The organism is Nocardia sp. CA-084685, assembly GCF_050955785.1.
In the GTDB taxonomy this organism is placed as follows: domain Bacteria; phylum Actinomycetota; class Actinomycetes; order Mycobacteriales; family Mycobacteriaceae; genus Nocardia.
The window spans coordinates 3551990-3667332 of record NZ_CP192094.1 but is presented as its reverse complement, the minus strand read 5'-3'; the positions used below and the strand labels follow the sequence as shown (position 1 = coordinate 3667332).

General features: G+C 65.2%; 108 protein-coding genes, 1 pseudogene and 1 riboswitch (2 of these 110 running past the window's edge). Of the genes and pseudogenes, 65 read left to right on the top strand and 44 right to left on the bottom strand.

Translation table 11 applies throughout. The features are described 5' to 3' along the window. From ACQP2U_RS16775 to ACQP2U_RS16720, 12 genes and pseudogenes are all read left to right on the top strand, one after another. Positions 1-583: the 3' portion of an ABC transporter ATP-binding protein gene (locus tag ACQP2U_RS16775; protein WP_433715519.1), read on the top strand. The gene continues 233 nt to the left of window position 1, outside the view; only the last 583 of its 816 coding nucleotides appear in the window; its start codon lies off the left edge, out of view; its stop codon occupies positions 581-583. 71 nt (positions 584-654) lie between these two features. Then, positions 655-1047 (top strand): BlaI/MecI/CopY family transcriptional regulator, encoded by a 393-nt coding sequence (locus ACQP2U_RS16770; protein ID WP_433715518.1) that lies wholly within the window; start codon positions 655-657, stop codon positions 1045-1047. Between the two features lie 64 nt (positions 1048-1111). Continuing rightward, positions 1112-2050: a M56 family metallopeptidase gene (locus ACQP2U_RS16765; protein WP_433715517.1), complete on the top strand. Its 939-nt coding sequence runs from the start codon at positions 1112-1114 to the stop codon at positions 2048-2050. Between the two features lie 122 nt (positions 2051-2172). Beyond that, a pseudogene (locus ACQP2U_RS16760) lies at positions 2173-3555 on the top strand (DEAD/DEAH box helicase); the annotation flags it as partial. A gap of 385 nt (positions 3556-3940) precedes the next feature. After that, positions 3941-4786, top strand: a complete 846-nt coding sequence (locus tag ACQP2U_RS16755; RefSeq protein WP_433715516.1) for a DMT family transporter — start codon at positions 3941-3943, stop codon at positions 4784-4786. Between the two features lie 166 nt (positions 4787-4952). Next, entirely contained in the window at positions 4953-6389 is a 1437-nt protein-coding gene (locus tag ACQP2U_RS16750) for a GuaB1 family IMP dehydrogenase-related protein (protein ID WP_433715515.1), read from the top strand. 787 nt (positions 6390-7176) lie between these two features. Then, positions 7177-8550 (top strand): hemolysin family protein, encoded by a 1374-nt coding sequence (locus ACQP2U_RS16745; RefSeq protein ID WP_433715514.1) that lies wholly within the window; start codon positions 7177-7179, stop codon positions 8548-8550. Further along, complete coding sequence (locus tag ACQP2U_RS16740) at positions 8543-9607, top strand: hemolysin family protein (RefSeq protein ID WP_433715513.1); 1065 nt, start codon at positions 8543-8545, stop codon at positions 9605-9607. The genes ACQP2U_RS16745 and ACQP2U_RS16740 overlap by 8 nt, the downstream gene beginning before the upstream one ends. Further along, positions 9604-10482: a 3-methyladenine DNA glycosylase gene (locus ACQP2U_RS16735; RefSeq protein ID WP_433715512.1), complete on the top strand. Its 879-nt coding sequence runs from the start codon at positions 9604-9606 to the stop codon at positions 10480-10482. The genes ACQP2U_RS16740 and ACQP2U_RS16735 overlap by 4 nt, the downstream gene beginning before the upstream one ends. Before the next feature lie 145 nt (positions 10483-10627). After that, entirely contained in the window at positions 10628-12202 is a 1575-nt protein-coding gene (locus ACQP2U_RS16730; RefSeq protein ID WP_433715511.1) for an LVIVD repeat-containing protein, read from the top strand. Between the two features lie 2 nt (positions 12203-12204). Beyond that, entirely contained in the window at positions 12205-12846 is a 642-nt protein-coding gene (locus ACQP2U_RS16725) for a DUF305 domain-containing protein (RefSeq protein ID WP_433715510.1), read from the top strand. An 86-nt stretch (positions 12847-12932) separates the two neighbouring features. Beyond that, positions 12933-13838, top strand: a complete 906-nt coding sequence (locus ACQP2U_RS16720; protein WP_433715509.1) for a hypothetical protein — start codon at positions 12933-12935, stop codon at positions 13836-13838. 23 nt (positions 13839-13861) lie between these two features. On the opposite strand, the gene ACQP2U_RS16715 is transcribed toward ACQP2U_RS16720, so the two are convergent. Genes ACQP2U_RS16715 through ACQP2U_RS16705 form a run of 3 tightly spaced genes read right to left on the bottom strand, consistent with a single transcriptional unit; the run spans position 13862 to position 16779 of the window. Then, positions 13862-14875, bottom strand: a complete 1014-nt coding sequence (locus ACQP2U_RS16715; protein WP_433715508.1) for a hypothetical protein — start codon at positions 14873-14875, stop codon at positions 13862-13864. Continuing rightward, the gene (locus ACQP2U_RS16710; RefSeq protein ID WP_433715507.1) at positions 14872-16206 is read right to left on the bottom strand and encodes a Dyp-type peroxidase; all 1335 of its coding nucleotides are present in this window, start codon (positions 16204-16206) and stop codon (positions 14872-14874) included. The genes ACQP2U_RS16715 and ACQP2U_RS16710 overlap by 4 nt, the downstream gene beginning before the upstream one ends. Positions 16207-16218: 12 nt before the next feature. Beyond that, on the bottom strand, positions 16219-16779 hold the full coding sequence (locus tag ACQP2U_RS16705) for a hypothetical protein (RefSeq protein WP_433715506.1): 561 nt from the start codon (positions 16777-16779) through the stop codon (positions 16219-16221). Between the two features lie 208 nt (positions 16780-16987). On the opposite strand from ACQP2U_RS16705, the gene ACQP2U_RS16700 reads away from it, so the two are divergent. Together ACQP2U_RS16700 and ACQP2U_RS16695 are read left to right on the top strand one after the other, a co-directional pair. After that, positions 16988-17656, top strand: a complete 669-nt coding sequence (locus ACQP2U_RS16700; RefSeq protein WP_433715505.1) for a hypothetical protein — start codon at positions 16988-16990, stop codon at positions 17654-17656. A gap of 43 nt (positions 17657-17699) precedes the next feature. Next, positions 17700-18185: a hypothetical protein gene (locus ACQP2U_RS16695; protein WP_433715504.1), complete on the top strand. Its 486-nt coding sequence runs from the start codon at positions 17700-17702 to the stop codon at positions 18183-18185. A gap of 18 nt (positions 18186-18203) precedes the next feature. On the opposite strand, the gene ACQP2U_RS16690 is transcribed toward ACQP2U_RS16695, so the two are convergent. Both ACQP2U_RS16690 and ACQP2U_RS16685 read right to left on the bottom strand, forming a co-directional pair. Next, positions 18204-18758, bottom strand: a complete 555-nt coding sequence (locus ACQP2U_RS16690) for a hypothetical protein (RefSeq protein ID WP_433715503.1) — start codon at positions 18756-18758, stop codon at positions 18204-18206. 424 nt (positions 18759-19182) lie between these two features. Next, positions 19183-21366, bottom strand: coding sequence for a malate synthase G (locus tag ACQP2U_RS16685; protein ID WP_433715502.1), 2184 nt, complete (start codon positions 21364-21366; stop codon positions 19183-19185). Between the two features lie 156 nt (positions 21367-21522). Between ACQP2U_RS16685 and ACQP2U_RS16680 the strand changes: the two genes are divergently transcribed. The 6 genes from ACQP2U_RS16680 (at position 21523) to ACQP2U_RS16655 (ending at position 25843) form a co-directional block, all read left to right on the top strand. After that, positions 21523-22272 (top strand): SDR family NAD(P)-dependent oxidoreductase, encoded by a 750-nt coding sequence (locus tag ACQP2U_RS16680; protein WP_433715501.1) that lies wholly within the window; start codon positions 21523-21525, stop codon positions 22270-22272. Beyond that, a complete protein-coding gene (locus tag ACQP2U_RS16675) occupies positions 22269-23318 on the top strand; it encodes an alcohol dehydrogenase catalytic domain-containing protein (RefSeq protein ID WP_433715500.1) in 1050 nt (349 codons plus the stop codon). Before ACQP2U_RS16680 ends, ACQP2U_RS16675 begins: the two co-directional genes overlap by 4 nt. Before the next feature lie 23 nt (positions 23319-23341). Beyond that, on the top strand, positions 23342-23998 hold the full coding sequence (locus ACQP2U_RS16670) for a TetR/AcrR family transcriptional regulator (RefSeq protein ID WP_433716491.1): 657 nt from the start codon (positions 23342-23344) through the stop codon (positions 23996-23998). 2 nt (positions 23999-24000) lie between these two features. Next, on the top strand, positions 24001-25290 hold the full coding sequence (locus ACQP2U_RS16665) for an acyl-CoA dehydrogenase family protein (RefSeq protein ID WP_397034806.1): 1290 nt from the start codon (positions 24001-24003) through the stop codon (positions 25288-25290). Positions 25291-25338: 48 nt separating this feature from the next. Further along, positions 25339-25515 carry a hypothetical protein gene (locus ACQP2U_RS16660; protein ID WP_433715499.1) on the top strand — a complete coding sequence of 59 codons (177 nt, stop codon included), beginning with the start codon at positions 25339-25341 and terminating at the stop codon, positions 25513-25515. 100 nt (positions 25516-25615) lie between these two features. Next, positions 25616-25843 (top strand): hypothetical protein, encoded by a 228-nt coding sequence (locus ACQP2U_RS16655; protein ID WP_433715498.1) that lies wholly within the window; start codon positions 25616-25618, stop codon positions 25841-25843. 4 nt (positions 25844-25847) lie between these two features. Here ACQP2U_RS16655 and ACQP2U_RS16650 read toward each other — a convergent pair whose 3' ends face one another. Beyond that, positions 25848-26528 carry a winged helix-turn-helix transcriptional regulator gene (locus tag ACQP2U_RS16650; RefSeq protein ID WP_433715497.1) on the bottom strand — a complete coding sequence of 227 codons (681 nt, stop codon included), beginning with the start codon at positions 26526-26528 and terminating at the stop codon, positions 25848-25850. 91 nt (positions 26529-26619) lie between these two features. Between ACQP2U_RS16650 and ACQP2U_RS16645 the strand changes: the two genes are divergently transcribed. From ACQP2U_RS16645 to ACQP2U_RS16615, 7 genes are all read left to right on the top strand, one after another. After that, positions 26620-27753: an acyl-CoA dehydrogenase family protein gene (locus ACQP2U_RS16645; RefSeq protein WP_433715496.1), complete on the top strand. Its 1134-nt coding sequence runs from the start codon at positions 26620-26622 to the stop codon at positions 27751-27753. A gap of 372 nt (positions 27754-28125) precedes the next feature. Continuing rightward, the gene (locus ACQP2U_RS16640; RefSeq protein ID WP_397034952.1) at positions 28126-29025 is read left to right on the top strand and encodes a cutinase family protein; all 900 of its coding nucleotides are present in this window, start codon (positions 28126-28128) and stop codon (positions 29023-29025) included. 235 nt (positions 29026-29260) lie between these two features. Beyond that, positions 29261-29806 carry an HNH endonuclease gene (locus tag ACQP2U_RS16635; RefSeq protein ID WP_433715495.1) on the top strand — a complete coding sequence of 182 codons (546 nt, stop codon included), beginning with the start codon at positions 29261-29263 and terminating at the stop codon, positions 29804-29806. A 28-nt stretch (positions 29807-29834) separates the two neighbouring features. Beyond that, positions 29835-30104 carry a WhiB family transcriptional regulator gene (locus ACQP2U_RS16630; protein WP_433715494.1) on the top strand — a complete coding sequence of 90 codons (270 nt, stop codon included), beginning with the start codon at positions 29835-29837 and terminating at the stop codon, positions 30102-30104. A gap of 84 nt (positions 30105-30188) precedes the next feature. After that, positions 30189-31856, top strand: a complete 1668-nt coding sequence (locus ACQP2U_RS16625; protein ID WP_433715493.1) for a VWA domain-containing protein — start codon at positions 30189-30191, stop codon at positions 31854-31856. Between the two features lie 108 nt (positions 31857-31964). Continuing rightward, on the top strand, positions 31965-32645 hold the full coding sequence (locus tag ACQP2U_RS16620; protein WP_433715492.1) for a hypothetical protein: 681 nt from the start codon (positions 31965-31967) through the stop codon (positions 32643-32645). A gap of 97 nt (positions 32646-32742) precedes the next feature. Continuing rightward, complete coding sequence (locus ACQP2U_RS16615; protein WP_433715491.1) at positions 32743-32940, top strand: hypothetical protein; 198 nt, start codon at positions 32743-32745, stop codon at positions 32938-32940. A 52-nt stretch (positions 32941-32992) separates the two neighbouring features. Here the strand turns inward: ACQP2U_RS16615 and gcvP are convergent, their stop codons facing one another. The 7 genes from gcvP to ACQP2U_RS16580 all read right to left on the bottom strand — a co-directional run bounded on the left by gcvP (position 32993) and on the right by ACQP2U_RS16580 (position 40238). Further along, complete coding sequence (gcvP, locus tag ACQP2U_RS16610) at positions 32993-35812, bottom strand: aminomethyl-transferring glycine dehydrogenase (protein WP_433715490.1); 2820 nt, start codon at positions 35810-35812, stop codon at positions 32993-32995. A gap of 188 nt (positions 35813-36000) precedes the next feature. Beyond that, a riboswitch (glycine riboswitch) is annotated at positions 36001-36100 on the bottom strand. A gap of 128 nt (positions 36101-36228) precedes the next feature. After that, positions 36229-36828 (bottom strand): MerR family transcriptional regulator, encoded by a 600-nt coding sequence (locus ACQP2U_RS16605; protein WP_364343211.1) that lies wholly within the window; start codon positions 36826-36828, stop codon positions 36229-36231. A 194-nt stretch (positions 36829-37022) separates the two neighbouring features. Continuing rightward, on the bottom strand, positions 37023-37496 hold the full coding sequence (locus ACQP2U_RS16600) for a bifunctional nuclease family protein (protein WP_433715489.1): 474 nt from the start codon (positions 37494-37496) through the stop codon (positions 37023-37025). A gap of 167 nt (positions 37497-37663) precedes the next feature. Beyond that, positions 37664-38500 (bottom strand): transcriptional regulator FtsR, encoded by an 837-nt coding sequence (gene ftsR / locus ACQP2U_RS16595; protein WP_433715488.1) that lies wholly within the window; start codon positions 38498-38500, stop codon positions 37664-37666. A gap of 73 nt (positions 38501-38573) precedes the next feature. Next, positions 38574-39059: a glycogen accumulation regulator GarA gene (gene garA, locus ACQP2U_RS16590; protein ID WP_062985688.1), complete on the bottom strand. Its 486-nt coding sequence runs from the start codon at positions 39057-39059 to the stop codon at positions 38574-38576. Between the two features lie 170 nt (positions 39060-39229). Further along, positions 39230-39643, bottom strand: a complete 414-nt coding sequence (gcvH, locus tag ACQP2U_RS16585; RefSeq protein WP_397034792.1) for a glycine cleavage system protein GcvH — start codon at positions 39641-39643, stop codon at positions 39230-39232. 25 nt (positions 39644-39668) lie between these two features. Next, positions 39669-40238: a CDP-alcohol phosphatidyltransferase family protein gene (locus ACQP2U_RS16580; protein ID WP_433716490.1), complete on the bottom strand. Its 570-nt coding sequence runs from the start codon at positions 40236-40238 to the stop codon at positions 39669-39671. A 231-nt stretch (positions 40239-40469) separates the two neighbouring features. On the opposite strand from ACQP2U_RS16580, the gene ACQP2U_RS16575 reads away from it, so the two are divergent. Further along, positions 40470-40535 carry a hypothetical protein gene (locus ACQP2U_RS16575; protein ID WP_397034950.1) on the top strand — a complete coding sequence of 22 codons (66 nt, stop codon included), beginning with the start codon at positions 40470-40472 and terminating at the stop codon, positions 40533-40535. Next, a complete protein-coding gene (locus ACQP2U_RS16570) occupies positions 40508-42202 on the top strand; it encodes a GMC oxidoreductase (protein ID WP_433715487.1) in 1695 nt (564 codons plus the stop codon). The genes ACQP2U_RS16575 and ACQP2U_RS16570 overlap by 28 nt, the downstream gene beginning before the upstream one ends. Positions 42203-42549: 347 nt before the next feature. Here ACQP2U_RS16570 and ACQP2U_RS16565 read toward each other — a convergent pair whose 3' ends face one another. Then, a complete protein-coding gene (locus tag ACQP2U_RS16565; RefSeq protein WP_433709920.1) occupies positions 42550-43620 on the bottom strand; it encodes an IS110 family transposase in 1071 nt (356 codons plus the stop codon). Positions 43621-44005: 385 nt separating this feature from the next. Between ACQP2U_RS16565 and ACQP2U_RS16560 the strand changes: the two genes are divergently transcribed. The 4 genes from ACQP2U_RS16560 to ACQP2U_RS16545 all read left to right on the top strand — a co-directional run bounded on the left by ACQP2U_RS16560 (position 44006) and on the right by ACQP2U_RS16545 (position 47585). Next, positions 44006-45382 carry a DUF2252 domain-containing protein gene (locus ACQP2U_RS16560; protein WP_433716489.1) on the top strand — a complete coding sequence of 459 codons (1377 nt, stop codon included), beginning with the start codon at positions 44006-44008 and terminating at the stop codon, positions 45380-45382. 90 nt (positions 45383-45472) lie between these two features. Then, positions 45473-46375 (top strand): nuclease-related domain-containing protein, encoded by a 903-nt coding sequence (locus tag ACQP2U_RS16555; protein WP_397034790.1) that lies wholly within the window; start codon positions 45473-45475, stop codon positions 46373-46375. Between the two features lie 53 nt (positions 46376-46428). Then, positions 46429-46866: an SRPBCC family protein gene (locus tag ACQP2U_RS16550; RefSeq protein WP_433715486.1), complete on the top strand. Its 438-nt coding sequence runs from the start codon at positions 46429-46431 to the stop codon at positions 46864-46866. Between the two features lie 86 nt (positions 46867-46952). After that, positions 46953-47585 carry a phosphatase PAP2 family protein gene (locus tag ACQP2U_RS16545; RefSeq protein WP_433715485.1) on the top strand — a complete coding sequence of 211 codons (633 nt, stop codon included), beginning with the start codon at positions 46953-46955 and terminating at the stop codon, positions 47583-47585. Here ACQP2U_RS16545 and ACQP2U_RS16540 read toward each other — a convergent pair. Then, on the bottom strand, positions 47582-49540 hold the full coding sequence (locus ACQP2U_RS16540) for an acyl-CoA dehydrogenase family protein (RefSeq protein WP_433715484.1): 1959 nt from the start codon (positions 49538-49540) through the stop codon (positions 47582-47584). The two genes, ACQP2U_RS16545 and ACQP2U_RS16540, sit on opposite strands and share 4 nt — an antisense overlap. Before the next feature lie 230 nt (positions 49541-49770). Between ACQP2U_RS16540 and ACQP2U_RS16535 the strand changes: the two genes are divergently transcribed. From ACQP2U_RS16535 to ACQP2U_RS16510, 6 genes are all read left to right on the top strand, one after another. Then, positions 49771-50406, top strand: coding sequence for a TetR family transcriptional regulator (locus ACQP2U_RS16535; RefSeq protein ID WP_433715483.1), 636 nt, complete (start codon positions 49771-49773; stop codon positions 50404-50406). Continuing rightward, complete coding sequence (locus ACQP2U_RS16530) at positions 50406-51338, top strand: ABC transporter ATP-binding protein (RefSeq protein ID WP_433715482.1); 933 nt, start codon at positions 50406-50408, stop codon at positions 51336-51338. The genes ACQP2U_RS16535 and ACQP2U_RS16530 overlap by 1 nt, the downstream gene beginning before the upstream one ends. Further along, the gene (locus tag ACQP2U_RS16525) at positions 51335-52972 is read left to right on the top strand and encodes an ABC transporter permease (RefSeq protein WP_433715481.1); all 1638 of its coding nucleotides are present in this window, start codon (positions 51335-51337) and stop codon (positions 52970-52972) included. The genes ACQP2U_RS16530 and ACQP2U_RS16525 overlap by 4 nt, the downstream gene beginning before the upstream one ends. Before the next feature lie 86 nt (positions 52973-53058). Next, positions 53059-53952, top strand: a complete 894-nt coding sequence (locus tag ACQP2U_RS16520; protein WP_433715480.1) for an ABC transporter ATP-binding protein — start codon at positions 53059-53061, stop codon at positions 53950-53952. Beyond that, positions 53949-55685 (top strand): ABC transporter ATP-binding protein, encoded by a 1737-nt coding sequence (locus ACQP2U_RS16515; RefSeq protein ID WP_433715479.1) that lies wholly within the window; start codon positions 53949-53951, stop codon positions 55683-55685. Before ACQP2U_RS16520 ends, ACQP2U_RS16515 begins: the two co-directional genes overlap by 4 nt. A gap of 112 nt (positions 55686-55797) precedes the next feature. Continuing rightward, complete coding sequence (locus ACQP2U_RS16510; RefSeq protein WP_433715478.1) at positions 55798-57717, top strand: VWA domain-containing protein; 1920 nt, start codon at positions 55798-55800, stop codon at positions 57715-57717. Between the two features lie 28 nt (positions 57718-57745). On the opposite strand, the gene ACQP2U_RS16505 is transcribed toward ACQP2U_RS16510, so the two are convergent. After that, positions 57746-58600 (bottom strand): TIGR03619 family F420-dependent LLM class oxidoreductase, encoded by an 855-nt coding sequence (locus ACQP2U_RS16505; protein WP_433715477.1) that lies wholly within the window; start codon positions 58598-58600, stop codon positions 57746-57748. 240 nt (positions 58601-58840) lie between these two features. Here ACQP2U_RS16505 and ACQP2U_RS16500 point away from each other — a divergent pair, with 240 nt between their 5' ends. The 4 genes from ACQP2U_RS16500 (at position 58841) to ACQP2U_RS16485 (ending at position 66712) form a co-directional block, all read left to right on the top strand. Beyond that, entirely contained in the window at positions 58841-60283 is a 1443-nt protein-coding gene (locus ACQP2U_RS16500; RefSeq protein ID WP_433716488.1) for a threonine/serine ThrE exporter family protein, read from the top strand. Between the two features lie 217 nt (positions 60284-60500). After that, positions 60501-62171 (top strand): fatty acyl-AMP ligase, encoded by a 1671-nt coding sequence (locus ACQP2U_RS16495; RefSeq protein WP_433715476.1) that lies wholly within the window; start codon positions 60501-60503, stop codon positions 62169-62171. A 27-nt stretch (positions 62172-62198) separates the two neighbouring features. Then, a complete protein-coding gene (locus ACQP2U_RS16490) occupies positions 62199-62465 on the top strand; it encodes an acyl carrier protein (RefSeq protein ID WP_397034778.1) in 267 nt (88 codons plus the stop codon). Beyond that, a complete protein-coding gene (locus tag ACQP2U_RS16485; RefSeq protein WP_433715475.1) occupies positions 62462-66712 on the top strand; it encodes a type I polyketide synthase in 4251 nt (1416 codons plus the stop codon). The genes ACQP2U_RS16490 and ACQP2U_RS16485 overlap by 4 nt, the downstream gene beginning before the upstream one ends. Here the strand turns inward: ACQP2U_RS16485 and ACQP2U_RS16480 are convergent. The 3 genes from ACQP2U_RS16480 to ACQP2U_RS16470 all read right to left on the bottom strand — a co-directional run bounded on the left by ACQP2U_RS16480 (position 66671) and on the right by ACQP2U_RS16470 (position 69603). Continuing rightward, positions 66671-67840, bottom strand: a complete 1170-nt coding sequence (locus tag ACQP2U_RS16480; RefSeq protein WP_433715474.1) for a hypothetical protein — start codon at positions 67838-67840, stop codon at positions 66671-66673. The genes ACQP2U_RS16485 and ACQP2U_RS16480 overlap by 42 nt on opposite strands. Positions 67841-67879: 39 nt before the next feature. Continuing rightward, positions 67880-69115 carry a tryptophan synthase subunit beta gene (gene trpB / locus ACQP2U_RS16475; protein WP_433715473.1) on the bottom strand — a complete coding sequence of 412 codons (1236 nt, stop codon included), beginning with the start codon at positions 69113-69115 and terminating at the stop codon, positions 67880-67882. Positions 69116-69309: 194 nt separating this feature from the next. After that, positions 69310-69603: a hypothetical protein gene (locus tag ACQP2U_RS16470; RefSeq protein WP_433716829.1), complete on the bottom strand. Its 294-nt coding sequence runs from the start codon at positions 69601-69603 to the stop codon at positions 69310-69312. Between ACQP2U_RS16470 and ACQP2U_RS16465 the strand changes: the two genes are divergently transcribed. After that, the gene (locus ACQP2U_RS16465) at positions 69487-70128 is read left to right on the top strand and encodes an FAD-dependent oxidoreductase (RefSeq protein ID WP_433716487.1); all 642 of its coding nucleotides are present in this window, start codon (positions 69487-69489) and stop codon (positions 70126-70128) included. The genes ACQP2U_RS16470 and ACQP2U_RS16465 overlap by 117 nt on opposite strands. 18 nt (positions 70129-70146) lie before the next feature. Here the strand turns inward: ACQP2U_RS16465 and ACQP2U_RS16460 are convergent, their stop codons facing one another. Both ACQP2U_RS16460 and ACQP2U_RS16455 read right to left on the bottom strand, forming a co-directional pair. Further along, entirely contained in the window at positions 70147-70809 is a 663-nt protein-coding gene (locus tag ACQP2U_RS16460; RefSeq protein WP_433715472.1) for a sigma-70 family RNA polymerase sigma factor, read from the bottom strand. A 197-nt stretch (positions 70810-71006) separates the two neighbouring features. Beyond that, entirely contained in the window at positions 71007-71726 is a 720-nt protein-coding gene (locus ACQP2U_RS16455) for a GAF and ANTAR domain-containing protein (RefSeq protein ID WP_433715471.1), read from the bottom strand. 328 nt (positions 71727-72054) lie between these two features. Between ACQP2U_RS16455 and ACQP2U_RS16450 the strand changes: the two genes are divergently transcribed. Together ACQP2U_RS16450 and ACQP2U_RS16445 are read left to right on the top strand one after the other, a co-directional pair. Further along, positions 72055-72636 carry a GAF domain-containing protein gene (locus ACQP2U_RS16450; RefSeq protein WP_433715470.1) on the top strand — a complete coding sequence of 194 codons (582 nt, stop codon included), beginning with the start codon at positions 72055-72057 and terminating at the stop codon, positions 72634-72636. Further along, positions 72615-72815, top strand: coding sequence for an ANTAR domain-containing protein (locus ACQP2U_RS16445; protein WP_433715469.1), 201 nt, complete (start codon positions 72615-72617; stop codon positions 72813-72815). Before ACQP2U_RS16450 ends, ACQP2U_RS16445 begins: the two co-directional genes overlap by 22 nt. Before the next feature lies 1 nt (position 72816). Here the strand turns inward: ACQP2U_RS16445 and ACQP2U_RS16440 are convergent, their stop codons facing one another. The 5 genes from ACQP2U_RS16440 to ACQP2U_RS16420 form a co-directional block, all read right to left on the bottom strand. Next, positions 72817-73458 (bottom strand): GAF and ANTAR domain-containing protein, encoded by a 642-nt coding sequence (locus tag ACQP2U_RS16440; RefSeq protein WP_433715468.1) that lies wholly within the window; start codon positions 73456-73458, stop codon positions 72817-72819. A gap of 309 nt (positions 73459-73767) precedes the next feature. Continuing rightward, positions 73768-75801 carry an SDR family oxidoreductase gene (locus ACQP2U_RS16435; protein ID WP_433715467.1) on the bottom strand — a complete coding sequence of 678 codons (2034 nt, stop codon included), beginning with the start codon at positions 75799-75801 and terminating at the stop codon, positions 73768-73770. A gap of 307 nt (positions 75802-76108) precedes the next feature. After that, complete coding sequence (locus tag ACQP2U_RS16430; RefSeq protein ID WP_433715466.1) at positions 76109-77809, bottom strand: bifunctional metallophosphatase/5'-nucleotidase; 1701 nt, start codon at positions 77807-77809, stop codon at positions 76109-76111. Between the two features lie 98 nt (positions 77810-77907). Continuing rightward, entirely contained in the window at positions 77908-78480 is a 573-nt protein-coding gene (locus ACQP2U_RS16425; protein WP_433715465.1) for a cutinase family protein, read from the bottom strand. Positions 78481-78745: 265 nt separating this feature from the next. Further along, positions 78746-79768: a zinc-binding alcohol dehydrogenase family protein gene (locus tag ACQP2U_RS16420; protein ID WP_433716486.1), complete on the bottom strand. Its 1023-nt coding sequence runs from the start codon at positions 79766-79768 to the stop codon at positions 78746-78748. 177 nt (positions 79769-79945) lie between these two features. Here ACQP2U_RS16420 and ACQP2U_RS16415 point away from each other — a divergent pair, with 177 nt between their 5' ends. Further along, complete coding sequence (locus ACQP2U_RS16415) at positions 79946-80587, top strand: TetR/AcrR family transcriptional regulator (RefSeq protein WP_433715464.1); 642 nt, start codon at positions 79946-79948, stop codon at positions 80585-80587. After that, the gene (locus tag ACQP2U_RS16410) at positions 80584-82275 is read left to right on the top strand and encodes an FAD-binding dehydrogenase (RefSeq protein WP_433715463.1); all 1692 of its coding nucleotides are present in this window, start codon (positions 80584-80586) and stop codon (positions 82273-82275) included. The genes ACQP2U_RS16415 and ACQP2U_RS16410 overlap by 4 nt, the downstream gene beginning before the upstream one ends. A gap of 3 nt (positions 82276-82278) precedes the next feature. Here the strand turns inward: ACQP2U_RS16410 and ACQP2U_RS16405 are convergent, their stop codons facing one another. The 3 genes from ACQP2U_RS16405 to ACQP2U_RS16395 all read right to left on the bottom strand — a co-directional run bounded on the left by ACQP2U_RS16405 (position 82279) and on the right by ACQP2U_RS16395 (position 85324). Beyond that, complete coding sequence (locus tag ACQP2U_RS16405; RefSeq protein WP_433715462.1) at positions 82279-83220, bottom strand: expansin EXLX1 family cellulose-binding protein; 942 nt, start codon at positions 83218-83220, stop codon at positions 82279-82281. Between the two features lie 157 nt (positions 83221-83377). Then, entirely contained in the window at positions 83378-84631 is a 1254-nt protein-coding gene (locus ACQP2U_RS16400; protein ID WP_433715461.1) for a bifunctional 3,4-dihydroxy-2-butanone-4-phosphate synthase/GTP cyclohydrolase II, read from the bottom strand. Positions 84632-84679: 48 nt separating this feature from the next. Beyond that, entirely contained in the window at positions 84680-85324 is a 645-nt protein-coding gene (locus ACQP2U_RS16395; protein ID WP_433715460.1) for a PadR family transcriptional regulator, read from the bottom strand. Positions 85325-85424: 100 nt separating this feature from the next. Here ACQP2U_RS16395 and hemC point away from each other — a divergent pair, with 100 nt between their 5' ends. Then, complete coding sequence (gene hemC / locus ACQP2U_RS16390; RefSeq protein ID WP_433715459.1) at positions 85425-86354, top strand: hydroxymethylbilane synthase; 930 nt, start codon at positions 85425-85427, stop codon at positions 86352-86354. A 305-nt stretch (positions 86355-86659) separates the two neighbouring features. Here hemC and ACQP2U_RS16385 read toward each other — a convergent pair whose 3' ends face one another. Beyond that, complete coding sequence (locus ACQP2U_RS16385; protein ID WP_433715458.1) at positions 86660-87502, bottom strand: IclR family transcriptional regulator; 843 nt, start codon at positions 87500-87502, stop codon at positions 86660-86662. Between the two features lie 241 nt (positions 87503-87743). Here ACQP2U_RS16385 and ACQP2U_RS16380 point away from each other — a divergent pair, with 241 nt between their 5' ends. From ACQP2U_RS16380 to ACQP2U_RS16355, 6 genes are all read left to right on the top strand, one after another. Beyond that, positions 87744-88220: a flavin reductase family protein gene (locus ACQP2U_RS16380; RefSeq protein ID WP_433715457.1), complete on the top strand. Its 477-nt coding sequence runs from the start codon at positions 87744-87746 to the stop codon at positions 88218-88220. 89 nt (positions 88221-88309) lie between these two features. Then, a complete protein-coding gene (locus ACQP2U_RS16375; RefSeq protein ID WP_433715456.1) occupies positions 88310-89443 on the top strand; it encodes a Rieske 2Fe-2S domain-containing protein in 1134 nt (377 codons plus the stop codon). A gap of 11 nt (positions 89444-89454) precedes the next feature. Next, on the top strand, positions 89455-89682 hold the full coding sequence (locus tag ACQP2U_RS16370; RefSeq protein WP_433715455.1) for a hypothetical protein: 228 nt from the start codon (positions 89455-89457) through the stop codon (positions 89680-89682). Then, entirely contained in the window at positions 89679-90683 is a 1005-nt protein-coding gene (locus ACQP2U_RS16365; RefSeq protein ID WP_433715454.1) for a 2Fe-2S iron-sulfur cluster-binding protein, read from the top strand. Before ACQP2U_RS16370 ends, ACQP2U_RS16365 begins: the two co-directional genes overlap by 4 nt. Positions 90684-90690: 7 nt before the next feature. Then, positions 90691-91578, top strand: a complete 888-nt coding sequence (locus ACQP2U_RS16360; RefSeq protein WP_433715453.1) for a VOC family protein — start codon at positions 90691-90693, stop codon at positions 91576-91578. Between the two features lie 70 nt (positions 91579-91648). After that, positions 91649-92611 (top strand): NAD(P)H-dependent flavin oxidoreductase, encoded by a 963-nt coding sequence (locus ACQP2U_RS16355; RefSeq protein ID WP_433715452.1) that lies wholly within the window; start codon positions 91649-91651, stop codon positions 92609-92611. Here ACQP2U_RS16355 and ACQP2U_RS16350 read toward each other — a convergent pair. Beyond that, positions 92608-92859 carry a three-helix bundle dimerization domain-containing protein gene (locus ACQP2U_RS16350; RefSeq protein ID WP_433715451.1) on the bottom strand — a complete coding sequence of 84 codons (252 nt, stop codon included), beginning with the start codon at positions 92857-92859 and terminating at the stop codon, positions 92608-92610. The two genes, ACQP2U_RS16355 and ACQP2U_RS16350, sit on opposite strands and share 4 nt — an antisense overlap. A 276-nt stretch (positions 92860-93135) precedes the next feature. Here ACQP2U_RS16350 and ACQP2U_RS16345 point away from each other — a divergent pair, with 276 nt between their 5' ends. Next, positions 93136-93612: a nuclear transport factor 2 family protein gene (locus ACQP2U_RS16345; protein ID WP_433715450.1), complete on the top strand. Its 477-nt coding sequence runs from the start codon at positions 93136-93138 to the stop codon at positions 93610-93612. Positions 93613-93690: 78 nt separating this feature from the next. Continuing rightward, complete coding sequence (locus ACQP2U_RS16340) at positions 93691-94737, top strand: aminotransferase class V-fold PLP-dependent enzyme (protein ID WP_433715449.1); 1047 nt, start codon at positions 93691-93693, stop codon at positions 94735-94737. An 87-nt stretch (positions 94738-94824) separates the two neighbouring features. On the opposite strand, the gene ACQP2U_RS16335 is transcribed toward ACQP2U_RS16340, so the two are convergent. Both ACQP2U_RS16335 and ACQP2U_RS16330 read right to left on the bottom strand, forming a co-directional pair. Beyond that, positions 94825-95898 carry an NAD(P)H-dependent amine dehydrogenase family protein gene (locus ACQP2U_RS16335; protein WP_433715448.1) on the bottom strand — a complete coding sequence of 358 codons (1074 nt, stop codon included), beginning with the start codon at positions 95896-95898 and terminating at the stop codon, positions 94825-94827. Further along, positions 95895-96689, bottom strand: coding sequence for an SDR family oxidoreductase (locus tag ACQP2U_RS16330; RefSeq protein ID WP_433715447.1), 795 nt, complete (start codon positions 96687-96689; stop codon positions 95895-95897). The genes ACQP2U_RS16335 and ACQP2U_RS16330 overlap by 4 nt, the downstream gene beginning before the upstream one ends. Before the next feature lie 90 nt (positions 96690-96779). Here ACQP2U_RS16330 and ACQP2U_RS16325 point away from each other — a divergent pair, with 90 nt between their 5' ends. Then, complete coding sequence (locus ACQP2U_RS16325) at positions 96780-97646, top strand: helix-turn-helix domain-containing protein (protein WP_433715446.1); 867 nt, start codon at positions 96780-96782, stop codon at positions 97644-97646. 122 nt (positions 97647-97768) lie between these two features. Here ACQP2U_RS16325 and ACQP2U_RS16320 read toward each other — a convergent pair whose 3' ends face one another. From ACQP2U_RS16320 to ACQP2U_RS16285, 8 genes are all read right to left on the bottom strand, one after another. After that, a complete protein-coding gene (locus ACQP2U_RS16320) occupies positions 97769-98764 on the bottom strand; it encodes a TAXI family TRAP transporter solute-binding subunit (RefSeq protein ID WP_433715445.1) in 996 nt (331 codons plus the stop codon). Then, positions 98761-100755, bottom strand: a complete 1995-nt coding sequence (locus ACQP2U_RS16315; RefSeq protein ID WP_433716485.1) for a TRAP transporter permease — start codon at positions 100753-100755, stop codon at positions 98761-98763. The genes ACQP2U_RS16320 and ACQP2U_RS16315 overlap by 4 nt, the downstream gene beginning before the upstream one ends. A 153-nt stretch (positions 100756-100908) precedes the next feature. Next, positions 100909-101325: a nuclear transport factor 2 family protein gene (locus tag ACQP2U_RS16310; protein ID WP_433715444.1), complete on the bottom strand. Its 417-nt coding sequence runs from the start codon at positions 101323-101325 to the stop codon at positions 100909-100911. A gap of 102 nt (positions 101326-101427) precedes the next feature. Then, positions 101428-101940 (bottom strand): hypothetical protein, encoded by a 513-nt coding sequence (locus ACQP2U_RS16305; RefSeq protein ID WP_433715443.1) that lies wholly within the window; start codon positions 101938-101940, stop codon positions 101428-101430. An 87-nt stretch (positions 101941-102027) separates the two neighbouring features. Beyond that, positions 102028-102372 carry a hypothetical protein gene (locus ACQP2U_RS16300; RefSeq protein WP_433715442.1) on the bottom strand — a complete coding sequence of 115 codons (345 nt, stop codon included), beginning with the start codon at positions 102370-102372 and terminating at the stop codon, positions 102028-102030. Continuing rightward, positions 102369-103316 (bottom strand): alpha/beta hydrolase, encoded by a 948-nt coding sequence (locus tag ACQP2U_RS16295; RefSeq protein WP_433715441.1) that lies wholly within the window; start codon positions 103314-103316, stop codon positions 102369-102371. Before ACQP2U_RS16295 ends, ACQP2U_RS16300 begins: the two co-directional genes overlap by 4 nt. A gap of 2 nt (positions 103317-103318) precedes the next feature. Next, positions 103319-104104 (bottom strand): glucose 1-dehydrogenase, encoded by a 786-nt coding sequence (locus tag ACQP2U_RS16290; protein ID WP_397034739.1) that lies wholly within the window; start codon positions 104102-104104, stop codon positions 103319-103321. A 1-nt stretch (position 104105) separates the two neighbouring features. Beyond that, positions 104106-105302 carry an LLM class flavin-dependent oxidoreductase gene (locus tag ACQP2U_RS16285; protein ID WP_433715440.1) on the bottom strand — a complete coding sequence of 399 codons (1197 nt, stop codon included), beginning with the start codon at positions 105300-105302 and terminating at the stop codon, positions 104106-104108. 214 nt (positions 105303-105516) lie between these two features. Between ACQP2U_RS16285 and ACQP2U_RS16280 the strand changes: the two genes are divergently transcribed. The 4 genes from ACQP2U_RS16280 to ACQP2U_RS16265 are packed head-to-tail and all read left to right on the top strand — an operon-like array spanning position 105517 to position 109509. Next, positions 105517-106254: a glucose 1-dehydrogenase gene (locus tag ACQP2U_RS16280; protein ID WP_433715439.1), complete on the top strand. Its 738-nt coding sequence runs from the start codon at positions 105517-105519 to the stop codon at positions 106252-106254. A gap of 14 nt (positions 106255-106268) precedes the next feature. After that, a complete protein-coding gene (gene kstD, locus ACQP2U_RS16275; protein WP_433715438.1) occupies positions 106269-107945 on the top strand; it encodes a 3-oxosteroid 1-dehydrogenase in 1677 nt (558 codons plus the stop codon). Between the two features lies 1 nt (position 107946). Continuing rightward, on the top strand, positions 107947-108678 hold the full coding sequence (locus ACQP2U_RS16270) for a glucose 1-dehydrogenase (RefSeq protein ID WP_433715437.1): 732 nt from the start codon (positions 107947-107949) through the stop codon (positions 108676-108678). A 15-nt stretch (positions 108679-108693) separates the two neighbouring features. Further along, positions 108694-109509, top strand: a complete 816-nt coding sequence (locus ACQP2U_RS16265; RefSeq protein ID WP_433715436.1) for an SDR family NAD(P)-dependent oxidoreductase — start codon at positions 108694-108696, stop codon at positions 109507-109509. Between the two features lie 65 nt (positions 109510-109574). On the opposite strand, the gene ACQP2U_RS16260 is transcribed toward ACQP2U_RS16265, so the two are convergent. Next, on the bottom strand, positions 109575-110540 hold the full coding sequence (locus tag ACQP2U_RS16260) for a helix-turn-helix transcriptional regulator (protein ID WP_433715435.1): 966 nt from the start codon (positions 110538-110540) through the stop codon (positions 109575-109577). Between the two features lie 63 nt (positions 110541-110603). Here ACQP2U_RS16260 and ACQP2U_RS16255 point away from each other — a divergent pair, with 63 nt between their 5' ends. Next, the gene (locus ACQP2U_RS16255; RefSeq protein WP_433715434.1) at positions 110604-112880 is read left to right on the top strand and encodes an ATP-binding cassette domain-containing protein; all 2277 of its coding nucleotides are present in this window, start codon (positions 110604-110606) and stop codon (positions 112878-112880) included. Here the strand turns inward: ACQP2U_RS16255 and ACQP2U_RS16250 are convergent. Continuing rightward, the gene (locus ACQP2U_RS16250; protein ID WP_433715433.1) at positions 112824-113594 is read right to left on the bottom strand and encodes a maleylpyruvate isomerase family mycothiol-dependent enzyme; all 771 of its coding nucleotides are present in this window, start codon (positions 113592-113594) and stop codon (positions 112824-112826) included. The two genes, ACQP2U_RS16255 and ACQP2U_RS16250, sit on opposite strands and share 57 nt — an antisense overlap. 68 nt (positions 113595-113662) lie before the next feature. Beyond that, positions 113663-114346 (bottom strand): helix-turn-helix domain-containing protein, encoded by a 684-nt coding sequence (locus tag ACQP2U_RS16245; RefSeq protein WP_433715432.1) that lies wholly within the window; start codon positions 114344-114346, stop codon positions 113663-113665. 150 nt (positions 114347-114496) lie between these two features. Here ACQP2U_RS16245 and ACQP2U_RS16240 point away from each other — a divergent pair, with 150 nt between their 5' ends. Then, positions 114497-114682 carry a hypothetical protein gene (locus ACQP2U_RS16240; protein WP_433715431.1) on the top strand — a complete coding sequence of 62 codons (186 nt, stop codon included), beginning with the start codon at positions 114497-114499 and terminating at the stop codon, positions 114680-114682. Continuing rightward, a protein-coding gene (locus ACQP2U_RS16235) for a zinc-binding dehydrogenase (protein ID WP_433715430.1) crosses the window boundary here: on the top strand, positions 114679-115343 show its 5' portion. The gene runs 199 nt beyond the window's last position; the window shows 665 of its 864 coding nt (coding positions 1-665); the start codon lies at positions 114679-114681; the stop codon falls past the right edge of the window. Before ACQP2U_RS16240 ends, ACQP2U_RS16235 begins: the two co-directional genes overlap by 4 nt.

Sequence of the window (115343 nt, the reverse complement as noted above, 5' to 3'; positions counted from 1 at the left end):
GGCACGCATCATCGGCATGCTCCCGCAGTCGCCAGTGGCGCCCGAGGGGCTCGCTGTGGCGGATCTCATTGCGCGCGGGCGTCATCCGCATCAGTCCTGGATCCGGCAATGGTCGGCCACCGACGAGGCCGAGGTCATGTCCGCACTGGCGGCGACGGGCATCGCCGATCTGGCCGATCGCTCACTCGACGAATTGTCCGGCGGTCAGCGCCAGCGTGCCTGGATATCGATGGCACTGGCGCAGGGCACCGATATCCTGCTGCTCGACGAGCCGACCACCTACCTCGACCTCGCGCATTCGGTCGAGGTCCTGGATCTTATCGATCGGCTGCACGACGACCTCGGCCGCACCGTGGTGATGGTGCTGCACGATCTCAACCTGGCAATTCGCTATAGTGATCAACTCATCGTCATGCGCGACGGACGCATTGTCGCTCAGGGTGCGCCCGCCGACATCGTCAATGTCACACTGCTGCGTGAGGTCTTCGACCTCGACGCCTCGATACTCGAGGATCCGGTCTCCGGCCGTCCGATGGTCGTGCCCATCGGTACCCGGCACGTTTTGCCAGGGTATGACAAATGACACACCAGCTATCAGGCAGTTACGACGGCGTGTAGTACGCAATTGTGTCGTTGAGTCCGTAAGCTTGAAGAATGGCAGGACTTGGTGAACTCGAGAGGGCAGTCATGGACCAACTGTGGTCCAGCGACGAGCCGCAAACCGTACGGCAGGTACACGAGGCTTTGGCCGCCCGCCGTGAGCTCGCGTACACCACGGTGATGACGGTGCTGCAACGGCTGGCGAAGAAGAATCTGGTGGTCCAGCGCCGCGACGACCGCGCCCATCGCTACGCGCCGGTGCATACCCGCGACGAACTGGTGGCCAGCTTGATGGTCGATGCACTGCAGCAGGCCGATGCGGCGGGCAGCCGCGCGGCGGCGCTGGTGCATTTCGTCGAACAGGTCGGCAGGGACGATACGGATGCGTTGCGAGAAGCACTCGCTAAGCTCGAGGCATCCGAAGATACTGCGCCGCCGAAGCAGTAGTCTTGGGATTCTGGCCTCACAATGAGGTGAGTGCCCTGGCCCCACAACGCAGTGAGCTGAGTCGATGAACGCAACCGCGCCGGTCTTCGCCGGTCTCGCTTTGCTTCTCGCGGGGCCTGCCCCAGCGCTGCTGAGCCGCGCGACCTGGCCGTATCGGACACCGCGCGCCGCGCTCGTGTTGTGGCAGGCCATCGCGCTCGCAGCCGTGCTCAGCGCATTCGGCTCGGGCCTGGCCATCGCCGCCCAACTACTCGTTCCCGGACCGAACGGTCGCCCGACCACCTCCCCTGCCCGGGAAATCGATGCGCTCGGACTGCCGCTGTGGCTGGCCTATGTCTTCGTCTTCGCGCTGACCCTGCTGGTCGGCGCGCGGCTGATATACGCGATCGTGCGCGTCGGTGTGCATACCCGCAGGCGTCGGGCACGCCACCGCATGCTCGTCGATCTACTCGACCAGAGCGGACCGCAGCGCCGCGCCGCCGATATCCGGGTCCTCGCCTCGACCGAACCGATCGCCTACTGTCTGCCCGGCATTCGCCAGCGGGTCGTACTGAGCGAAGGCACGCTGACCAGCCTGCAGGACGCCGAGGTCACCGCCATCGTCAGCCATGAGCGCTCGCATCTGCGTGCCCGGCACGACCTCGTACTCGAGGCGTTCACCGCGGTGCACGAGGCGTTCCCCCGGGTGGTGCGCAGCAAGGCCGCGCTCGGCTCGGTCAAATTGCTGATCGAATTGCTCGCCGATGACTCGGCGGTGAAGGTCACCGGCCCGAAGCCGCTGGCCCGCGCCCTGGTCGCCTGCGCCAAATCCACCGCTCCACAGGGCGCCCTCGCCGCAGGCGGCCCGACCACCTTGATCCGCATCCAGCGCCTGGGTGGACGGATCGGCGATCTTCGGATCGCCTCGGCGGCGTATCTGGGGTCCGCGGCCATCCTGGTGGTCCCGACCATGGCCGTCGCGGTACCCTGGCTGGTCGAACTGGATCGACTGCTGCGTAACTGATTCCTCCGGTTCCCCCCGACACACCCGGTCCTACCCCATCCCGATGACCGGGCCCGACCATCTCGGCGGCGCCACGCGTGCCCGGATACCCCGCGCCGAGACATGAAAGGCACACAAACCCGTTGACCTCCTCCACCCCTGCCACCACCTTCGCGGAGCTGGGCCTACCCGCCGTGCTCGTCCAGGCGCTACGCCGCGACGGCATCGAGGCGCCGTTCCCGATCCAGGCCGCGACCGCGACCGATGCGCTGGCGGGTAAGGATGTGCTCGGGCGCGGCCCGACCGGCTCCGGAAAGACCCTGGCCTTCGGACTGCCGATGCTCGCGCTGCTCGCGGGCGCCCACGCCAAGCCGGGCCGTCCGCGCGGTCTGGTGCTGGTGCCGACCCGCGAACTGGCGGCCCAGATCGAAAAGGCGCTGGACAATGTCGCACTCTCGCTCGGGCTGCGGGTCGCGTCGGTGGTCGGCGGCGCGCCGATCAAGCGACAGGCCGATCGGCTCGCGCGCGGTGTGGACCTGCTCATCGCCACGCCAGGGCGGCTCGAGGATCTGATCAACCAGCGCTCCGCCAACCTGTCCGACGTGCGGATCACCGCATTGGACGAGGCCGACCACATGGCCGATATGGGCTTCTTGCCACAGGTCACCAAGCTGCTCGACCGGACGCCGAAAGATGGTCAGCGCCTGCTGTTTTCGGCCACCCTGGACGGTGAGGTGGACAAGCTGGTCAAGCGCTACCTGCGTTCCCCCGTCACCCATTCCACCGCGCCGCCGTCGGCCTCGGTCGCGACGATGTCGCATCATTTGCTGTACCTGCGCAAGGCCGATAAACGCGACATCACCGCGCAGATCGCTGCCCGCGACGGACTGACCATCATGTTCGTGCGCACCAAACACGGTGCGGACCGGCTCGCCAAGCAGTTGCGCGCGGGGGGCATCGCCGCCGGCGCGCTGCACGGCGGGAAGGCGCAGAACAACCGGGTGCGGACCCTGGCCGCATTCGCCGACGGTACGACCCCCGTGCTGGTGACCACCGACGTGGCCGCACGCGGCATCCACGTGGACGGGATTTCCCTTGTCGTGCACGTGGATCCGCCAGCGGAGTCCAAGGCGTACCTGCATCGCGCGGGCCGCACCGCCCGCGCCGGTGAGGACGGCGTCGTCGTCACGCTGGTCACCGAGGAGGAGCGCGCCGAGGTCGAAAAGATGACCCGCAAGGCTGGCGTCGATGTCGATGGCGTGCAGGTTCGTCCGGGCGATCGGCGGCTGATCCAGATCACCGGCGCGAAGCAGCCATCAGGTGTGCCGATCGTCGCCGCGAAGTCGGCGGTCACGGTGGATGACGAAGGTGAGTTGCAGGTCGGTAGGTCGAGCCGCCGGTCGGGTGGTGCAGGCGCGGGCGGTCGTGGTCGTGGCGCACGCTCGGGCGGTGCGGGCTCAGCTGGTGCCGGGCGGCGTAGTGTCGGTTCGAGCGCTCGCGCCGGGGATGCGAAGAAATCTTCGGGTGGTTCGTCCGGATCGACCGCGACGTCGAGTCGGCGCGGAGCCGGAACGTCGGGACGTGGGTCGACGGCCGCGCCTGCCACGGGTCGAACCGCAGGCGTAGCAACGGCGGCCCCGGGCCGCGGCGCGAAGACGGCTCCAGCGCGGACCGCGAGCGCGGCATCAGCCGCGCCGGGTCGTGCTGCCGGGTCGGTAAAGACAGCCCACGCAATGGGCTCATCCGCGCGTGGCGCATCGGCCAGCCATGGCACAGGAGCCACCTCCGGTCGCGGTGCCGCGTCCGGCCGCACCGCTGCGACCAGCGGCGACACGCCCGGGCGTACGCGTCGACGCGCCGGACGAGCGCAGGGCGTGCCGGGCGGCCGCAATCGGGGGGCAAACTAGCCTGGTGGCGAATCATCAGGTGGGTGCGGTCGTCTGTGCACTGATCTCGGCATTGCTCTTCGCGGTGGCCGCGGTCACCCAGCAGCATGCGGCGGCCGCGGTTCCGGAGGACGAGTCGCTCATTCGTTCACTGATGCGCAATCCACGCTGGTGGGCCGGAATCGTCGGTGACGCGGGCGGCTTCGCGATGCAGGTAGCCGCCCTGGCTCTGGGTGCGGTGCTGCTCGTCCAGCCAATTCTGGTGAGCATGTTGGTCTTCGCGCTCCCGCTTTCCGCCCGGATCAACCACCGCCGCGTCACCCCGCGCACGTGGGCGACCGCCATCGCCCTCGCGGCGGCGCTTGCCTGCTTCTTGATCGTCGGCGATCCGTCCGAGGGCAATACCAATGCGCCCCTGCGTGATTGGATCCCGCCGCTGGTCGGCCTGCTCGGTCTGCTGGCGGTAGCCCTCGTCGCCGCCCTCGGTACCTCCGACCCGACCCGCCGCGCACTGCTGTTCGGCGCCGTGGGCGGGGCCCTGTTCGGTCTGGCCGCCGCGCTCACCGAGTATGTAACCGAACTCTTCGATGGCGGCCTGACCCACGTAACGGGCAGCTGGCAGACCTGGGCCCTGTTGGCCTCCGGCCTGATCGGCCTCTATCTGCAGCAACGCGCCTTCCAATCCGGCCCCCTTGTCGCATCGTTGCCCGCCGTAACCATCGCCGAACCCCTGGCCGCCGCCTTCATCGGCATCACCGTCCTCGACGAACGCCTCCGCACCAATCACATCGGACTCGCCGTAATCACCGTCGCCGTAATCATCATGTGCGCGACCACAATCCAACTGTCCCGCATCCAAGCCGAGGCATGACACACGGCTCGGGATCACGTGGAAACCATGGCGGCATCGGCCGAGAGGCGCCGCCGCCATTCCACCTGATCTTGATTCCGGTGCCGCGCCTCACATCTCGAGCTGGGCCGGGTCCGAATGCTGGGTGATTGCACGGGAGTACGCCGCACCGGTTAGAATCGGTTAAGTGCAGTTTCTCCCTGGTCATCAGCCGCCGTACGACCTGACCTACGACGATCTCTTCCTCGTTCCGAATCGGACGGATGTCGCGTCACGGTTCGATGTGGATCTGTCGACCGCAGACGGGTCCGGCACCACTATTCCCATTGTCGTCGCGAATATGACCGCGGTCGCCGGACGTCGGATGGCCGAGACGGTCGCTCGTCGCGGCGGCATTGTCGTCCTACCGCAGGATCTCCCGATCGCCGCGGCATCGGAAACCATCGCGTTCGTCAAGAGCCGCTCGCTCACCGCCGATACTCCGGTGACGCTGGATCCGGAGCGTTCGGTCTCCGAGGCCGTCGCTCTGATGCACAAGCGCGCCCACGGTGCGGTGGTTGTCGTCGACGGCGGTAAGCCGGTCGGCGTGGTCACCGAGATGTCCTGCACTGATGTCGACCGGTTCGCCCGACTGCGCGATGTCGCGGTCACCGACTTCGTGCAGGCACCGGCCAGCACCTCGCCGCGCGATCTGTTCGATCTGCTCGAGGCCGAGCACGCGCAGCTCGCCGTGCTCATTGCCGAAGACGGCAGCCTCGCGGGCGTGATGACTCGTACCGGCGCCGTCCGCGCCGGGATCTACCAGCCGAATGTCGATGCCGATAACCATTTGCGGGTGGCCACCGCGGTCGGCATCAACGGCGATGTGGCGGCCAAGGCCAAGGCGCTCGTCGACGCGGGCGCGGACCTGCTCGTCATCGATACGGCCCACGGACACCAGGCCAAGATGCTCGAAACCCTCAGCGCCATCCGCGATCTCGGCCTCGGTGTGCCGCTGGTCGCGGGCAATGTGGTCTCCGCCCAGGGCACCCGCGATCTGGCCGCGGCGGGTGCGGACATCATCAAGGTCGGTGTCGGCCCCGGCGCAATGTGCACCACCCGCATGATGACCGGTGTCGGCCGTCCGCAGTTCTCCGCGGTGGCCGAATGCGCTACCGCCGCAAAGGAACTCGGCGTCCACATCTGGGCCGACGGCGGCGTCCGGCATCCCCGCGACGTCGCTCTCGCCCTGGCCGCGGGCGCGTCCAACGTGATGATCGGCTCCTGGTTCGCCGGCACCTACGAATCCCCCGGCGACCTGCGCATGGACCGCGACGGCAATGCCTACAAGGAAAGTTTCGGCATGGCCTCCAAGCGCGCCGTCGCCGCCCGCACCGCCACCGACAGCGGCTTCGACCGCGCCCGCAAGGCGCTGTTCGAGGAGGGCATCTCCAGCTCGCGCATGCGCCTGGATCCGGAACGCCCCGGCGTCGAGGACCTCATCGACCACATCTGCTCCGGCGTCCGCAGTGCATGCACCTACGCGGGGGCCCGCAGCCTCCCGGAGTTCCACGACAAGGCGGTCCTCGGCGTCCAGTCAGCGGCAGGTTTCGCGGAAGGACGCCCACTGCCGAGCGGCTGGTAGTTCCTAGGGCACGGGCAGCCCAGCCGAGCAGCCGGTGGTCCCCTCACGAACAGGCAGCCAACCCCAACAACCGGTAGCCACCTCACGAACAGGCAGCTGACCCGAACAACCAGTAGTCCCTGCTCAGCGATGGCTAAAGACGGCGGCTTCCCGCCACAACCGACTACGACGGAGCGAGTCTTCCACGCGAGGAGTTCGCGACCCGTCTCGCATCCGAGCCGTCGAAGCGCATGCGCCGCAGGCGCGAGACTCGCCCATCCGGCACGCGTGCACCAGGTGCCGAACACCCCGCCATCACCAACCACCACGGAGCGAGATGCTTACGAGAGACCCGTTCGCGGCCCGTCTCGCGGCGGAGCCGTCGAAGCGCATGCGCCGCAGGCGCGAGACTCGCCCATCCGGCACGCGTGCACCAGGTGCCGAACACCCCGCCATCACCAACCCCCACGGAGCGAGTCTTACCAGCGAGGAGTTCGCGGCCCGACTCGCGTCCGAGCCGTCGAAGCGCATGCGCCGCAGGCGCGAGTCTCGACGGCTCGGACGCGAGACACCAGGGGCCGCGAACCCGCAGCGCCGAAGACGCTGCCATTAGACAGAGCCGGTAGCATAGGGGTGCCGGTTTCCGGCTTCACGAACCCATTGCCGAGAGGAACAAGTTGTCACCCGCGTCCGAGGGCGCCGCACAGGAGGGCTCCTCTACCGAGCCGGGTGACAAACCCGGCGCTCTCCATTCCACAGCCGCCCGATCCGATTCAGCTCATCGTATGTTTCGCAGGTGGTGCTGACGATGTCCGTCGTGCTCACCGTGCTCAGCCTGATCGGGTTCATCGCGCTCACCGCCGGCACCGCATTATTCGTTGCCGCCGAATTCTCACTCACCGCATTGGAGCGCAGCACCGTCGAATCGCATGTGCGTACGGTCGGGGATGCCCGCTCGCGCATGGTCCGGCAGGCGCACACCACGTTGTCGTTCCAGCTCTCCGGCGCCCAGCTCGGTATTACCATCACCACCCTGATTACCGGTTATATCGCCGAACCCGTCCTGGCCCGACTGATATCGCCGCTTTTCAGCGCGCTCGGTCTGAGCCGAGGTGCGGCGCAGGGCATCTCGCTCACCTTGGCGCTGCTGCTTGCCACCTCGCTGTCGATGATCTACGGCGAGCTGGTCCCGAAGAACATCGCGATCTCGAAGCCGCTCGGCACCGCCCGGGTCACCGCGGGCCCGATGGTCGCCTTCTCGGTGGTGTTCAAGTGGATGATCCACTTCCTCAATGGCACCGCGAACTGGGTGGTGCGCCGCCTAGGTGTGGAACCGGCCGAGGAGTTGCGTTCGGCGCGCTCCCCGCAGGAACTCGGCTCGCTGGTGCGCACTTCCGCACTGCGCGGCGCGCTGGACCACCGCACCGCGCAGTTGGTCGATCGCTCGCTGCAATTCGGTGAGCGCAGCGCCGAGGAATTGATGACGCCGCGAGTCAAGATCGAATCCCTGGACAAGTCCGACACCATCGCCGATCTGATCGCGGCCGCCAGCCGCACCGGGTACTCCCGCTTCCCGGTAATCGACGGCGATCTGGACAACACCCTCGGTGTGGTGCACGTCAAACAGGCGTTCACCCATCCGGCGAATGTCCGCAACACCATCCCGCTGTATCAGCTCGCCCGGCCGGTGCCGATCGTGCCTGCCAGCCTCGACGGCGACGAGGTGCTCGAGCGGGTGCGCGCCGACGGGATGCAGGTCGCGCTGGTGGTCGACGAATACGGCGGTACCGCGGGCATCGTCACCATGGAGGATCTCATCGAGGAAATCCTCGGCGATGTCCGCGACGAGCACGATGAGGAAGAACGCGATGTCCGCCGGGTCGCCGACGGCTGGGACTGCTCGGGATTGCTGCGTATCGACGAAGTCTCCCGCGCCACCGGCTATGACGCGCCCGAGGGCGAATACGAAACCCTCGGCGGTCTGGTGCTCACCCGGCTCGGCCGTATCCCGGTGACCGGCGATGAGGTGATCCTGCCGAATCCACGGTCCTCGCACCGTCATCCCAACGACGAGGACGGCGGCTGGATCGCCAAGGTCGAACGGATGGACGGGCGGCGCATCGATCGGATTCGGCTGATCCCGGTCGCGGCCGCCGTGCTGAAGGAGAACAGCCATGGGTGATCTCCTGGGTGTCCTGTTCACGGTGGTGCTGCTGGCCTGCAACGCCTTCTTCGTCGCCGCCGAATTCGCGCTCATCTCCGCGCGCCGCGACCGTCTCGAAGCGCTCGCCGCGCAGGGAAAGCGCAAGGCGCACACGGTTATCCGGGCAGGTGAGAACCTATCCATGATGTTGGCCGCCGCACAGCTCGGCATCACCATCTGCTCGATCCTGCTCGGCCGGGTCGGCGAACCCGCGGTGGCGCATCTGCTGGCGGGGCCGTTCGAGCTGGTCGGCCTGCCCGAACAGCTGCTGCATCCGGTGGCCTTCGCCATCGCGCTGGCGATCGTGGCGATCCTGCACATTCTGTTCGGCGAGATGATTCCGAAGAATATCGCGCTGGCCGGACCGGAACGAAGTGCGCTGCTGCTGGTTCCGGTGCACCTGATGTGGTTGCGCTTGGCGCGTCCGCTCATCGCGCTCTACAACCTGGCCGCGAATCTGTCGCTGCGCATGTTGCGGGTCGAGCCGAAGGACGAGCTGGAGGCAACGGTCTCCAGTGTGGAACTCGCCGAGATGATCGGTGAGTCCCGTTCGGAGGGACTGCTCGACGAGGAGGAACACCGCCGCCTCACCCAGGCGCTCGGCACCTCCGATCGTGTGGTCGGCGATGTGATGGTGCGGCTGGCGACGACCCGCTCGGTTCCGCTGCGCGGCAATGGCACCACGCTCGGCGATATCGAAACCGCGGTCGCCGAAACCGGCTTCTCCCGGTACCCGGTGCGCGCTGGTGACGGTTCGCTGGTCGGGTACCTGCATGTGAAGGATGTGCTCGACAAGGTCGCCGACGAAAGCGCCGGACCGAATACGCCAATCCCGCGCACCGATATTCGCCCATTGCCGACGGTGAGCACTGGTACACCCCTGTACGAGGCGCTGGCCCGCTTGCGCCGCACCAACTCCCACCTCGGCCGCGTGGTGGATACGCGCGGCAATACTGTGGGCATTGTGGCGCTGGAGGATCTGGTGGAAGAGTTCGTTGGCACCGTGCGCGACGGGACGCACCGGGTGATCGAATGATCGTGCTGGCCGAGTCCGAGTGGCGGGCCGGAGCCGCCGCGCACCGGGCTCGGCTGGACGAGCTCGTCGGACCGTATCTCCAACGACGCGCGGCGGGGTCGTCACATCCGGTGATCGACTTCCTGTTCACCTACTACGGACATAAGCCCGCCCAATTGCGGCGCTGGCACCCGGGATTCGGTGTCGCATTGGCGGGCGCGCGGGAGTACGACGGGGCTCGTGGGTATCACCAACACGGCCCGGCTGTTTACACTGCCGACCCCGCATTCATCCGCAGGCGTCGCGACACCATCGAGTTCATCGCAAAACTGCTGCGCGCCACCGCATCGCGCCCGGCACAGCTGTCCTGCTTCGGCCTGCACGAGTGGGCAATGGTGTACAAAACCGACGAGGTCCGCCACCAACAAGTGCCGCTGCGCTTGGGCGGCATCGGCACCGATGCGGTCGTCGAATCGATGTCCTTGCGCTGCAGCCACTTCGACGCGTTCCGCTTCTTCACCCCGGAGGCCGTCGGTCGCAATGCCGAGCCATTGACGCGCGCCGACCAGGTCGCCCGTGAACAGCCCGGCTGCCTGCACGCCAATATGGACCTCTACAAATGGGGTTTCAAACTGACCCCGCTGCTGCGCTCCGACCTGCTCCTCGACTACTTCGAATTCGCCTGCGCCGCACGCGAACTCGATATGCGCGCCAGCCCGTATGACCTGACCGAATACGGATATGAGCCGGTCTGCATCGAAACTCCCGCGGGGCGTGCCGAATACGTCCGGGCACAGTCGGCTCTGGCCGAGCGGTCGGCGGGACTCAGACAGTCGCTGCTCGACGTCTGCACATCGCTACTGAAATACGACACCGAGGCACTCGCCGTCAGCTGACCGTGGTAGCGAAACACACCAATTGCCTGGCATTTCCGCCAAAACCCACCTTTAAGTTACTGCCTGTTAATACCATTCAGTCAGTTCATGCTCCGTCTGAGTCGGCGCAGTATGTGCCCATGATGAGGAAAGTTGGGATGCAACGATGCACCCGAAGCTGACACTGCGCCGTGCCAGGCCCTTGGCCTTGTTCGCCACCATGGTTGTGGCCGCGATGATGCTGCCGAGCAGCGCATCGGCCGATCCGCAAGACGATATCGCCACCGCGGTCCAGGAGTTCCTCGATGTCGGCCGGACCTCGGTGCCCCGGGCGGACTGCGGACCGGGCTCGATGCCGGAAACCGGGCTGCAGGGCGATGTCCCGGCCACCGACCGCGACAGTCGGCGCAGCACCCAGGGCTACTCCTGCAATATGTCGATGGTCGGCAATTACGCCGGGCGCGGCGCGGGCATCACCTCCACCAGCTTCGACCATTGCGCGTATATGGGTTCGTTCTTCCCCGGCGACCTGTTCAGCGAGGGCCGCGGCGTCCAGGTACTCGACGTCTCCGATCCGGCACACCCGCGCCCAACGGTCACCCTGACCGAACCCGCGATGCTCGCCGGCACCTGGGAGAGCCTCAAGGTCAATACCGAACGCAAACTGCTCGTCGGGACAGGTGTGCCGCTCGGCGAAGGCGTCGGCTACCTATCTGTCTACGACATCTCCGATTGTGCGTATCCGAAGCTGCTCAATCCGGGACCAGGCACGAATCTCGCGATGCCGCTGCCGATCACCACGCATGAAGGCGGCTGGTCTCCCGACGGCCGCACCTACTGGGCCTCGGGCGTCGCGCCCGGTTTCCTCAGCGCGGTCGATCTCACCGATCCGACCAATCCGCACGTCATCTGGCAGGGGTTGACCGGGATCGAGGCGCACGGATTCGGCATCAGTCCGGACGGCAACCGCATGTACCTATCCGCGCTGGGCGGATTCACCGTCCTCGATATCAGCTCCGTTCAGCGCCGCGACCCCAACCCGCAGGTCACCCATATCGGCCGCACCTTCTGGACCGACGGCTGGGCCACCCAGCACAGCATCCCGGTGACCTACGACGGCAAGCCCTACCTCTACACCGTCGACGAAGGCGGTTCCGGCGGTGTGAAACTCATCGATATCTCCAACGACACCGCACCGAAGGTCGCCGGGAAGGTGAAGCTGGAGATCAACCTGTTGCAGAACATCGACAGCAATATCGGTAGTTCGATGGGCGGTTCGGTCTTCGCCTACGAATCGCACTACTGTGCCGCCGACCGCCCGGACAATCCGACCGCACTCGCATGCGGCTGGATCTCCTCCGGCATCCGGGTTTTCGACGTCGGTGATCCGCACAATATCCGTGAGATCGCCTACTTCAATCCGCCCGCACGGACCGGCCAGAACCTGAGCCTGTGGAACTCACCGCACGCCCTCGCCTCGATCATCGGCGTGCCATTGATGAGCACACTACCGGCCGCACGCGCGGTGTTGGAGGGGCAATTCGATCCGTTGGACGCGCTCACCCCGCGCACCGGCAAGCTCGCCTTCGGCGACGTCTCCACCGATTGGTGCTTCTCGCCGCCGGAGTGGCGCGGCAACCAGTTGTATGTCGCCTGCTCCGATAACGGATTCATGGTGCTGCAACTCGAGAACGATGTGTATACGGTGCCGGCGAATCAGCAATCGACCGTCGGGTCGTAGCCGTGTCCCGTTGGTTCCGAGTCGGGGCGCTCGCCTCTGTCGCGTTCGTCCTGGTGGTGCTCGGGGCGGCGCTGCGTCCGCTCGTACTGCCCGAAGAGCCCACCGCCGCATCGATTCTCAACGCGGTCGAGATCGGATTCGCGCAGGATATGACGGCACATCATCAGCAAGCGCTGATCATGGTGCAACGCTTGGATCGTGGCGTGGACCCGACCGTGCTGCGGTTGGCGCAACAGCTTTCGGACGCGCAGCGCATCGAGATCGGTACCATGCTTGGGTGGCTGCGGTTGGCCGATGCGTCGCCACTCTCGGCGCATCCGATGGCGTGGATGCACACCGATGCGGCTACCTCGCAACATCATTCGAATACGAGCCACGCGAATAGCGATGCGATGCCGGGCATGGCGACTACCGCCGAACTCGACGCGCTGGCCGCAGCCCGCGGTCACAACGCCGAAACCCTGTTCCTGCAACTGATGTTCCGTCATCACCAGGGTGGACTGGCGATGGCTCGTGCCGCCGACGAACTGCTGACCTCCGGCCCGGTCAAGGAAACCGCCCGCTCGATGTTCCAGAGTCAGAGCCAGGAGGCCGGTGTGATCAGCCTGCTACTCACCCAACTCGAGAGTCGAGCCCCGCAGTAGCCGACCCGCGCCCACGTGGTGCCGAGTCAGAGCTTTTGCCGGAGTGCCGGTGTCTTCGGCGGGATCCAGGCGGAGTCCTGGACGGTGTGCTCATCCGTGATGACCTATATCTGTGTGCGTTCGCCGTCGCCATCGGCAGTACGGCGAGCAACGCGGGTGCCAGCGCCGCCGCCCCTAGCGCGAGCAGCCTGGGCTTTTACTACGAAGATTCGATGCGCAGGAATCCAGAGGTAAGGTCGATCCAGATCGACGGCACAGGAAGGCTCGAGCGACATGTGATCCGGACCGAGACAGTCACCGTCCCCGAACACGTGCACGGATATCCCGACGTCGCGTTCGGCGGATACGTCGCGGGTCTGGTGGCCGGGCCGTGCGAGGCCACCGAGATACGTGTCGACTTCCGCGCACGGGTGCCGCTCGAGACCCCGATGTCATTGCGCCCCACCAGATCAGGTGGATATGCGCTCACCGACACCGACGGTGCGTTACTCGCCGAATCGACTCCGGCGGTGCTCACCATCGACCCGCCGAGCGCACCGAGCTGGGCCGAGGCGAAGTCCGTCACCGACGCGGCCATGGTGTCGCGCCGTGTCACCGACTGCTATGGCTGCGGCGCCGCATGCGCACCCGGCCGCGGCCTGCGCCTACTCACCTGGGACACGGCGGATCACGACCTCGTCCTCGCTGCGTGGACTCCCGATCCCGAGTTGGCCGACGAATCCGGCCGACTCCCACCGGAAGTCGTCTGGTCCGCCCTCGACTGCCCCGGTGGCTGGACCGCCATGCGCAAACAAGGCATGGGCTTCGGCGGTGTGACCGCGGCCCTCACCGCCACCCAACTTCAGCCCATCTACCCCGACTCCCCCTACATCTCCTACGCCTGGCCCGTCAGTCATCAGGGCCGCAAATACACTGTCGGCATAGCCCTCGCAACGCCCTCGGGCGATCTCTGCGCGGTCGCCGAAGCCCTCTGGATTCAGCCCAAACCTTGAACCAGCTCGGTCGCGGTGGGCACTTACTTCATAGTGGCGAGGTTGTGCCAGAGGTTTCGCAGGCTGTCCGTGCCGCCGAATAGCGTGGTGAAGTTGGTGGAATCGATGAGCAGGATATCGCCGGCTCGCCTGCCAGCGGGTGGCATCCAGATCAGCGCGTTGAATTCCGTGTTGCCTGCGGCGGTGAAGGGATGGGGCCGCCCGGGGTCGACACGCTGGCGGCCCAGGACACGAAGCGTATCGGTTTCCGGCGCGGTGAGCTCGTAGTGCGGTAGATGGGGGTGGAAGTTGAATGTCGTGACGTTGTCCAGCAGCCGGGGCACGTCCAGATCGCGGAACCCGGTCAAGGGCGCGATCTCATCGGTGCCGTCGACGACGGCGGGTCGAAGGCCCCATTTGTTGTGCACCGGAACATCGAGAGCCCGCATGAGCGAGCGTGTGTACTGGCCGAATCGTTGCTGCCGCGGCACCAGCGGGTCGCCGTGATGCTCGTATTCCATTTGCCGCTGCGCATAGTCGTCGGTGCAGCCGACGTCGTGGTGCGGTGCCAGCAGCAGACAGGTGCCTTCGCGTTGCAGCCAGTCGCGGATCGCCTCGCACTCCTCCGGTGTGGCTTGCTGCTCGGAGAGCAGGTGATCGAGCCCGAACACCATCAGGGTGTCGGTGTCCGCCAGGATCCGCTCGTCGATCGGCAAGGTGTAGCCCGCCTGGTCGATACGCTGGAACACCGCGACGGGGTGACCGGTCGCCTCTGCGGCAAGTTGCTGAAACGCCAGCGTCGAGCGATGGAACAACTCCAACGTGCCTGCAATGCCCTGTAGGAAGTGCGCGGCGTCGTATTCCGGAGTCTCGTAGCCCGGCCACAGCACATTGCGGACCTCCGTCATCGTCGAGAAGCGGTTGTACATCTCGGCGGGATCGCGTTGGGCCTCCCATGGATAGCTCCAGGTCCAATAGATACTCATCCGTCGCCGCCCGTCGTGGCTGCGTGGAATATGGGTCTGGTTGTAGGTGCGTGCCAGCGGCAGCGTGCTCATGGTGTGACCTCTCGGCTGTCGAGCGTGGCCAGGTATCGCAGGGCGCTGATACTCGGAAGGAAGAAGTACGCGCCGCCGGTGAGCGTGGTGAACGCAGGCAGTCCCGGGTGCACCTTGCGGATGGGCCGCTTGGGGATCGTGAAGTCGAAGGTGCCGTCCTGGGTGCCGCAGATGGGGTCGTGTTCGTTGCCGAGTTCGTGGAATGTCTTGTCGTTGATCCAGACGTTTTGGGCGAACTCGAATTGGCGTACCAGGCTGGCGCAGATGATGAACGCGGCGATCCCGCGATCCACTCCGTCGTCGGGGGCATCCTCGGGTAGCGCGGGGCCGTAGGTGGCGCCGCGGCGAATCATTCTGCGACGGTTCATGTTAGCCGCGGTGTCGCGGGGATTGAGGCGTCGTGCATGCGCGCCGAGTGGTACCGCGTAGCCGTGCGGATCCATTTCCTTGTAGTTGAAGTCGTTGTTGCGCATGGGATCCGCACCCAGCGCCGGATCATCCCGGTCCGGGGCCAGCACCAGCGGTGCGCCGCTGCGCCAGCGTCCCATGATCTTCGCGGCGAGCAACTCCTGCCCGTCCGGGGTGTCCGCGTGCTCACGCAGATAGTTCCGAAACGCGCCGACATGTTCTTGCAGCCGCCGGTAGGCCATATAGCTGCCGTTGCGGAACAACACCTCCGGCTGTGGCAGCGCTCGCGATGGTCCCTCCTCGTCGGGATAGCCCAGGATGAATTCCCCAGGTTGCAGCGCGGCTCCCGACCCGGGGGTCGGTGTTTCGCCGGATCCGTCGATCACGGGCTGGGACAACCGGTCTCGGAACCCGAAATGATCGTGGGCGTAATCGAAGGGCGGCGTCGCGTTCAGATCCAGGAACGACAACACGCGCACACCGGGGCAGCGGGCCACTAGCTTGTCATGTTCGGTGATGCAGCGCTGACGCTCGGCATCGGTGCGGGCGAACAGGATCGCGATGGCGTGCAGGTTGTCACCGGCCAGCCCGCCTACCCAGTTGTCGGGATGAGCAGCGCCCGTGTCGCCCAGGATGTCCGCGCGTGCGGCCATGCCTTCGCGGAACTCGTCCGGGAAGGTGCTGAGCACTTCCTCCGGCACGCCGAGCGCGCGCAGCCCGTGCCAGGTGAAGGCCAGCGTGACCCAGCGGTCGGAACTGTCCATCGTTGCGCTCGCATCTGCTGCCGATTGCACGCGGTCTATCAGCGGCGTCAACCAAGCCCGAGCCCCCACGGGATCATCGAAGGACAGGAACTCATAGCGGCCGGTCACCGCCGGGGTCCGGGTCAGCAGGATGTGCTGAATATCGTCGAGTTCTAGCATGGGTCAAGGTACTTACTGCATCTGATCGAGCATTTCGGAGAACGCTGCCTTCAGTCGCAGCGCCTTTTTGATCTCGATGCCGGTGACGTAGGGGTACTCACCGTATTCGAGGAAGCTCGGGAAGTGGTGCTCGCGAACATATTTCACGAAGGACGCCGGATTTTCCTTCCAATCCTCGGGGAATCCTTCCAGATTCGTGAAAACCGTTGTTATGCCGGTCTGCGAGAACAGCGTAACGGCATCCTCGGTGTATTTGTCGAAATCAGTATCGAAGATGCCTTGATATTGGAAATGCAGACCGAATCCGACATCGAACAACAGCCACCGTAGATAGTGCAGTCGCAGCGGTGCCAGCACCTCTGGATCAGCCGCGACCGCGGCCTCGAGATCCTTGCCGTGCGCGCGAATAGCTTCTTCCCGACCGGGTTTCACCTTGGCGATGATCGAGAACCCATAACACGAAGGCGTCCGGGGATAGATCGGACCGTATCTCCCCCGTTCCAGCTCGAAATAGCCCTCCGCCGGAATGGCCATCGCCGCCGGTTTACTCCAGTCATGCTCGGTTATCGACATACCTGCACCCACCTTCCGCGACAGTAAGGCTGGACCTTTGCTCATGCTATGCCTTCGGCGCATAACCCCGAAACCCCTGATGCGTGGTAATCGAGACAGCAGTGATCACCCACGCAGGTTCGGTGGAAGTGCGACGGGCTGGATTGTAGAAAATTCAAATTGATTGGAATTCCTGCCCACCGACGCTCGGATTTGACAGAATTACGAGATGTCGACATCGCCGGAAGACACCGAGTCGGCGCCGACCCCGCGCCGGTTATCTACGCCGCGAGCCGCCGCACTCGCCGGAGTGGCCTTCGCGGTCTTGTTCGGCACAACGCTGATCTTGATCCGCATCGACATGCCTGACGGCATCGAAGGCTCGACTCATTGGCTGAACAGCCAGCGGAGCGCGATCCGAATAGCGACGGTGCTCATGCCCTTCGCCGGAATCAGCTTCTTATGGTTCATCGGCGTCGTCCGTGACGGATTCGGGCGCTACGAGGACCGGTTCTTCCTATCGGTATTCCTCGGCAGCGGACTGCTGTTCCTGGCGATGATGTTCGTCGGTACCGCCGTCGCCGCCGGTCTGGTGTGCAGCGACACCGACGTCACCGACCCAGCCGCCCGCGCCGAAGTGGTCGACTTCGGCAAGATGGTCGTGGTTTCGGCGTGCCAGACCTACGCACTGCGGATGGCGGCCGTGTTCATGATCTCGCTCGCGACGATTTGGCTGAAGACCGGGCTGATGCCCCGCTGGCTCGCGGGTCTCAGCTATCTGGCAGCCGTGGCGCTCCTGGTCGCCAGCGAAACGAGCAGATGGATGACCCTTGCCTTCCCGGGGTGGGTGCTCGTGGTCAGCGTCCTCATCCTGGTTCGCTCCCCGTCTCGAACGTGACAAACACCCACCAGGTCTGCGCGACTGTGCGACAGTACTCCTTGTGGAGGAGCCAGTTCCTCGCCATTCGGCCGATCTGGAGATGGTCTACCAGACCGTGGCGGATCGACGTCTGCAATACGAGAACCTCCTCTGGCAGGTTCCCACCCTCAGTCTGACTGCCCAGGCGTTCTTGTTCAGTATCTCGATGGCAGCCGCCAACGATTCCGTCGCCCGAATAGCCTCATCGCTGCTCGCGCTGATCGTCTCGATCCTTTCGATCATGCTGATGGCGAGCCACCGCCTTGCCGAACGCAAGGACGCACTGTGGCTGGAGCAGTTCGAACAGCAACAGATCGGGGCGGGTATCTGGGGTGCACACGGCAGCGTGTTCGAGGCGCAACAGCAGAACGTCGAGCTAGACGTCGGCTGGCTGAACAACCTGATACCGATGCGGCAGATGTTCACAGTATGGGTGGTCGGACTGGCCTGTTTCGGTGTGGCCGCCATCTTCATGATCATTCGGACACTGATTCTTGTCGGACATTGAGCGGCCTCGGCCGATCCGTCAGGTGTTTTCAGTGAACCGATACCAGGGGCCGTGGAAGGGTTCGTAGCCGATACCGCCTTGTCCGGCGGGGCCGGTACTCGGGGCGCTGTCCGGGAAATAGGCGAAGCCTTCGGAATCGGTGGCTCCGCCACTGACGTAGAACAGGCAGGCACCGTCGCGGCGGGTGATATAGGTGACCGTGTAGACGCCCAGACGGGTGCGATGGCCGGGGTTGGCGCAGGCGGCAGCCTGATCCTCGAGGATGGGTCGGGACAGGCGCCAACCGGTGGTTTCGGGGACTTCGTACCACACCAGCGCGGCGAGGGCGGCGATCAGCAGCGGTGCCGTCAGGCTCACGAGGACAGCGTGATAGCGGATCAGGCCGAAGATGGCGAAGACGATCGCGACCAGACCGAGCACCGAAAGTCCCACCCACAGCAGCACTTTGGCCGGAAAGCTGCCCTGAGCAGCCAATTCCCAGCACAACGCGGCGCAAAGTAGGGCGATGGCGGTGGTGATGGCGCCCATCCAGAGTTCGAACCACAACGGTGTCGGTCGGGTGGCGCTGCTCATGCCAAAGAAGATACGTCGACCTGCCCTGTCCCCGAAGGGAATCGGTTCACCATCTGGTGGAAATATCTCATTGGACGAAGGAAGGCCCCCGGCCTCGGCATCCCATCGAGGGGCCGTGACCGGGGGCCGTCGTACCAGACGTTCGGCTTGGTTATTACAGCGGCGGGAAACCGGCCGAACCGGTTGCCATCCAGTTCCAGAACTGTGCCGCGCGGTTCACAACCAGGGCGAATACATCAAGGACAACGCTTCCCATAAAACTTCCTCACATCCGACTACCTCGTGCAGCGCCCAGGGTAACGGATCGTTATGTGGGTCGAAACCAGTCATCCACCCGGACGACAGGCCGTCGCGTGATAGAGGAATCCCCCGCCCGGCAGGCTCCCGGGCGAGGGATTCACGAGTTACTCGGACGCGCAATGCCTTAGACGCAAGCCAGCGCCTTGGCCTCGCGGCGACGGCGGTGCAGGATCGGCTCGGTGTAGCCGTTGGGCTGCTTGGCGCCTTCCAGCACCAGCTCCTTCGCGGCCTGGAACGCGATGCTGCTCGCGAAGTCCGGCGCCATCGGCCGGTAGTTCGGATCGCCCGCATTCTGCTTGTCGACCACCGGCGCCATCCGCTCCAGGCTGGCCACCACCTGATCGGCGGTGACCACGCCGTGGCGCAACCAGTTCGCCATCAGCTGGCTCGAAATGCGCAGGGTCGCACGGTCTTCCATGAGACCGACATCGCGGATGTCGGGCACCTTGGAGCAGCCGACGCCCTGGTCGATCCAGCGCACCACATAGCCGAGGATGCTCTGGGAGTTGTTGTCCAGCTCCTGACGCTTCTCCTCATCGGTCCAGTTCGGGTCGGCCGCGAGCGGGATCTCCAGGATCTGATCGACGGTGGCGCGCCGACCACCGGCGGCGATCTCCCGCTGCCGCTCGAACACGTCGACCTGGTGGTAGTGCGTCGCATGCAGGGTGGCCGCGGTCGGCGAGGGCACCCAGGCGGTGTTGGCGCCCGCACGCGGGTGGCCGATCTTCTGCTCGAGCATGTCGTGCATCAGATCCGGCATGGCCCACATGCCCTTGCCGATCTGCGCCCTACCGGGCAGGCCGACGGCCAGGCCGGTGTCGACGTTCCAGTCCTCGTAGGACAGGATCCACTGCTGGGTCTTCATCTCGGCCTTGCGGACCATCGGCCCGGCCTCCATGGAGGTGTGGATCTCATCGCCGGTGCGGTCCAGGAAGCCGGTGTTGATGAACACCACGCGCTCGGCGGCGGCCTGGATACAGGCCTCGAGGTTGACCGTGGTGCGGCGCTCCTCGTCCATGATGCCGACCTTGAGGGTGTTGCGGGTCAGGCCGAGGACGTCCTCGATCCGGCCGAACAGCTCGTTGGTGAAGGCGACCTCGTCCGGGCCGTGCATCTTCGGCTTCACGATGTACACCGAACCGGTGCGGCTGTTCTTCAACTTCGTATCGCCGAGCAGGCTGTGCTTGGCGATCAGCGAGGTGATCAGGCCGTCCATGATGCCCTCGGGCACCTCGTTGCCCTCGGCATCGATGATCGCGTCGGAGGTCATCAGGTGACCGACATTGCGCACGAACAGCAGCGACCGACCGTGCAGCACCAGCTCGCCACCATCGAGCGCGGTGTAGACGCGGTCCGGGTTCATGGTGCGGGTGAAGGTCTTGTCGCCCTTGGTCACCTTCTCCGCCAGCTCACCCTTCATCAGGCCGAGCCAGTTGTGGTAGCACAGCACCTTGTCCTCGGCGTCCACCGCGGCGACCGAATCCTCGAAGTCCATGATTGTGGTGACCGCGGACTCCAGTACCACATCCTTGACACCGGCCGGATCGGTCTTGCCGATCGGCGAGGCGGGGTCGATCTGGATGTCGATGTGCAAACCGTTGTGCTTCAAAAGGATCGAGGTCGGCGAGGCCGGATCGCCCAGGTAGCCGACCAGTTCCGCGCCGTCGGCGGCCAGTGTGGTGACCCCGTCATCGCTCAGCGTGACCGCCAGCTTGCCACCGTCGATCGCGTAGTGCGTCGAGCCACCGTGCGAGCCGTTGGCCAGCGGGGCTGCGGTATCGAGGAACTTGCGCGCGAATTCGATCACGCGACCGCCGCGGACCGGGTTGTAACCGGTGCCCTTCTCGCCGCCGTCGGCATCGGAAATGGCATCGGTGCCATAAAGGGCGTCGTAGAGCGAACCCCAGCGCGCATTCGCGGCATTGATCGCGAACCGGGCGTTCATCACCGGCACCACGAGCTGCGGGCCAGCGGTGGTGGCGATCTCGTCGTCCACATTCTGGGTGGCGATCTCGAAATCGGCCGGTTCCGCGCGCAGGTAGCCGATATCGCCGAGGAAGCTCTTGTAGGCGGCCTTGTCGTAGTTCGCGCCGGGGTGTTCGGCGTGCCAGGCATCGAGTTTGCCCTGGATTTCGTCGCGTTCGGCCAGCAGGGCGCGGTTGCGCGGAGCGAGGTCATTGACGACCTGCTCGGCTCCGGCCCAGAACGCGGCGGAATCTACGCCGGTTCCCGGGAGCGCCTCGTTCTCGATGAACTCGTGGAGAACGCTGGCCACCTGGAGCCCGCCGACCTGAATCCGCTCTGTCATCTACTGCCTCACTTTTGAGAAAGCCGGGTGGGAAAAATCGCAACCAATGTTACCCATCGGTAGTGATGTGACGGTGTGTCGGGGCCTTGATTGTATCGTCCGGCGGAATTAATGTACTGATCGGAACATTACCGGCAGCCGGAGCAATGGAGCGCAATGCCAGGACAGTCGTTAGCGGATAAGGTCGCGCTGGTCACCGGCGGTAGCCGCGGGCTCGGGCGGGAGATGGTGCTGGCCTTCGCAGCGGCCGGTGCGGATGTGGTGATCGCCAGTCGCAAACTCGACGCGTGCGCCGCGCTCGCCGATGAGGTGAAGAACACGCATGGTCGGCGCGCGTTACCGGTGGCGTGCAATGTCAGCGATTGGGCGCAGTGCGATGCGCTGGTCGAGGCGGCCTACGCGGAGTTCGGCAAGGTCGACGTGCTGGTCAACAATGCCGGGATGTCGCTGCTGTATCCGAGTCTGGATCAGGTGAGCGAGGAGATGTTCGACAAGGTGATCGCGGTGAATCTCAAGGGCCCGTTCCGTTTGTCGACCTTGATCGGCACCCGGATGGCCGGCGGCGACGGCGGATCGATCATCAATATCTCCTCGATCGAGGCGGCGCGACCGGAACCGCTCGCGGTCCCGTATGCGGCCGCCAAGGCCGGATTGGCCAATCTCACCGGCGGTCTCGCGCAGAGTTTCGCACCGACGGTGCGGGTCAACACGATTCAATGCGGTCCGTTCGAGACGGATATTTCCAAGGCATGGCCCGATGAGTTGCGGGCGGAGCTGACCCGACATATGGCTCTCGGGCGGGTTGGCCGCCCGGATGAAATCGTCGGCGCGGCACTGTACTTCGCGACGGACGACGCGGCGTACTGCACCGGCGCGACCCTGGCACTGGACGGCGGCTGGCGATGAAGGCTCTGACTTACCAAGGACCCCAACAGATCTCCTACACCGAGGTCCCCGATCCGGTGCTGCCGGGCCGCGACGGGGCCGTTGTTCGCGTGAGCGCTGCCGGAATCTGCGGTAGCGATCTGCACATCTATGCCGGGCACGGTTTTACCGATGGCACCGGATACAGCGTGGGGCACGAGGCGGTCGGCGAGATCGTCGAATTGGGTTCGGATATACAGGGGTTCGCGATCTGCGACCGAGTGCTGGTCTCCGCATCCGTCGGCTGCAACCGCTGCGCGAAGTGCAAGACAGGCATCGTGGCGGCCTGCGAACGCCATCCAATGCCCGCCGATGCCTGCTACGGACTCGGCGGATCGCTCGCGGGTGCGCAGGCCGAATATCTCGCGGTCCCCCATGCCGAGGGGAATCTGGTGAGGCTTCCCGATACGGTCAGCGATGAAGCGGCGATCGTGCTCACCGATAATGCGCCGACCGCCTGGTACGGCGCACGCCGCACCCGCATCGCACCGGGTGAGACCGTTGTGGTGATCGGGCTCGGACCGGTCGGGCTGATGGCCGTGCAGTCGGCATTCGCGATGGGCGCGTCGCGGGTACTCGGGGTGGATCTGGTGGCCGAGCGCCGCAAGCGCGCCGCCGAATTGGGCGCGGAGATAGTCGAATCCGAGGAACCCAAGACTGTCATCCGCGAAATGCTCAGCGGCGGCTCGGATGTCGCGATCGAGGCGGTCGGCACCGACGCGACCATCAGTCTCGCCATCAGCGCCGTCGGACATCGCGGCCGAGTCGGCGTGGTCGGCGTCAGTCATAACCGCGCCTTCCCGTTCCATATGCAGTTGGCGCAGGTCAAGGAGCTCGAATTCCATATCGGACTCTGCTCGATCCAATACGAGCTGCCCGCACTGTTGCGGCTCACCGCGGCCGGACGGATTCGGCCCGAAGCCGTTGTTACACACCGATTTCCGATGTCGGACGGCGCGATTGCCTACCGCATGTTCGCCGACCGTGCCGACGGGGTTTCCAAGGTCGTCCTGGATCCGCGCAAATGACCGCAGCATCGCGCAGCGATTCAATGCGGGGTGGCGGGCCGGTGACGGACGGGCCAGAATTGGCCTCACCTCGTCGTCGCGGGCGGCCACCAGCCGCGGAGACCACCGCCGAGGCGACTAGGGCGCGCATCATGGCTGCCGCAGTGGACCTATTCGCGGAGCAAGGCTTCCACGGCACCGGCGTCGCGGAAATCGGTGATCGCGCCGGGGTGCAGCGGGGCGCGCTGTATTACCACATCGGTTCCAAGGAGGAGCTGCTCTGGCAGATCCTGCGCGCTTACATCCAGCTCATGCTCACCGACGCGCAGCGGATTTCCCGCAGCACCGACGACCCGATTGTCAAGTTGCGCAAACTGATTCACAGCCACGTCGGGTTGATTGTCGAGCATCGCCGCGAGGTCGCCATCCAACTGCGCGATGTCACCGCGCTGACCGGCGAGCGCGGCGAGGAACTACAGGAAATGCGGGACGAAATACAGGCCTACTGGCAGCGCGTCATCGATGCCGGTCATGCGGCAGGCGTCCTGCGCACCAGCGATCACGTGGTCACCAACAGTGTGCTCGGCATGCTGAACATGGTGACCTTCTGGTACCGGCCGCACGGTGGGCGCTCCCCCGACGAAATCGCCGACATTGTGGCGTCCACCATTCTCGACGGCATCATCGACACGAAAGGCTGACCATGGCTTGGGATTTCGAAACCGACCCGGAATACCAGCAGAAATTGGACTGGGCGGCGGAGTTCGTCCGCACCGAGGTCGAGCCCCTGGATCTGCTCTACCCGAATCCCTACGACCGCACCAATACCGAGGCGATGGCGCTGATGCGGCCGCTGAAGGAGAAGGTGAAGGAACAGGGGCTGTGGGCCTGCCATCTCGGACCGGACCTGGGCGGCCCCGGCTACGGGCAGCTCAAACTCGGCCTGCTCAACGAAGTGCTCGGCACCTCGATCTGGGCGCCGTCGGTATTCGGTTGCCAGGCACCGGATTCCGGTAACGCGGAAATCCTCGCGCACTACGGCACCCCGGAGCAGAAGGCCAGGTATCTGGAACCGCTGCTGGCCGGTGAGATCGGCTCCTGCTATGTCATGACCGAACCGACCGGCGGCTCGGATCCGACGCTGTTCAAGACCCGCGCGGTGCGCGATGGCGACTCCTGGGTCATCAATGGCGAGAAGTGGTTCAACTCGAATGCGCAGTTCGCCAGCTTCCATATCGTCATGGTGGTCACGAATCCGGATGTCAGTCCGTACCAGGGCATGTCGATGTTCATCGTGCCTGCCGACACCCCAGGCCTGGAAATCGTGAAGAACTTCCATGTGCACGGTTTCAGCGAGCACGAAGGACATCTGCGTTTCACCGATGTCCGGGTGCCCGCCGACCACCTGCTCGGCCAGGAGGGAATGGGTTTCATCGTCGCGCAGACCCGCCTCGGCGGCGGGCGGGTGCACCATGCCATGCGCACGGTCGCATTGGTGCGCAAGGCCTTCGACATGATGGCCGAGCGCGCGGTTTCCCGGCCGATGCGCAAGGGGCCGCTCGCGGGTCTGCAGATGACCCAGGAACGCATCGCCGACAGCTGGATCGAGATGGAGCAATTCCGCCTGCTCGTCCTGCGCACCGCCTGGCGCATCGATAAAGAGCAGGACTATCTGAAGGTGCGCAAGGATATTGCCGCCATCAAGGTGGCGATGCCGAAGGTGATGCACGATATCGCCCAGCGCGCACTGCATCTACACGGCGCTATCGGCGTCAGCCAGGACCTCCCGTTCGTCGACATGATGAATTACGCCGAGGTCATGGCGATAGCCGACGGCCCCACCGAGGTCCACAAGATCACTCTCGCCAAAGAAGTACTGAAGGATTACACCCCCGGCGACCCGGTCTACCCCAGCGGCTACCGCCCCGCCCTGCGCGAACAGGCCCGCGAACTGGTGGCCCGCCGCCTGGAACACATCGTCGGCAATCTCTGAAATCGCTATTGAGTGGTCACCGGGTGGACGCTCAGCGTGCAGGTGTCGATGGTCGTGCTGTCCGTGTGCGTGTCGGTGGTATTCGGTGCAGTGACCAAAAGCCTGAGTACGTCGGCACTGGCTGCTCTCGGCATCGACCGCACCGCCCCCGACCACTGCCTCGGCGTTGTGGTCGAGGACGACGGTCGGGGGCGTATCGATCTCTGCGGGCAGGCCGCCAGGTAACCACGCAAGGTGCGCTCGGCATGCATGGGGCGGCCCGCCGGGCCCGTATCGGTGCACCCCCGGATAGCCCGGTCTAGCCTGGATGCCCGGAGGTAACCGAGTGATCGCATACGAGGTGCGGCGAGTACATAGCTGCGAGTTCTGCGGCACCGACGACCAGGCCCTCGGCACCGACAGTTCGCTGGACCGGGCGAAGTCGATCGCCGAACACGACGCGGGCCTCGCGCTCGAATGGGCTTGGTTCGCTGGCGGCGAGTGGCCGCTGAGCGCGGATCCCGGTGACGGCGTCTACCTCTACTACATCTACGCACGGGAGAATACCGCGTAAGAAGTTACGAGGCGCGGGCGATCGGATCCGTATATCCCGCAACGGGACTCAGTTGTAGCACCGACGGCATCCGCCGGGTGAGAGCAGTCGGGCCGGTGAATTCCACTCGACCGGTTCGCATCGCGTGCGAGAGCGGAATACGTCCCAACCAAACCTGGTACAGCGATTCGACATCGGAGCTGATGGTCACGTCGATCGGGTAGCCGGGATCGGCATCGCACACCGAAGGCACACCCGATTCGACGACGATCCAATAGCGCCGAAAATCGTCGGTGAACCGTACGCACAGCACATGACGCTTACCCGGAAACGTAGACGTATCCAGCCGGGAGTGCATCCACCACACCAGCAGCCCGGCATCCAGCTCCTCGGGCCGCGGTTCGCCGAAGGTCCAGCGCGCACCCCATGCGCCGAGGCCGAACAGGATCGGCTCCAATTCTCGACCGGCCGCGGTGAGCCGATATTCGCTGCCCAGTTTGTCGATCAATCCGGCCCGCTCGAATCGGCGCAGCCGCTTGGCGAGCAGACTCCGTGAAAGTCCGGGCAGACCGCGCGCCAGATCGTTGAAGCGCGTCGTACCGATGAGCAGATCGCGCAGGATGAGCAGCGACCAACGCTCGCCGAGCACATCGAGCGCACGGGAGATCGGACAATATTGGCCATAGCTTGCGGTCGTGCTGGTCATGGTCACCTCGCGAACCGGGGTCCATTTTCTGGACCGGGGAAGTCCACTTTCTGGACTATTCGGTTATCGCGGCCGCTCCTAACTTCGAAACATGACGACTATCGCCCATGACATCACCACCACCGACTGGATCGCCCTGGCACGCCGGGTAGGGGAAACCCTGCGCGCCGATGTGGCCGCCCGCGACCGCACCGGCGACATCTCCGTCGCCGCCTTCGACCTGCTGCGGACCACGGGATTGTCCGCCGCGCTCGTTCCCATCGAGTTCGGGGGCGGCGGTGTATCGCACCACGAGATGGGCGAGATCCTGCGCGAACTCGGCCGCCGCGACCCGTCCACGGCCGTCGCGTTCGCCATGCACACCCATTTGGTCGCCGCGCAGGTCTGGCGGCACAACCACGACATCGACGCCTCTGCGGTCTTCGGCAAGGTGGCCGCGGGCGCGATCTTGGTCAGCACCGGTGCCTCGGACTGGGTCGAATCCAACGGCCGGGCCGAGCGCGTCGACGGCGGCTTCCGGGTGAGTGCCCGCAAGGCGCCCGCCAGCGGCTGTGAGGTCGGCGATGTGGTGGTGACCAGCATCCGCCGCGGCGATGCGCCGGAGGGACCTCAGGTGCTGCACTTCGCATTGCCGATGGACACCCTGGGTGTTCGCATCGAAAAGACCTGGGACACTATGGGTTTGCGGGCCAGCGGCTCGCATACGGTGGTTTTCGAAGATGTCTTCGTCCCCGATTCCGCGATCTCGCTGACCCGCCCCGCCGACGCCTGGCCCCCGGTGCTGAATGTGGTGATCGGCGTTGCCATGCCGCTGGTAATGGCGGCCTATCTCGGCATCGCCGACGCCGCGGTCGAATTGGCCGCCGCACTGGTCGCCGACCGCTGCGAACCGCATACCTTCCAGCTCGCGGGCGAAATGATGAACACCTACACCACCGCCGCGGATCTGATCGCCGCCATGTTCACCGATTCGGACAATTTACACTTCGACAATACCGACGGCTATGGTGCGCGCACCCTCAGCCGTAAGACCACGGCCGCCGACGCGCTCGTCGACACCATCCGGCTGGCCATCGAAACCGTTGGCGGCGTGGGCTTTTCGCGCAGTTGTGGGCTGGAGATGTGGTATCGCGACATCCACGGCTGCCTGTTCCACCCACTGCCTCGGGCCAAGCAGACGCGATTCACCGGGCGAGTTCTGTTGGGCCGCACGCCCATCGGTTGACCGACCTGCTCGAATCGCAATGCGCGAAGCCGGGACGCAGGCCGGCCGATCGGGTTCAATGGATAGGCACACGATGATCCACGGGAGGGAGTCATTGGTGTCCTGACCACCACAACCGTGGACGAGGCGGTGACTGCCCCTCGGACACGATGAAGGAGTCGCGCACCCCCTCGCCCGCGGCTCCTTCATCCCGCCGCGCCGGGCGAATCGTCGGCATTGCACATTCTGTTAAAAATGTTCGGCGTTTGTCACGGGTTGTTCCCGCATCAACCCCTGGTCAGACCGTACGGTTGTCTCCGACGCGACGACAGGCAGTCGCGTACGGCCCCCGGCCGCTTCGGAACTAGCAACACCGAGGTGTGGACCATGTTTATGCGCAAGATGATCGGCGCCGTGGCAGGAACAGTCATGGTAGGTGCGGTGGGCGCCGTCGGCGGCGCCGGCACCACAACCGCGGCCCCCGGTGGCTGCCCCGACCTCTATGTCGTGGCGATACCCGGAACGTGGGAGACCTCAGATACCAATCCCGGCGAAGGCTTGCTCGCGAACGTCACCGACAGCCTGCCGCCGAATACCCGCACCGACTACGTCACCTACGCGGCGACCGCCTTCCCGTGGGAGACCGATGTTTACGGCCGATCCAAGCGACAGGCCATCGATAATGCCCGCGGCCTGGTCACGGCCATGGCCCAGCAGTGCGCCGAGACCAACATCGCGCTGATCGGCTACAGCCAGGGCGCGGACGCGGCGGGCGATCTCGCCGCCGAAATCGGCACCGGACTCAGTCCAGTTCGGCCCGAACGCATCGCCGCGGTCGGTCTCATCTCGGATCCTCGCCGCTCCCCGACCGACGCACTCATCGGTCCGCCGGTGGACGGCGCCGGTGCGGGCGGCCCGCGCATCGGCGGCTTCGGCCTTCTCACCCCGAAGACCCGGACCATCTGCGCCGTCGGTGACCTGTACTGCGCCGCACCGCCCACTGACTTCGCGACCCGCTTCGCCGGCTTCCTGGCCCAGGCCTCCGATCCCGACCCGGCTCAGCTGTGGCGCTATCAGCAGGAGGCGTTCGCCATCTTCAACGACCTGATGGCGACCGGTGTGGCCCCCCTCATCCAGAACCAGCTCGCCGATCCGGAAATGAACGAACGCAAGCAGGAATTCGAGCGGTTCTACAACTCGTTCGTCCACCAGAACTATCCGACCTACGTCGTGGATTCCAACGGCGCCACCGCCACCTCGTGGCTGCGGCAGTGGCTGGTCGGCCTGGCCTGAAAAACCCTTCGCCAGCGGTGGGTGCGCTGTGCCACCATGGATTTCGATGATGAACACCCGATTGTGCGGGTGCGCACGAGCATGAGGAAGGAGGCGGCGGCCGTGACCATGATGGTATCGAGCCCGCGTCGGTATGGCGCGCGCGTCGAGCAGCAACCGCGCCGCCTCCGGGCCGGTAACTGACCGACCTCCGCTTCCCGAATCCGCTCGCTCGTCTCGAAACATGGTGATTCCCATGACGTTCCACCGCGCCACCGATCCGGTGGTGTCGACTGTCGACAACTGGATACACACCCGGGTACTGGTGTTGAACGCCAGCTACGAAGCGCTCACCGAGATCAGCGCCGACCGCGCCGTGGTGCTGCTCATGGGCGGCGCCGCGGAGTCGATCGCGGATCGGGAGCCACACTTCCCGATTCGGTCCAAGCACCTCGAGCTCGCGTTGCCGGAAACGATCCGACTGCTGCGCTATGTGTACCTCGACCATGTGACGCGAATACACGACGGCAGTCGCGCGACGCTGGCCGGTGTGCTGCGCCGGGACAACCACCGATGCGGGTACTGCGCGTCCTGGGCGCGCACCGTCGACCACATCCGCCCGCGTAGCCGGGGCGGTCCGAACACCTGGGACAACCTGATCGCCGCGTGCGCACCGTGCAACTCGAACAAGGCCGACCGGACACCGGAGGAGGCGGGCATGCGGTTGCTGTGGCAGCCGAAGGCGCCCGACCACCTGGCCCAACGCCAGCGGCGGATCTGGAAGCAATTGGCCACCACCTGAGCCGAGAGAGAAAGGAGAAGGCTCGAAAATGACCGTCGAATTGGAGACCAGCGCACTTGTCGATCTGACCGACCTGCTCCCGCTCTCGGATTCCCGAGAGTGGCATCGGGCGGCCTGCCGCGGTGATCCGAATCACGAGGCGTGGTTCCCGTACCCATCGCAGGACTTCGAGTACGCGCGTGCGGTGTGCGCGGGTTGCCCGATCCGGGATGCCTGCGGTGAATTCGCCGCCCGCACTGGACAGTCCGGAGTGTGGGGCGGCCACGAGTTCGACCGCGGACGGATGATCCGAGTCTAGTCGGACGTTCGCGCCACGCCGTGCCGGTGCGCCGCACCGGACACACCGGCACGGCAAATCTCGCGTGAACATACACTGACGATCGTGGGCACACATCGCAGCGGAACCAGATCCCGGGGCGTCAGCAAAGGTCCGGTTATCGCAGTGGTTGCCGTTTTGCTGCTAGCCGGGGCGGTCTTCGCGTTTTTTCAACTCAGTGATCGCGCCGCGAACCGAGACAAGTCGGCCGCGGCGGAGTGTAAGGAGGGGCCGTCGACACTGTTCGTGACAGTCGATCCGGATATCGCCGATCCGGTGCGAACCGCGGCCGATCGCTACAACGCGACCAATCCGAAGGTCCGCGACCATTGCGCGAAAGTAGTGGTTACGGCCCAGCCGTCGGCGGCGATCGTCGCCGGGTTCACCGCGGGCACGCCCTGGAACGGTGCACTCGGCCAGCAGCCGGGGCTGTGGATCGCCGATTCGATGCGGTCCATCGAATCCATGCGGGTGCCCGGCCTGATCGAGGGCACACCCGCACCGGTGGCGATGACTCCGATCGTGGTCGCCGTTCCCGAGGAACTGCGGAACGCGCTCGAGCAGGCCAAGATCACCTGGGCGGATTTGCCACGGCTGCAACAGGGTTCACTCGCCGACCTCGGGCTGTCCGAGTGGGGTGGGTTGCGGATGGCGCTGCCCGCCGGGGACTCGACTCTCGCGACGGCGGCGGCAGTCGGCTCTGCGGTGTCGGGGACCGATCCGCTCACCGATCAGGTCGCGCAGTCCGGTCAGGTCGTCGCCGCGATCTCCGGTCTCGCCGCGAAGGCGCCACAGGCGGCCGACACCACGGCCGCATTGGCCGCTATCGGTGGGCCGAATTCGCCCATTCACGCCGTGGCCGCTACTGAGCAGCAACTGAAAGCTCTCGGGGGCACATCGGCGTTTCGTCCCGCGGGGACCGCACCGGTTGCCGATCATCCCGCCGCATTGATGTCCGGAGCGTGGGTGGACAAGACCCAGAATCTGATCGCGTCACTGTTCGCCGACTACCTGCGCGCACCTCAGCAGTCCTCGGCCTTCACCGCCGCCGGATTCGCCGCCGCACCGGCCACCGCCGCACCGTCAGCACCGCGGACCGCACTGGACAAGGTGCGCGCCACACTGGCCAATCCTGTTCTCGGCGTGCAGGCTACGGTGCTGCTCGACGTATCGTCGTCGATGGGCAATAGCGACGGATCCGTGGCCCGGCTCACGAATGCACTCGGCGCGATCCGCTCCACGATGAATGTGATGCCACCTGACTTCGGACTCGGCGTATGGACCTTCGGCAAGAACCTCGACGGGACAACGCCGTACAAGATCCAAACTCCCACCGCGCCACTGAACGATCAGCAGCGCACCGCCTTGGATACGGCGCTGGAGGCCGTGAAACCCACCGAATCTCGCACCGACCAGGCGTATCCGTCACTCATCGCCGCCTATCGCTCAGCTGTTCGCGGATACACCGCGGGGCTCACCAATTCGGTTCTGCTCATTACCGACGGCCCGGATGACGACTCCACGATGACGGGAGCCAAACTGCTCACCGATCTGACCTCCGCCATCGATCCGGCCCACCCGGTTCGCATCGATGTGATCGTCATCGGCGGCAATGGCACCGAAACCCTCCAATCCGCCGCACAGCGAACCGGAGGAACATACACGCGGCTGACGACCTCGGATGACATCAGCTTCGGGACCGCGGTAATGCATGCGTTGACAACCCCGCGATGATCGCTGACCACGCAAGACATCCTCCGCGCGCCAGCCACGGCACGCGCCGGTGCGATCCGACGGCCGATCGGGGCGCAGCGGAGCACCACGCAATGCAATGATGACCCGGTGACTTCCTGGCTTCCGCTTCTCAGCTCGCTCATCGTCGGCGCCGCGGCGCTCATCGGCGTCCTGATCAACAACCGGACGAACCGCGACGCGATCACCGCGGCCGACGAGCGCAACCGGACCACACTTGATGCCGCCCAGCGCAATATCGAAACAACCCACGCCGCCGCGCAACGCAATATAGACGACGCCAACGCCGCCGCGGAACGCCGCGAACAGGACAAGTGGCGACGCGAGTCGATTCTGACCGCGATCTCCTCGGTACTGCTCTCCGCCGCCGACGTCCGCCAAAACCTGTGGGACACCCTCGATTGGAAGGCTGAATCCGTCGAGGAGGTGGACAGTTTCGGCAAGGAAGTGCAGCAGAGCATTTCCGCATCCAACGGCAACATCACCCGCCTGCGCGTCCTGTCGAACCCGAAGATCCCGGCGCGCTGTGAAGATCTCCTGCGCACCCTCGGCGCGGCGCAGAGCATCACCGTGCAACGCCTCAAGGTCGAACTCGACCACGAAGCAACCATGGACGACGTCAACGCGATCCGCGCACTGTGGCACAAGGCAATTGCCAACACCGTCCAAGACGAACGCGCCGTCATCGACGCAACGCGGTCGGAACTAGGAATCGAAGCCCTCCGCGAGATCCCGGAAATCGAACTCGAGTCCGTGCCGGACCCGGCGTAATCGCGGCCCAGGGCGGCTCAGATCCCGGCCGGAAAGACGCATAGGCCTCGGCCGCGGCATTTCGCGTTTTCTTGGGAGATCGGCCTGAACTGGCAGCATGAAACCGATCCGGACCGCGCGCGTCGCGTCGATGTCACCTTCGAATCCCGCAGGGCCGACCGCACCGCCGCCCCTGGTGCATTCGGACTTCGAAAAGCGCGGCGCCGGTTGGGAATCCATGCGCGACAGCGTGCAGAGCGAGGGCGGCTGGCCGGATCTGATCAATACCTACGCCAAAGCGGCTGCCGCACAGTGAAAGAGGCTGCCAAGCCGCACCTGCAACGGGCGGGGGTGCGGCCCGGCAGCCGTCAGTACGCGTCCAGCGGCGGGCAGGAGCAGACGAGGTTGCGGTCACCGTAGGCGCCGTCGATGCGCCGCACCGCGGGCCACACCTTGCCCCGCGCCGGATCCAGACCCTGCGGATACACCGCGACTTCGCGGCTGTATGGATGGTCCCACTCCCTGACCAGGCAGGCCGCGGTATGCGGCGCACCGCGCAGCGGGTTGTCCTGCATCGGCCACACACCCGCGGCGACTTGATCGATCTCGCCACGGATCGCCGTCATCGCGAGGATGAATTCGTCCAGCTCGGCAAGGTTTTCGCTTTCGGTCGGCTCCACCATCAGCGTGCCCGCCACCGGGAAGCTCATGGTCGGCGCGTGGAACCCATAGTCCGCCAACCGCTTTGCCACATCATCGACGGTCACACCGGTCCGCTTGGTGATCTCGCGCAGATCCAGAATGCACTCGTGCGCGACCATCGAGTTCTCACCGGTGTACAGCACCGGAAAGTGCTCGTTCAACCGGCGCGCGATGTAATTGGCCGAGGCAATCGCGGTCAACGTGGCCTCACGCAGACCATCGGCACCCATCATCCGGATGTAGGCCCAGGTGATCGGTAGGATCGACGCCGAACCGTACTTCGCTGCCGAGACCGCATGCGAACCCTGCTCGAGCGGGTCACCAGGCAAATACGGCGCGAGATGCGAGCGCACCGCCACCGGACCAACACCCGGACCGCCGCCGCCGTGCGGAATACAGAACGTCTTGTGCAGGTTCAAATGGCTGACGTCGCCGCCGAATCGTCCCGGACGGGCAAGGCCCACAAGGGCATTCAGATTCGCGCCGTCGACGTACACCTGACCGCCCGCATCGTGCACCAGCGCGCACAACTCGGCGACCTCGTGCTCGTAGACCCCATGCGTCGACGGGTAGGTGATCATGATGCAGGCCAGCCGGTCGGCGTGGTCGGCGATCTTGGCGCGCAGATCATCGAGATCCACATCGCCGTTCTCCCGGCACTTCACCACCTCCACACGCAGCCCTGCCATGGTGGCCGAGGCCGCATTGGTACCGTGCGCACTGGACGGAATGAGGCACGTATCCCGATGTGTGTCACCACGATCCAGGTGATAGCGCCGAATGGCCAGCAGTCCGGCGTACTCACCCTGACTGCCCGCATTCGGCTGCAGGCTCACCTGGTCGTACCCGGTGATGGCCGAAAGCCAGCCCTCCAGATCGGTGATCACCCGCAGCAGCCCGGGCGCATCCTCGACGGGCGCGTACGGATGTACCCGAGCGAAACCCGGCCAGGTGATCGCCTCCATCTCGGCGGTGGCATTGAGCTTCATAGTGCACGAGCCCAACGGAATCATGCTGCGGTCCAATGCGATGTCCTTATCGGAGAGCCTGCGCAGATAGCGCAGCATCGCGGTTTCGGTGTGATAGCTGGTGAAGGCCGGGTGGGTGAGGAATTCCGAGGTGCGGGTCTCGATCGAACCGTCGGGCACAGCAGGCGCACCGCCCGGATCGCTGACGCCCAACGGCAGCCCGGTGCTGAAGGATTCGAGCACCGCGGTGACATGCGCCTCGGTGGTGGCCTCGTCACAGGCGATGCCGACGTGATCGGCGTCCACCAGCCGCAGGTTGATCCCGCTCGACTTCGCCTTCGCGACAACGGATTCCGCGCCGCTGGGCACGCGCACCAGCAGGGTGTCGAAGAAGTTCTCGTGTACCACAACACCATCGAGTCCGGCCGCGATGGCGGCGGCGCGGGCATGAACTCGGCGGGCGATCGCACGCAGCCCATCAGCACCGTGATAACTCGCGTACATTGCCGCGACAATGGCAAGCAGCACCTGGGCGGTGCAGATGTTCGAGGTCGCCTTCTCCCGGCGAATATGCTGCTCACGGGTCTGCAACGCGAGCCGGTATGCCATATTGCCGTCCGCGTCCACGGACACACCGACCAACCGACCCGGCAGCTGCCGCGCATGCCTGGTGTGCACCGACAGATATCCGGCATGCGGACCGCCGAAGCCCATCGGCACCCCGAAACGCTGTGTGGTGCCGAAACATACGTCCGCACCCTGCTCCCCCGGCGGCGTAATCAATGTCAGCGCGAGCAGATCCGCGCCCACCGCAACCAGTGCACCGCGCTCGTGCGCCGCCTCGATCACCGGCCGCCAGTCCACGATCCGGCCCGACGCACCCGGAACCTGAACCAGTACGCCGAAGAACTCGCCATCGGGCAACTCGCCACCGGACAGGTCCGCCGAGACGATCTCGATGCCAAGCGGCTCGGCCCTGGTGTGCAGCACGGTCCTGGTCTGCGGGAACAGATCGTCATCGATGAGCAGACGCGCGGATTTGGACTTGGCCGCGCGGCGCAGCAGCGTCATCGCCTCGGCAGCGGCAGTGGCTTCATCCAGCATGGACGCATTGGCGACGTCCATTCCGGTCAGATCCGACACCATGGTCTGGAAGTTGAGCAGCGCCTCGAGCCGACCCTGGCTGATCTCGGGCTGGTATGGCGTGTAGGCGGTATACCAGGCCGGATTCTCCAGCAGGCTGCGTACCAGCACCGGCGGGGTGAGCGTGTCGTAGTACCCGAGCCCGATCATCGAGACGGCGACGGAATTCGAGTGCGCGAGCTCGGCGAGTTCGGCGAGCACCTCGTGCTCGGTGGCCGCGGGAGGCAACACGTCAAGCCCGGAGCCGTCCAGAATGCTCGCGGGCAGCGCCGCGGTGGCCAGCTCGTCCAGCGAGCCGACGCCGACGACGTCCAGAATCCGGGCGAGTTCATCCCGGTCGGGTCCGATGTGGCGGTCGGCGAATGATCGAGTCACGGCAGCTCCAAGGTCGGGCGGGGTCGGCCAGCGGTGGCCAATGGGTACCAGCCCTCCCCCTCTGTCGTGGAGCCTGAGAGATTCGGACGCCGCGACACCCTGCCTCGAACGGACAGGGCCCGGGACCCCTTTCCCCATGGGCGGGCGATCGCCGCGTTGTGCGCCAAACACCACTTTCCAGAGACGTCGAAGCCCGTACGGTCCGTTTGCCTGAGAGATTGACGGGGAGGTGCTGCTCCTTCGGCGCCCGAACTCTTGTGAAGTCCGAAACTCTCCCGCACGGCGGCGACGCCTCGTCAGTTTATGCCGCGCGCGCAATGAATGATGCCACTAGGTCCCGGAACGGCGTGTAGCGCTCATCACTCCGGTGTACGAGAAATGCCCGCCGCGAGAGCGACGGGCATTCGACACGACCTCTAGCCGGTCTTCGCGTTCATCCGAGCCTTACGACGGAAGGACAGTTCGTCCTCCGGACGTTCGCTCGCGCTGCCGCTCACCGCCCGCTCGGCCGGGAAGTTGGCGATGGCTCCGGTCAGTTCCCGCATGGCGCCACTGACCGCGATTCCGAAGACGCCCTGCCCACCCTGCAGTAAATCGACTACTTCCTCGGGCGAAGTGCATTCGTACACCGAGGTGCCGTCGGAGAACAGCGTGATCCCCGCCAGATCCTGTACACCGCGGCTGCGCAGGTGATCAACCGCGATGCGGATGTTCTGCAGCGAGATACCGGCGTCCAAGAGTCGCTTCACGATTTTCAGGACCAGAATGTCCTTGAACGAATACAGCCGCTGGCTGCCCGACCCCGCCGCTCCTCGAATGGAGGGCACGACCAGTCCGGTCCGCGCCCAGTAGTCGAGTTGGCGGTAGGTGATCCCGGCCACCTGGCACGCACTCGGCACGCGGTAGCCGACCAAATCATCGGGTACCGAATCATCCGGGAACAGGCCTGGCTGTACCACATCCTGCGATTGCTCTGCCACTGACCACTCCCTTGCTTCGCCGACGCCTTGCCTCATCGATGACCCGGCTCCGTAACGACCAACGACCGGCCATAACGGACGTGGCCCAACTATCGAGATTACTCCCCCTGATTGTCCCGGGAGCGGCATCGTCCGACCAAACGCGACGCGCGGTAAGAGTCTCGACCTCTACTTTAGGGCCAGCAAAAATATGGGCCGCGGGACCGATAACGCCAGTCCGCCAGGGCAACTCAGCTATCGGTGGCCTTGAAATCGTCCGGCGAGACGGACTCGAGGAACTCCTTGAACTTCTCCACCTCGTCCTCACGCTCATCCGGCATGACCAGCCCCGCTTCCTCGAGCACCGGCTCCTCGGCATAGATCGGGCAACCGACCCGCAAGGCGATCGCAATCGAATCCGACGGCCGCGCCGAGATCCGCACATCGTTGTCGAAGACCAGATCCGCGTAGAAGGTGCCCTCCTGCAGATCCACGATCCGCACTTCCTTGAGGGTGTGCCCGAGGTCGGCGATCAAGATCTTGATCAGATCGTGAGTCAGCGGACGAATCGGAGTCACCCCCTCTTGTTCGAGCACGATCGCGGTCGCCTCGGCCTGCCCGATCCAGATCGGCAGATACCTGTCGCCGGACACCTCGCGGAGCAACAGCACGGGCTGGTTCTGTGGCTGCTCGACACGAATGCCGATTACGCGCATCTCACTCATCGCACTGCCTCCCAATGACTCGCCGGCCGCCCGGCATGACCGCTGCAGAGCTCGCCGTACCACGAGTCTAAGCGAAGCTCGATGGGTGCAGCATTCCCTGTGCACAGCCGAAATCGGCGTGTTGTCCGTCTGGAACGCAAAGCGAACTTCCGATGTACCTGCCGAAGTCAACCGCCGAGCGCGGTCCGCACCGACGTTTTCACCAGGCAGGTGTGCAGTGTCAGCGACAATGCCGCCAACTCGCGCACGGTTTCCTCCGCGCGGGCCCGCGCACCGGCATCTCGACTCTTGGCGATCGGGGCGGCGATTTGCGCCACCAGTGCGGCCTCACGGTCCGCGGCCAGCTTGAAGGCGCGCAAATGTCGTGCCTCCAGGCCGAATTCGGCCATCGCCTTGGCGGTCTTGGCCAGCGTCACCGCATCCTCGTCGAAAAAACCGGCAGCGCCCGGCGTGATCAGATTGGCACGGATCAGATCGGTGAGGAATTTCTCGTCGATCTCTGCCCTGGCGAGCAGATCCGACCTGGTGAGCCGGATTTCGTGATCGAATCGCAGCTCGTCGGGCGAGATCTCACCGGGCACGACGCCGAGTCTGCGCGGCGCCGCGGTGCGTGCGGAAGTATGCGCCGCGGAAGTGGCGGTGGGGTCGGAGTCGGGCACAGCGTGCCCGGGCTCCAGCGCACCGTTGCGGCCGGAGTGCGCTCGGGCGCGGGCTTCCCGCACACCGAGCGTCGCCGCACCACTGTCGATCGCTTCGAGCTGCTCCTTGATCACCTTCAAGGGCAGATACTGATCGCGTTGTGCGGTCAGCACGAATCTGAGCCGCTCGCAGTCCGCGATCGAGAACCTGCGATAACCCGACGGGGTGCGCTCGGGTCGGATCAGCCCCTCGGCCTCGAGGAAACGGATCTTCGAGATGGTGATATCCGGAAAGTCCGGTCGCAGCAGGTCGAGCACGGAGCCGATCGACATACCTCCGCGAGCCCACTGCGCCGCGCCCGTCATAGCACCGAGTCTTTCATGACACAGCGTTCATTCCTGTCAACAGCCCCGACACGCGAAATCCGTGCCGTTGATGTCACAAGCTGCCCGCACCCGCCGACGAATCGCTCGACTCGACCCGCGGTCCGGTGAGGAACACGAGGCGGAACTTGCCGATCTGTACCTCGTCACCGTTCTGCAACTCCGAGGAGTCCACCGGCTCCCGATTGACGTAGGTGCCGTTCAGGCTGCCCACGTCGACCACCTGGAAGGAATCGTCGTCCTGCCGGAATTCGGCATGCCGACGGCTGACGGTGACGTCATCGAGAAAGATGTCACTGTCGGGATGGCGGCCCGCCGACGTGGTCGGCTGATCGAGCAGGAACCGCGAGCCCGCATTCGGGCCTCGCTTCACGACCAAGAGGGCAGCACCAACCGGCAGACCCTCGACCCCTTGGACCGGCTGTTCGCCGGTCGCCTCAGCGGAGCGCGACGCGTCGACCTCGTTCAGGAAATCCGCGCGGAAGACCGACGTCGTCTCGGCCGCGGTCTCCCCGTAACCCGGGTCTTTGTTCTCGCTCACCGTTTCTCTCCTCCTCGAACCTGATTATCCATGCAAGCAGGTGCTGCCTTCACCGCCACGACCTGGGGATCCTGGCGCTAGAACACCGGCTGCCAAGCGCCGGCACATCTGTTGGCATTGACCGTACCCTGCCAGGGCGTACCCGTGCAGGTAGAACTGGGAAGGCTGGGTCAGCCCCCGATAACTCCTTGATAACCCGCGGCATCCAGCAGTTCACCGAGCGCGGCATCCACGCCCGCCTCGTCGCTCAATTCGAGCTCGAAGATCCACCCCTCACCATAGGGATCGGTGTTCAACGTTTCCGGCGCCGCGTCCAGAACATCGTTCACCGCAACGACTTTCGCGGCCAGCGGAGCGTAGATATCGGACACGCTCTTGGTCGACTCCACCTCGGCGATGCTGTCCGCGGCGGCGACCTCTTTGTCGACTTCGGGCAACTGCACGAACACAACGTCACCGAGTTGAGACTGGGCGTAGTCGGTGATGCCCACCCGAACCCGGGTCGGGCCGACCCGCTGCACCCATTCATGCTCTTCGGTGTAGCGCAGATCCTCGGGGGTCTGGGTCACAGGCCGTCCTTTCATCGTCGACTCGACGCAACTCTAATCGCTACTCACCGCGGTGTGGCACAGCCGGTATCGCTCGCGCGACGGCGAAGGCTTTCCAGATGTAGAGCACGCCGGTCCACACATACACCGCCGTGCCCCAGACCAGGAATGCCCCGCCGAGGGCGCGGCCGAAACCTGCCAGCGCCCAATCCATCTGACCGGCCAGCAACCACGGCAGCGCGGACATCAGCGCGAAGGTAGCCGCCTTACCCAGGTAGATGACCTCGGGCGGATCCAGTTCGCGGCGTTTGTACACCGAAAGAGTCAAGGCCAGCACGGCATCGCGGCTGATCAGGATCACCGCGACCCACCAGGGCAGCAAACCGCGGATCACGAATGCGCCCAGTGTGGTGACCAGGTACAACCGATCCACGAACGGGTCGAGCAGTGCGCCCAGCCGTGAGGACTGATCGAGCAGGCGGGCCAGCTTGCCGTCCAGGAAGTCGGTGACACCGCTGAGCACCAGCAGCGCGAATGCCCAGCCGTCGGCGCGCACCACCAGCAGCAACCACAGGAACAGTGGCACACCGGCCAGTCGCAACACGCTCAGGATATTGGGGACGGTGAAGATGCGGTCGGCGAAGACGCCGCCCGCGGCCGGATCGCCCGCATTTCCCGGGTTGTCCGCGCCGGAGCCGGCACGTTCGCCCGGTTCCGTTTTCCCCGATTCGGTTGTCACAGCCCGTGCATACCGCACCGACCCCGGTTCACGCCATCCGGGCACGCCATCGCACATATTTCGGGTACGTATCCGCTGTGCGATACGCCGCACCGGCTCGGGTGACAGAATGAGTGCGAAACCATCTCATGCAGTTGTCGCACGGTTCAGAGAGGGAAACCATGCCAGCATTCGACTACGACGTGGTAGTGATCGGCTCCGGATTCGGCGGTAGCGTCAGCGCGCTGCGCCTGACCGAGAAGGGCTACCGGGTCGGGGTGCTCGAGGCCGGACGGCGCTGGCCCGCCGAGGATATTCCGAAGACGAATTGGAATGTGCGCAAATCGATCTGGGCGCCCCGACTGGGTTTGACCGGACCGCAGCGGATCAGTGTGCTCGGCAAATGCGCGGTCTTTTCCGGCGCGGGTGTGGGCGGTGGTTCGCTCATCTACGGTAATACCCTCTACGAGCCACTGCCGAACTTCTACACCGATCGGCAATGGGCCCATATCACCGATTGGAAGGCCGAACTGGCGCCGTATTACGACCAGGCGCAGCGCATGCTCGGCGTGGCCCCCAATCCACGGATGACACCCGCCGACGAGGTGATCAAGGAGATCGCCGACGATCTGGGCGTCGGGGATACCTTCCACCCGACCAATGTGGGCGTTTTCTTCAACGAGTCCGATCCGGGTGCCGAGGTCGAGGATCCGTACTTCGGCGGCGCGGGTCCGCACCGGCGCGGCTGTGTGCATTGTGCGCAATGTTTCACCGGCTGCCCGCACAATGCCAAGAACACCACCACAACGAATTACCTCTACCTGGCCGAAAAGGCAGGAGCCGAAGTACATCCGCTGACCACCGCGACGGCGGTCCGGCCACTGTCCGGCGGCGGATATGCGGTCGAGACCGAGCGTTCGGATCGCTGGATCCGCAAGCAGCGCAAGACTTTTACCGCCGAACAGGTGGTATTCGCCGGGGCGGCGCTCGGCACGCAGAAGTTGCTGCACAGAATGCGCGATGAAGCGATACTGCCGAATCTGTCGCCGCGCCTCGGTGAACTCACCCGCAGCAATTCCGAGGCTATCCTCAATGTGGTCAGCCGCTCCCGTCGCGATTTCGCAGAGGGCATCGCGATCACCTCCTCGATCCATCCGGAGGCCGATACGCACATCGAGGTCTGCCATTACGGAAAGGGGCAGAACGCGCTGTTCCCGATGTCGGTACCGATCGTCGACGGCGGGGCTTTCCGATTCCTGCGCTTCCTGCTCGCAATCGTATTGCACCCGTTGGTATTCCTGCGCAGTCTCAGTGCCCACCGTGCTTCCGAGAAGTCGGTGATCCTGCTGGTGATGCAATCACTGGACAATTCGCTGACCTCCTACCGCAAGCGCGGTCAGTTGAAGACCAAACAGGGCACCGGCGAACCGAATCCGACCTGGATTCCGCTGGCGCACGATATCGGCCGCCGGTTCGGCGCGAAGGTGAACGGAGATACCCACGGCCTGGTCATGGATGTGCTGAATATCCCGGCCACCGCGCATTACATCGGCGGTTGTGTGATCGGCGAAGGTCCGGAGGTCGGGGTAGTCGACCCGTATCAGCGGGTATTCGGTCACCCTGGGCTGCATGTCGCGGACGGTTCGGCGGTCACGGCGAACCTGGGTGTCAATCCGTCGCTGACGATCACCGCCCAAGCCGAGCGCGCGATGGCCTTCTGGCCGAATAAGAACGAAGCCGATCCGCGCCCGGAACTGGGTTCGGCGTATCGGCGTATCTCCCCCGTCGCCCCGAAGCATCCAACGGTGCCCACCTCTGCCCCCGGCGCGCTGCGATTGCCGATCACACCGGTTGATCCCGCGGTCCCCGCAACCTGAGCAGTGTGGGCTCGTTAGGCCCCCGCTATCCATCTCGCTCGCCCCAACGGAGCGAGTCCTACGAGCGAGGAGTTCGCGGCCCGTCTCGCGTCCGAGCCGTCGAAGCGCATGCGCCGAAGGCACAGGGCTCGCCCTTCCCGCATGCGTGCACCAAGTGCCGAAAACCCCCGCCATCACCAACCACCACGGAGCGAGTCTTATCGGCGACCGTTCGCGGCCCGTCTCGCATCCGAGCCGTCGAAGCACATGCGCCGAAGTCGCGGGACTCGCTCTTCCGGCACGCGTGCACCAGGTGCCGAACGTCCCGCCACCCCCAACCACCACGAAGCGAGATGCTCCTATAGATGTCAAGTGTTTGTGTTCGGGGGTGGTGTGGTGGTTTTCGGGGTTTTGAGGACGTGGTAGATCTCGCGTGTTACGAGTCGTTTGAGGCAGCGCATGATGTCTTTTTTGGACAGGCCTTGTTGGGTGCGGCGTTCGGTGTAGGCGCGGGTTCGTGGGTCCCAGCGCATGCGGACGACGACGATGCGGTGGATCGCGGAGTTGGCTTGCCGGTCGCCTCCTCGGTTGAGGCGGTGGCGATCGATGCGTCCGGAAGAGGCGGGCAGTGGTGCGGTCCCGACCAGCATCGCGAACGCGCTTTCGGAGCGTATCCGGTCGGGGTTGTCTCCTGCGGTGACCAGCAGTTGGCCGGCGATGTCGGGGCCGACACCGAGTAGTTGCAGTAGTGGTGAGTTGATTTGGGCGACAATGGGTTTGATTGTGGCGTCGAGTTGGGTGATTTCCTCGCTCAGCGCGCTGTGACGGCGTGCGAGGTGTCGGAGTGTGATCTTGACAGCGTGGGCGGGGTCACCGGCCTTGCGTATGTCCGGACGTGCGGTGAGGCAGGTTTTGATCAATTCGCTGTCGGTCAGCGGCGCCAGTCGCGTGCGCAGCTGCGCGGGCGCGGTGATGATCAACGACTTGATCTGTCGTTGGGTATCCGACCGCTGCGCGACGGCGCTGCGGCGTGCGACGCGCAGGTTACGCAGTGCCTCCACCAGGCCGTCGCGTTGTTTGGGTGTGCCGGTGCGCTCACCGGCCAACGCGGCGCGGGCCGCGGCCAGGGCATCGATCGGATCGGATTTGCCCTGCATGCGGCGGGTTTTGCGGTCGGGCCGGTCGATCTCGACGATCGCCACCTTCTTGATCGCCAGGTAACGAGCCACACCGGCGCCGTAGGCGCCGGTGCCCTCGATACCGACCAGCACCAGCGTGCCCAGTGTCTGTAACCACGACAGCAACTGTGCGTATCCGGCGGGGGTGGCGGGGAACTGGCCCGAACCCAGCGTCCGGCCGGCAGCATCGATCGCAGCCGCGGTATGAGTGTCTTTGTGGGTGTCGATGCCGGCGGTGACTTCGATCACCGCGTGTGTCATGGTGGGAATGTGCCTGCCCTTTTCTCTCGACCGGGGTTGAGGACGGCACACACCAGCCGGGCGGGCGGACAAGACAGTAATGGGTGACTGGTGCGAACAGGCTCCTATGAAGTCACGAACACCACGTCCGGTGAGTACCTGAGTGCCCGTGGTGGTCGACCGACAGATCTCGCTGAAGGCCCGAAGCCAGTCTTACGGTGAGTCAGGACGGCCACCACGGGAACTCAGCAATCATTACTGTCTTACGAGCGAGGAGTTCGCGGCCCGTCTCGCGTCCGAGCCGTCGAAGCGCATGCGACGAAGTCGCGAGTCTCGACAGCTCGGACGCGAGACACCAGGGGGCCGCGAACCCGCCGCGGCGCAGCCGCGGCAAAATAACACAGTGATCGATCTTCGCTCCTATGTTCCGGCGGAGGACGTCCGTGCCCGCGGACGGGCGCTGCGTCAACGGGTTCCGGTCTCTGCCCGGGATCGAGCGGTCGCCTGGTCGACGCGACCGGATGTGCTCGACTTCATCGCCGCGAGCAATGCCGATCGGTTGCCGCATCTGATACCGCTGCGGATCGGCCGAATGCTCACCTCGCCGTTCACTTTCTATCGCGGCGCGGCCGGGCTGATGGCCGCCGATCTCGCGGGCAGTCCGGATACCGGGGTGCCCGCACAGATCTGCGGTGACGCACATGCCGCGAATTTCGGCCTGTACGGCACGCCGCGCGGTGAAATCATCATGGATATCAATGATTTCGACGAAACGATCGTAGGCCCGTGGGAGTGGGATCTGGAGCGCTTGGCGGCCAGTCTGGTGCTGGCGGGTCGCGAAGGCGGTGCGGGGGAAGACGATTGCCTGCGCGCCGCGCGGGACGCGGCCCGGTCCTATCGCCTCGCCATCGATCATCTGGCCGAGCAACCGTTTATCGAATCGTGGAGCGCGCTGCCGGACGAGTCGATCATCAGTAGGGCCAAGGCCGATGATCTGCTCGACGACTTCAAGAAGGCCGCGAAGAAGGCGCGCAAGAACACCAGCGCCAAGGTGGTCGAGAAGTGGACCGAACATCTCGAAGACCACGAGACCGGAATCAGCAAGCACCGATTCGTCAGTGACCCACCGATTCTCACGCCGGTCGAAGCCAAGGTAGCCGAGGAAATCATCGACGGGCTGGAGCGCTACGGCGATACGCTGCGCGAATCTCGGCGCAATCTGCTGGCCCGATTCGCGGTGTCCGACACTGCCTTCCGCATTGTCGGCACCGGAAGCGTCGGACTGCACAGCTATGTGGCACTGCTGCACGGCAATGCGGGTGAGGCGCTGGTACTGCAGCTGAAGCAGGCCAATCCGTCGGCCCTGGCACCGTTTCTGCCAGCGCCGCCGCCAGCGCACGAGGGTGAGCGAATCGTGCAGGGCGCCAGGCTGGTTCAGTCCGAGACCGATATTCTGCTCGGCTGGACCACACTGCGCTTGGAGACCGGCGAACTACCTTTCACGGTGCGGCAATTCCGAAATATGAAGGGCAGTATCGATCCGGCGGAGCTGTCCTCGGACGATCTCGACGACTACGGCAGGCTGGCCGGTGCGCTGCTGGCCCGCGCACATTCGCGTTCGCTCGATCCGCGCCTGCTCGCTGGGTATTTCGACGGTGACGATGCGTTCGAGGATGCCGTCGCGCGCTTCGCGGTGCGCTATGCCGATCGGGCCGAGGCCGACCACGCCGAATTGGTAGATGCGGTGCGGGCTGGAAAGATCGCCGCCGAACAACCACAGTGACACGCCGCGTCTGGTCGTAGGCGCGGCGAAGCGGGCGGCGGTGTCCGTATCCTTGCCACCATCGAGTGATGACGTGAAGGGCGGTCGCGAATGCTCGTACGAGTACAGAATCCGGCAGGCACCAATGCCGAGCGGGCGCTGATCGACTGGCTGCGCACGTGGAAGGATCCGGCCAGCCCGCATGGTGTCGCCACGGTGAATTGCAGTCTGTTCCACAATGATCGGCTGCATCAATTCGACGCCGTGGTCTGGACCCCGACCAGTTGTGTGGTGATCGAGGCCGAGGCGCTGGTCGCGCGCCAGGACGGCGTGCTCGAGGTCCCGCTCAGCGGGCCATGGACGATCTCCGGCGAACCGCTCGCCGTGGAGGGCCGCGATCGCCGTACCCCGCTGGACAAATCGCGCGAACACACACTCGCACTGCAGAATTGGCTGGCGGCCCGCGGACTCGGTCAGCGCGCCGTGCATGGTGTCGCGCTGATCGTGCCGCTGCGCGGGGCCGAGTTGTCGGTCAAGCAGGAGTGGAGCGATCCGAGTTTCGATGTGATCCTCGGCAGCGATCCGGAACGGCTGCGGCACTATTTCGAGACGCTGGCCGAATCCGAGCAGAATATCCATCTCTGGACGGCCAACGATGTCGCGGCGGCCTTCCGCAGCCTAGGTATCCTGCCCTATCTGCCCGCCCCGCAGGATCTGATAAACGAAGGCTTCCTCGGTCCGATCGATATCACGCTGTGGCACGGTGGGCCGAACCAGGCGCAGGCGGAGGCCTATGCCGAGGAGTTGGCGCAGGCCGAAAGGGACGCCAACGCGTCGGGCCTGGTCCTCGAGGCGCCCTGGTACAGCCCGTGGAAGCTGTATCCCCGGCAGGCGGGCGATATGGATCTCGGGCGGGCGTTCATGCGGATCACCCTGGCCGTGGGCATGCTCATCGCCTTCGCCTGGGTGATTTGGTTCGTGGTCATCGCGATATTGACCTACGGGCCAGGGTGACGGCGGGGGACTCGACGACACGATGAGCCGCGCTAGCGTCAGGAGGTTCCGCTTTGCCTGCTGCCACGCACACCATCACGATCGCCCGACCCATCGGCGAAGTGTTCACCTTCTTCGCCGATGCCACCAATAGCGCCCGCTGGCGAGCGGGGGTCGAGGAGATCACCGCCGAGGGACCGCCCGCGGTGGGCACCGTCTATCGACAGCGGGTGACCGGCCCCGGCGGCCGGTCGGTTTCCGCCGATGTGCGGATCACCGAATTCGAGCCCGAGCGGCGGGTCGTCCTGGAAGGCATTTCGGGACCGCTGCGGCCGGTCGTCGAGTACACCTTCGACATGGTCGAAGGGGGAACGCAGGTCACATTTTCGCTGGCAGCGCCGCTGTCGGGTCCGAAGAGGCTGCTCATGGCCCGGGCGGTGCAGCGGACGATGGACACAGAGGTCGCCGGGTTGGATCACGCGAAGACGCTGCTCGAATCCGGCGGGTACTGATCGATCCTCTCGGCTGCGGACCGTGATCCCGCGACCGAGATGCCCCCGCCCCGAAGGCGGCGAGGCTCACCCGCTACGTTTCCCCGGTGAAATGGGAGGGGTGGCTCGAGCGGATGCGGGCGAATCTCGTGGCGCTGTGCGCGGTGCTCGTCGGCGTCGGCATCGTGATTACGCTGCCGCTGACCTTTCCCGCCGACGGCGCCGCCACCGATCTGGATCGCGCGCTCGCCCAGCCAATCCATTCGACGCTGGACGCCCATCCCAGCGGCTACCAGGCGCTGGTGATTCCGAGCAACGGCTACATTCTGATTCCGCTATTGCTCGCGGCCGCCGCGTGGTTCGGTTGTCGGGGACAGTGGCGGCAGGCCGTGGCAATGGTGGTGATTCCCGAACTCGTGGTCGGGCTCAACAGCTGGGTACTCAAATCACTGTGGGATCGGCCGCTGCACGACTATCTCGCGTATCCGAGCGGACATACCGTGCATCTAGTCGCGATTGCCACCGCGTTCGTCGTGCTGACCGACTCGATGCGGGCGCGGGTCGTCACCATCGTGATCGCCACCGTCGCTCTGGTCTGCGCCGCGGTCGGCATGATCGGCCTCGGCTATCACCTACCGACCGATATTCTCGGCGGCGCGGCGGTGGGGATCGCGCTGGTCGTCGTGTGCTGGAAGCTCACCGAGGGATTCCTCGCAGAGCAGACCCGCGGCGAATCCTAGATCGACACCGGCGTGTGACTACCGATCCGATCGAACACGCTCGCATCATCCAGCAGCGCCGCACGCAGCATGCTCTCTGGCACCCCCATGCCCTCGACCAGGGTCAGCGCATCCGGGCGCAGCCGATCGACGAGTTCATTCACACCGCGACGCACGGCCTTCGCCCGCTCGACCGACATGAACCGGTGCATGATGAACCACGCCTGATTCTCCTCGAGCATCGAGTAGACGTACAGATCGCAGACGGTCTCGGCGAGTTCGCGAGCCGCCGGATCCGCGATCCCGGCGATGCCTTCGATGAACGCTTCCAGGATCAGCCGGTCGATATGCGCGGTGCCCGCGGCGAGGATATGGTCCTGCGCATTGTTGAACGCCTCGAACGGTGTGGTGTCCTTGGCGCGAGCACGCAGCCGGTGTCCTGCGGTGCGCACCAGATAGTCCTCGCGGTCGGCGAATAGCTGCAGCTGCACCGAGCGGCGGGACAGGTCGCCGTCGTCAACGGTGTCGTCACCGCGGTCGCGCAGGGTCTGGATCATTTGGCGCACACCGGAACGCTTGCGCACGACATCACCGGCCATGGTGGCGGCGAAGCGCACCCAGCCCAGCGCGTCCAGATCGCGGATCTCATCGGAGTAGGCGGTGAGCACTTCCTTGGCCACCAATTGGGTGAGCACGACATTGTCGCCCTCGAAGGTGGTGAACACGTCGGTATCGCCCTTGAGCGTGACCAGGCGGTTCTCGGTGAGATAGCCTGCGCCGCCGCAGGCTTCGCGACATTCCTGGATGGCGCGGGTGGCGAATCGGGTTTGTGCGACCTTGAGTCCAGCGGCCCGTTTCTCCAGCGCGCGCTGCGCACCCGGATCGAGATCCTGACCGGTCTGCACCAGATGCATGCGACGGACCAGGTCGTTCTGTGCGAACGCGAGTGCGTACGACCGGGCGATCAAGGGCAGCAGCCGTCGCTGATGACTGCGGTAGTCCAGCAGCAGAGTCTCCTGGCCACTGTCCGGATCCGAGAATTGGCGACGCTTCAGCGCATATCGCGTGGCAATGCTCAACGCGACCCGGGCACCGGCCGCGGCGGCACCTCCGACGCTGACCCGCCCGCGCACCAAAGTGCCCAGGGTGGTGAAGAATCGGCGGCTCGGATTCTCGATATCGGAGCGGTAGGTGCCGTCCGGTGCGACATCGGCATACCGGTTGAGCAGGTTCTCCCGGGGAATGCGGACCTGATCGAAGGTGATCCGTCCGTTGTCGACACCGAGCAGACCGCCCTTGAGGCCGTCGTCGTAGGTGGTCACTCCCGGTAGATCGGCGCCGCTTTCATCCCGGATCGGCACCAAGAAGCAGTGCACGCCCTGGCTTTTCCCTTCGGTGATCAACTGCGCGAAAACCGCTGCCATCCTGGCATGTTCGGCCGCACCGCCGATGTAGTCCTTGCGCGCCGACGGTGTCGGCGAATGGACGACGAACTCCTGGGTCTGCGGATCGTAGGTGGCGGTCGTCTCGAGATTCGCGACATCGCTGCCGTGTCCGGATTCGGTCATCGCGAAACAACCGAGCAGATCCAGTGATATCAGCCGCTTGACCACATCGCGATGCCGTTCGGTCCCCAGGTTTTCCACGGCGCCGCCGAACAACCCCCACTGCACACCCGATTTCACCCACAGCGACAGGTCGGCGTAGGCCAACATCTCCAGTGCGACCACTGCCTCCCCCGGTTCTCCCGTGCCCCCGTTCTCGCGTCGGAAACCACGCTCCGCGTAGCCCATCGATGCGATCGCCCGCATCTGCTCGAGCACCCGTGCCCGTGCCGCGCGGTAGTCCAGAGACGGATCGCCGGTGAACTGATCTCCGGCCAGTTGCACCCTGGCCTCGGCGCGTACCGCGCGCCATGGGCCGTCGAGTGCGTCGCGGAGGTGGTCCGATGTCGAGACGTTCTCGGTGTCAGGCATGCCCCGACAGTAGCGTTTCGCGGCATCCGGCGGGCCGTTCGAACCGAGCGGATGCTTCGGACATCGAACCGCTGCCGGAGGTTTGACCAGCGGATTCAGTCCGAAGGAAGACCATGACACGACATCTTCGTAAAGTTCTTGCTTTACCATTGAACGCGTGTTTAATATACTAAACATGTGTTCAACCAGAGAGCCGTATCGCAAGGACCCGCCGAACTAGGAGGCGCCGCGTGACGCCGGCCGCGAATTCGGATCTCAGCACCGCAGCCCGCATTCGCGATATCGCGATCGAGGTGTTCGGTGACAACGGATTCCAGGTCGGAGTTCGCGCGATCGCCGCAGCGGCCGGTGTATCTCCCGGACTGGTCAACCATCATTTCGGCTCCAAGGATGGCCTGCGGGCCGCCTGCGACGAGCGGGTGCTGGAGTTGATCCGGGACCAGAAGTGGAAGACCGCCACCGAGACGAACGTCGCGAAAAGCATGCTCGACGCCATGTCCGAGATCGAGGCATACGGCCCGCTGGTCGCCTACATGGTGCGCAGCCTGCAGGCGGGCGGGCCGTTGGCCGAGTCACTGCTCGAGCACATGATCTCCGATGCCGAGGAGTACATCCAGGCAGGTGTCGAGGCGGGCACCATCAAACCGAGCCGTGACCCGGCCGCGCGGGCCAGATACCTGACGACAGTCAATGTCGGCGCGACCGTCCTGTACTTCACCCTGCTGCAAAACCGCGGCGAAAAGCTCGACTACCGCAAACTCGTTCGCACCTTGAGCGAGGAGTTCATGCTGGCCGCCGCGGAGCTTTACACCCAGGGATTCCTTACCGACCCAACGATTTTGGACACCCTTACCAAGGAGACCTGATGTCCGACATCATCGAAGTTCGCGATCTGCACAAGAACTTCGGCCACTTCGCCGCCCTGAACGGGCTGGATCTCGCGGTCCGCGAGGGCGAAATCCATGGCTTCCTCGGCCCGAACGGCGCGGGTAAGTCGACCAGCATCCGCATCCTGCTCGGCATTCTACGGGCCAGCTCCGGCGAGGTCCGCCTGCTCGGGCGCGATCCATGGACCGACGCGGTCGAGCTGCACCGCGAAATCGCTTATGTCCCAGGGGATGTCACACTATGGCCGTCGTTATCCGGCGGGGAAACCATCGACCTACTGGCCAGAATGCGCGGGGAAATCAATGCGCAGCGCCGGGAGGAATTGATCGAGCGATTCGATCTGGATCCGCGCAAGAAGGCGCGCACCTATTCCAAGGGCAACCGGCAGAAGGTCGCATTGATCTCCGCGCTCGCCTCCGATGTGCGCCTGCTACTGCTCGACGAACCGACCTCAGGTCTGGATCCGTTGATGGAACAGGTTTTTCGCGAATGCGTCGACGAGGCCAATCAGCGTGGCACCACGGTTCTCCTGTCGAGTCACATCCTGTCCGAGGTGGAGGTGCTGTGTGACCGGGTGACCATTATCCGAGCCGGACGTACCGTCGAGAGCGGATCGCTGTCGGATATGCGGCACCTTTCGCGTACCTCCATTACCGCCGAATTGCTCGGCGACCCAGGCGATCTCAGCCGGATCGCGGGTGTCGAGGACATCGAACGCGATGGTTCGACACTGCGCTGCCAGGTGGATGGGGAACATCTCGGCGAGTTGATCCGGATCCTCGGCGATGTCGGAGTGCGCAGCCTCACCAGCGCGCCGCCGACGCTGGAGGAACTGTTCATGCGGCACTACCACGTCGATGGCGCGACGTCCGAGCAGGCGAGGGCGACCATGGAGAAGGTGGGATCATGACAACCGCAACTGCGGGCGGCCGCCATTACGCCGCACCCGCCGTGCGCGGGTCGGCCGACTTCGCCGGTACCGTCCAGTTACTGCGACTGTTCCTGCGTCGCGACCGAATCGTCTTGCCGCTGTGGGTACTTGCCTTCGGACTGCTGCCCGCCTTCTACGTCAGCAGCGCCAAGGCCGTGTACACCACACAGGCCGACCTCGATCATGCCGCGAAGTCGGTTATGGAAAGCCCTGCGCTCGTTGCCATGTACGGGCCGGTCTTCAGCACCGATCTCGGCTCGATCGGGCTGTGGAAGGCCGGGCCGTTCTACGCGATGATCGCGATCGCGACGATCCTCACCGTCATCCGGCACACCCGGGTCGAGGAGGAGACCGGTCGCGCGGAATTGGTCGGCGCCACCAGCATCGGCCGCTATGCGGGATTGACCGCCGCCATGATCATGACAGCGACCGGATGCCTGATCGTCGCCGTCCTGAGCACCCTGGCGCTCTCCGGCAGCGACCTGCCCGCGGCTGGTTCGCTGGCCTACGGCGCGACACTCGGCTGTTCCGGTCTGGTATGGGCCGGGGTCGCCGCCATCGCGGCACAGGTGAGTGTGGGGGCGCGGGTCGCGCGGGGGGTGGCATTCGGCGCACTCGGCACGGCCTTCGCGCTGCGCGCCGTCGGCGACGCCGGAAACGGCGTGCTGTCATGGTTTTCACCGCTCGGCTGGTGCATAAATCTGCGGCCGTACGCGAATGAGCGCTGGTGGGTGCTGATTCCGCTGCTCACGGTTGCCATTGCGACTACTGGCGCAGCGTATATGCTTCTGCGGCAACGTGATACGGGCTCAGGTCTGCTCGCCGAGCGGCCCGGCGCACCGGTAGCGGCGCCCGCACTCTCCGGTCCATCCGGACTGGCTTGGCGGCTGCAGCGCGGCTCGCTGCTGGCGTGGTCCATCGGTTTCCTGCTCTACGGATCACTGATGGGCGGCGCAATCAACAGCGTCGGCGATATGCTCGACAACAGTAACCAGGTCCGCGACGTGATCAACCGGATGGGCGGCACCGACGTGCTGCAGAATTCGTTCATCACGTTCGCCCTCGGCATGCTGGCCATCGCGGCATCGGCCTACTCCATCTCGGCCGTGCTGCGACTGCACGAGGAGGAGTCCAGCCAGCGCGCCGAGGCCACACTGGCCGGTTCGGTGAGCCGAGAACGCTACGCGCTCAGCCATATCGGCATCGCGGTACTCGGACCGGTGGTGCTGCTGTTCCTCGCGGGTGCGGCGGTCGGAGTCCTCTACGGCATCTCGGATGGCGATCTGGCGGGCAAGGTGGGCGACTGCCTCGGTGCGGCGGCGGTGCAATTGCCCGCGGTGTGGGTGCTCACCGCGATCACGGTGGCGATCTACGGCCTCGCACCCCGCTACACACCGGTCGCGTGGGGTGTACTGAGCACGATGATCATCATCTTCGTCATCGGCGCGCTCGACGGGCTGCCCCAGTGGGTGCGCGATCTGGTTCCCTTCACGCACCCACCGAAGCTGCCGGGCGCAGCCTTCGAGGCCACGCCGATCCTGTGGCTGCTCGGGATCGTGGTCGTGCTGCTCGGGGTGGGGATCGTGGGCTTCCGTCGCCGCGACCTGCGCTGATATTCGGATCGGTGCCCCGCAACGAGTTTCACCACCCGTTGCGGGGCGCTGTTGCGCGTTCCGAGCCGTCGAGGAGCCGCCACGCGGTGTCCGGCGAGGACCAGTCCGGCGGGGTCGACGCGCGGGAAGTGCTTGCGGTGCAGTCACTTCCAGAGCCCGCGCAGCCGGTCGCACCGCAGGGGCACCGGGTGGAACTGCGCGAGGTTCGATTCGGTTACGACGATGAGCACGAGGTACTGTGCGGGATCGACCTGGTGCTGGCGCCGGGGACGGTCACCGCGATCGTCGGGCCGTCGGGCAGTGGAAAGTCCACCCTGGTTCAGCTTTTGCCGCGGTTCTTCGATCCGACGCACGGGTCGGTCACCCTCGGCGGTGTTGATCTGCGCGAAATCGGCAGTCGAGAGCTCTACCGGATGGTCTCCTTCGTCTTCCAGGATGTTCGACTGCTGCGCGCGTCGGTCGCGGACAATATCGCGCTCGCGGTACCGCATGCCGACCTCGATGACGTGGTGCGCGCCGCCCGGCTGGCGAATATCCACGATCGAATTCTCGAACTGCCGCACGGATACGACACCGTGATCGATGCGCAGGCGAGACTGTCCGGCGGTGAGGCACAGCGGATTTCGATCGCACGCGCACTGCTCGCCGACACACCCGTGCTGGTGCTCGACGAGGCGACCGCTTTCGCCGACCCGCAGACCGAACAGGCGGTGCGTCAGGCCTTGGCGACGCTGGCGGGCGATCGGACGATTCTGATCATCGCCCATCGCATGGAGACGATCGCCGACGCGGACACCGTGGTGATGCTGGAATACGGGTCCATCGTCGAGCACGGCAGGCCCGCCGAACTCCTCGCACAGGGCGGAAAGTTCGCGGCGTTCTGGCATTCACAACGATCGGCAATCGACACCGAAACCCCTTGGGGGATGACAATCGGCGGGGCGGGTAAATACGGCGCCGCACAAGGAGACGAGCGATGATTCGAATGCTACTGCGCGTGCTCGGACCCGGGTATGCCAAGCCGGTACGCCGCACCTTGATCCTGATGACGACGACCGCGATAGCCGAGGGTTTGTCCTACGCACTGCTGGTTCCCGTACTGCGGGAACTCTTCGGGAGCACACCCGCGGCCGCCTGTCCCTGGCTGATCGCCTTCGCGGCCGCCGTCGCGGTCTACGCGGTGCTGCGCTATCGCAGCGATCTGTCCGGCTTCCGGGTCGGGACCACCCTGTTGCGCGGCATGTATCACCGGCTCGGCGACCATCTGGCCCGATTGCCGCTCGGCTGGTACGGCCCTGGCCGTGTCGGGGAGGTCTCCGTCCTGGCCAGCCGCGGTGTGCTGCAGGCGATGAGCGTGATCGCGCATCTGCTGGCACCGTTCATCTCCGCCGCGGTGACTCCGTTGACAATCGTCGCCGTGATGTTCGCCTACAACTGGCAACTGGGGTCGGCCGCATTGCTGGCCGCCCCGATCATCGCGGCGATCCAGATCTGGACCGGACGTTCGATGGCCGCCGACGATGCGCAGCGCGTCGAACGCGACCACGAGGCCACCGGACGCGTCATCGAATATCTCCAAGCCCAGCCGGTGCTGCGGGCGGGCGGGCGGACCGCCGAACGCTTTCGGTTGCTCGACGACTCACTGCACGAAGTCCAACGCACATCCCGCCGCACCACGCTGTCGGCGCTACCGGGCATAGTAGGCCTGGCGATCACGGTGCAGGCGACATTCACCGCCCTACTCACCCTGGGTGCCTACCTCGCCCTCGGCGGACCTGGGCTACCCGGTCGCGCCGCAACCTCCGCTCCCATCGGCGCGGCAGAGCTTTTGGCGATCCTGGTGCTGGCCGCCCGCTGCGCGGAGCCGCTGCTGTCGCTATCGGAAATCGGCGGCAAACTCCGCGGCGCGCGTTCGGTGCTCACGAGACTCGAGACGGTATTGCGCACCGAACCGCTACCGGAAGCTCCCAACCCGATCCAGCCGGCGGGTGGTGACGTGGAGTTCGAATCCATCACCTTCCGCCAGGGCGACCGCACCGTGTTCGACGATGTGTCGCTGTCGGTACCAGCGGGCCAACGGCTTGCCGTTGTCGGACCGTCGGGAGCGGGTAAAACCACCCTGCTGCAATTGCTCGCGCGGTTCTACGACGTGGACGCGGGCGCGGTCCGGGTCGGTGGCGTGGACGTCCGCGCCATCGCCACCGACGTGCTGATGGACCAGATCGCCATCGTTTTCCAGGATGTCTATCTCTTCGACGGCACCATCGAGGAAAACGTGCGCCTCGGCCGTCCCGACGCCGAGGACGCCGACGTGCGGGCGGCAGCGAGCGCAGCGCGGTTGGACGAGGTGATCGAGCGATTGCCCGGTGGCTGGGCGGCGCATGTCGGCGAGGGCGGCGCACTGCTTTCCGGTGGTGACCGCCAGCGGGTTTCGATCGCGCGAGCGCTGCTGAAGAATGCGCCCATTGTGCTGCTGGACCAGGTGACCTCGGCGCTGGATCCGGTGAACGAGGCGGCCGTCCACGAAGGTATCGAGCGCTTGATGGTGGGGCGGACGGTGGTGCTGGTCGCGCATCGGCTGCGGACCGTCCAACGCGCCGATCACATCGTCTTCCTCGACGGCGGCCGGATCGTCGAACAGGGCACGCACGTCGAACTCCTGCACCGCGCTGGCCGCTACGCCGAGTTCTGGAATCTATCCCTGACATCTTGACCAGCCGATACCGACATTCGAATACGCCAGTGTTCGTGTCACTAATGGGAACACCTACCAGCTGTGGGTAACGTCTGCTCCGTTATCGAAGCGAAATAAGCAGACGAGGCATATGTCGAGGACCCGAAGCTTTACCCGGCTGACCGCGGCCGCTGCCGCGGGTTTGATCGGACTTGCCGTGGCGGCGTTGCCCGCGCAGGCACAGCAGAGTCCGGACAACCCGCAGTACGCGCCGACCATGCTCATTCTGGACGCGTCCGGTTCCATGCAGCGCCCCGATCCGTCGGGCACCATGATGGATGCCGCAAAGACCGCCGTGCGAAACTTCGTCGGTTCCGCCCCCGCGACATCCAAAGTGGGGTTGACCGTTTACGGCACGAACACCGGAAATACCGAGGCGGAGAAGGCATCCGGCTGCCGTGACGTCCGGGTTCTGCACAAACCCGAAACCCTGGACCGGACCGCATTGACCAGCGCGGTCGACGGAATCAAGGCCAGTGGCTGGACGCCGATGGGCACGGCACTGCGCCAGGCCGCCGAGACACTGCCGAAATCGGGTCCGCGCTCGATCGTCCTGGTCTCCGACGGCGACGACACCTGCTCCCCACCCGAGCCCTGTGAAGTCGCCCGCGAATTGAAAAAGCAGGGGCTCGATCTCATCGTGCACACCATCGGATTCGCCGTCGACGCCAAGGCCCGCGACCAGCTGACCTGCATGGCGCAGGCCACTGGTGGTACCTACAGCGACGCCGCCGATGGTCCCGCACTCGAACGGACGCTGCCGCGCATATCATCGGCCGCCTTGCGCAATTACCAGGCCGTCGGCATACCGATCACCGGCGCCCCGACCTACGCCGCCGCGCCGGTCGCCGCCCCCGGCCAGTATCTGGACACCATCGGGCAGCGGGAAAAGCGCTACTGGGCAGTCGATGTCCCGGCGGGTGCGACCGCGTATTTCAGTGGCACCCTGTCCTTTCCGCGACTGCGTGATATCTCCCCGACCGACGATCTGAACGTGCTCCAAATGCGGGTCTATGGTGCCGACGGCGAGGACTGCAATGTCTTCGAATTCGAGAGCTCCACCAAATCCAGCGACGGTGTCGCGCTCACCGTGGCGAAGGCCTTCGACGGTGCGACCAAGGAACGCACAGGCAACAGCGGCTCCGATAAATGCAAGGGCGGTGGCCGCTACTACTTCCAATTGGCCTGGGAGAAGGTATCGGCCGGTGTGCCGGAACGACTTCCGATCGAACTCATCGTCGGTATCGAACCCGCGGTGACCGACGCCGGTCCGGTCGCGGTCGCACCGCCGACGACCTTCGCTGAACCGAACGGTGCGGGTGCGCCGGTATCCGGCGGCTCATCGTTCACCGTGGCAGGTACGCTGCCGGGCAGCGGTCGCTACACCGATGCGCTCCAGCCGGGTGAATTCGTCTTCTATCGCGTCAGATTGGACTGGGGTCAGGGCCTCGCGTATCGAGTCCGGTTCGGGGCCAATGGCGTTCGCGGACTCGACAACCTCTCCAATATCCGAACCACCCTCTACAGCCCGATCCGCGAGGAGATCGATTCGGACTTCTCCTCCTATACCGGCACCGAGGGTGTCCTGCCGACGAATAAGGCGATAGCCACGGTGCCGATTCGGTACAACAACCGCAAGGCCGACCAGCTGGAGTCACGACGGGAGGCGGTGGCCGGTTGGTACTACATCGCCGTCAAACTCGGCTCGACCTTCGAGCAGGGTGAGAACCGTCCGGTATCGGTGCAATTGGATCTCACCGTCACCGATACCAAGGAGAGCGGTCCGAAGTACGCGAGCACCATCGGCGACGGAGTTTTCGGCGAGAATTCGACCGGCGTGAAGACGCCGACGAGCCGCACGCCGGGTGCGGCGCCCGCGGTGGCGGAATCGCGGGCCGCCGATTCGAATTCGTCGACCGACTTGATCGCGATCGGTGTGATCGGCGCCGCGATCATCGGCGTGGCCGGTGTGCTGATCGGATTACTGGTCGTACGCAGACGACGCGGATAGCGCCGAAGCCCGCTGGCGCCAACCGGTGTCAGCGGGCTGCTTCGAGACCGAGCTTTCCGGCGAGACGGCTCAGGTATGCGCGCACGTCCTCGGCGTCGCGATCGGGCAGCCCGAAAACCGCTTCGGTGATACCCAATTCGGCCCACTGCGCGAGCTGTGCGGTGTCGTGACGTCCGGCCAGCGCAATGATTTCCGGACTGCCCTCGCGCTCGTGTTCACGCCAAATCCGGTGCAGCAGTTCGATCTTCTCCCCGAGGCCGTCCTCGGTGGGGGTGGTAAGCCAGCCGTCGGCGTTCTTGGCCAGCCAGGTGAACGACTGCTCGGTCCCGGCCGCGCCGAGAATCACCGGAATCCGTTTCTGCACCGGCTTGGGCCAAGACCAGCTCGGTCCGAAATTCACGAATTGCCCTGCGAAGCTGGCCTCCTCCTCCGACCATAATGCGCGCATGGCATCCAGATGTTCACGCAATACCGTTCTGCGCTTATTCGCGGGGACTCCGTGATGCGCCATTTCGTCGGTATTCCAGCCGAAACCGACGCCGAGGCTGACCCGACCGCCGGACAGGTGATCCAGCGAGGCGAGGGTTTTGGCCAGCGTGATCGGATGATGTTCGGCGGGCAGGGCGACCGCGGTGGACAACGTGATCCGGCTGGTGACCGCCGCCGCGGTGGCCAGCGCGACCCATGGGTCCAGCGTGCGCAGATACCGGTCGTCGGGCAGGCTCGCATCCCCGGTGCGCGGATGCGCCGCCGCCCGAACCACCGGAATATGGGTATGTTCGGGCACGTAGAAGGCGTCGAATCCGGCCTGTTCGGCGGCCGCGGCCGCATCGGCGGGCGTAATGCCCCGGTCACTGGTGAACAACACAATTCCGTACCGCACCGTGCACGCTCCCATCTCCAAATTAGAACAAGTTCTATCACTTTTAGCGGCGTCGACCAAGTGTCCGGACAACCGTCCAACCCTCGAGACGGTCCCTCGGACCACTACAGATGCGAACCCGGGCCTCGGTTGACTACGGTCGCGCTCATGGGTCCGGACACATTTTCAGGAGGAGACGACACCGCCCCGGGCGATCAAGCGGCCAGGCGGCCGCGCTTGCGCTTCCTGCGAGCGCCCCGCGTGCCAGTCGTCAAACAGGCGGTCGACCTGCTGGTCGCCGACCGTCCGGCCACCGCCGACCACATCGTCGCCGCACCGACACCGCTGCAGCCGATCGATCTCACCGACGATGCCCGCGTCGCCGAGGTGCTCGATTTGGCCGTGCGGGTGGGTGAGGTGGTGCTTGCCTCAGGTACGGGTGTCAACGACACGATGACCCAGGTGCGTTTCATCGCCGCCACCTACGGACTGGCTCGCTGCGATATCGACGTCACCTATGACGCGATCAGGATCTGGGCCGACCGCGGTCCGCTGCTACCGCCCGCCAGCAGCATGCGGGTCGTCAAATACCGATCCCTCGACTTCACTCGCCTCGCCGCCGTCGACCGGCTCACCCGCCGCATCCGTAATGAGGTCGTCCCGCCGAGGGACGCACGTGCCCGCCTGGACGCCATCACCTCGGCGCCGCATCCGTACCACCGGTGGGTCGCCACCTTCGGGTGGTCGCTGCTTGCCGCATCGATCGCCGCGCTGCTCGGCGGCGGTTGGCTGGTCGCCGCCGTCAGCTTCGGCACCACCCTGGCCATCGACCGCGTCAATCGCGTGCTGAATCGCTACGGTCTCCCGTTCTTCTTCCAGCATGTGGTGGGCGGCGCTGTCGCGGCGACACCGGCCCTGCTGCTGGCCGCCTTAGTGGCCACGCTGCACATCGATGTCGACCCGACACTGGTCATCGCCGCCGGAATCACCGTGCTGCTCAGTGGTTTGCAGTTGGTCGGCGCGGTGCAGGACGCGATAACCGGCGCGCCGATCACCGCGACCGCCCGCATGCTCGAGGTCATGATGATGACCGGCGGCATTATCGCGGGCATCGCCATGGCACTGCGAATCGGCGATATCGTCGGCGCCACTATCCCACCGGTTTATCTGACCTCCAGCCGCGATATCACCGATCTGCCGATCAAGATCGTGGCCGGTGCGGTGGCCGCGCTAGCGTTCGCACTCGCCTGCTACGCCGAACGCCGCGCCCTCGCCGCTGCCGCCTTCGGCGGTGCGGCGGGCACGATCTGTTTTCTGCTCGTACAGCATCTGGGCTTCGGTCCGGTGATCTCCTCCGCGGTCGCCGCGACGCTGGTCGGTCTGGCCGGTGGCCTGATGGCGCGCCGGGCGCTGACTCCCCCGCTGGTTGTCGCGCTCGCGGGGATCACCCCGCTGCTCCCCGGCCTGAAGGTGTATCGCGGGCTTTACGCGCTGCTCAACGACGAGCTGTTGATCGGAGGCAATCAGGTGCTCGCCGCGGTCGGCGTCGGATGTGCGCTGGCCGCGGGCGTCACCCTCGGCGAGTGGTTCGACCGCACTGTGCGCCGACCGAGGATCCTGAGCCGATTCGGCTCGATCCGCCGACCGGTCATCGTGCACCGGCGGCGCCATCCGCATCGTCGCGATCCCGGCCGTCGACCATGATGTGGCCGATCACCCGATCCTCTACCGAACTCGTCTCCGCCCGATCGGATTTCGTGCACTGACCCTGCGCTATCTCACTGCGATGTGGGCACCCCGGGGTGAGGATTGTCCACCCTCGGGTTTGCTGGGCGATCCCTGAGGTCTCTGTTTCCCGGGGCCCGGACACCGGAAGGTTAATCGTGCACCCGTTCACGATCCCCCCGGAGGAACCCCCACTATGCAGCCGAGCTACGTCCACCACGTCCATCGGCAGATAAGCGAATACGGGGATACGAGGTCCTACACCTATCTGCGTGAGGTCGGTCGCGAGCTCGTCGAGGATATCGTCACCTACCGCGAACTCGATCGCGATGCCAGGGCCGTGGCCGCTTGGTTGGCCGATCGGCCGGAATCGACGCAGCCCGTTGTGCTCCTCTACCAGGATGGTATGGCGTTTCTGCGAGCTTTTCTCGGCTGCCTGTACGCCGGCGTCGTGGCCGTCCCCGCGCCACTGCCGCACTACGAGCGCAGCGCCGACCGGGTAGCGGGCATAATCGCGGACTCCGGTGCCCGGTTGGTGCTCACGACCAGCCAATTCCAGCCGCTGGTCGCGGCGGCCACGACAGCGGTCGTGGCCGCCACCGACGGTCCGCTCGGTGATCCCAACGTCTGGCAAATGCCCGATATCGACTCCGGGACGATCGCATTCCTGCAATACACCTCGGGATCGACCGGCATCCCGAAGGGCGTCGTCGTGACGCACGGCAATCTTATGCACAACGAGGCGGCTATCGCCGCCGGCGGCGAGCTGGACGATACCGCGACCGGTGTCAGCTGGATCCCGAACTTCCACGACATGGGCCTGATCGGCTTTGTGCTGGGGGCGGTGTACTTCGGCGCGAATCTGGTGTTCATGTCGCCGACGACATTCCTCAAGCGTCCGGTGCGCTGGCTGCAGGCCATCAGCAAGTATCGAGCAACCTACACCGGCGCGCCGAACTTCGCATACGACCTGATCGTGCGCCGAGTGACCGACGAGCAGCTGGCAGATCTCGATCTCAGCAGTCTGCGGTCCGCATTGTGCGGCGCCGAGCCGGTTCGCGAACGGACCGTGGCGGCGGTAAACGAGCGGTTCGCGGTCGCAGGATTGCAGCCCACGGCATTCCTGCCGGCCTACGGCCTGGCGGAGGTGACACTGCTCGCCAGCTACGGACGGATCGACGCGGCACCGGTCTACCTCGACGCCGGACGCGATACCCGGCTCGTCAGCTGCGGACGCGCGGCGCGTGGTCTCGACATCCGCATCGTCGACCCGCACACGCGCAAGCAGGTGCCGGACAACACCGTCGGCGAGATCTGGATTCGCGGCGAGAGCGTTGCGGCCGGCTATTGGAACCGTCCCGACGAGACCCGCGAGGCCTTCGACGCGCATATCGGCACCGAGGGGCCGTTCCTGCGCACCGGTGATCTCGGTCTGCGGCACGACGAGGAGCTGTTCATCGCCGGCCGGCTCAAGGATCTGCTGATCATCAACGGCCGCAACCTCTATCCCCAGGACGTCGAGGAACTGGTGAGCGAGCTGCATCCGGCACTCGCCGGCAGCGTCGGCGTGGCCGTATCCGTCGACGCGGGGGGCCGGGAACGAATGGTCGTGCTGCAAGGCGTCAAGAAGGCGCTGCTCGGCGAGGCCACGCTGACCGAGCTGACCTCGGCGATCAAAATCGCGGTCGCCCGCGGGTTCGATGTGCCCGCGCCGAATGTCGTTCTCGTAGAAACCCGTTCAGTGCATCACACCACCAGCGGCAAGGTCCAGCGCAGCTCGATGCGGGCGGCGTTCCTGGAGGATCGCGTCGAGGGTGTGCTGCACGAAGATCTCGAACCGGCACTGAGCCGATCACTGACCGTCTGACCGACCCGTACCGCCGAGGAGCCGAATATGTTCGATACAGCCGCCGCCTGCCCGACAACAATCCAGGGCTGGCTCGTGAAGCGCGTCGCGGACTACACCGAACGTGCACCGCACCAAGTGGATCCGGCGATTCCGCTCGCCGAGCTCGGCCTCGACTCCGCTTCGGCGGTGACCCTGTGCGGCGAGATCGAGGACCGGTGGTCACTCGATATCGACCCGACCCTGGTCTTCGACTACCCCACCATCTCCGATATCGCCGCCCACCTCGCCGCCGAATTCGCCCACGCCGCATGACCGATATCGCCATCGTCGGCCTCGACTGCCGATTCCCCCATGCCCCCGATCCCGCCGCACTGTGGCAGATGCTGCTCGACGGCCGAGATGCGATCTCGGAGGTGCCAGCGAACCGCTGGCACGCCGATGACTTCCACGATCCGGCCGGTACCCCCGGCACCATCAATACCCGCAGCGGCGGATTCCTCGACGACGCGGACGCATTCGACCACGAATTCTTCGGTATCGCACCGCGCGAGGCCGAGGCGATGGATCCGCAGCAGCGTCTGCTGCTGCAGGCCACTTGGCGCGCCTTCGAAGACGCCACGCTCGACCCACGGGCCCAGTCAGGTTCGCGTACCGGCGTTTTCGTCGGGGTGATGGCCAATGAGTGGGCGAACCTGCAGATGAGCGATTATGCCGCGATCACGCCGCAGCACGGTTCGGGCAATGGGTATTTCATGACCGCGAACCGGCTGTCCTATCAGCTCGATCTGCGCGGTCCGAGTATCGCGGTCGATACCGCCTGTTCGTCATCGCTGGTCTCGGTCCATCTCGCCTGCGGTGCCCTGGCTTCCGGCGAATGTGATCAGGCGGTCGCCGGTGGCGTGAATCTCGTTCTCACCCCGGCCGTCGGTGTGTTCTACACCCAGGCGGGACTGTCCGCGCCCGATGCCCGCTGTAAACCGTTCAGCGGCAACGCCGATGGCATCGTGCGCGGTGAGGGGGTAGCCGTGCTCGTACTGCGGCGTCTGGACGATGCGGTAGCCGAGGGGCTGCCGGTCTACGCGGTGATCAAGGGCAGCGCGGTCAACTCCGACGGCCGCAGCAACGGCATCACCGCGCCGAACCGGTGGGCACAGCAGCAGGTCATCACCGAGGCATACCAGCGGGCCGGAGTACGGCCGCAGGACGTGGACTTCATCGAAGCGCACGGCACTGGAACGATTCTCGGTGACATGATCGAGATCAAGGCGCTCGGCGCACTGCACGGGACGAACCGCGCCGAACCATGCGGCATCGGTTCGATCAAGGGCAATCTCGGTCATACCGAGGGCGCTGCGGGAGTCGCCGGACTGATCAAGGTCGCGCTCGGTCTGCACCATGGTGTGGTCGCGCCGACGAGATTCGCCGAGCAGGAAAATCCCCGGCTACGGATGAGCCACCATGGCCTGCGCCTGGTCGCGGAAGCGATGCCATTGCGTGGACCGGCGCTCGGTGGCGTCAGCAGCTTCGGGATCGGTGGCACGAATGCGCACATTGTGCTGGGCAGCGCACCCGCGAAGACAGCTCCGGCCGCGTCCGGTGGCGGCGTGCTCACCGTCTCGTCGAATGACCAGGAAGGATTGCGGCGCAACGCACTTCGTCTTTCCGATGCATTGGCCTCGGTGCCCGAGGATCGGTTCGCGCAGCTGTGCTGGACCAGTAACCAGGTCAAATCTTCCGGGCGCACTCGACTGGCGATCGTCGCGGCGGATCGTGCCGACGCCATCGCCCGCCTGCGCGACGACCCGGAAGTCGGTGTGGCACAGACTGTCCGCATCGGCTGGATGTTCACTGGTCAGGGTTCGCAATTCGCCGGAATGGCAAGGGCATTGGAAGCGGCGAACCCATCGTTCCAGCGGGCTCTGTGGGCAGTCGACGACCGCATGATCGAATACCTCGGTCGCTCGGTGCGCGACCTGCTGCTCGATGAGAGCACCGATATCGACCACACCGAGCTCGCCCAACCCGCCATCTTCGCGATGGAATACGCACTCGCCCGGTCATTCGCCGACGCGGGCGTGCGGCCCGCATGGCTCATCGGGCACAGCATCGGCGAATTCGCGGCCGCGGCCGTCGCCGGAGTTTTCGACCTCGACGACGCATGTCGACTGGTGGTCGCGCGCGGTCGGCTGATGCAGCGGTTGCCCGAGGGCGGCGCGATGCTCGCCGTGCGCGCCGACGAGGACCAGGTTGCCGATCTGGTCGCGGACGAACCCATGGTCGCGATAGCCGCCGTCAATGCGGGCGCGGAACTCGTGCTTTCCGGTCCCGCAGCCGCGCTCGACCGGATCCGGGTCACGCTAGAGGCACGTGGGATGAACACCAAGGCGCTCACTGTTTCCCATGCGTTCCACAGTCCATTGATGGCACCGATGCTGGCCGAGTTCGAAGCTGTCGCCCGTCGCTGCACCTACCGGACACCCAACATTCCCATCTACTCGACTGTGCGCGGCCGATTGCTCGACGAATCCGAAGCGATGGACGCCGCGTACTGGACCGAACACATCCGTGCGACAGTACGTTTCGCCGAGGCCGTCGAGGCCGCGCTGGGTACCGAGCCCAGCCATATCATCGAGCTCGGCCCGCGCCGGGTCCTGACCCCCATGGTCAGCCGGATACGGCCGGAGCTGACACCGCGCTGCCTGGTGCCGACCCCCGGACCCCGTGCGACCGGCACCGAATTCGCACAAACCCTCGCCGCGCTGTACCGCGACGGTTTCACCCCCGATTGGGATCAGCTCTACCGACCCGCCCAGCGAGTCCGTCACCGCCTGCCGACCTACGAGTTCTCGACCGCACACCGTTTCTGGGTCGAACCCGACACCCACACAACAACTTCCACACCACCCGAGGCAACAACCACCATGGACCAATTGATCGCACTTTTCCGCGAGCAGGCCGCCGTATTAGCCAGTGTCGCAACGGCATCCACCGAGGTACGCACACCGCTGCCGGATGCCGACCGGACGGCTGTCGGTCACGGGGAGGTCGCTGGCATCGTGCGCGCGGAGATGGCCAGGGTCAGCGGCTTCCCAGCCGACCGACTGCGCGACGACCAGACGATCACCGATAGCCTCGGACTCGATTCGATCATGCTTATCGACCTGTTCAGCGGACTCGTCCGCAAACTTCCCGGACTGACCATTGATCCGAGCTGGTTCACGCCTGCGACGACGCTGGACGACGTCATCGGCCACGTCGCGGCTCAGGTCACCGGTGCGCCCGCGCCCGAACCCGAACCGGAACGCGTCGCCGTCGCGCCGGAGTATCGGATCTGCGAGTTCGACGAGGTGCGGGCGATCGGCGATCGGCTCTCCGGTGCCGAGGCGCTCGGGCTGTCCAATCCATACTTTCTGATCAACGATGGCGTCACCCGGGACACCTCGGTGATCGACGGCGCATGCGTGCTCAACTTCTCCAGCTTCAACTATCTGGGCCTGTCCGGGCATCCTGCGGTTGTGACGGCGGTGCAGGATTCGGTCGCGCGCTATGGTAGTTCGTGTTCGGCCAGCCGCGTGCTCTCCGGCGAGAAGCCGGTACACCGCGAACTGGAGGCCGAACTCGCCGGTCTGCTCGGCACCGAGGATGCGATCGCACTGGTCGGCGGCCATTCGACGAATGTCACGATCATCGGACATATCGTCGGCCCGCAGGATCTGGTGATCCACGACAGCCTCGCGCACGACAGCATCCTGCAGGGCTGCAAACTGTCCGGCGCGACGCGGCGGCCGTTCCCGCACAACGACCATGCGGCGCTCGACCGGCTGCTGACCGAAATCCGGCACCAATACCGCCGCGTGCTGATCCTCATCGAGGGCGTCTACAGCCAGGACGGCGATATTCCGGATCTGCCCGCGATCATCGAGGTCAAGCGGAAGCATCAGGCGCTGTTGATGATCGATGAGGCGCACAGTATCGGTGTGCTCGGCGCTAACGGTGGCGGCATCGGCGAATACTTCGATGTCGATCGCGGCGACGTCGAATTGTGGTCCGGCACAATGTCGAAGGCGCTGGCTGGCTGCGGCGGCTATGTGGCGGGCAGCGCCGAACTGATTCGCTTCCTCAAATACACCACGCCGGGATTCGTCTACAGCGTCGGCATGACCCCGATGAATGCGGCGGCATCGGCGGCGGCGATCCGCCAACTGCGCGCCGATCGCACACCGCTGGATCGCCTGCGGCACAATGCACAACTTTTTCTGCGGCTGGCCCGCGATGCGGGTATCGACACCGGTGACAGCGCGGACACCCCGATCATCCCTTGCATCATCGGCGACTCGATGCAGACGCTGACACTGTCGAACGCGCTATTGCGCCACGGCATCAATGTCAACCCGATCCTCTACCCGGCAGTACCGGAAAACCTTGCCCGCCTGCGCTTCTTCATCACCGCATGCCACACCGAGGAACAGATTCGCGACACGGTGAAGATTCTCGCTGAGGAGTTGGCCCTGCTTCGGTCAGCTGGCCGAGCCGAACTCCCGACCGATTTCGGCGAATAACACCGGGGCATCGGCACCGAAGGTGACCGCGGCGGTATGCAGCGCGTCTATCGCCGCGGTCAGCGCGTCCGGATCCATTGCGTGCTCGATGGTGCTCAATGCGAAGTGGGGGCGATGCACCGGACCGATATCGAACGGATTCGTCTGCGAACGCCTCGACACCCCGATTGATGCGACAAGTTGGCGCGACCTGTCTTGGGCAGGTCCGAACTCCTCCTCGTCCAGACGCCCGAAGGCGATCTCCATGTCATCGAACGGCGCGGGCAGTGGTCGTCGCCCTTCGTTCAATGCCGTCAATGCCGGTGCTACCCAGGGTCTTTCGGCGATGCCAGCCAACTCACAGACCTTGACCGCGCACCGTCGAGCCAGCCGCCGCAAGGTCGGCTCATCCATGGCGGCGATCGCCTCGGCCAGCGGGCGATCGAAGCGAGCCAGTTCCGCAGCCGAAAACTGTTCGCTCAGTTCCGGTATCGGTTCGCCGCCCCATTCGGTGCGCGCCATCTCCGCTTCGAGGTCAGTGGCCCGGATGCGTCGGGAGCCCGTGGAGTCCATGAGGAGAACCCAGTCCTCATCCACGAAATCCTCGGCTGCTGTTCGCTCGGATATCGGCAGATTCTCCGGGATGCCGTAGCCGGGCATATCCCACTGCCGGTGCGGCAGGAGATCACCACCGTCGTCGGGCCACAACCGGATCCGCCAGATATCACCGGGCGTCGTGGTTCCCGGCCATCCATAGCTCACGAATCCGCGGCCGCTGACTTCGATCAGATAATCACCGGGCGGAACCGGGCACGGATCGGCCCAGGTACCTGGCGGCGACGAAATACTCAGCGTCCCATCGGAATCCACGCCGAGCCGACCCTCGCAGATCTGCTGCCAGTCGTCGCGATCGTTCGGCGGCCTGTCATCCCACACCTGCACCGTGATCGACATCTCGAAGTTGTTCTGATGCGGACTCAGCACGAGCAGAGCGGTGCCGTCGCCCGCGCACGGCCGCTGCGCCGATGCCTGATCGAGCAGGTCGAGTTCACAATCCGGATCGCCGAAACCGCCGTCTATGCAGAACTGGCCGTAATCCATCATCAGCTGGACGGTATGTTCGGCAATTCGGTTCGCCCCGTTGGTCATTCGGTCATCCTGGCATGGCGATGCCGATCCGCGAACCGTCTATCCGGCCAGCCGCCCCGCCGCGATGGCGAGATCCTTATCGCCGCGACCGGAAAGACCGAGTACCACGAGCGAATCGGCCGGGAGCTCGCCGCGCTCGGCCAGCTCGAGGATATAGCCGACGGCGTGGGCGGATTCGAGGGCAGGAATGATGCCTTCAGTGCGGGTGAGCGCGTGCAAGCCGCGCAGGGCCACCGCGTCGGTGGCGGTGCGGTAGGTGACGCGACCGGTGTCCTTGAGATAGCTGAGTTCCGGGCCGACGCCCGGATAGTCGAGCCCGGCGGCGATGCTGTGGGTCGGCGTGACCTGTCCGTCGTCGTCCTGCAGCAGATAGCTGTAGGCGCCGTCCATTTCACCGGGACTGCCCGCGCTGAGGGTGGCCGCGTGATAACCCGTTTCGACACCGCGCCCCGCCGCCTCGACACCGACCAACTGGACCTGCGGTTCGTCGACGAATGGGTGGAACAGGCCGATGGCATTGCTACCGCCGCCGACACACGCCACCAGATAATCCGGCAGTCGGCCTTCGGATTTCAGAATCTGCATTCGGGTCTCGCGGCCGATGACGGTTTGCAGATCACGCACAATCATCGGGTATGGCGCGGGACCCGCCGAGGTGCCGAACAGGTAGTGCGTGGTGTCGAGATTCGCCACCCAATCCCGGACCGATTCACTGATGGCCTCCTTGAGCCTGCGGCTGCCGGTCTCTACCGGACGCACCTCGGCGCCGAGCAGCGTCATCCGCATGACGTTGGAGGCCTGGCGGCGCATATCGTGCGCACCCATATAGATCACGCATGTCATGCCGAGCATCGCGCAGACGGTCGCCACCGCGACGCCATGCTGACCGGCACCGGTCTCGGCGATGATCCGGGTCTTCCCCATCCGCTTGGCCAGCAATCCCTGCCCGAGTGCGTTATTGATCTTGTGCGCACCCGTATGGGTCATATCCTCGCGTTTCAGATACACCCGCACGCCGGGCACCGCGAGCAACTCGGCAAAGCGCGGCACCTGATGCAACAGCGTCGGACGACCGACGCGGGTGCGCAGCAATTCGCGCAGTTCGTCACGGAATCCGGCATCGGCCCGGGCCAGCGCATAGGTCTGTTCCAACTCCAGCAGCGCCGCCATCAGACCTTCGGGAACATACCTGCCGCCGAACTCGCCGAAGCGCCCGCGCTCGTCCGGAAGTGTGCTCGATAGCAACGCGCCCCGCGAGACATGATCAATAACCATCCACACCAACGCTTCCTGCCGCGAGTCCTCAGCACATGTCTACTTCGACTCGCCGCCCGGCGCGCGCCCGCAACGAATTAGTTAACAGTCTCTTTAGGTTCCCGATTCGGGATTCATCGCATCGAGAGCGCGGTGACACCGCCAGTTCAGCTGTCAGACCAGCAAATCCGGGCGATTGCGTGTGGGCCAGTTGGCTAATCCTTTGTCCGCTCGGCGATCTGTCCGCTGTATACCGCACGCAACGAGGCTGCGGCGAAGGCCGCACAGTAATCGATGAGATCGTCCATCGGCACATCCAACCGACCGCCCTGCTTCTCCACGATCACCCGCTCCAACATCCCGACCACCGACAGCGCGAAGATATCGATGATCTGCGCGGGCGGCTGAACATCCGTGCCGCGCCCCCGTGGCCGTGGCCGCGACCAATCGGGACCTGCCGCTGTGGGTTCGACGAATACGATGCGCAGTTTGCGCGGATCCTCGGCCAATGCGTCGTCGACGGCCTCACCATCGATATCGCCGATTGGGATACTCCGGGCATCCTGTTCGGCAAGACCGCCAAGGAATGCACCCGCGCGGAGATCTACCAGGAGACCTGGGCGCAGATGACCGCAGCGCTCAACGACGACGGCCGAGTCCAGTTGAAGGACGGCATCGTCGGCGCGTGGATGCTGGATCCGGGTATCGAATGGGCGGACGGGCAGAATACGAATGACGAACCGCTGCTTGTGAATACGATCGGATCGTGGGCGGACCGACCGACCGCGCGCACGCAGATCCCGAATCTGTTCCTGGCCGCCGACTACGTGCGCACCAACTTCGATCTGGCGACCATGGAGGGCGCGAACGAGGCGGGCCGCACAGCGGTGAATGAGCTCCTCGATGCATCCGACTCCCCCGCCGCTCGCGCCCAACTCTTCACCCGCGATTCGATTCCCGCTTTCGAACCGTTCCGTCAGATGGAGGCCGCCCGGTACAGGGCGGGTCAGCCGAATTTCTTCGATCTCGGCTGACGACTGTCCGACCAGGAGCTAGTTGAGCGGTTCTGACAGGTCGGTCTTCAGGTGTTCGAGTCCGGCTCGGATCCGGGACTTGACCGTGGGGAGACCGACACCGAGACGCGCCGCCACCTCGGGATAGCTCAGACCCGAGTAGTACGCGAGCGCGATGGATTCGTGCTGGAGTGCGGTCAGATGGGTGAGGCTACGGCGCAGGGCGTCCCTTTCGTCGTGACGCACTGCCTCCTCGGCCACCACATCGGTGGGGGGCTGATAATCGCGACTACCCCATGAGTGATTGTGGTCCGTGGTGGCGCGTTCGTGCCGGACCCGGTCCACGGCTTGGCGATGGGCCAGCACCCGCAACCAGGTGAGCACGGAACCGCGGCGCTCGTCGAACCCGATCGCGGAGCGCCACACCTCGAGGTAGACGTCGTGACAGGTCTCTTCGGCGTACCCCCTGTCCCGGACTATCGCCAGCACACGCTGGTAGACCAGACCGCGGGTGCGGCGATAGAACTGCGCGAACGCCTCGTGGTCGCCGTCGGCGATGCGATGTACCAATTCGGCATCGACATCATGGGATTCGATATCAATCGGGTCACGAACCGGACGGGGAACGCGCCCCAGCGTGGTCGGAATTCGTTCGGGCCGATGCGGAATGTGTTCGGACCGAGATGGAACGAGCAGGATCACGATTGCCCCCAGACAAACAAATATGCGGCAAGCAGGTTGATTTCGACGTATGGAGCTGCGTCGAAGCAGACCGTCGAGGGCACGGACGGCACTGGCGGAGAACGGGATCCGGCCGGGGACTGGGGCCGATAGTCCAACTTTCACATTACCGCGCCGCAGGCAAATGATCATGCACTTTCACGCAGCAATGGGTTTACTCAGACCCGCAGACCGAGTTCGACGATCCCCTTCGCCACGGCATGGACGGCGACCCGATTCTTGCGTGCATGTGTGCGGATGAGCTCGAACGCCACCTCCGGCGTGGTCCGCCTGGCATTGGCGATAACCCCCTTGGCCTGTTCGATGACGATCCGCGAATCCAGCGCGTGCTGCAGCTGCGCGGTCAATTTCTGCTGCTGGCGCAGCACGTTGGAATTGACGATGTGGCCGGTCGCCATGCTCGCCAACAGTCCGCCCACCGAGAGATCCTGATCGGTCCAGCCCCGTGGGCTCGGACCGTACAGGCCCAGCGCGCCGACCGTGGTCTCTCCGACCCGCATCGGAATCTCCGCCAACGAGGACAGCCCGTGCCGGACCGCCTCGGCGGCGAACTCCGGCCAGCGCTCGCTGTGTCGACCGATATCGTCGATCGCGATGGGTTTGCCAGACCGGAACGCGTCCACGCTCGGACCGCGCTCACTGCGATGCTGACACAGTTCCATGGCCACCAACTCGTCCGGAGCCGCGGCGGCCATGCGGGAGCACTCATCGGGCGTGAGCGTCTCGTCCGGCATCAGCATGACGGTGCAGCCGACCAAGTCGAGCGCGACGATCGCGCTGTTCATCAGCTGGCGCACCATCTCCGCCGTGTCATCCATAGCGGGTAGCAGTTCAGCTAGTTGCGCTGCCGCCGCAACCAGCACCTTGTTGTCAGACACCCGGATCACCCCGCATGCGCGAAAGTCGGTCGTCCCCTCAAGTCCCGCGCCGCACTTGCTGACCTTTCCATGGTATGGCTAAGCGAAGTCACGCACCACAATTTCGACACCACCATCCTCCTTTGAATTGTCCAGCCACTCATCGGATTCCGTTGACCAGCCATCCGATAGTGGTCGACATGACTACTATTCGGATGCCACCATGGACGACGGGCTCGACCCGACCGTGCCGCGAAGATGTGCCCGGTGAGGCTTATTTTTCGCTGAAACTCTCCGTAAAAATGTGCCGCATTACCGCGGTAGCAACCACCGCGACCAGGAGACTGCAATGGCGCCTCCATTCGACGATCGGCAGCGGGATCGAGCATCCGAGCCGCTGCCGGATTCGAACCAGTTATTACGATCACTTGTGTGCACGGTCGACATGCTGGCTAGCGATTTCGATCTTGTCGAACTATGTCAGCAGCTACTGGAGGCCTGTACCCACATCACGGGCGCGAGTGATGCCGGATTGTTGCTAGCCGACCAACGTGGTGAGCTCCAGGTACTCGCCTCAACAAGCGAGTCGGCCCGACTGCTCGGTTTGTTACAGCACGAGGGGCCTAGCCTGGATGCCCACCGGAGCAGGACCACGGTATCGGCTCCCGATCTGTGTGCCGACGGCGTGCTGTGGCCGGAGTTCGCACAGACGGCATCGGCCGCCGGGTATCGCTGCGCCTATGCCGTGCCGCTGCGGCTGCACCGCGACAGCGTCGGTGCGCTCACCGTTCTTGCCGCCTCGGCTGCCGCACTCGGGCAGCCGGACTTGCGCATCGTGCAGATCCTCGCCGATATCGCGGCCGTCGGCATCGCGCAGCACGTCGCGCTCGCGCAGTACGCGAGATCCAGGTGCAGTTACCGACCGCGCTGAACACGCGCGTGGCCATCGAGCAGGCCAAAGGGGTACTCGCCGAGCGCGGGGACCGCGATATGGATCGCGCATTCCACATCATGCGCGGATACGCCCGCGCCACTGGACGGCGGCTCACCGATATCGCCGGTGACATCATCGACGGACGCATCGATCCGCGTGCCGACGCGGCGGACTGAGTCAGGTATCGAAGCGCAGGCCATTGTCCACGACCAGCGCCGCGACCTCGGCCAACGACAGCCCGTTCGCGAAGGCATAGGCACGCAGCCGCGCATAGGCGTCGGAGGCGCGTATATCCAACTGCGCGAGCACGATTCCGGCCGCCTGATGGATCGTGCGACTGGTCAGCGGCTGATCCCACCATTGCGCGGCGGCATGCGCGGATTTCGCCGATCCGGCCACCAACTGCGCGATGACCAGATCGGCGATATGCAGCCCCGCCGAAATCACATACGGTTCCGGTTTGCCCGTTTCGATCCGATACAGGTCGAGCACACCGAATCGCACCACACCCAGCTGTAACGGCACCGCCACCATCGAACCCGCCACCATCGCCCCGGCCACCGCGACCCGGTTCAACTCATCGGCGAAACCCGGCCATCGCACATCCGTTTCGGTCAGATCGGTGACCAGCACCGGCACACCGGCGACGACGGCGTCCATGGCCGGCCCCTGCCCCGCGGTGGCCTGCACCGCCTCCACCCGCGCCGCCACCGAATCACTTGTGGCCCACGGCTGCAGTCCGGCATCGCGCTCCTGGATCAGGATCGCGGCACGCTGCACCGGCAGCACCCGCACACAGGCACCGCACAGGGCGGTCATCCGACCGCCTTCGGCCGACAGCTTCGTTAGAAACTCGAGGGCCGACAAAAATTCATCGGTCAACTGATCGAACTGCCCCACACCATTCCTACGAACTCTTTGCACCGTCATCCCTGCCACGAGATCGACGGTCCCCTTGTTCCAGGATTCGTCACGACCCCGGCACTGGACCGCAATTACGCCGCGGGAAATACGGCGGGGCGGCACCGCAAGAATACGAAACACCGATCGTCCACACCAGGGCCGAATGTCCCATGGTCGCGGCGGGCAAGCAGGTCGGGTGCGGGGATCAGCCCGTCATGGGATCGATCACCAGTGCAGGCCCGGAATCACCCGGGTAACCCGTGCGGCCGGGCTTGGCAGCGCCATCAGCGGCAATACCACGGGTGCGAGGTAGGACAGCGCGCTGCGCCCGGAGTCCCGATCCTCCTGTGCCTCCTCGACCGTGTCGGGCGCCACGGTCTGCTTCCCCTGTGCCGCATGCGATTCACCGAACCAGCGGAACCCCTGGTGCATGATCGTCCGCTTGACCGACGGCATCAGCAGTTCGACCGCCTGGGCGAAGGTGCCGACCGGAGTGTCGATGCGGTGCGGGCGGTCCTCGATGGCGCGCACCACGATGGCGGCGGCGCGGTCGGGATCCGGCACCGGAAGCGAGCGGTAGAGATCGGTCGGGGCGATCATCGGCGTGCGCACCAATGGCATCCGCACCGAGGTGAAAGTGATTCCGGCATCGCGATTTTCGACCGCAGCAATCTCGCTGAAGTTGTCCAGCGCGGATTTGCTCGCCACATATGCCGCGAAGCGCGGCACCTTGGTCTGCACGGCGATAGAGGAGATGTTCACGATATGTCCGAAACGGCGCGCACGCATCGACGGCAGCAGCGCGAGAATGAGTCGCACGGCACCGAAGTAATTGACCGCCATGGTCCGCTCGAAATCGTGCATGCGGTCGGTCGAGTTGACCACCGAACGACGAATCGACCGTCCCGCATTATTCACCAGATAATCGACATGGCCGTGATCGGCCAGCACCGCGGCAACCAATTCGTCCACACCGTCGGAGTCGGTGATATCGCACGGATAGGCATGGGCGACACCGCCTTCGGCGCGCACCGACTCCGCCGCGGCGTGCAGATCGTCCACACCGCGCGCCACCATCAGCACGGTCGCACCGCGCTGCGCGACGGCGTGGGCCGTGGCCAGTCCGATACCGGAGGACGCCCCGGTGATCAGGACGACGCGGCCGTCCAACCGATCGCCACTGTCGCCGGGCCGACTCCGGTTCGGGTCCAGGTTCTCGGCCCAGTACTGCCACAGGCGCTCGGCGTAGCTGTCGAACGACGGCACCGCCAGACCCGTCCCGCGCAACTGCGCCCGGGTGGAGTCGGAGACGAATTCCGCCGTGAACGACGTGTGCGGTGCGACCTCGGCCGGAATTCCCATCTGCTCCAACAGGAAATCGCGAACGGTCGAGACGCCCGGGATATGTGCGAGCCCGTTCAGTGCGAGCCCGCTGCCGGGCACCGTGCCGATTCCGGTCGGCGCACCCGCCGCGGCCGCGAGCGCAGCGTAGATCTCGCCGAACGGTTGCGGTTCCGGGTTGACCAGGTGGAATGTGCGTCCATCGAGTCCCTTGCGGCGCACCAGCTCGACCATCGCACCCGCCACATAGTCGACCGGCACGATATTGGTCGCACCCAGATCCGGCAGCAGCATCGGCAGTTCGGCAGGCAGTGCGCCCAGGCGCGAGATGGCGGGGAAGAAGTAGTACGGACCGTCGATCTTGTCCATCTCACCGGTGCGCGAATCGCCGACCACGATCGCGGGCCGGTACACCCGCCAGCGCACCCCCTTGGATTCGCGGACGAGTTTCTCCGCGGCGAACTTGGTCCGGTGGTACGGCGAGGTCAACCGCTGCCCCAGGTCGAAATCCTCCTCGAAGAATTTGCCCTTGTGGTCACCGGCTACCGCCACCGAGGAGACGTGGTGCAGCACCGCGCCCAATTCGCGGGCCAGTTCCAGCACCGAGCGGGTACCCGCGACATTGGCCGCGTGCGCGGTCTCCTCGTCGGCGGTCATGTCGTAGACGGCGCCGAGATGGATCACGTGGTCGGCCTCGGGCGCTTCCTCGATCAGACCGAGGCCTTCGGCGGTCAGATCACCGAGCATGGGAAAGGCACGTTCGCCGCCGGTCCAGCCCGCGGTGAGTTCAGTGAATTTCGCCACCGACGCGGTGCGAACGAGCACATGCACAATGGCTTCGGAATCAGCCGCCAGAAGTTCCTGAACCACCCGCCGGCCCAAGAATCCGGTTCCGCCCGTCACGATGAAAGTCGTCATCGCATTTTCCTCCTGCTGTCGCACTCGAATCGAGTTGTCACACAAGCGCGCCCGACATGCAGCAGTGAATGCGGACATCATTTATTCGGCTTACCGGCAAGTAGTTTGCTGAGCCAAAAGCAGGGAACGCCATTGCCCTACTGGTCGGTAACTTTAATGGGCGCAGCTAGTCTCGGGCAAGCGAACGGCGGCCCCGGGCGATGTGTGAATGGTCACCAATGAGCGCCGCTAATATTGTGTGTTACAACAGTTTTCAGATAATGCTCGAACGCGAAACCTGAATCAGGACACCACGTTTGCCACCGACTCAGCGCTTCTCGGCGCGGGCCGATGGTGGTTGCAGCGGTGGGCGACCCTTCAGATAGGTCTCGAAAGCCTCGAGATCGATCGGCCCGACAGTCTTGTCCACGCTCTCGGTGAAGACCGTGAAACCGTCACCGCCCGAAGCCAGGAAGCTGTTGGTGGTGATGCGGTAGGTGGCGACCGGGTTGAGGGGTTGGCCGCCGATGCGCACGCTGTCGGCGACGACCTTGCTGCCCTTCGGACTCGACTCGATATAGGTGTAGGTCAGCCCGGCGGGTGAGAGCACGGTCGCCTTGCCGTTGCTCCATTGCTGTTCGAGCAGGCGCAGGATCTGGCTGCCGGTCATGGTGACAGTGACGACCTGATTGCCGAACGGCTGCACGCTGTAGATATCGCCGTAGCTGATCTGCCCCGACTTCAGATCGGTGCGCACACCGCCCGGATTCATGAATGCGGCGACCGCTGCGGCGGGCGCCGCAGCGGTGACCGAGAGCATCGAGTCGGCGATGACATCACCGAGTGGCGATTCGCCCGAGTCCGCTGGTTCGTGCGGCAGCGACGCCGCCGCGATGCCGACGGGCCGCTGCGCGCGTGGCTCGGCCTGCTCGGCATAGAAGTCGATCAGCGCGGTGGTGGCCGCGTCGGGGGTGACCTCCCTGGTCACCACCCGGTTGACCGCCGAAGCCTGCACGCCGTCGGCGCCGAAGCGCAGGGTGACATCGGTGATCAGCCGACCGTAGGAGGCGGCCTGGGTGACCACCTTGCCGTCGATGGTGCAGATATACGGCTGGTGCGAATGTCCGGTGAACAACACCCGCACCGCGGGATCGACACCGGTGGCCAAGGCGGTGACCTCGGCGGAGATATTCGCGCAACCGTTGTAGTCGATCGCCGCATTCTGGGCCGGTTTCTGCACCCCGCCGTCGTGCAGCAGCGCCACCACCGTCTGCGCGCCCGCCGACTTCACCTCGGAGACATAGCGATTGATCGCCGCGACCTCATCGCCGAAGGTGTAGCCGCGAATGCCTTCCGGGAAAACGATGCTCGCCGTCTCGGGTGTGACCGTACCGATGACGCCGATTTTGTGTCCACCGACCTCGAGCATCGTCCACGCCCGCAGCGTGGACGGCAACTTACCGTCCGCGTCGGTGACATTGGCGGCTAAGAACGGGAACTTCGCTCCAGCGAACGGCGTGCCGGGCGAGCATCCGGCGGGCGAACATCCACCCTGTTGCAGTCGCGTCAATTCCATGACGCCGTTATCGAATTCGTGATTGCCCACCGAGGAAGCGGCCAGCCCGACGGAATTCAAGAAGGTAATTGTCGGCTCGTCGTGGAAGAGTCCGGAGACCAGCGGACTCGCGCCGATATTGTCCCCGGCCGATACCACGGCGCTGGCCGGATACGCCTTCTTCAACCGTGCCAGATGGGTGGCGAGGTAGGCGGCGCCGCCCGCGTCGTATCCGGCGATCTTGCCGGTCGAACCCGCGGGTGGCTGCAGATTGCCGTGTAAATCGTTGAGCCCGAACAGATGTAGCTCATCGGACTGCGCGCCGCGCAGATCGTCGGTCGAGATGAGCGGGATTACTCCCGGTGCCGTCGAGGTCGTCGGATGACCGCTGTCGGCTGCGGTACCGCAGCCCGCCACCAGGGCGATGCTCACTAGTCCCGCAATGATCATGCCGATGCGACGGTGCGCTGTCATATTCAGACTGTCCCACGCCGGAGTGCCATCGGCATGAATCTCGTGCGAACACACCGGCGGCGGGGTCGCTGTTCGACCCCGCCGCGCGGATTTCCCGGTTAAACCCGACCCGCCGCGAAATCCGCGGCCGGCCAAAAGGCCCAGCCGTAGTTCCCGTGCTGGTTCGGGTCGATGCCGCCACCGCAGATCGGATCACCAGCGGTGCAATAATCTGCGGTCTTCCAGGCGTAGTTGCCTGGGACGCCCCAACCGATCAGGCGGAGAGGATCACCGAACAGCAGGACCGCGGACACCTTCCATTCCAGATCGCCGGGGAGCACGTAGATCCCGGGCAGCGCGGTCACGATGCCGGTGCCGACGACACCGTGTACGACGGCCGCGCCCTGCGAGTAGCCGACGAGGATGAACTGCTGATCCGGGCACATTTGCGACTGCCCAATGACATGGTCGGTCAGATCCTGGGTGCCGCGGCTGAGCGAAGTGGGATCGAGCAGGTCCGCGGGATAGTCCACCCGGTAGGCGCTGCTGCTCACCGGAAGTGCTTGCAGCAACGTGTCATACAGTGGATCGCCGACGACGGAGCCGAGCCATCCGGGTTCCCCGGTACCTCTCGCGACGACCACATCGACTGCGGCACAGTCCGCCCGTGCCTGCGCGACCGAACTGCTCAAACGCCGTAGCGAACAGCAATAGCACAGCGAATATCCGTGCCAGCCGCCACTTCTCGTAATTTCTTGCCTTCCGGATTTCCATCGTGATCACCTCTCACGCCGTTGTGAGAAGCCGCATGACTCTTGTCAGAGACAAATGTCATCCAGCTATATCCGCGAAGGTAAGAACGGTAAAGAGTTGCGTCAAGCAACTCAGCTGAAGCGAGACCGGTTCAGCGCTGAATCGTGTCCTGGAATCCGCACGCGCACACGGCGATTCGGGCGCTTACGGGATGAGAACCGCTGCGCCGGTGAAACGTCCATGTGCGAGATCCGCAAGGGCTCGACCTGCCGTACCGAGGGAGTACCCCGTCGTGGTCACATGTATACGGTATTCGCCCGCCAGCCTGAGGAATTCGCGCGCGTCGGCGCGGGTATTGGCAGTCACCGAGCGAATCTCGCGCTCCTGGAACAGATGCCGCTGGTAGTTCAGCACCGGGATATCGCTGAGATGGATGCCCGCGATGGCGAGGATGCCGCCGCGATCGAGCGCCTCCAGCGCGGGCCGCACCAGCTCGCCGATCGGCGCGAACAAGATCGCCGAATCCAATTGCACCGGAGGCCGATCCGCCGCACCCTGTACCGAGGCGGCGCCGAGGTCGGCAGCCAACTCGCGCGCGGCCGGGTCCCTGGTCATGACATGCACCTCGGCACCGCGCGCGAGTGCCACTTGCGCGGCGATATGCGCGCTGCCGCCGAAGCCGTAGATCCCGAGCCGTCCGCCTCTCGGCAGATCGGCACGCCGCAGCGCCCGATAGCCGATGATCCCGGCGCACAGCAGCGGCGCGGTTTCCATATCGCTGTATCCGTCGGGCAGCCGGTGAGCGTAAGACGCTGGGACAGTGGCATATTCGGCGTAACCGCCGTCCGCGTCCCAGCCCGTGTACTCCGAATTCGGGCAGAGATTCTCCGCGCCGCGCAGACAGTACCGGCAACTGCCGCAGGTGTGGCGCAACCAGGCGATGCCGACGCGATCACCGATCGCGAACTCGGGTGCCGAAGAGTCAAGTGCCCCAGTTGATCCCGATCCATGCGCCACCACCTCGCCCACCACCTCGTGCCCCGGCACCACACCGGGCCGATGCACCGGCAGATCCCCCTCGGCAACGTGCAGATCGGTGCGACAGACCCCACAGGCCAGCACCCGCACCAGCAGTTCACCGGGCGCGGGCGCGGGCACCGTCTCGCGAACGAAGTCGAGCGGTTCACCATCGATCGGTCCCGGCCGTCGCACCCGCCAGCCGGTCATGCCCGTGCTCGCGTCCATACCGATCACTCCTCACCGCTAGGGGAACGGTCTCTTCGGATTATCCGCGCCGACCACGCTGGTTCACTCGTTCCGTCGAAGCGAGTCCGTCCTTCTGATACATTTCTGTATTGAATACGCTGCTGTATCGAATGGACCGAATGCAGGAGGAGGTGCGCGTTGGCATCGACCACGAATGCGGAGGTCCCGGTGCGCCGCGTGACCCGCCGTCGCATCGAGACCCGCAAACGCCTGCTCACCGCCGCGTATCAGGTCTTCGCCGAGGAGGGTTTCGGCCGCGCCTCGGTGGAGCGGGTCTGTGAGCGTGCCGGGTTCACCCGTGGCGCGTTCTACTCCAACTTCACCTCGCTCGACGAGTTGTTCCTGGCCATGTGGGAGCAGCGATCGGCCGCCATGATCGCCGGGATCCGCGCAACGCTCGACGGCTTTTCGGTCGACGGCGTGGCCGATATCCGCGCCGCGGTGGAGCGCTTGGACCGCGCCGTGCCGATCGACGAGGACTGGTTCCGCATCACCGCCGAATTCACCTCACACGCGTTGCGCACCCCCGGCCTGCGGCAGGTGATGGCCGGACGTGAGGAGGCGATCGTCGCGGCACTGATGCCGACGATCGTCGACGCACTGGCCCGCGTCGGCCGGGCGGTGTCCGATCCCGTCGCACTGGGGCAGGCCCTGGTCGCGGCGCACGACGGCACCGCGGTTCAGGTGCTGATGGAACCGCGCAGTCGCGAAGTGCGCAGCCGACGCACCGACCTCTTCTGCCACATCGTGCTGGCCTACAGCACCGAAACCGAAGGATGATCATGACCGACCCGAGTCCCGAATTCACCCAAGAGGCAGATGTCATCGTCGTCGGTGCGGGCCTGGCCGGGCTCGTGGCGACCCATGAACTGGTCAAGGCTGGCCGTACAGTGCATGTGCTGGACCAAGAGAATCGCAATAACCTCGGCGGCCAAGCCTTCTGGTCGCTCGGCGGACTGTTCTTCGTGGACAGTCCGGAGCAGCGCCGCCTCGGCATCAAGGACTCCTACGAACTGGCACTGCAGGATTGGTTCGGTTCGGCGGGGTTCGATCGCGAGGACCAGGACTACTGGGCCCGACAGTGGGCGCGGGCCTATGTGCGCTTCGCGACCACCGAGAAGCGGGATTACCTGCACGAGTTGGGTTTACGGGTGACACCGCTGGTCGGTTGGGCAGAGCGCGGTGGCGCCTTCGCCGATGGGCACGGCAATTCGGTGCCGCGCTTCCACCTCACCTGGGGGACCGGGCCCGAGGTGGTGCGGGTGTTCCAGGAGCCGGTGCTCGAGGGCGAGCGTCGCGGACTGGTCGGCTTCAGTTTCCGGCATCGGGTCGACGAGTTGATCGTCGAGGACGGCGCGGTGGTCGGCGTGCGCGGCAGCGTGCTCGAGCCGACCGATCTGGAGCGCGGTCGGGCTTCGTCACGAAATGTGGTCGGCGACTTCGAATTCCGCGCCAAGGCGGTGATCGTCACCTCCGGCGGTATCGGCCACAATCATGAGCTGATCCGGCGCAACTGGCCCACCGAGCGACTCGGTCCAGTGCCGGAGACCATGATCTCCGGTGTGCCCGCACATGTGGACGGGCGGATGCTCGGCATCTCCGAGACCGCGGGCGGCGCCATCGTCAATCGCGATCGCATGTGGCACTACACCGAGGGCATCAACAACTGGAATCCGATCTGGCCCGATCACGCCATTCGTATCATTCCCGGTCCGTCCTCGATGTGGTTCGACGCCAATGGAAAGCGTTTGCCCGCACCATGTTTCCCGGGCTTCGACACCAATTCGACCATGAAGGAGATCCTGGCCACCGGCTACGACTACTCCTGGTTCGTACTCACCCAGTCGATCATCGAGAAGGAGTTCGCGCTATCGGGCTCGGAGCAGAATCCGGATATCACCGGTAAGGATCTCAAACTCACCCTCAAGAGCCGGGTGGCCAAGGGTGCGCCGGGCCCGGTCGAGGCGTTCAAACAGCACGGAGTCGACTTCGTGGTCGCGAATACCTTGCGCGAGTTGATCGAGGGCATGAACAAGATCGCGCGCGGCCCGCAGCTGGATTTCGACGAGTTGGAGCGACAGATCGTCGCCCGCGACCGGGATATCGCCAATAAGTACTCCAAGGACGCGCAGCTGATGGCGATCAACAATGCGCGCCAGTACTTCGGCGATAAGGCGGGTCGTGTCGCCAAACCGCATCGCATCCTCGATCCAGCGAATGGGCCGCTGATCGCGGTGCGGCTCAATATCTTGACCCGCAAGACCCTCGGCGGACTGCAGACGAATCTGGATTCGCAGGTGATGCGCCCGGACGGCACGCCGCTGCCCGGCCTCTACGCCGCGGGCGAAGTCGCCGGATTCGGTGGCGGCGGCGTGCACGGCTACAACGCGCTGGAGGGCACCTTCCTCGGTGGCTGTATCTTCTCGGGCCGCGCTGCCGGACGAGCGCTCGCAACGAAACTCGGCTGACCGTCAGGCCGTACAAACCCTCGCGGCGGCGCTGGACGGTGGCTGCGGTGCCGTTGCCGCGAGATCCGGCGTCGGCGCGGGCGGTGGTTCCGGGAAAGGCTCGGTGTAGAGGCTCAAACCGGTATACCGCTCGCCCTGTTCCAGGGAGATTCCGGTGATCTCCACCTGATGCCCGTGGACATCGGTCACTCGTGCCGAGAACGGTCCCGGCCCGGCGCCGCTGATCGTCCAGTAGTTGTCCATGCCGCGATCGAGTTCATGCCACGCCCCGTTCGCCGTGGAACGTAATGCGATCCGCTGGATGGGGTTTCCCGATCCGGTCACCAGCATGGCCAGCCAGGAGGGCGAGGAGTCCGGCTTCAGCTCGTAGATCAGCTCGGGCGCGGGAAGTGGATCGCGGACCACGTTATAGCGGATCCGCGCGACGCCGTCGGGCCGATCCGCGATCTGGTCGAAGGCGGCCGTACTCAAGTCCAGTTGTCCCGGCGCACATCCCGGGCAGCGGTCGACGATGAGCACCCGGACATCACCGCGTGGACCGTGCACATCGAGGTACGCACCGCACAGATCGGCATGACCGTATTCCCGGGTGGAGACGCCCACATAGAAGCCGTTCGTCGGCAGTCCGGCAAACGAACACGCGGCACCGGGACCGAATGTGTAGTACCGCGCCTCCCCCGGCCGTGTGAGTGGCGACGCGTCCACCGTATGCCAGTTGGCAATGCCGGTACTGCTGCTGGCCACCATCATTCGCGAGGTTGCGGTCCCGGTATCCGGGATCGGATGTCTCGCCGTGCAGGACGACTGTTGCCCGGGTCCGGCGATCCAGACCACGACCGCCACCGTGGTCAACAAGACTCCGGCGGACAGCCACAGCCACCCCGAGCGGAAATGCTGGTGTTCGATCGGTATTCGGTGCACCGCTGTCCCCGACTTCCGGCTCACCCAACTCGCGGACTCTCCATCCTGACACCATCAGGAAAGCAGGCCGACCCGCGACGCATGACTCGAACGAAAAATCTCCGTAGTGAAACAGACACATGTCGGCAATCTCACGGCAAATAGCCAGCATTCGGCGACCGAGATCGGAAAAGATCCGTTACTACGAGGTGGCCCTTGCCGGTTCGACATCCACACCCGAGAGTTGATGATCCATCCGATCGCGCTTGGCGCGCAGGTAGCGGATGTTGTGTTCGGTCGGCGTCGCCTGCAGCGGCAGCCGCCGCACCACCGCGACCCCGTACTGTTCCAGATCCGCCTGTTTGGCCGGGTTGTTGCTGAGCAGCCGAACCGACCGGATACCCAGATCGGCGAACACGTGCGCACCGGCCGCATACTTGCGGGCATCGACCGGCAACCCGAGTGCGAGATTCGCTTCGACGGTATCGGCGCCGCGGTCCTGTAATTCGTACGCTCGCAACTTGTTCAACAATCCGATCCCACGTCCCTCCTGTCCGCGCAGGTAGACCACCACGCCGCTGCCCTCCTCGGCGACCGCGCGCAGTGCGGCGTCGAGTTGGTCGCCGCAGTCGCAGCGCAGCGAGCCGAGGGCGTCACCGGTGAGGCATTCCGAATGCAGCCGCGTCAGTACGGACTCGGGGCCGGGCGCACCGAAAACCAGTGCGAGGGTTTCGGTTCCGGAGATCTCGTCGCGGTAGCCGATGACGCGGAATTCGCCGTATCGAGTCGGCAAGCGGGTCTCCACCACCCTGGTCAGGGTGCGTTCGGCGCGGCGGCGATAGGCGATCAGATCCGCGATCGAGATGATCGGTAGTCCATGGTTTTCGGCGAAGGCGAGCAGTTGCGGCAGCCGGGCCATCGAGCCGTCGTCGTTCACGACCTCGGCGATGACACCTGCCGGACGCAGTCCGGCCAGCCTGGTCAGGTCGACGGCGGCCTCGGTGTGGCCCGCACGACCCAGCACACCGCTGGGATGTGCGCGCAACGGGAAGACGTGGCCGGGTCTGGTCAGCTCTTCCGATGTGGTGCGCGGATCCGCCAGCGTGCGCAAGGTGTTGGCGCGGTCGGCGGCCGAAATACCGGTCGTCACACCGGAAGCCGCATCCACCGACACCGTGTAAGCCGTGCCCTTCGGGTCCTCGTTGATCGGTGTCATCGGTGGCAGTCGGAGCCGCTCCAGATCCGCGCCGGGCAGCGGTGCGCACAGCACGCCGCTGGTGTGGCGGACCATGAAGGCGATGGCTTCGGGCGTTGCCAGCGCGGCGGCGAGTATCAGATCGCCCTCGTTCTCCCGATCTTCATCGTCTACGACCACGACCATGCCACCCGCGGCGAGGGCGGCGAGCGCCGTCTCGATCGTGTCCAGCGAACGCTGCTGTGCGAATTCGGTGCGCATATGACTAGTAGAAGTATTTCTATTAGTCATAGCAAGTGCTGGTCCCGCTCAGTGAGCGGACGAGGAAGCGCGGCGCCCTTTACCCTTCGCGGCCTTCTTCGCAGCGGTCTTGGTCGCGAGTTTGTCCACGTCGGCGAGCAGTTCCTCGGCGAAATCGCGTTCGGCCTCGTAATGCCGTATGCACCAGCGCAATACCGCGGCCGGATAGGCCCAATTCGGGTTCTCGTCCGCGCCCTCGGCATCGACCTCGGCCAGTTTGCGCATCCGCTCCGCGTATCCAATGTGTTCGGTGAGGATTTCGCGCAATCGGTCCGGTTCGGCGAGATGGCCCAGCCAGGCGCGCAACATGACGCTGTGTTTGAGTACCGGCGCCTCCACCGGTGCGTGGTTCACCCACTGCGCGGCGGCCGCGCGACCGCTCTCGGTGATGGCGTACATGCGCTTGCCGCGCACTCCGTCGTCCTGCAGCACGGTGCGCGAGGTGGCGTAACCGTGCTTCTCGAGGCGTTTGAGCTCGGCGTAGATCTGGCTGAACGATGGACTCCAATAGAAGAATTGGAGGCTCCAGTCGGCCCATTTCTTCAGGTCGTAGCCGGAGAGCTCATCGGCGTGCGAGAGCATGCCGAGCACAGCCCAACTCGTTGTCGGCAGGTCGGGGACTTCGGCGCTCGCCGCGGACTTCGCTTCGGTCACGATGGGACTATACCGCTTAGGCATATTTCGGGTGCAAAGTCCCGCTCAGCGGGACACGCCCCGGTGATCGGAGCGCGGACCTCGGGAGTAGTCTCGCCGCATGTCGCGAACGCGCATTATTCGGATCAGCACCCGATCCAGCCCGATGGCCCTGGCTCAGGCCGAACAGGTCGCCGGACTGCTGGCCGGGCTCGGCGCCGAGAGCGAGCTGGTCAAGGTAACCACGGCGGGCGATCGATGGATGGGCGATCTGTCCAAGCTCGGCGGTAAGGGCGCCTTCGTCAAGGAGATCGATCAGGCACTGCTCGATGACGAGGCCGACCTGGCGGTGCACTGCCTCAAGGACATTCCCGGTGATATTCCGGTGCCGGAAGGACTCGCATTCGCGGGTTACCTGCCGCGCGAGGACGTACACGATGCGGTGATCACCCGCACCGGCGCACCGCTGGCCGAACTCCCCGAGGGCACGGTCGTCGGCACCAGCTCGGTACGGCGGACCGCACAGCTGCGGCTGCACTATCCCCATCTTGCGGTGAAACCGTTGCGCGGCAACGTCAATACCCGATTGGCGCGCCTCGAGGAGGGCCATATCGACGTGCTGATCGCGGCCGTGTCCGGTCTGCACCGCGTCGACCAGGCGCACCGAATCACCGAAACCCTCGACCTGGACACCATGTGCCCGCCGATCGGGGCTGGCGTCATCGCACTGCAGTGCCGCGACGACGACACCCAACTGCTCGATCTCGGTGCGCGCCTGGACGATCCGGCCACACACCGTCATGCGGATGCCGAGCGCGCAATGCTGCACGCACTGCAGGGCCACTGCAACTCCCCGATCGCCGGACACGCGACCACCGACCCCACCGGGCGACTCACATTGCACGGCAAAGTCTTCAACCTCGACGGCAGCCAGTGGCTGGACGCCAAACACTGGGGCGTCCCGGAGGACCCGAGCGCCCTCGGCTTCTTCGTCGGCGCGGACCTCCTCCGCCAGGGCGCCCGCGCCATCATCGACTCCATCCCCCACTGAACGCTCCGACACCACGGGCAGCCCCCGCGCACAACTTCGCACGACGCGCACGAATTCGCCCGGTCAATTCGTGCGTGCCGCGCAAAACTATGCGCGGCAATCCCCTTGCAGACGACTCGGTAGACGCAACCACAGCCAGATGACCACGCTGGAAACTACCGCCCGGCACCCAACTGCGGGAGGTAAGCCGGGTACGGCACACGACGTGCCCAGCACGGCCGGGAAAACCGCGGAGGGCACGCCGGTACCTGGTCGCACAGCCTAGATGTCTCGCCCCGACCACAACGCCACGCGACAGACCCGAATCACCGCCACCGAGCGTGCCGGGGGAAGAGGGCGCGGCCTGCCTCGTGTGCGGCTTCGACCAGCACTCGCGCCAAACGCGCGGTATCCAAGGCTGTTCGGTCCCCGCCGATTCGACCGGAGAGCGAGAGGGCTCCCACGGCAGCGCCGCGCCCGCGAATCGGTACCGCGACGCAGCAGATGCCGGTCACCGACTCCTCGGTGTCCACGGCGATGCCCTGCCGATGCCGGATCCGCGTCAACTCGCGGTGCAGCTCCGCCCGGTCGCAAATGGTGCGTGGCGTCAACTGCGGCAATCGGTCTCGGAAAGAGGTCTCGATAATGCTCGGCTCCAGCGAGGCCAGCAGCGCCTTGCCGAGGGCCGTACTGTGCGCGGGCATCCGGCCGCCGAGGCGAGTCGGAATGCTCGCGGTGTAGCGGCCACCGGCCTTGTCCAGGTACAGCACCTCGCGGCCGTCGAGGACGCCGAGGTGGCCCACCATGCCGGTCCGCTGACACAGCTCGTGCAGCAGCGGACTGACCACATCGCGAATCTCGTGGTGATCAGCGGCGAGTCCGCCGAGTTCCAGCGGACGCAGACCGAGGCGGTAGCCGCCGGGCGCGTGCGCCAACCAGCGCAGCCGGATCATCTGGTCCAGGATGCGGTGCACGGTGGACCGTGGCAGCCCGGTTCGCTCGGCCAATCCGAGCAGCGTCAGAGTCGGCGTCGAACCGTCGAAAGCGTCTAGGATCAGCGTCATTCGCTCGATCATGGAAACCGGCGGCTGCGCGGGCCGGGTGGTCGGACGCCCCGGACCCGATAACAGCTCGTCGGATCCGGGACCGGTCAGCACCTCGACCGTCATGGCGCACCTCCATTGTGTAGCCCATATAGCTTAGAAGTATTTCGATTAGGCATGTCCGTTTTCGGCATACCTTCTTGTGCTCCCCATCACAGTGCCGTCAGGCGAACGGCGTCGAATCCCGGAAACTACGGAGATCGCTACGGATCTTCTCGGTAGCCGGAACCAGTGATTGACAGCGCACCGCGAGCGCCGCTTACCTTCATGGCGAAACGGAATATTTCTAGTAGAAACTAGGAGCGCCATGGCCGTCGTGCTCGACTTCAAGGCCGTCCTCGGCCGATTCGCCACCGGAGTCACCGCGATCACCGCCCTGGACGGCGCGCACCCCGTCGGGTTCGCCTGCCAGTCCTTCTCCGCACTGTCGCTGGATCCGCCTGCCGTAGCGCTGTTCCCGGCGCGGACCTCCACCACGTGGCCGCGAATCCGCGCGGCGGGCAAGTTCTGCGTGAATGTGCTCGCCGCCGATCAGGAGCAGGTGTGCAGACAACTCGGCCGCAGCGGTCCCGATAAATTCGACGGGCTCGACTGGAGCCGCTCCCCCAACGGTTCGCCGCTGCTGGACGGGTCCATCGCATGGATCGACTGCGAGTTCGGCGGTGAGCTGGACGGCGGCGATCACACCATCGTCATCGGTCATGTCACCGCGCTCGGCGCGGGCCGCGATGCCGATCCGCTGCTGTTCTATCGCTCCGGATTCGAGCGGCTTACCACTGCCTGATGGCTCTCCCGACCAGTGAGACCACACCTTTGCGCGCCCATCGGCGCGCCGAACCATCGAAATGACACCCCGACGAACGTGGAGGAACCATGACCGACGATCAGGTGCGCGTCATCGACACCGGCGCCCCGCCCACCCGGTACGCCCGGGGTTGGCACTGCGTCGGCCTCGCCGACAGCTTCCGCGACGGCAAACCGCACACCATCGAAATCTTCGGCACCGAACTGGTCGTCTTCGCGAGCGCGGACGGCACGCTCAATGTGCTCGATGCCTATTGCCGACATATGGGCGGCAACCTCGGCGACGGCATTATCAAGGGCGACACCATCGCCTGCCCTTTCCACGATTGGCGCTGGCGGGGCAATGGCCGTTGTGCCGCAATCCCTTACGCGCGCCGCGTACCGCCGCTGGCCCGCACCAAATCGTGGGTCACAGTGGAGCAGAACCGGCAGCTGTTCGTCTGGAATGATCCCGAAGGCAACCCGCCGCCAGCGGATATCACCATTCCCCGCATCGAGGGCGCGTTCAGTGACGAGTGGAGCGACTGGACCTGGAACCAGATCACCATCGAGGGCGCCAATTGCCGCGAGGTCATCGACAATGTGGTGGATATGGCGCATTTCTTCTACGTGCACTTCGCCTTTCCGACTTACTTCAAAAATGTCTTCGAGGGCCATATCGCCAGCCAGTACATGACCTCGATCGGACGCGCGGATGTACAGGGCGAGTTGGCCAAGGAGGCGGGCGCGCAGAACACGCTGCATTCGGAGGCCCACTACTACGGCCCCTCTTACATGATCGATCATCTTGTCAACGAATCCAGCGGGCAAACGGTCGAATCCGTCCTAATCAACTGCCACTATCCGGTGTCGCCGACCAAGTTCGTGCTGCAGTATGGGGCGATCGTGAAGAAGCTGCCCGGCCTGTCGCCGGAAGAGGCCGATGCGATGGCGGTGCGCTTCGCCAACGGACTCGGACGCGGTTTCGAGCAGGATGTGGCGATCTGGGAACGCAAGACCCGCATCGATAATCCGCTGCTGTGTGAGGAGGACGGCCCGGTCTATCAGCTGCGGCGCTGGTACGAGCAGTTCTACACCGATATCGCCGAGGTGGAGTCGAAGATGACCGACCGTTTCGAATTCGAGGTCGACACCACGCGTGCGGTCACGGCATGGGAGGCCGAGGTCGCCGAGAATCTGGCCGCGCGGCGCGCGGACGCCTGAACGGATCTGTGATGGATCACATCACCTGCCGAACCTGTCGAAATCAGGTGTCGGTGGTCAAATTCAGCCCTGCGCACACCAGTGTGCAGTGGAGTTCCGCCGCTCGCGCGGGGTGTGCCGAGTTCGCGCAGACGGGCGGCGGTCCCGTGCGCGGGTGCGCGGCATTGCGCGACAGCATCGAAAAGGCGGTCACCGCAGGCGAAGTCGGATTGACCACCCGCGATGGGGACCTGCTGTGAGCGCGGCGGTAACGCTTCGAATTGTTCGGGTAACCGCCGACACCCGTGATGCGGTCTCGCTGGAGTTGGTCGCCGAACCGGAGCGACCACTTCCCTACCGTCCCGGCCAATTTCTGACACTGCGAATACCCAGCGAGCAAACGGGTTCGGTGGCGCGCTCGTACTCGCTGTCCAGTGCGCCGCATGAGGGCCGACTCGAGGTCACCGTCAAGCGGACGGCGGGCGGATATGCCTCGAACTGGTTGTGCGACAATGCCGTCCCCGACATGACGATCGACAGCTTGCCACCAGCGGGCGTTTTCACACCCCATTCCCTCGATACCGATCTGCTGCTGCTCGCCGCGGGCAGTGGGATAACACCGATGCTGTCCATCCTGAAATCGGTACTCGCGCAAGGCACTGGACGGTGCACGCTGATCTACGCCAATCGAGATGAGGATTCGGTGATCTTCGCCGATGAACTGAGGTCATTGACCGCCGAGCACCCGAACCGGCTCGTTGTGCTGCATTGGTTGGAGGCTGTTCAAGGCTTGCCGTCGGCGCCCACACTGACCACCTTGATCACACCCTGGAACGACCGCGAGCTATTCGTCTGCGGTCCAACACCTTTCATGGATGCTGTCGTCACAGCCGCCGACAACCTGGGCATGGCCCGGGTGCACGTCGAGAAATTCGTCTCGATCTCCGGTGACCCCTTCGCCGAAACCCAGATCGAAGACACCGCCGACGCCGCCAGGGGCGAGGTCGAACTCGACGGCACGACAAGCGAATTCGCGTGGCCGCGCAATACCGTGTTACTCGACGTACTACTCGCGCGCGGGATGGAAGCTCCGTATTCCTGCCGCGAAGGAGCCTGCAGCGCCTGCGTCTGTCGTGTCGTCGAGGGCGAGGTGAAGTTGCTGCGCAACGAAGTTCTGGAATGTGAAGACCTGACCGACGGCTATGTGCTGGCATGCCAGGCGGTGCCGGTCACCGATGCGGTCCGAGTCACCTATGAATGAGGAGAATATGACAATCATCAGCTCGCTCGGTTATGTGCGGGTGGCGGTCAGCGACCCGGACGCCTGGCGTACCTTCGCCTTCGATGTGATCGGATTCGCCGAGGGCATCGGTCCGGATCCGGACGCCATCTATCTGCGCATGGATGAGCACGTCGCACGGTTGGTCCTGGTGCCCGGCGAGACGGATCGGATGCTCGCCATCGGCTGGGAGGTCCGCGACCATCGCGCACTCGCCGCGGCACGCGAATCCGTGGAGAAAGCCGGAATAGAGGTCACCGCACTCACCGTGGCGCAGGCCGATGCCCGCAGCGTAGAAGAGGCGATCACCTTCCGCGACCCCGCGGGTACCACCGTCGAAATCTTCCATGGACCGGTCCTGGACCACAGCCCGGTGGTCGGCAAGTACGGAAACCGTTTCGTCACTAAGGGACTCGGCCTCGGCCACGCGGTGCTGCCGGTCCCCGATCTCGACGGCGCCTTCGGTTTCTATGCCGATGTACTCGGATTCCTGCCGCGCGGCGCGTTCCGGCTCCCCGCACCGCCCGAATACGGTCCGGTGCGCATCCGCTTCCTCGGCGTGAATCAGCGCCACCACAGCCTGGCGCTGATCCCTTCCGGCGGTAAGGAGGGTTCGGGGCTGGTGCACGTCATGGTCGAAGTCGACAGTCTCGACGATGTCGGCCGCGCGCTCGACCGGGTGAACAAGGCCGGATATCACCTGTCCTCGACGCTCGGCCGCCACACCAACGACAAAATGATCTCCTTCTATGTCCGCACACCCGGCGGCTGGGATCTCGAATTCGGCACCGAGGGTGTGCTGGTCGATGAGAACACCTATACCGCGGAGGAAATGACCGCCGATAGCTATTGGGGGCACGACTGGGACCGAAGCTGACAAGATCACGGGCGGCGAGCAGCGGCCCGATACCCCGTGACTATCGTCGATAGCGACGGAAGGGGTTTCGATGGCACTGCGCACCGAGTTCACCGACCTGTTCGACATCGAGCATCCGATAGTCCTCGCACCGATGGGTGGCGTCGCGGGCGGTGAACTGGCCGCGGCGGTCTCCGAGGCCGGTGGACTCGGTCTGATCGGTGGCGGCGGCGGTGACGAGAAGCTACTCGATCAGGAATGTGCGTTGCTCACCGCTCGCACCGAAAAGCCCTGGGGCATTGGTCTGTTGAGTTGGGCCATCGATCTCGATACCGTGCGAAGGACGGTGGCGCGCCGACCGCATGCGATCCTGTTGTCCTTCGGCGATCCCACCCCGTTTGCCGCCGTGGTCCGGGAATCGGGGATTCCGCTGCTGGTCCAGGTCACCACGACCGACGAGGCGGCACGCGCGTTGGCGGCGGGGGCCGACGTGCTGATCGCCCAGGGCGCGGAGGCGGGCGGGCACGGCGGTGGGCGCGCGACGCTGCCCTTCGTACCCGCGGTCGTCGATATGGCGGCGGGCAAGCCGGTGCTGGCCGCGGGTGGGATAGCCGACGGGCGCGGACTCGCGGCCGCCCTCGTACTCGGTGCGGCGGGCGCGCTGATCGGCACTCGCTTCGAGGCGACGCACGAATCGTTGCTCTCTGCCGAGGAGGCCAAGGCGATCATCGCCGCACGTGGCGGCGATACCGAACGCAATCGCATTATCGATATCGCCCGCGAATCCCCGTGGCCCGCCGAGTACACCGCACGCACGCTGCGCAACCGATTCCTCGACGAATGGGCCGGACGGGAGTCCGAACTCGCGGCCGATCCCGTTGCGCGGCGACGCTATCGGGAGGCGGCCGAACAGGGTGACCTCGGCTGTGCCCCGATCTGGGCGGGGGAGAATATCGACCTCATCGACAGCCTCGAATCCGCCGCCGACCTGGTGCGTCGCATCAGCACCGACGCCGAACAGGTCCTGCGTCGAGCTGCGGCGCGATGCGACTAGTCGGCGTTTTCCTCGGCCGAGGCGCGCAGCAGTTCACGGGTGTAGCGCTCGGCGAGTAGCGGTAGGAAGTTGTCGATGGTGGCGTGGTCCGCGAGGTAGTCGTATGCCGAGTACAGCCACCGTTCGATGGCTTCGTCGCGGGTGCTTTCGAATTCGCGTTCCAGGCGGCGCGCGGCGGCCTTCAGCGCGAACTGTTGATCGAGGGATGGTCGGTGCAGGGGCGGATGCGTAACTGGACCTTCGGTCATAGCGGACTCCTGGTCGGGAACTTCCAGTGCGAGGACGCGGTCGAAAATCCGTGTCCGCTCGATCGAGTACCCGATGGGTCGGCGGCGAACACCCGTTGACGCACCCAGGACCACCTTCAGACTTCGTCGCTGCGCCCCCGGATGCGATCGCGATGGATATCGAGGCGGCCGCCAACCGGATAGCCATACAGGACGCACTGGCGAACCATGCCGCCGAATCCGAGCAAAGTAGAACATGTTCTTGTCTGTGGGCCCGGCAAATGCCAAGCTGAACGGATGGATCTCGCCGCCATCGAAGCCGTCCGTCAGCTCAAGTACCGCTACTTCCGGACCCTCGATCTCAAAAAATGGGACGACTTCGGGGATACCCTCGCCGTCGACGTCGCCGGTCGCTATGGCACCCACGCCCTCGGTGAACCGCTGACCCTCGACGGCCGCGACGCCGTCACCGCCTTCATGCGCGAGAATCTCGGGCCATCCGTGGTCACGACCCATATCGCGAACCATCCGGAGATCACCGTGAACGGCGATACCGCCACGGGCTCATGGGCTTTCGAGGACACCGTGATCGCCACCGAATACGGCATCCTCATCCGCGGCGCGGGCTACTACTCCGACACCTACCGACTCGACCCGGACGGCCACTGGCGCATCACCTCGACCAGCTACCAGCGCATCTACGAATCGATGCAGGCCCTCGCCGACACTCCCAGCTACCAGTTGCTGACCAACATGTGGGCGACACACACATAGGACAGCGCGCCGGATTCGAGGCCACTATCTGCCGGGTGGCACTCGACCGGAGCCGCATCGGTGGCGGATGGTAGGAGCATGTCCTCGCTCGCGCCCGCTGAATTCACGCCCGAAACCGCCTATCTGAACACCGCTTCCCATGGGTTGCCCGCCGCGCGAACATTGGCGGCATTGCAGGAGTTCAACGCACTGTGGGCGGCGGGCCGTGCCGCCCCGACGACGCGGGACCATCTGGTACCCGAATTGCGCGCCGGATTCGCGCGACTGCTCGCGGGCGCGTCGGCCGACGATATCGCGTTGGGCGGTACTGTGGCCGGATTGATCGCGCCGGTGGTCGCCGCACTGCCGCCGGGGGCGCAGGTATTGCTCGCCGAAGGCGAATTCTCCTCTGTCTCCATGCCTTTCGTGCACCGTGGCGATCTGAATGTCCGCTTCGTGCCGTTGGAGCGTCTCGCCGACGAGGTCCGGCCCGAGACCGCGCTGGTCGCGGTCAGCGTTGTCCAGTCGAAGAACGGCCGGACCGTCGATCTGCCGACACTGCGCGCGGCGACGCTGGCGCATGATGCCCGGCTGCTCGCCGATGCCACCCAGGCCGCCGGTTGGGTGCCGCTGCGTTTCGTCGATGCCGACTACTGGGTGTGCGCGACATTCAAGTGGCTGATCGGCGCACGCAGCGTGGCCTTCTTCGCCGCACCGCCGGAAGCGGCCGCCCGGTTGCGCCCGATCAGCCCCGGTTGGTACGCGGCCGCCGACCGCTGGGCCGAGCTGTACGAACCGGTCGCGCTGCCGACCACCGCTCGGCGTTTCGATTCGACACCGGACTGGCTCGGCGTCATTGCCGCGCTGTCCGCGCTGTCGTTGATCGAAGAGCTGACCGTCGACAAGATCGGCGCGCACAATCGCGAGCTCGCCGCTCGATTCCGAAAGGGATTGGTGGAGCTGGGTTTTCAGTCTGCACCTGCCGATTCGGCGATTGTCGCCGTGTCGGGTGCGGGCGATGCGGCACCGCGTCTGGAAGAGGCAGGCGTGCTCACCTCGGCCCGAGGCGGCGGGCTGCGCTTCTCGTTCCACCTGTACAACAGCGCCGCCGACGTGGACCGCGCCATGACCGCCCTTGCCCGGTGACACGCCTGAGAGCCCGAGTCCAGTAACGCCCTTATGGGGATTCGCACCCGTAGCGGGCGCCCACCGTTTGTGCGAATCCCCGGACGACTACGTCGGGCGAGTAGCCGGTGCGGTGATGAGTGGGAGATCGAGGGCGGTGAGGATGCCCGCTGGCGCCTGCACCACGGCCGGGACGGCGTTGACGATGCGCATGGCAGTCGCCAGGAGGGTGGCGTGGTTGTGGTCGCCATTGCGACTCGAGGTGACCAGGTCCATCGCGTAACTCGGCTCGCCGGTGATCTCGACGCGGTAAGAGCCCTCATGGTGGGCGGGTTGCGGCCAGTCGGGGCACAGATCAGGGCGTAGCCGCGTAACGTGCTCGAGAACCGTCACGGGCTCGTCGCCGACCATGCCGCGCACCTCGAAACGCAAAGCGGCAGCGCTACCTTCGGCGATATGGCCGGTGGCGATATCGAAGGATTCGGGCGCGGGGATGCGCTCATATATCTCAGTGACGGCATCGAGGGTGATACCGATACCCGCCGCCAGCTGGCGCACGGTGCCGCCCCAGGCGAGCGATAACACCCCGGGCTGCAACAACATCGGGATTTCGTCCAGCGGTTTGCCGAAGCCCATGATGTCGAACATGACCTCACGGTTGTCGTAGCTGGCGTAGTCGACGATCTCCAGACACCGCAGTTGGTCGATGCGCAGACAGGTGCCCGCGAGCGCGAGCGGCAGCAGATCATTGGCGAACCCGGGATCGATGCCATTGACCCATAACGACGAATTCCCTTGCGCCGCAGCCTCTTGGATCGGCTTCAGCAGTTCGTCGGGCAGCACGCCGTATGGATACTGGAAGAACACCGGCGCACACGCCACCACATTGATGCCCGCGCTCAACAACCTGCGCAGGTCCTCGACCGCCTCCAACAGGCGATTGTCGGTCATCGAGCAGTAGACGACACAGTCGGGTTTCGCGGCCAAGATCGCCTCGGTATCGGTTGTCGCGCTCACCCCGACCGGATGCTCGAGTCCGGCAATGGTTCCCGCATCGAGCCCGTCCTTTTTCGGACCCGACACCCACACTCCGACCAGCTCGAGATCCGGATTCGCGATGACACCCGCCAGCGCATGGGCGCCGACATTTCCGGTGCCCCATTGGACTACGCGGTAGCTCATGACAGATCCGGAAGTGGGAGATCGAGATTCGGTGCGATCAGGCCGCCGTCGGGTTCGAGCACCTTGCCCGTGACGTACTTTCCGGCGGGCGACACCAAATACAGTGCGGCCGCGGCGATATCCTCGGGCTCACCGATGCGGTGCAGCGGCGTCTTGGCCTCCAGCTCCGTGCGCATCGCATCATTGCCCGCGACGATCTCCAACGCCGAGGTCAGAATCGAGCCGGGCGCAATGGCATTCACCCGAATGTGCGGATTCAGATCCATCGCCGCCAACCGGGTGTAATGCGCTAGTGCCGCTTTCGCCGTTCCATAGGAGAGGAAAGCGCGGCCGGGCAGGCGGCCCATGGTCGAGGTGATATTGAGAATCGAACCACCACCGGCTGTTTCGAGGATCTTCGGCACCGCCGAGCGAACCAGCGCGTGCGCGTTGGTGACGTTGAAATTGAATGCCTCCACCAGCGCATCCGGGGTGGTATCGAGCAGCGGGCACGGCAGCGCACCGCCAACATTGTTCACCACGATGTCGAGCCGACCGAACCGTTCGACGGCCGCGGCGGCCAGTCCGGCGGTCGCCTCGATATCACTGAGATCCGCGGGCACCACGTGGGCCTGGCGGCCCACCGCCGTCACCTGTTCGGCGACCTCGTCCAGCTGACTCTTGGTGCGGGATGCGATGACGACATCCGCGCCGGCCTCCGCGAAGGCCACCGCGATCGCCGCGCCGAGGCCGCGCCCCGCGCCGGTGACAACGGCGACCTGTCCGTCGATTCGGAATCTGTCCAGGATCATGCGCGCTCCAATTGTCGAGTATTCGACGGCAACTTGTCGTAATATTCGTCATCGTAGAGCTGTCCTGTTGAACCGCACAAGGGGTTGCACATGTCCGACCGGTCCCCGTCCCCGCCGACTCGCCGCGTCATCGATATCGTGTCGCTGCTCGCCGCGACGCCGGAGCCGATCAGCGTCGCGGGCATCGCGGACCGGCTCGATATCGCCCGCGCGACCGCAACGGCGATTCTGGCCGAACTGGATTCGGCGGGCTGGGTGCGCCGCGATTCGAGCCGTGGATACGGGCTCGGTCCGACACTGGCGAATCTGCACGGCCCCGTCCTGCCGCACGCACTGGGCGATATCCTGGCCGAGCTCACCGTCCGCACCGGCTACGGCGCGACATTGAGTCGCATCGAACCCGACCACCTCACCGTGCTCGATGTGCGTCACGGGCCCGAACGCGTCGTCCCCGGCGTACCCGTCGGGCATCGCATCCCGATGCAATTTCCGGCCGGTGCCAGTGTGATGCCGTGGCGATCGGCGGCCGAGCAGAACACCTGGCTTGCCACCGCACCCGACTCCGACCGCCGCATCGCGAGCGGACTACTCACCCTCGTGCGCGATCGCGGCGTTGCGCTGTTCCGTCCACGCACCGACGATGCGGGCACGGTCGAACTCCTCGCCGACCTACTCGGCGCGATGGGAACCGAACTCGTGCAACCACGCCTGCGCACGCGGGCCCTGCGCCGCCTCGCATTTCTCACCTCGCGGCCATTCACCAAGGCCGAACTCGACTCCGATGCCGAACTCCCGCTGAGCTACCTCGCCGCACCGGTTTTCGATGCGAAAGGTACAGCGGCGTACGAAGTCCAATCCGGCCCGCTGCGGGCATCGACCACCAAACCCGAGCGCGACGAATTCATATCCGCCACAGTCGATACCGCGCAGTCATTAACGCAAGCATTGGCCTCCTGAGCCACGTCCCATCCAAATAGCTCGGCACGCCGAGCGTAGTGATATGGCGATCGAATGCGGCATGGGCGACCACCATTCGACTGCGTTCGGCGAAATCCTACCTACCAAGGCTCGAAACGGCACTACTTCGTCAAGGCGTGCGCCGCGCCGCGATGCAAGGGCACCGGTGCGGTAATCGTCGCGGAGTCGCGGTTGATCCCTTTCGCCGCGGAATTGGCCTGTTCCAGTTGGGGTTTGCGATCGAACAGTGTCTTGGTGAGGACACACGCCAGATCGGCGTCCAGATCATCGCGCACCAGCAACAGATTCGGCACGACAATGGTCTTCACATCGGCGGACAGCCCGTAGACGGTGGCCGGAATCGTGCCCTCCTCGTAGACCGAATTCACCGCGTGCATGCTGCCGGTGAGTTCGGGGATATCGAGGAAACGCACCTTGCCCGTGGGCGATGTCAACAGATCGGTGATACCGGGGGTCGGCAGGCCGCCGGAGAAGAACATGGCGTCGATGGAGCCATCCTTCATACCGTCCACGGTCTTGGTGAGATCCAGGCGCTGGGCCTCGATATCGTGGTCCGGGTTCAGCCCAGCCGCCTGCAGTATCCGCTGGGCGATCACCTCGGTGCCGGACTTGGGCGAGCCGGTGGAGACCCGCTTACCGCGCAGATCCGCGACCGATTCGATATCGGCGTCGGTGCGCACGATCACCTGGGTGTAATTCGGGTAGAGCCGCGAAAGAGCCTGCACCGGTTGCTTTTTCCCGTCGAAGCTGGCATTGCCGAGCACTGCGTCGGCGGCGGTATCGGCTAGCGCGAATGCGACCTGATAGGTGCCTGCCACCAATTGCTGGATATTCTGCACCGAAGCACCGGTTTCGGCGGCCGTCGCCTTCACCTTGCCGCCGGTGGCCTGCGAAATCTGGTCGGCGTAGGCATTGCCCAGGGCGAAGTACACGCCGGTCGAATTGCCCGTCGCGATGCCGACACGGGTGTCGGTCTCGAGCTCGCAGGTGACCGCACCGCCGGTGTCGGACTGCGGTGTGTCGCGGCGGCCCCCACATCCGGTCAGCAATCCGGCCGACACCACGGCGACGGCGAATCCTATGGCAACTCTTCTCAAGTCGTCCTCCTTCGTGAGAGCAGCGTTAGCCCGACGGCCGCGGTCAGCGTGGCAAGGCCGACGACGAGCGCGCCGGGTTCCAGATACAGCAGTGCCAGTCCGGCTACCGCGGCGAGCAGCCGGGCCGGAAGTCCGGCCGGACCTATACCGAGGATCCAGCCGCCGGTCGCGGCGGCCAAGGCGGCAACGCCGACCCCGGCCACGATCGTCGTCCAGAGCACACCGAGCACCGGACCATGTCCGAGCAGATATTCGCCGGGGCCGCTGAGCACGAACACAATCGGCACCAGGAAGGCGGGCAGCGCGTACTTCAATGCCTGCCACATGGTCGGCACCGCACGCGCACCGGTGATGGCCGCCGCGCCCACCGCGGCCAGTGCGGTCGGTGGCGTCACCTCGGATAGCACCGAGTAGTAGAAGACGAACATCGCCGAAGCGGATGGGGATACATCGAGTGCGAGCAGCGCCGGACCGATGATCGCCCAGCCGATGATGAACGATGCGGTCACCGGAACGGCGAGTCCGAGCAGCGCGAGTGCGAGCGCGGCCAGCACCACGGTGCATGCCAACACCACCGTGTGATTGTCCGATAACGCCTTTCCCGCACTTACCAGCAGTGCTGCCAGTTGCGCGCCGAGTCCCGTCTTGGTGGCGATCGCGGTGATCACCCCCGCCGATGTGCACACGGCGACCACCGGCAGCGCCGAACGCACACCGCTGCCGAGCATCTGGAAGATCCGTCGCGGTGAGCGAGCCTCGGCGCGGATGCGCGCGTCGAGGAAGGCGAGCACGAAAGCCAGTGCGCTGGCGTACACCACGGCGCGGGCGGCGCTCACGCCGATCAGCAGCAGCACCACGATCGCGATCAAAGACAGGAAGTGGTAGCCGAATCGGGCAAGCAGCCGCCACGCCGGGGTGGTGCTGATCTCGACGGACTCGGCACCGAGCCGGCGCGCATCGATCTCCACCGCGAGCAGAATTCCCAGGTAGTACAGCAGGGTTGGGATCATCGCCCACCCGAGCACTGTCACATAGGAGACATCGAGATATTCGGCGACGATGAAGGCGGCGACACCCAACGTCGGCGGTGACAGGATCGCGCCGACACCGGCCGCCGCGAGCACACCCGCCGCCTGTTCGGGTGGATATCCGGCGCGCCGCAGTATCGGCCAGGTGACCGCTCCGACGGTCACCGCGGTCGCGGTGCCCGATCCCGAGACGGTGCCGAGCAGGAATCCCGATGCCACGGCGGTGCGTCCGGCCGCGCCGCGCGAGCGCCGGAAGGCCGCGACCGACAGGTCGACGAAGAACTGTGCCGCACCGGAGAATTCGAGTACCGCGCCATAAAGGGTGAACAGCACGATGTAGCTGGCCGCGACATCCAATGGCGTGCCGTAGAACCCGCTACCGGAGTTGTAGAGCGCATCGATGATCTGCCCGAAGTCGAGTCCGGCGTGCGCGATGGTCCAGTGCTGTGGCAGATATCCGCCGTAGTAACCGTAAGCGAGAAATACCAGGCACACCGCGGGCAACACCCAGCCCGTGGTGCGCCGACAGGCCTCGAGCACCAAGACCAACAGCACCGTGCCCATGGCGATATCGACGGAATCGAAGAGACCCTGCCGATCCAGGAATGCGTTGTACCCGCCACCGCCGGAACCGATCGCCATCGGCAGCACCGGATACAGGCACACCACCAGCGCGACCACCGCCAGCAACCAGTCGAGCCGACCAGGACCATCCCGTCGATCGAACCATCGCAGCCCGGACCGATAGGCCAGAAACACCACCGGCAATGTCCCGGCGAGGAAGATCACGAGATAGTACTGACTTCCCTGCGCCAGCGGCCGAAAGACCTGCCACAGCACCAGCAACGCGACCGCGAACACGGCCGTCGCCACCACCCACTCGGTCCGTCCGCGCAATATCCGCGCGGGCTTCTCCTCGTCGTCGACCTCGATCTTGTCCGGCAGTGACCGCTCCGGGTCCATCCTGGGCCGCACCCGGCGGTCGGTGGGAGGCTCGGCTCCGAGATGAGCGTCCCGCATATCCGACATGGCCGCGACGATATCAACGCACCATCGTCCGTATACGGCTAACAAATATGTAGTCGAGAAAAGTGGAGAAGCGGTCGGTTTGTCGCCCTACACCGATCTGGTCGCCCGCCCACCCAGTGCGGCCCGGTGCGCGATCACTCGGCGATAGGAGATGCGCCAGCCGGTTGCCGCACGCACGACCGTATCGTCGTATTCGACGCTGCCGCTGGTCCCGTCGGCATAGATCCCGATCGCCTTCGACCGCACCCGAACCACACCGTCCACCTCGGCGATGATCACATTCGTAATGTGATGCCCGACCGGATTTCCATTGCCGAGCGCGACCGCGGCCTCCTGCAGCGCCGGAATCCCGCGTAGCTCACCAGCCCCGAAATCGCTGAGGTCGTAAACGATTTCCGCGGTGAACAGCTCATCCATCCGATCGAGCTCACCCGCATCCATCAGATGACCGTGCAGCGCGATCAGCTCACCGATTTCGAACCGATCCTGCGCCGACAACGCCATGAAAGCCTCCTGCCGCCCCACTTTCCTGCCGAAGATGAGGCCTAGTCCGGTTATCCGCGACAGTAACCGACGAGTGACCGCTTACGCTGCTGCTTTATCCGGCTATGCCGGTGCGGCCGCCCGTGCCGATGGGCGTCGCTTCATGATCCACCGCAGGAAATTGACCCATGGGGATGGGCGGGCCGGGGTTACGGGTGGGTGGCCGAGGGAGACCGCGGTTCGGTCGAGCAGCGCCTCGATCATCGCGTCGTGAATCCAGCGGATGGCCAGCGGCCACAGCAGGTAGCCGATACCGCGTAGGCGGCAGTCGATCTCGTGGCGCAGGATGCTGCTGTCCGGCCACGGACCGTCCAGCACCTCGAGGCTGTGCGTACCGACCAGGAAGGATCCGGGCGCGACGGTGAACTCGATGCGGCGGCCCGGCACCCACTCGGTGCACCGATACCGGATGACGCCGTGTCCGCCGTCGGCACCGACCCCGAGCGGCCTGTCGAGGACCAGTGCGGGCCAACCGGGCGGCCACACCGGACTGTCCGGTTCCGCCGCCCTGGCGAGCAACGCGCCGAGCTGATCCGCAGGCACCGGGTACTCCCGCTGGTGGATATTTCGAACCATGACCCATCTCCATTCGCTACCGTATGGAACACCCATACGGTAGCGTATGGAAGACGGCACGCGAAGTTATCCGAGCCACACTGGCCGTTATCCGACAGCGGGCTCGTACAGGACGATCGCCCATGGCGATTCGACGGAAGGGCGGACCGAGGTACGCCGTTCGTGCGAACCGATCACCGGATCGTCGGCCGCGAACCCAGCGGCACGCAGGCGTGCGAGGGTCTCGTCGAGGTCGCCGACCTTCACAGCGAGCGAGGGGATGTCGCGTTCGTCGGCACCGGCGAGCATGACCCGGGTCGCTCCGATATCGAATTGCGCCCACCGATCACCATCGACGAACGTTGCGGTCCTGCCGAGTACCGCGGTGAGCAGATCTATTGCGGCGGTGAGATTCTCGGCAGGGAATATGGCGGCGAGACGTTCGACGGTCATGGCTGCTCCAATGCTCGGCGCACGGCCGAAAATGCTTGGTCGGCGGCGTCTTTCGCATCCGAGAGGTTATCGGCCATGCTGAAGAAACCGTGGAATTGCCCGTTGTAACGGATCGTGACGGCCTCGACTCCCGCATCGCGCAGCCGCTGCCCGTAGACCTCGCCCTCATCACGGAGTGGATCGAATTCGGCGGTGATGATGTAGGCGGGCGGGAGTCCGGACAGGTCCGTCGCACGCGGTGGTGCGGCGTAGGGGTTTTCGGCATCGGCGGCCGAGGCGAGATATTGCTCCCAATACCAGCGCAAATGGTCGTCGGTGACGAAGTAACCGTGAGCATTCTCCCGATACGAGGCGGTGTCACGGGCCGGATCGAGCATCGGGTAGATGAGCAATTGATGGGCGATGCTCGGGCCAGTGTGATCCCGGGCCATCAATGCCGTGACGGCGGCCAGGTTGCCGCCGGAGCTGTCACCGGCCACCGCGATGCGAGCGGGATCGCCACCGAAGGAAGCGGCCTGGGCCGCAATCCATTTCAGGACCGTGAACGCATCCTCAGCGGCGGCCGGGAAGCTATTTTCGGGGGCCTGCCGATAGTCGACCGAAACCACGATCGCACCGACACCATTACTCATCGCGCGACACAGCTGATCGTGGCTGTCCAGATCACAGATCACGAAACCCCCGCCATGGCAGAACAAAACCACCGGCAGGTCGGCACCGGGGTCGGCGGGCCAATACATTCGGACCCGGACCCGCTCCACCCCAGCAGGTCCCGGTACCGAACGCTCCTCGACCCGCCCCACCGCAATCGCATCGACCTGGGCCGCCGGGCGCGCGGCAAGTATCCGACGCGCCTCAGCGGCATCGAGCACTTCGGTGCCCAGCGCGGGAAACGCCGCCGAGGCGAGATCGACGATCACCTGGGCTTCAGGCTTCAGGGGCATGCCTATCCCTCGCCCACGGCTCCGACCGGCGGCAGCGCATCCGGGGGGATGAATTGTCCCGCCGACAACCCGCCGTCGATGGCCAATTCCGCACCGGTGATGAACGCCGCGGCATCGGAGGCGAGGAATGCCACCAAATCCGCCACCTCCGAAGGCAATCCGACGCGACCAAGCGGTAGCGAGGGGAAGCTACCCGGCCCGGTGCTCAGCCCGAGATGCCCGATCATCGGTGTCGCGATCGGACCCGGATGCACCGAGTTCACCCGGATGCCGAGCGGTCCCAACTCGAGCGCGGCCGTCTTCGTCAACCCGCGCAGCGCCCATTTGGACGCACCGTAGGCGGAATGTCCCATCAGCCCCTGCAATCCGGCCTGCGACGAGATATTCACGATCGAACCACCCGTCGCCCGCATCGGATCCACGACGGCCTGGATGCCGAGGAAGGAACCGATCAGGTTGATGCGCAGAATGCGTTCGAGCTCGGCAGCGGAGGTTTCGACAAGCGGCTTGGCAGTGTAGATCGCCGCATTGTTCACCAGCACATCGATGCCACCGAATTCGACGACCGCGGTCTCGACGGCGGCGGCCCAGTCGGTGGCGCTGCTGACATCGTGCGGGGCGAAACGGGCGGAATCACCGATGGATTCGGCGACTGCCTTGCCTTCGGATTCCAGCACATCGGTGAGGACGACGCGTGCACCCGCGGCGGCGAACAACCGGGCTTCCTGCTCGCCCTGGCCCCGTGCGGCACCAGTGATGAGGGCGACTTTGCCAGTGAGATCGATCATCTCAAGCTCCTACGAATTCAGTTGTCTCGGTGCCTTCCGCTGCCCCGCTCTGCCCGATGTCTCCGGCTCGCGCCGCTTTCCTGAAGTGCGGAATGACCTTCTCGCCCCAGTGCCGAATGGTCTCCAGACATGCCTCCTGCGGCACCGTCCCCATCTGGATCAGGCACAAGATCTCGTCGGCGCCGGCCGCCTGCAGCCGCTCGACATAGGCGATGGCGTCCTCCGGGCTGCCGTACGCGTGCTCGGCATGGAAAACCGAAGTGGCACCTGCCTTCACGGGAATCTTCGCTTCGTGCAGGTACGCCACATGCTCATCGGCGGCTTCGCGAATCCTGGCCACCTCGTCCACCGTCGGATCGATTGCTTCGTCCGGCACCGGGCCCGCGCCGTACCAGTGCTTGATGGACTGCGCGAAGAACCGCTGCCCACGCGCGCCGATCTGCTGTGCCTTCGCCCGGTCGTTCAGCACGATCGTCGGGCACAGCGCGGCGAAGTGGTCGTTGACGACCGTGGAGACGAACTTCTCCCCCGTCCGCTCGGCAATGGCCGCGTCATAAGTGCGGCGCAGTTCGGCGATCTCCTCCACACCCGCGAAACCCAGAACCAGCGCGCCGATTCCGTAGTCGGCGGCCAGCTTCAGTGTTTCCTTCTTGGTGCACGCCATGAATAGCGGCGGATGCGGCAGCTGCACCGGACGCGGCAGCATCGGATGCGGATCGATATCGAGCAGCTCACCGTGCCATTCGAATTCGCCCTCCGGATCCTGCCAGGCCCTACCGATAATGCGCAGCGACTCCTCGACCTCCTGATAGGTGCGGTCGGGATCGACACCGCACATCGAGGTTTCCTGCGGGGTGGCCCCGCGGCCCGCGCCGAGATTCACCCGTCCGTTGGAGAGCACATCGAGCATGGCCGCGCGTTCAGCCGCGCGCACCGGGTGATTGAAATTGAACGGCATGCACACCACGCCGTGGCCGATCCTGATCCGCTCGGTGCGCGCGGCCACCCAGGTCAGGAAGATCTCCGGGGCACTCATGTGCGCGTACCACTTCAAGCCATGGTGTTCGACCGCCCAGACGGTATCGAAACCCATCTCCTCGGCCAGCACCGCCTGCTCGACACAGTCGCGCAATACCTGCCGTTCATGATCGGCCGACGGATCGGTCATCTGTGCCTCGAAGATCATCGAGAACTTCATGCATTGCCTCCACTCTGTTCTTCCCACCCCACCGACTCCGTCGGCCGCCATTCCCCATTTCAATATGCCTAGTAGAAATATTTCCGATGCTCTTGTTGAGGTCAGCTGCATGTCTCGGTGGATGGGACTATTCCGGTTCGCCCCGCCCGCGCGCCCATAGCGTCGATTTCGCACACGGCGTTCGAACCGACGCCGGAGAAAGGACGGACCTGACGTGGGTCGACTCGATGACAAGGTCGCGCTGATCACCGGCGCAGCGCGCGGGATGGGCGCCGAACATGTCCGCCGCTTCATTGCCGAGGGTGCGCGAGTGGTATTCGGCGATGTCCTCGACGAGCAGGGCGAACAGTTGGCCGCCGAAACCGGCGCGCGCTATCTGCACCACGATGTGACCAGCGAGGCGGACTGGGCGACCACGGTGCGGACCGCGGTGGAGGAATTCGGCAGGCTCGATGTGCTCGTCAACAATGCCGGTCTGCTGCGATTCCAGCGCATCGCCGAGATGAGCTTGACCGACTTCACCAGGATCATGACGGTGAATGTCACCGGCACCTGGCTCGGCATCAAATCCGCCGCGCCCGCGATGACCGGCGGTGGCGCGATCGTGAATATCTCCTCGGTCGAGGGATTCGTCGGCGCCGCGGGCCTATCGGCCTACAGCGCAAGCAAATTCGCGATTCGCGGACTGACCAAATCGGCCGCGCGCGAGCTCGGCGCGAACGGAATCCGGGTCAACTCCATCCATCCCGGCGGCATCGCGACACCGATGACGGCCGCGGCGGGCTCCGGCGTCGACGGCAACACCTTCTTCGCCGGATTGCCCATTCCGCGCTGGGGACAGCCCGGCGAGGTCTCCGAGGCGGCCGTCTTCCTGGCCTCGGATGCCGCGAGCTATTGCACCGGAACCGAGGTCGTCATCGACGGCGGCATGCTCACCGGCGCCGGGTACTAGGGAAAGAGAGCCAGATGTCCGAGGAATATACCTACGACGTCGTGGTCGTCGGCTCGGGTGCGGCGGGTATGACCGCCGCGCTCACCGCCGCCTATCGCGGACTTTCGGTGGTGCTGATCGAGAAGAGCGCCAGCTTCGGCGGTTCCACCGCCCGCTCGGGCGGCGGCGTATGGATTCCGAACAATCCGGTGCTGGTGCGCGAGGGCGTGCCCGACAGTCCGGATCTTGCCCGGGTCTATCTGAAATCCGTTGTCGGCGATCGAGTTCCGCAGGCCAAGCAGGACGCATTCCTCGACAACGGCCCGCGCATGATGACCTATCTCGGCGCACGCACCAACCACCTCCAATTCGTTTACGACCGCGGCTATTCCGACTACCACCCGGAACTTCCCGGCGGGCTCGCGCAGGGTCGCAGCATCGAGCCAGCGATTATCGACGGCCGCCTGCTCGGCAAGGATCTGGAGCTCATCAACCGGCCGACCATGTCCGGGCCGAAGGGCATCGCCTTCACCGTCAGCGACTTCCACGATCTGAATATGATCGCGCGGACCTGGAAGGGTAAGCGCACCGCGGTGAAGGTCGGTGTCAAGGCGGTGCTGAACCGGATCCGTGGACGGCAGCCGCTGAGTCTGGGTAAGGCGCTGGTGGCCCGGCTGTGGTTGGCACTGCGCGATGCGGATGTGCCGATCTGGCTGAATACGCCACTCACCGAGCTGATTACCGCCGACGATGCGGTGGTCGGAGTGCGCGCCGAACGCGATGGTGTTCCGATCGTCATCCGCGCGCGGCGCGGTGTGGTGCTCGCCGCTGGCGGTTTCGAGCACAACCTGCAGATGCGTAAACAGTTCTTCACCGGGCCGGTCAGCACCGATTGGACCGTCGGCGCGACCGAGAACGTCGGTGACGGCATCCGAGCCGGTGAAACGATCGGCGCCGCACTGGATTTGATGGACGATGCCTGGTGGGGACCGTCGGTCCGCAATCCGGACGGGCCGCCGTTCTTCTGCCTGGCCGAGCGATCCCAGCCCGGCGCGATCATGGTCAACGATGCGGGCGAGCGGTTCACCAACGAATCGGCCAGCTATGTCGACGTGGTACACACCATGTACGAGCGACACGCGACCGGTGTCGGTCATGTGCCCGCGCACTTCATCATGGATCAGCGCTTTCGCGATCGATACCTGTTCCTCGGTACCTTCCCGAAACAGGCCATCCCGCAGAAGTATTTCGATGCCGGGATCATCGAGAAGGCCGACACCCTCGCCGAACTCGCCACCAAGATCGGTGTTCCGGCCGATTCCCTGAACGCAACGGTACAGCGGTTCAACGGCTTCGCGCGTGCCGGACGTGACGAGGACTTCCATCGCGGTGAATCCGCTTACGACCGCTATTACGGCGACCCGACTGTGCAACCGAATCCCTGTCTGGCACCTATTGATCAGGGACCGTTCTACGCGGTGGAGATGGTGCCTGGCGATCTCGGCACCAAGGGCGGCCTGGTCACCGACGAACACTCGCGCGTGCTGCACGAAGACGGCGCGCCGATCGCCGGACTCTATGCGGCGGGCAACAATTCAGCCGCTGTGATGGGCAATAGCTACGCGGGCGCGGGCGCGACCATCGGACCCGCCATGGTTTTCGGTTATATCGCCGCCAATCACATCGCCGATCTCGAAACCCCTGGAGCATGACGTGGACCGAGTGAATGGCAAAACAGTCATCGTGACCGGCGGTGCGCGCGGTATGGGCGCGGCATTCGCCCGTCGGCTGGTCAGCGAGGGCGCATCGGTGGTCGTTGCGGATGTGCTCCTCGACGAGGGCAAGGCGGTGGCAGCCGGGCTAGGCGAACAGGCAATATTCTGTCCCCTCGACGTCACCGACGAACCCGCCTGGGCCACAGTGGTTGCCGAGGCGGAGCGCAGCTTCGGGCCCGTCTCCGGACTGGTCAATAATGCGGGCATCGTGCACGTCGACCCGATCGAGCGGCTCGCCGAAGCGGATTACCGCCGGGTGATCGATGTGAACCAGGTCGGGGTATTCCTCGGTATGAAAGCCGTTGTGCCGTCGATGCGCCGGGCGGGCGGCGGCTCGATCGTCAATATCTCCTCGATCGGCGGCATCATCGCATTCAGCAATATCCTCGGCTATGTCGCCTCCAAATGGGCGGTGCGCGGGATGACCAAGGCCGCCGCCCAGGAGTTCGGCGCCGACGGCATCCGGGTCAACTCGGTACATCCCGGCGTCGTGGCCACCGAAATGACCGCCGACTCCGATCGCTCGCACTCGATGGTGCACGACCAGCCGCTGCCCCGCGCGGCGGCACCGGGCGAGCTGGCCGATCTCGTGCTGTTCCTCATTTCCGATGAGGCGAGTTTCTGCACGGGCTCCGAATTCGTCGCCGACGGCGGCTACACCACCAAATAGCCAAGGACACCTGCTGTGAAGAACTTTGAGGACAAGGTCGTCGTCATTACCGGCGCGGGCGCGGGCATCGGCCGCGCACTCGCGCTCGAGCTCGCCGACCACGGCGCGAGGCTGGCATTGTCCGGCCGAAACCTGGCCAATGTCGCCGAAACCGCCGCGTTGTGCGAGCAGGCGGGCGCCAAGGCGCGGGCCTACACACTGGATGTCACCGACCGTGGCGCCGTCTACGCCCATGCCGATGAGGTCCGATCCGACTTCGGCCCGGCCAATCTCGTGGTCAACAATGCGGGCGTCTCGCTCACCGCCAATATCGAGGAGTTGACCTGGGAGGACTTCGAGTGGATCGTCGATATCAACTTCTGGGGCGTCATGTACGGCACGAAAGCCTTTCTGGCACAGGTGATCGCCTCCGGTGACGGTCATATCGCCAACGTCTCCAGCATGTTCGGACTAGCCGCCTGCCCGAGCCAAGCCGCATACAACGCAACCAAATTCGGCATTCGCGGCTTCACCGACGCGCTGCGTCAGGAGATGAAGATCGCGGGCCACCCGGTCGGGGTCAGCAGCGTCCATCCCGGCATGATCAAGACCGAAATCGCATGGAAGGCCCGCGCGGGCGGAGATCGCGACCGCGATGCGCTGGCCGCCAACTTCGACAGACTGGCAAAAACCACACCCGAATCCGCGGCGAAGACCATCCTGCGGGGTATCCGAAAGGATAAGGCCAAGATCCTCATCGGCACCGATGCTCGCGTCATCGATTTGCTGCCGAGGATCTTCGGTTCCGGCTACCAGCGCATCATCACCGCCCAGATGCGCAACGAGGTATAGACCGGTCGGCACGGCGAGTCGAGGGAATTGTGCGGGTGCGCGTCCGGCCCAGCTCCCACCTGTGTTCAACTCGCTCCGGCGGCACGCAGTAGTTTCGCGCCGAGATCAGCCAACATTTCCGCCATCTCCGGCGGTTCTCTGACCTCGAATTCCAGGCCCAGATGGACGATTCGTACCGCGGTCCATTCCAGCGAATCGGCGGTGGTGCGGAGCAGGCAGGATTTGTCGTCGATGGGCTCGATTTCCTCGGGGCGAACCCGGAAGGTGTCGATCAGCTGCGTGGCCGGGGCGTGGACGAGGAAGACGACTCGGCGCAGCGGGCGGGATCGCGCCAGGGACTGAGTGACGAAGGCGGCGGCATCTTCGGTAGGCAATTGCCGTGGGGCACTGCGTATTCCGATCGGATACGGAGAATCTACGCGGTCCACGCGGAAGGTGCGCCAGTCGGCGCGGTCGATATCCCAGGCGACCAGATACCAGCGCCGGCCCGCGGAGACGAGGCTGTGCGGTTCGGTGAGGCGGCGGGTTTCGATGTCGCCTTTATCGCGGTAGCGGAAACGGATACGTTCGCGGTCACGGCAGGCGGCGGCCAATACGACCAGGGTTTCCGGGTCGACCATGGGTCCGGCGGCCGGACCGCCCAGCGACACCGTCGCCGACCGCACCGCCTCGACTCGGTGGCGCAATCGGGCGGGCAGCACCTGTTGCAGCTTCACCAGCGCCCGCGCCGATGACTCGTCGATCCCCTCGACCGCGCCCAGTGCCGCATTGCGCAGCCCGAGCGTGATCGCGACGGCCTCTTCGTCATCGAGCAGCAGCGGCGGCAATGCGGTACCGGCCTCCAGTCGGTAGCCGCCGACCGAACCGAGGCTGGCGTGCACCGGATATTCCAGTTCGCGCAGCCGCTCGATATCGCGGCGCACCGTCCGGACCGTCACGCCGAGGCGTTCGGCCAGCTCGGGGCCGGTCCATTCGCGGCGGGTCTGCAACAGCGACAGCAGTTGCAGCAGGCGGGCAGCGGTCTCGGTCACAGAGTCCAGTATCCGCCCGAATGAGGACCGAATCCGACCTCATTGACACCTACCGTGGCGATTGTGAACGCAGACCGAGACACCATCCAGATCATCGGGGCCCGCGCGAACAACCTGCGCAATATCTCCCTGGCCATCCCCAAAGGCAAGATCGTCGTCTTCACCGGCGTATCCGGGTCGGGCAAATCGTCGGTGGTCTTCGGCACCGTGGCCGTTGAATCGCAGCGTCAGCTCAATGAGACCTTCACCTGGTTCATCCGCAATCGACTGCCCAAGTACGAGCGGCCCGAGGCCGATGTGATCGACAATCTGGCTCCCGCGGTGGTGGTCGACCAGAAGCCCATCGGCGGAAATTCCCGCTCCACGGTCGGCACCATGACCGATATCCAGTCCATCATTCGGGTGTTGTTCTCGCGGTACAGTGAGCCGAGTGCCGGTGAGGCAACGCGTTATTCGTTCAACGACCCGCTGGGCATGTGTCCGGAGTGTGGCGGGCTGGGCCAAGTCGTGCGACCGGATCTGGACAAGCTGCTCGATACCGCGAAAACACTCAACGAGGGTGCCATCAACTTTCCGCCGTTCGCGGTGGGGACATTTCAGTGGCAGATCTACGCGGAGTCCGGCCTCTTCGATCCGGACAAGCCCTTACGTGACTTCACCCCGGATGAGTGGCAGTTGTTCCTGCGCGGCAATGGATTCCGGGTGCCACGTCCGAACAAGACCGGTTCGATGGGCAGCAATGCCTATGAGGGACTGTTGGAGCGCTTCGACCGGCTATACATCAAACGCGACCTCGGTGCGCTGAGCGACAAGATTCGCGCAGCGGCGATGGAGGTGGTATATGCCCGGACCTGTCCCGAATGCGGCGGCGCTCGGTTGAATTCCGCCGCACTGGCGAGCCGGATCAATGGGCTCGGCATCGCCGACTTCGGCCGCATGGAGGTATCCGATCTCATCGAAGTACTCGGCGAGCTCGATAAGACCGCCGCCGCACCGATCGCCGATGCCGCCATTGCCCGGCTGCGCCGGATCGAGGAGGTCGGTCTCGGTTATCTCTCGCTGGATCGCGAGACAGCCACGCTTTCCGGCGGTGAAGCACAGCGACTCAAGGTCGTTCGGCATCTCGGCTCCAGCCTCACCGGGATGACCTACATCTTCGACGAACCCAGCGTCGGCATGCATCCGCGCGATATCGGCCGTTTGAACAAGTTGCTGATCCAGTTGCGCGACAAGGGCAATACGGTGCTGGTGGTCGAACACTCTCCCGACGTCATCGCCGTCGCCGACCACATCGTGGATATGGGACCGGGCGCGGGCGGACACGGCGGTCAGATCGTCTTCCAGGGCACCGTCGACAAGCTGCGCACGTCGGGCACGTCGACCGGTGAGCGGCTACGGCGGGTGCAACCGGTCAAAAGCGCGAGCCGCACACCGACCGGCTGGCTCACAGTCACCGGCGCGGACTCGTACAACCTGAAGAATCTCACCGCACGGTTCCCGACCGGCGTGCTCACCGCGGTCACGGGTGTGGCGGGTTCGGGCAAGAGCACGTTGGTATCCGGCGCGTTCGCGCAGGCCTACCCGCAGGCGATCGCGGTGGACCAGTCCACCATCGCCGCCTCCCGACGCTCGAGCCCCGCCACCTATGTCGGCATCATGGACCCGATGCGGCAGGTGTTCGCCAAGGAGCACGGCGTCAAGCCCGGACTGTTCAGCTTCAATTCCGAGGGTGCGTGCACCGAATGCGGCGGTGCGGGTGTCATTTTCACTGATCTGGCGTATATGGATCCGATCACCGCGGTGTGCCGGAGCTGCCACGGACGCCGCTACCGTCCCGAAGTATTGAGCTATGTCGTGCGCGGTGCATCCATCGCCGATGTGTTGGATATGACCGCGGAGCAGGCTCTCGACTTCTGGAATGGCAATGCGGGCACCAAGATTCGGGCCCCGTTGCGGGCATTGAACGAGGTGGGTCTCGGCTATCTGACGCTCGGTCGCTCGCTGAGTTCACTGTCCGGCGGTGAACGTCAACGCATCAAACTCGCCGACCACCTGCACCGAAGCGGCGGCATCTACGTACTCGACGAGCCGACCACCGGATTGCACATGGCCGATGTCGACGCGCTGATCGCCCTGCTGGATCGGCTGGTCGACGCGGGCAATACGGTCATCGTCATCGAACACGATCTCGAGGTTGTCAAACGGGCCGACTGGGTGATCGATCTCGGACCGGACGGCGGCAAGCACGGTGGCGAAATCGTCTTCACCGGAACACCTTCGGCACTACTCGACGATCAGCGGTCCATTACCGCCGATTATCTGCGACGTAGCGTCGCATGATGCCCGGTCGCGACTCCTCGATGCGACTGCGCCCCCGCGGACGAGATTTCGATACGACAAGCGCATCCAGAGCTTGCCCACACCGGCGCCGGACAAGCGCGGCATGACAACCGAGCGGCCCGTCGTCAGCAACAGCAGGTCGGCGATGCGGCCACATACCTCGTCTCCGGCGCCGACCGCCCAGTCGGCGTCGGTCGCGACCAGCCGAAAGCCCTCGAGCCGATGCTTCGCCCAGAACGGCCACCCCATCGTCCACACCCGGGTGGCCGCCGTCGCCGCGGCTTCGATCGGCAGTTCGAGCCGCCTGCCGGTCGGGATCGCGATGTCCTGACCGTGCACCATGATGTCGAAGAGGATATTGCGATAGTTGGTGACCAGCGGCAACTTTCGCGATGCCGCATGCGCGCGGATCTCCGCGGCGAGGTCATGTTTCGCGTCGGCATACCGAACGGACACATCGTGATTCATCCGATGGAACCGCCCGCGCGCCCGCCACCCTTCGCGAACCATATCCACCGGACCGGGCGGTTGCGGCGCCAATGCGATATGCGCGGCCACATCCCGAATCCGCCAGTTCGCACATAGCGACGGCAGCTCCCACTCATTCGGCACCAGGTCGTCGAGTACATCGGCGACGGCACGTCGCTGCTGCTCGATGACCCGCCACTGCGCATCCCGGCCCATCGCGGCCTCCGTTACTTTAGTCAGCGTCACTGACTATTATAGTCAGATAGGCTGACCAACTCAAGGTCGTGTCGCGTCGCGAGGACGTATTGCTCATGTCATGTCGTGGCGCGACTGGTTCGATACCGGCCCGGGGTGGTGCCGATGATGTTGGTGAACGCGGTGATGAAGCTGCTCGGGTTCGCCCAGCCGCATGCGTGGGCGACGTGGGTCGTGTCGTGGCCGTCCGCGAGCAGGACGAGTGCGTGATAGGTGCGTAGTTGGGTGCGCCATTGATAGAAGGTCATGCCGAGTTCGTTGTGGAATAGTCTGCTGAGCGTGCGCGCGCTGGCTCCGATCTGCTGCCCGAGTTCGGCGAGTGAGCTGTTGTCCGCGGGCTGCTGGTAGAGCAGTCGCGCAATGGCTTGCAACCGATCGTCGCGGGGTTCTGGCAGCTGTAACGGCTGCTCGTGTGCTTCGCGGAGTTCGTCGACCAGGACTCGACGCAGGCGCGCGAGCGCGGCGCGATCGAATTCGCGTGGGCCCGTGAGGGTTAGCAGGATTTCACGGGCGAGGTCGGAGACCATGAACACCGCAGGCCGCTTCGGTGCGAGCCGGGCCAGGGATGCGGGGAGGAACAGGACCCGCATATCGGTATGGCTGTGCGCGCGATGATAGTGCGTGAAACCGGCAGGGGTCCACGCGACTCGATTGGCCGGAACGATCGATGTGCCACGTTCGGTGTGCACCGACAGGACGCCACGGGCCGCGTACACCAGGTGTCCACGCGGATGGGAATGCACCGTGCTCGTTCCACCCGACGGCCAGAGATGGACACCTCCGGAGGGCCAGAGACGTGACGTCGGGCCGGACGGGGGAAGTTGGCGGCCAACGGGCATATGTTGGCATTCTACCGGTAGCCAGCCATACCGCCTCCTGGCCACAGTTAACGCATGCATCATGACCTCCACAGCGCCATCACGGGCGAAGCGATAGTTCCGACAACCTCACTGAGTACGACAATGCGAGCCGCCGTCTGTGTCAGGGCCGGTGGCCCGGAAGTGCTGGAGATTCGTGAGCTTCCGGTATCGGCGCTTCGCGAGGGCTGGAGTCTGGTGCAGGTCAAGGGCGTGGCTTGAACCGATCTGAGCTGCGGACCCGTCAGGGGCATTCCCCGAACGTGCGGTTCCCGCGTGTGCTCGGAATCGAATGTGCGGGAACCGTCGCGGCCTCGACCGATCCCACATTGCCGGAGGGGACGACGGTCGCGGCGGTGATGGGCGAGATGGGCCGAGAGTTCGACGGCGGCTATGCCGAGTATGCGTTGTTGCCGAACTCGCTGCTCATGCCCGTCACGACCACGTTGCCCTGGGATGGGTTGGCCGCGCTACCCGAAACCTACTTGACCGCACAGGGCTCGCTGGACGCGTTGGAGGTGGCGCCGGGTAACAAGGGACGGCTGCTGATCCGCGGCGGGACCTCATCGGTAGGGATGGCCGCCGCGTCGATCGCGTCCGGCTACGGCATCGAGATCGCGGCCACGACTCGGCGACCAGGCAAGATCGACGCATTGACCGCGGCTGGCGTCGACCACCCACTCCTCGACACCGGTGAATCGCTGACGGCACGCGTGCACGCGGTATGGCCCGAGGGCCCGGACTACGTTCTGGACCTTATCGGGACGAGCACGGCGCTGGACTCGTTGCGCCTCGTCCGGCGCGGCGGGACGGTGTGTGTATCGGGCTCGCTCAGCGGCTGGCTGATCCGAGATTTCGAACCGATCGCGATGATCCCTTCCGG

What these genes read in the sequence shown, in the direction of transcription:
- ACQP2U_RS16495 (WP_433715476.1), top strand. Translation starts at nt 60,501, where the DNA reads ATGCAGCCGAGCTACGTCCACCACGTCCATCGGCAGATAAGCGAATAC.
- ACQP2U_RS16380 (WP_433715457.1), top strand. Translation starts at nt 87,744, where the DNA reads ATGGCCGTCGTGCTCGACTTCAAGGCCGTCCTCGGCCGATTCGCCACC.
- ACQP2U_RS16485 (WP_433715475.1), top strand. Translation starts at nt 62,462, where the DNA reads ATGACCGATATCGCCATCGTCGGCCTCGACTGCCGATTCCCCCATGCC.
- ACQP2U_RS16340 (WP_433715449.1), top strand. Translation starts at nt 93,691, where the DNA reads ATGTCCTCGCTCGCGCCCGCTGAATTCACGCCCGAAACCGCCTATCTG.
- ACQP2U_RS16645 (WP_433715496.1), top strand. Translation starts at nt 26,620, where the DNA reads ATGACGACTATCGCCCATGACATCACCACCACCGACTGGATCGCCCTG.
- ACQP2U_RS16290 (WP_397034739.1), bottom strand. Translation starts at nt 104,104, where the DNA reads ATGATCGATCTCACTGGCAAAGTCGCCCTCATCACTGGTGCCGCACGG.
- ACQP2U_RS16680 (WP_433715501.1), top strand. Translation starts at nt 21,523, where the DNA reads ATGCCAGGACAGTCGTTAGCGGATAAGGTCGCGCTGGTCACCGGCGGT.
- ACQP2U_RS16435 (WP_433715467.1), bottom strand. Translation starts at nt 75,801, where the DNA reads ATGACGACTTTCATCGTGACGGGCGGAACCGGATTCTTGGGCCGGCGG.
- ACQP2U_RS16675 (WP_433715500.1), top strand. Translation starts at nt 22,269, where the DNA reads ATGAAGGCTCTGACTTACCAAGGACCCCAACAGATCTCCTACACCGAG.
- ACQP2U_RS16705 (WP_433715506.1), bottom strand. Translation starts at nt 16,779, where the DNA reads ATGTCGATAACCGAGCATGACTGGAGTAAACCGGCGGCGATGGCCATT.
- ACQP2U_RS16525 (WP_433715481.1), top strand. Translation starts at nt 51,335, where the DNA reads ATGACAACCGCAACTGCGGGCGGCCGCCATTACGCCGCACCCGCCGTG.
- ACQP2U_RS16370 (WP_433715455.1), top strand. Translation starts at nt 89,455, where the DNA reads ATGGATCACATCACCTGCCGAACCTGTCGAAATCAGGTGTCGGTGGTC.
- ACQP2U_RS16420 (WP_433716486.1), bottom strand. Translation starts at nt 79,768, where the DNA reads ATGACCGGCTGGCGGGTGCGACGGCCGGGACCGATCGATGGTGAACCG.
- ACQP2U_RS16540 (WP_433715484.1), bottom strand. Translation starts at nt 49,540, where the DNA reads ATGCCTGACACCGAGAACGTCTCGACATCGGACCACCTCCGCGACGCA.
- trpB (WP_433715473.1), bottom strand. Translation starts at nt 69,115, where the DNA reads ATGGTTATTGATCATGTCTCGCGGGGCGCGTTGCTATCGAGCACACTT.
- gcvH (WP_397034792.1), bottom strand. Translation starts at nt 39,643, where the DNA reads ATGAAAGGACGGCCTGTGACCCAGACCCCCGAGGATCTGCGCTACACC.
- ACQP2U_RS16600 (WP_433715489.1), bottom strand. Translation starts at nt 37,496, where the DNA reads ATGAGTGAGATGCGCGTAATCGGCATTCGTGTCGAGCAGCCACAGAAC.
- ACQP2U_RS16630 (WP_433715494.1), top strand. Translation starts at nt 29,835, where the DNA reads ATGACCGTCGAATTGGAGACCAGCGCACTTGTCGATCTGACCGACCTG.
- ACQP2U_RS16605 (WP_364343211.1), bottom strand. Translation starts at nt 36,828, where the DNA reads ATGAGGCAAGGCGTCGGCGAAGCAAGGGAGTGGTCAGTGGCAGAGCAA.
- ACQP2U_RS16285 (WP_433715440.1), bottom strand. Translation starts at nt 105,302, where the DNA reads ATGAAGTTCTCGATGATCTTCGAGGCACAGATGACCGATCCGTCGGCC.
- ACQP2U_RS16515 (WP_433715479.1), top strand. Translation starts at nt 53,949, where the DNA reads ATGATTCGAATGCTACTGCGCGTGCTCGGACCCGGGTATGCCAAGCCG.
- ACQP2U_RS16450 (WP_433715470.1), top strand. Translation starts at nt 72,055, where the DNA reads ATGGCGCCTCCATTCGACGATCGGCAGCGGGATCGAGCATCCGAGCCG.
- ACQP2U_RS16375 (WP_433715456.1), top strand. Translation starts at nt 88,310, where the DNA reads ATGACCGACGATCAGGTGCGCGTCATCGACACCGGCGCCCCGCCCACC.
- ACQP2U_RS16740 (WP_433715513.1), top strand. Translation starts at nt 8,543, where the DNA reads ATGGGTGATCTCCTGGGTGTCCTGTTCACGGTGGTGCTGCTGGCCTGC.
- ACQP2U_RS16480 (WP_433715474.1), bottom strand. Translation starts at nt 67,840, where the DNA reads ATGACCAACGGGGCGAACCGAATTGCCGAACATACCGTCCAGCTGATG.
- ACQP2U_RS16650 (WP_433715497.1), bottom strand. Translation starts at nt 26,528, where the DNA reads ATGACCAGCACGACCGCAAGCTATGGCCAATATTGTCCGATCTCCCGT.
- ACQP2U_RS16330 (WP_433715447.1), bottom strand. Translation starts at nt 96,689, where the DNA reads ATGATCCTGGACAGATTCCGAATCGACGGACAGGTCGCCGTTGTCACC.
- ACQP2U_RS16565 (WP_433709920.1), bottom strand. Translation starts at nt 43,620, where the DNA reads ATGACACACGCGGTGATCGAAGTCACCGCCGGCATCGACACCCACAAA.
- ACQP2U_RS16690 (WP_433715503.1), bottom strand. Translation starts at nt 18,758, where the DNA reads ATGAGCAGCGCCACCCGACCGACACCGTTGTGGTTCGAACTCTGGATG.
- ACQP2U_RS16410 (WP_433715463.1), top strand. Translation starts at nt 80,584, where the DNA reads ATGATCATGACCGACCCGAGTCCCGAATTCACCCAAGAGGCAGATGTC.
- ACQP2U_RS16355 (WP_433715452.1), top strand. Translation starts at nt 91,649, where the DNA reads ATGGCACTGCGCACCGAGTTCACCGACCTGTTCGACATCGAGCATCCG.
- hemC (WP_433715459.1), top strand. Translation starts at nt 85,425, where the DNA reads ATGTCGCGAACGCGCATTATTCGGATCAGCACCCGATCCAGCCCGATG.
- ACQP2U_RS16350 (WP_433715451.1), bottom strand. Translation starts at nt 92,859, where the DNA reads ATGACCGAAGGTCCAGTTACGCATCCGCCCCTGCACCGACCATCCCTC.
- ACQP2U_RS16770 (WP_433715518.1), top strand. Translation starts at nt 655, where the DNA reads ATGGCAGGACTTGGTGAACTCGAGAGGGCAGTCATGGACCAACTGTGG.
- ACQP2U_RS16310 (WP_433715444.1), bottom strand. Translation starts at nt 101,325, where the DNA reads ATGGCGTTGTCGGCGCAGGATCGGTTCGAAATCGGTGAGCTGATCGCG.
- ACQP2U_RS16325 (WP_433715446.1), top strand. Translation starts at nt 96,780, where the DNA reads ATGTCCGACCGGTCCCCGTCCCCGCCGACTCGCCGCGTCATCGATATC.
- ACQP2U_RS16685 (WP_433715502.1), bottom strand. Translation starts at nt 21,366, where the DNA reads ATGACAGAGCGGATTCAGGTCGGCGGGCTCCAGGTGGCCAGCGTTCTC.
- ACQP2U_RS16570 (WP_433715487.1), top strand. Translation starts at nt 40,508, where the DNA reads ATGCCAGCATTCGACTACGACGTGGTAGTGATCGGCTCCGGATTCGGC.
- ACQP2U_RS16765 (WP_433715517.1), top strand. Translation starts at nt 1,112, where the DNA reads ATGAACGCAACCGCGCCGGTCTTCGCCGGTCTCGCTTTGCTTCTCGCG.
- ACQP2U_RS16730 (WP_433715511.1), top strand. Translation starts at nt 10,628, where the DNA reads ATGCACCCGAAGCTGACACTGCGCCGTGCCAGGCCCTTGGCCTTGTTC.
- ACQP2U_RS16430 (WP_433715466.1), bottom strand. Translation starts at nt 77,809, where the DNA reads ATGACAGCGCACCGTCGCATCGGCATGATCATTGCGGGACTAGTGAGC.
- ACQP2U_RS16440 (WP_433715468.1), bottom strand. Translation starts at nt 73,458, where the DNA reads ATGACCGCCCTGTGCGGTGCCTGTGTGCGGGTGCTGCCGGTGCAGCGT.
- ACQP2U_RS16295 (WP_433715441.1), bottom strand. Translation starts at nt 103,316, where the DNA reads ATGCCCCTGAAGCCTGAAGCCCAGGTGATCGTCGATCTCGCCTCGGCG.
- ACQP2U_RS16665 (WP_397034806.1), top strand. Translation starts at nt 24,001, where the DNA reads ATGGCTTGGGATTTCGAAACCGACCCGGAATACCAGCAGAAATTGGAC.
- ACQP2U_RS16305 (WP_433715443.1), bottom strand. Translation starts at nt 101,940, where the DNA reads ATGGTTCGAAATATCCACCAGCGGGAGTACCCGGTGCCTGCGGATCAG.
- ACQP2U_RS16530 (WP_433715482.1), top strand. Translation starts at nt 50,406, where the DNA reads ATGTCCGACATCATCGAAGTTCGCGATCTGCACAAGAACTTCGGCCAC.
- ACQP2U_RS16715 (WP_433715508.1), bottom strand. Translation starts at nt 14,875, where the DNA reads ATGAGCACGCTGCCGCTGGCACGCACCTACAACCAGACCCATATTCCA.
- ACQP2U_RS16745 (WP_433715514.1), top strand. Translation starts at nt 7,177, where the DNA reads ATGTCCGTCGTGCTCACCGTGCTCAGCCTGATCGGGTTCATCGCGCTC.
- ACQP2U_RS16555 (WP_397034790.1), top strand. Translation starts at nt 45,473, where the DNA reads ATGCTCGTACGAGTACAGAATCCGGCAGGCACCAATGCCGAGCGGGCG.
- ACQP2U_RS16735 (WP_433715512.1), top strand. Translation starts at nt 9,604, where the DNA reads ATGATCGTGCTGGCCGAGTCCGAGTGGCGGGCCGGAGCCGCCGCGCAC.
- ACQP2U_RS16335 (WP_433715448.1), bottom strand. Translation starts at nt 95,898, where the DNA reads ATGAGCTACCGCGTAGTCCAATGGGGCACCGGAAATGTCGGCGCCCAT.
- ACQP2U_RS16385 (WP_433715458.1), bottom strand. Translation starts at nt 87,502, where the DNA reads ATGACGGTCGAGGTGCTGACCGGTCCCGGATCCGACGAGCTGTTATCG.
- ACQP2U_RS16240 (WP_433715431.1), top strand. Translation starts at nt 114,497, where the DNA reads ATGCATCATGACCTCCACAGCGCCATCACGGGCGAAGCGATAGTTCCG.
- ACQP2U_RS16300 (WP_433715442.1), bottom strand. Translation starts at nt 102,372, where the DNA reads ATGACCGTCGAACGTCTCGCCGCCATATTCCCTGCCGAGAATCTCACC.
- ACQP2U_RS16400 (WP_433715461.1), bottom strand. Translation starts at nt 84,631, where the DNA reads ATGCGCACCGAATTCGCACAGCAGCGTTCGCTGGACACGATCGAGACG.
- ACQP2U_RS16670 (WP_433716491.1), top strand. Translation starts at nt 23,342, where the DNA reads ATGCGGGGTGGCGGGCCGGTGACGGACGGGCCAGAATTGGCCTCACCT.
- ACQP2U_RS16315 (WP_433716485.1), bottom strand. Translation starts at nt 100,755, where the DNA reads ATGGACCCGGAGCGGTCACTGCCGGACAAGATCGAGGTCGACGACGAG.
- kstD (WP_433715438.1), top strand. Translation starts at nt 106,269, where the DNA reads ATGTCCGAGGAATATACCTACGACGTCGTGGTCGTCGGCTCGGGTGCG.
- ftsR (WP_433715488.1), bottom strand. Translation starts at nt 38,500, where the DNA reads ATGACGGGCGCGGCGCAGTGGGCTCGCGGAGGTATGTCGATCGGCTCC.
- ACQP2U_RS16660 (WP_433715499.1), top strand. Translation starts at nt 25,339, where the DNA reads ATGGTCGTGCTGTCCGTGTGCGTGTCGGTGGTATTCGGTGCAGTGACC.
- ACQP2U_RS16345 (WP_433715450.1), top strand. Translation starts at nt 93,136, where the DNA reads ATGGATCTCGCCGCCATCGAAGCCGTCCGTCAGCTCAAGTACCGCTAC.
- ACQP2U_RS16710 (WP_433715507.1), bottom strand. Translation starts at nt 16,206, where the DNA reads ATGCTAGAACTCGACGATATTCAGCACATCCTGCTGACCCGGACCCCG.
- ACQP2U_RS16360 (WP_433715453.1), top strand. Translation starts at nt 90,691, where the DNA reads ATGACAATCATCAGCTCGCTCGGTTATGTGCGGGTGGCGGTCAGCGAC.
- ACQP2U_RS16490 (WP_397034778.1), top strand. Translation starts at nt 62,199, where the DNA reads ATGTTCGATACAGCCGCCGCCTGCCCGACAACAATCCAGGGCTGGCTC.
- ACQP2U_RS16635 (WP_433715495.1), top strand. Translation starts at nt 29,261, where the DNA reads ATGACGTTCCACCGCGCCACCGATCCGGTGGTGTCGACTGTCGACAAC.
- ACQP2U_RS16700 (WP_433715505.1), top strand. Translation starts at nt 16,988, where the DNA reads ATGTCGACATCGCCGGAAGACACCGAGTCGGCGCCGACCCCGCGCCGG.
- ACQP2U_RS16615 (WP_433715491.1), top strand. Translation starts at nt 32,743, where the DNA reads ATGAAACCGATCCGGACCGCGCGCGTCGCGTCGATGTCACCTTCGAAT.
- ACQP2U_RS16640 (WP_397034952.1), top strand. Translation starts at nt 28,126, where the DNA reads ATGCGCAAGATGATCGGCGCCGTGGCAGGAACAGTCATGGTAGGTGCG.
- ACQP2U_RS16510 (WP_433715478.1), top strand. Translation starts at nt 55,798, where the DNA reads ATGTCGAGGACCCGAAGCTTTACCCGGCTGACCGCGGCCGCTGCCGCG.